Origin of the sequence: Micromonospora sp. NPDC005413 (assembly GCF_040606435.1) — a bacterium.
GTDB lineage: Bacteria > Actinomycetota > Actinomycetes > Mycobacteriales > Micromonosporaceae > Micromonospora.
On the sequence record NZ_JBEXEV010000027.1, the window covers coordinates 1 to 104,505 of the forward strand.

Sequence of the window (104,505 nt, forward strand, 5' to 3'; positions counted from 1 at the left end):
CTCGGCGGGCGGATCGCCGCCCTCGGTGGCCCACCGGCGGAGAGCCGCAGCGAGAGCGCCGGGGCGGGGCGGGCGGGGCGGGGGGCGGGGCGGGCGGGCGGGGCGCGCGGGTCAGGGCACCGACACCAGCTCAGGGGCGGGGGCCGGCGGTTCGGTGGGCGTGGGCGTGGGACGCTGCCGCAGGAAGCGCGGGGCCCACCAGTTGGCGTCGCCGAGCAGGGTCATCAGCGCCGGCAGCACCACTCCCCGGATGATCGTGGCATCCAGCAGGATCGCCGCTGCCAGACCGATCCCGAGCTGCTTCATGTCGATCGTGCTCAGCGTTGCGAAGATCGAGAAGACCCCGACCATCACGATCGCCGCGCTGGTCACCACCCCGGCCGACGAGGTGATTCCGTACGACACGGCGTCGCGGTTGGGCATTCCGGCCCGGATCCCCTCACGGATCCGACTGACCACGAAGACGTGGTAGTCCATCGACAGGCCGAAGAGCACCACGAAGAGGAACAGCGGCAGCCAGGACACGATCGCACCCATCGAGGTGAAGCCGAGCGGCCCGGCCGCCCAGTCACCCTGGAAGACCAGCACCAGCAGCCCGTACGCGGCACCGGCGGAGAGCAGGTTCAGCACGATCGAGCTTGCCGCGATCACCACCGACCGGAAGGTGAACACCATGACCAGGAAGGTCAGCACCAGCACGAAGCCCATCACCAGCGGCAACTTGTCCCGGATGTGAGACGCGTAGTCCTCACTGTCGGCCACGCTGCCGCCGACCGCGTACTCGATGCCGGGGATGCCCCGCAGCTCGGCCGGGACCAGGTCTCCGCGCAGCTTCTCCAGCGACTGCACCGACCGGTCGTCCCGACTGGCGTACGGGGTGGCGACGTCCAGCACCGACACCCGCCGGTCGGCCGACACCTCGATCTTCGGGCCGTCCGCCTCGGCGGGGGCGAACAGCGGATCGCCGGCGGTCCGGGTGGACAGGTCGGTGAGGGCGGCGCGGACCCGGTCGGCCTGCTCGGCGGGCGCCTCGACGGCCACCACGTGGTTCGTGCCGGTGCTCGGGAAGGCGGCGGTGAGGCGGTCGTACGCCTGCATGGCCGGCGTGGTGCGCGGCAGGTCCTCCATGCCGGGGAACTTCAGCTTCATGCCGAGCGCCGGCGCGGCCAGCGCGAGCAGCAGCCCGACCGAGATGACCAGCGTCACCACCGGGGCGCGCAACGCGGGCCGGAGCACCGCGGGCCAGAGTCGGGGCGGGCGCGGGCCGCCGTGTCGGCCGGTGCGCGGCGCGGTCAGCCGCCAGAGCAGCGGCACCCGGGGGCGGTCGACCCAGCGGCCGAGCTTGGCCAGCAGGGCGGGCAGCACGGTCAGCGATCCGGTCACCGCGACGGCGACCACGAGGATCGAGCCGACCGCGAGGGACGAGAAGACCGCGTCGCCGGCGAGCAGCAGCCCGGCCATCGAGATGATCACCGCGAAGCCGGAGACCACCACGGCGTGTCCGGAGGTCTCCGCGGCGATCTCCACCGCGTCGAGGCCGGATCGGCCCTTGGCTCGTTCCTCCCGCTCCCGACGGATGTAGAACAGCGAGTAGTCGACCCCGACCGCCATGCCGATCAGCAGGATCACCGGGGCCGTGGTGTCGGTGGCCGGCACCAGGTGCGAGGCGAGCGTGGACAGACCCATCGCGGCAGCGACCGAGGAGAGCGCCAGCAGCACCGGCACGCTGGCCGCGATCAGCGCACCGAACGCGATGATCAGGATGGCCAGCGTGACCGGCAGGCTGAGCAGCTCGGCGCGCTTGAAGTCCTTGCCCAGGGTGTCGTCGAGGGCCTGGCCGATCGACGGTCCGCCGACCTGCTCGACGCGCAACTGCGGGTGCGCGGCCTGCACTGTGGCGGTGGCGTCGCGCAACGGCTGCACCCGGTCCGAGGCGGTTTCCGGGTCGCCGGACATGGTGATCGGGAGCAGCAGCGCCGAGCCGTCCCGGGAGGTGACCGGCTGGCCCACCTCGGCGACTCCGGTGACCGTACGCAGCCGGGCCGCCGCGTCGTCGGCTGCCACCTTCGCCGCCGCCTGGTCCAGCGCACCGCCCCGCGAGCTGATCAGCACGTTGTCCACGGCCGGGTCGTCGAAGTCGCCGGCATCCACGATCAGGCTGGCCCGCCCCGCCTCGCCGATCGCCTGGTCGCCGCTGGTGGCCTCGTTGAGGCCGGCGGCGTTGCCGCCGAGAAAGCACACCGCCACGAACACGGCCCACAGCGCGATCGCCCGCCACGGGTGCTCGGCGCTCCACCGCGCCAGCCGTACCGTCACCGGTTTCGTCCCCATCTCGCGTCCCCCTGCCACGTCAACCCCCTGTCAACGGTGCTGACGCTAGGTGCGTGACGAGGCGGTGACATCGGGGATCGACCCCGGCCCACCCCGGAATCGCTACACGGTGGACGGAGGTCCGTTGGACGGGCATCAACCCGCGATCCGGGCGTACGCCGGGGTCCAGCCCGGAGCGGCCTGCCACGACCCGCCGGCACCGCCCCCGAGCCGGCTCCGGGTCATCCCCGAAGGGAACCCCGGGGCCGTGGCTGGCAGTGCGGGCAGCTGTACGAGGATCGGTTCATGAACGCCTCGCGGCGGATCGGCGCCCCACACCGCCGGCACGGCTCGCTCTCCCGGCCGTAGACGTTGAGCGCGCGGTCGAAGTAGCCGCTCTCGCCGTTGACGTTGACGTAGAGGGCGTCGAAGCTGGTGCCGCCCACTTTGATCGCCTCGGCGAGCACGTCGCGGACGTGGCCGAGCAGACGCAGCGCGGCCGGGCCGGTCAGCGCGTCGGTGGGTCGGCCGCCGTGCAGGCCGGCGCGCCAGAGCGCCTCGTCGGCGTAGATGTTGCCCACCCCGGAGATCAGGGTCTGGTCGAGCAGGGCCCGCTTCACCTCGGTGTGCCGGCGGCGCAGCGCGGCGACGAACGCCGCATCGGAGAACTCCGGGTCCATCGGGTCGCGGGCGATGTGCGCGATCTCATCGGGCAGCTCCGCGCCGCCCTCGCTCACCGAGAGCCCGCCGAACGTGCGCTGGTCGACGAAGCGCAGCTCCGGTCCGTCGTCGGCGAACCGGAACCGGACCCGCAGATGGGTCTCGTCCGTGGTGCCGGGTGGCTGGAGCAGCAACTGACCGGACATCCCGAGGTGTCCGATGATCGCGTCGCCGCTGTCCAGCGGCAGCCACAGGTACTTGCCGCGACGGCGGACGTCGAGCACGGTCCGGCCGGCGAGCACGTCGGCGAAGTGCACGCCGCCCGGGACGTGCCGGCGGACCGCGCGAGGGTGGCGGACCTCCACCGAGGCGATCCGGCGGCCGATGACCCACTGGGCCAACCCCTGCCGGACGGTCTCCACCTCGGGCAGCTCAGGCACGCCGCAACCCCGTCTCGTGGCCGTCGGCACCCCCGGCCGGCATGGCCTGCGCCAGGTGGTCGGCCTGCTCGGCCTGGGCCGCCCGCTCGGCGCGCTCCAGCGGCCCGAACGGCTCATCCTGGTCGGCCGAGTCGTGCCGGTCAGTCGCCTGGTCCTGGCGGTCGTCGCTGGTCCGCCCGTTCTGGCCGTCGTCGCCGTTCTGGCCGTTCTGCTCGGCGAGCGCCCGCCAGGCGGCCTCGGCGGCCCGCTGCTCGGCCTCCTTCTTGCTGCGACCCTCGGCGCCGCCGTACCGGTTGCCGGACACCACCACCCAGGCGGTGAACGTCTTGAGATGGTCCGGGCCGGTGCCCTCGATCCGGTATTCCGGAACGCCGAGCCCGAGCGCCGCCGTCAGCTCCTGCAGGCTGGTCTTCCAGTCCAGTGCGGCGCCCCGACCAGCCGACTCGGCCATCAGCGGGTCGAAGAGCCGGTGGATGACGATCCCCGTGGTGTCCAACCCGTACTGGAGGTAGATCGCGCCGAGCAGCGCCTCCAGCGTGTCGGCCAGGATGCTCGCCTTGTCCCGGCCACCGGTGGTCTCCTCGCCCTTGCCGAGCAGCAGGTACGCACCGAGGCCGTCCGGGCCCAGGCCACGGGCCACGTCGGCGAGCGCCCGCATGTTGACCACGCTGGCGCGCAGCTTGGCCAACTGCCCCTCGGGCAGGTCCGGATGGTTGTGGAAGAGCGCCGTGGTGATCACCACACCGAGCACCGAGTCGCCGAGGAACTCCAGCCTCTCGTTGGTGGGCAACCCGCCGTTCTCGTACGCGTACGAGCGGTGGGTCAACGCCCGCTGCAGCAGCTCGGGTTCCAGGCTCACGCCGAACGCGGCTTCCAGGTGACCGACGGACGCCCGCCGCCGCTTGTCGTTGCTCATGATGTGCGTACCTCGGTGTCGGTGGAGCGGTCGGTGCGGTCCGTCGCGGCGTCGCCGTCGAGCAACGCGGAGACCAGATCGGTGGCGCGCCGCCGCCACAGGTGGGCGGCGAGGGCTAGGCCGGAGGCGACGTCGGCGGCGCGAGCGGAACCGTGGCAGACGACCACCGTCCCCGCGACGCCCAGCAGGGCGGCCGCGCGGGGCGCGCCGCCTTCGGCAGGTGGGCCGCCGGCCATCGCGTACGCGCCCTCGATGACCTTGAGCAGCACGTTACCGGTGAAGCCGTCGGTGACGACCACATCGGCGCGTGCGCCGAGGGTCACGTCGTACCCCTCGACCAGGCCGACGTAGCGCGCCCCGCCGGGCAGCGGCTCGACGGCGAGCAATGAGTCGGTGGCCCGGCGGACCCGGTCGCCCTTGCCCGCCTCGGTGCCGACCGAGAGCAGCCCGACCCTCGGCGCGGCGATCGAGTGCGCCACCGCGGCGTACGCGGCGCCGAGCACGGCGTGGCGGGCGAGGGTGGCCGGGCGGGGCTCCAGGGAGCCGCCGACGTCGAGCAGGACGACCGGCCCGGCCACGGCGGGCAGGGTGGCGACCAGGGCGGGTTGGCGGATCTCCGGCCAGCGGCCGAGGCCGAGCACGGCCGCGGTGACGGTGGCACCGGTGGCGCCGGCGGAGACCAGGGCGTCGGCGGTCCCGTCGCGGACGGCGGTGACCGCTGCCCGGACGGTGCTCTCCGCGCGTGCGGCGCTGGGGTGGTCGGCCATGCCGACGACATCGCGGACGGGCCGCACCGTGATCCGGGCGCGTTGCGCCGGATCGAGGGCAGCGATCAGCTCGTCGGCGACCTCGGTCGGGCCGACGAGAAGCAGATGCAGGTCAGGGTCGGCGCGCATGGCCCGCAGAGCGCCGTCAACCACGACGGCGGGAGCGTCGTCCCCGCCGAGGAGGTCAACGGCGATCCGCGCGGTGCCCGGCTCCACCGGAACGCCAGCCGGAGTGGGCCGGTCGGCGTCGGAGGGAGCCGGGGCACCGGGCGAATGCCAGGGTGCGCGCGCCGCCCGACCCGGGGTCGGGGGCGTCACTCGGCGTCCAGGTCAGACCTCGAGAACCTGGCGGCCGTTGTAGGTGCCGCAGACGGAGCAGGCGGCGTGCGGCAGCTTCGGGGACTTGCACTGCGGGCACGCGACGGTCGCGACCACGGTCGCCTTCCAGTTCGCCCGGCGGGACCGGGTGTTGCTGCGCGACATCTTGCGCTTCGGGACGGCCACGGTTCTTACTCCTCTGTAACGGTCAGTTGCGACAGGCCAACCCAACGCGGGTCGATCTGCTGGTGACTGTGGTCGGCCGGCAGATCGTCCCAGTGCGTCCCGCATTCGGGGCACAACCCTGGGCAGTCCTCCCGGCAGAGCGGGTTGGTCGGCAGCGTGAGCACCAACGCGTCCCGCAGTGCCGGCTCCAGGTCGATCAGATCGCCCTGCATCCGGCCCACCTCGTCCTCGTCGGTCGTGACGTCCGTGGTGCTGTCCTCGTACGCGTACAGCTCCTGGATCGTCACGCCCATCGAGTCGTCGATCTCACGCAGGCAACGGCCGCACTCGCCCCGGACGGGACCGGTGATGGTCCCGGAGACGAGCACGCCCTCGGACACCGACTGCAACCTCAGATCGAGGTTGAGGTCCGCGCCCTCCGGCACGCTGATCAACTCCACACCGAGGTCCGCCGGTGCCGGCACGACCCGCTGGACCTCACGCAACGCGCCAGGTCGGCGCGGGAGGTCCCTCGTGTCGAGGACCAGCGGCGACCTGGGGTTGAGTGTCGATGGCGAGTGTTTGGGCATAGTTAGACTCCGGCCGGTGAGAGGCCGACAAAAAAGGTTACCTGGGCGACTGCCGGATCGTCGAACCGGGGGCGACGCCCACCCGAGAATGTCGGCTGGTGAGGTGCCGCTCAGAAGGGTAGCGGGCGTTCCGCCTCATCCCCAGCGAAGGTGCCTATCTCCCGCAGTGCGTGCATCTTGTCCCGGCCACGCTCTATCGAGGCCAGCGCCCGGGTGAGGAACTGCTCGAAGTTGGCCAGCGCGGTGTCGACGTAGTCGTCGACCTCCTCACGCAGGCGCTGCGCCTCAGCCCGGGCCTCACCGATGATCCGGGCGCCCTCGTGCTCAGCCGACACGGTGATCTCGTTCACCGAGACCAGGCGGGCGTGTTCCGCCTCACCCTCGCTGATGATCCGGTCCGCCTCGCGCTTTCCGGCTTCCATGATCTTGTCGCGCTCCTCGAGGAGCGCAGCGGCGCGACGCAGGTCGGCGGGGAGGTCGGCGCGCATCTCGTCGAGGGCCGCGATCATCTCACCCCGGTCGACCATGCAGTTGTTGCGCGACATCGGGACGGAGCGGGCCTGCTCCACCATGGCGATCAGTTCGTCGATGCGATCGAGCGGGTCCACCGGTACCTCACTCCTGTCGTTCGTCGGCCGACCTCCATGATGCGGGCTACGGCCGTTCCCCGCGCCACCAATCATGTCGTGCCCGCCCCACACCCGCCCCATCCGCCCCAACCCGGCGCGTCGCGACATCGTCACCCCGCGCCGACCTTGTACCTGCTGTCGGGGCGAACGGCCGCAAAAGGGGCGACCGGAGGTGCAAGATCGCGGGAGAGAGACGCGTCAGGGGCGGAGGCGAGCCTGGAGGGCTTCGCGGACCGGGTCGGGCACGTGGGCGGAGATGTCGCCGCCCCACTTGGCCACGTCCTTGACCAGGCTCGAAGAAAGGAACGAATAGAGCGGGTTGGTCGGCATGAAGAGCGTCTCGACGCCGGCCAGCCCGATGTTCATCTGGGCCATCTGCAACTCGTAGTCGAAGTCGCTGACCGCCCGCAGGCCCTTGATCAGCACACTCGCCTGCTGGGCCCGGCAGAAGTCCACCAACAGCCCTCGGAACGACTCGACCCGCACGTTCCCGTACGAGGAGGTCACCTCGCGAAGCATGTCGATCCGCTCCTCGACGGTGAACAGGCCACTCTTCGACTGGTTCACCAGCACGCCGACGATCACCTCGTCGAAGAGCCGACTGGCCCGTCCGATGATGTCGAGGTGTCCGTTGGTGACCGGGTCGAACGAACCGGGGCACACCGCACGTCTCATGATCGGCGACCGTACCAAAGGATGGTCTCACCGTAACGACGACTGCGCTCCGGGGTGATCCCGTCCACCCAGTCGAACTGCCTGGTGCGGCTGGACCGTTCCACCACCACCAGCGCGTCGGGGGCCAGCCAGCCACCGTCGACCAGCGTCGTCAGCAGCGAGGTGATCTCCGCGTCCGGCACGGCGTAGGGCGGGTCGGCGAAGACCACGTCGTACGGCCCACCGTCCGGGCCGGCAGCCAGCACGGTCGCCACCTTGCCGGTGACCAGGCGGACGGCGGGCCCGGCCCGCAGGGTCGCCACGTTCTCCCGGATCACCCGGGCCGCCCGCGGGTCGGACTCGACCAGCAGCACGTGCCGGGCACCCCGGGAGAGCGCCTCCAGGCCGACCGCGCCGGAGCCGGCGTACAGGTCGGCGAAGCGGGCGCCGTCAAGGTCGACCTCGGCCTGGACGGCGCTGAACAGCGCCTCGCGCACCCGGTCGGAGGTGGGTCGCGTACCGGCGCCGGGAGGCGCGGCGATCCGCCGGCCGCCGAGCGCCCCGGCCACGATCCGGGTCACCGTCTCCTCCTGCTCATGCCCGCGACGCTACGCGATGGGGAGCGGGCCCGGTCACCACGGCGGGTATCCGCGGAGCATGCCGACCCGCGGTCGCGCGGTGGCTCCGCTCAACCTCGGGCGGGGCGCCGGCACTCCCGTCGGGTGCACGCCGCCACCAGGTCCGACGAGTGCGTGAGCAGCCCCGATGGCATGAAATCCACCGTGGAGCCTGCGATCCCCGTGATCGAACTGACACCTTCCGTAAATCAAAGATCACGAATACATTACATTGCCGATTGGCAATGATCTGAACGCCCCTCATTAACCACCCATCAGTACAGTCACCCCCTGTCCCCGCTTCGCCGCGGGAACACCACCGCGTCGCGCGACGCCCCGGTGAGCAGGCGACCCCCCGGTCGCGATGTCTCCCGGCCTCCGCCACGCGATCCGTACCCCCCTCACCAGGAGCAGGCGTGAACCCTCCCAAGTCTCCGTTCCGGCGCCTCGCGGCCATCGCCGCGGGCGCGCTGATCGGCATCGCCGGCGTCGGTGCCGTCGCAACCCCCGCGAGCGCCCACTACACCGACACGGCCGGCCAGGCTGTCTGCGACACGACCACCGGCGAATGGGTCGTGAGCTGGACGGTCCAGAGCGTCTACCACTACTCCTCCACCAGCTACAAGCTGCACAGCGTCGAGCTCACGCCCGCCGACACCACGGTGACCGGCATCCAGGTGACCGAAGGCGACAACTACCCGCACGACGTGAACAAGCCGCTCACCGGTGTGCAGCGGGTGCCCGGCTCGGCGACCCAGGCCACCCTCGCGGTGAAGGCCAAGTGGAACGACCGCTACTTCGAGAAGGACGCCCGCAAGGCGAAGGTGACGTTCGAGGGCACCTGCGCCAAGGACGAGCCGCCGACCAGCCCGTCGCCTGAGCCGTCGCAGCCGCCGGCCAGCCCGACCCCCACCCCGACCACCCCGCCGACCACCCCGCCGACCACTCCGCCGGCGGTCACCATCCCCACCGCCAGCTTCGCCTCCGACTGCGAGGGCGCCGTCACGGTCACGCTCGCCAACGGTGCCGACGCCACGACCGACGCCAAGCTCACCGTGAAGGCCAAGGGCTTCTCGGAGACCTACACCGTCAAGCCGGGCGGCAGCAAGAGCGACATCGTTGTTCCGGCCAAGGCCGGCGAGATCACCGTCAGCGAGGGCGACGAGGCGGTCGGCAAGCCCTACACCTGGGCGACCCCCGAGGACTGCGTCGAGCCCGGTGAGCCCCAGGCGGGCTACGAGTCCACCTGCGACAAGCTGGTCTTCGGCTTCGCCAACCCGGAGGACGGCAAGGCCTTCGAGGTGACCCTGACCCCGAACAAGGGCGAGGCACAGAAGCGGACCGTTGAGCCGGGCAAGACCGAGATCGTCGAGTTCGAGGCGTTCGAGGGTCTGACCGTGACGCCGGCCGCCGAGGGCCTTGACGACACCAGCCCGATCGCCTGGGAGAAGCCGGCCGACTGCACCCCGGGTCAGGGTGGCGGTAAGGACGAGCCAGCCCTGCCGCTGACCGGTGCCGCCACCGGCGGCATCATCGCCGGTGCCGCTCTGCTGCTCGCGGCCGGTGCTGCCCTGTTCGTGGTGGCCCGTCGTCGTCGGGTGCGCTTCACCGCCTGAGACAACCCGCTCTGACAACTGAGGGCGCGTCGACCATCCGGTCGGCGCGCCCTCAGCCCATTGCGCCAGAACGGGACTCCTGGTCCTGAAATGATCAGTTGACGAGAAGTAGGTCAGAACTGGGTCTGGCACCTACTTCTCATCAACTGAGCAAGGACGAACCGGGGCTCAGCCCTTTTCCAGGTACTCCGCGCGGTCCTCGTCCACCAGCGCGGCTACCGAGGCGGCCAGCGCTGGATTGCGGGTCAGCTCCGGGTCGTCCTCCACCAGGGTGATCGCCTCGGCGCGGGCGTCGCGGATCAGGTCGGCGTCGCGTCTCAGGGACAGCAGCCGCAGGTGCGAGCGGTGCCCGGACTGGGTGGCACCCAGCACGTCGCCCTCGCGGCGCTGCTCCAGATCCAGTTCGGCGAGCTTGAAGCCGTCGCTCGTGGACGCCACCGCGTCCAGCCGCTCCCGTGCCGAGGACCCCTCGGCCGCTTCGCTGACCAGCAGGCAGAGCCCGGCGGCGGCGCCCCGGCCGACCCGGCCACGGAGCTGGTGCAGTTGGGAGACGCCGAACCGGTCGGCGTCCAGCACGATCATCACGGTCGCGTTCGGCACGTCCACGCCGACTTCGATCACCGTGGTCGCCACCAGCACATCCAGGTCACCGGCGGCGAACGAGCGCATCACCGCGTCCTTCTCGTCGGCCGGCAGGCGACCGTGCAGCACGCCGATCCGCAGGCCGTGCAGCGGCCCCTCGGCCAGCAGCAGGGCCACCTCGGTCACCGCCAGCGGCGGGCGACGACCGTTGTCGTCCACCGGCGGCGTTTCCTCCTCCGACGCCGGACCATCACCGATGCGTGGACAGACCACGTACGCCTGGTGGCCGGCGGTGACCTCCTCGCGCAGCCGACGCCAGGCCCGGTCCAGGTAGGCCGGCTTCTCGGCGGCCGGCACCACGTGCGAGGCGATCGGCGATCGACCCCGGGGCAGCTGGGAGAGGGTGGAGACCTCCAGGTCGCCGTAGACGGTCATCGCCACCGTGCGCGGGATCGGCGTGGCCGTCATCACCAGCACGTGCGGCGGCTGGTCGGCCTTGGCCCGCAGAGCGTCGCGCTGCTCCACGCCGAAGCGATGCTGCTCGTCGACCACCACCAGGCCGAGATCGGCGAAGTCGACCCCCTCGTAGAGCAGGGCGTGGGTGCCGAGCACGATGCCGGCGGCGCCGCTGGCCACCTCGCCGAGCGCCCGCCTGCGGGCCGCCGCGCCCAGCGAGCCGGTGACCAACTCGACCCGGGTGGCGTGCTCGGCGGAACCGAGCTCGCCGGCCCGCCCGAGCGGCCCGAGCAGGTCGAGCATGCCGCGGTAATGCTGGGCGGCCAGCACTTCGGTGGGCGCCAGCAGCGCCGCCTGCCCGCCCGCGTCGACCACCTGGAGCATCGCCCGCAACGCCACCACCGTCTTGCCCGAGCCCACCTCACCCTGCAACAACCGGTGCATGGGGTGCGGGGCGGCCAGATCCGCGGCGATCTCCACGCCGACGTCGCGCTGACCGGCAGTCAGCTCGTATGGAAGTCGGGCGTCGAAGGCATCCAGCAGCCCGCCCGGGCGCGCCGGGCGAGGCTGGGCCGGCCAGTCGGCCGCCCGATGCTTGCGCTGCACCAGAGTCAACTGGACGGCGAAAGCCTCGTCCCACTTGAGCCGGTGCCGCGCCCGGTAGAGGTCCTCCTTGCTGGACGGCCGGTGGATCTCCCGCAACGCGGTGCCCAACTCCACGAGCTTGCGACTGGCCCGCACGCTGGCCGGCACCGGATCCTCCGGCGGGGTGAAGGTGTCCAGCACGACCCGCACGCAGCGCGCGATCACCCAGGTCGGCACGGCCGCGGCGGCCGGGTAGACCGGGATCAGCGCGCCGGCGAACTCCTCGATCTCGTCGCTGACCGCAGCCTCGCCCTCGCCGCCCTCGCCGAGCAGGACGTACTCCGGGCCATTGAGCTGCCGCTTGCCCCGGAACTCGGTGACCTTGCCGGCGAACAGCCCCCACCGGCCGGGGCGCAGCTCCCGCTCGCGCCACGCCTGGTTGCCGAAGAAGGTCAACGTCAACACCCCGCCGGAGCCGTCGCCGACGGTCACCTCCAGCAGGTTGCCCCGCCGCTGACGCATCGGCCGCACCGCGGTGCGCTGCACCTGGGCCAGCACGGTGACCTGCTCGCCGACGTCCAGCGAGCGGATGTCGGTGTGCTCGCCACGCTCGTCGTAGCGACGCGGGAAGTGGTAGACCAGGTCACCCGCGGTGTGCAGATCGAGGTGCGAGGCGAGCGCCTTGGCCGTCTTGTCCCCGACCAGCTTCTTCAGCGGAGTGTCCACCGTGGCTGGTTCGCTCATTCGATCCCTACCAGGAGCGGATAAAACGGCTGACCACCCGGGTACGCGTGCACCTCGACGAACGGCCAGCGCCTCGCGACGTGCGCCCGGACGGCATCGGTGAGCCCGGCCGGGGCGTCCACCCCGGCCAGCAGGGTGACCATCTCACCACCGCCGCCGAGCATCCGGTCGACCACAGCCGCGCAGGTGTCGGTGAGGTCGGTGCCGATCAGGTGCACCTCGCCCTCAACCAGCGCCAGCACGTCGCCGGGACGACACGGCCCGGCCATGGTCAGCGCCTCCCGGCTGGCATGGCAGACCTCGGCGTAACGGCAGGCACCGGCCGCCTCGGCCATCGCGATCAGGTCGTCCTCGAAGCGGCGGTCGCCGTCGCGGACCGCGAGGGCGGCCAGCGCCTGCACGGGCGAGCGGGTCGGCACCACGCTCACCTTGATGCCGTACCGATGGGCCTCGCGGGCCGCGGTGCCCGCCACCGCCTCCGTGTTGGCGTCGTTGGGCAGCACCACCACCCGGGCCGCGCCGGTGCTGCGGATGGCGTCCAGCAGCTCACCCGTGGACGGGTTGCCCGGCACCACGGTGGCCCCCTCGGCGGCGAACAACTCGGCGATGCCGCCGCCGGTGGCCACCACCACCGCTGCCCGGCCGTCCACCACCGGGCTGGGGGGCGGCTCCGGCTGATCGGCGAAGCGGGTCACCGAGATCCGGTACGGGCGGCCGGCGGCGACGCCCGCCTCGACCGCCGCGCCCACGTCATTGACGTGGACGTGGACGTTCCAGGTGCCCTCCGGCTCACGCCCGTCGCCGACGACGACCAGCGAATCCCCCAGGGCGTCCAGTGCCCGCCGCATCCCGGTGACCGCCTCGGCCCGGGCGTCGAGCAGGAACTGCACCTCGTACGCGTACTCGTTGGAACCGGTCTCCCGTGCGACGGTGGCCGCCGGACGGGCGGAGCGCGGCGCCGGCGCGGGCCCGGCGGTGCTCTCCCCGGTGAGCACCTCGACCAGGGCGTCGAGCAGCACGCAGAACCCTCGGCCGCCCGCGTCGACCACGCCGGCGCGGGCCAGCGCCGGCAGCTGCTCCGGGGTCCGGGCGAGCGCCTCCGCCGCCGCTCGGGCCGCGACGCGGGCGACCGCCGGCAGGTCGTCGCTGTCCGCCCGTTCGGCTGCGGCGGCGGCCGCCGCGACCACGGTGAGCAGGGTGCCCTCCACCGGCCGGGCGACCGCGGTGTACGCGGCGGCGGCGCCGGACCGCAGCGCGGCGGCCAACTCCCGGCCGTGCACCGCCGGCACCACGGCGACCTCGTCAGCGAAACCCCGCAGGATCTGCGAGAGGATCACCCCGGAGTTGCCCCGCGCGCCGAGCAGCGCGCCCTGGGCCATCAGCCGTAGCGCGTGTCCGTGCGCGGTCGGCCCGCTGTCGGGGAGGGTGTCCAGATCCATCGCGAGGGCCTGCTGGGCCGATGTGAGGGTGAGCACCAGGTTGGTGCCGGTGTCACCGTCGGGCACCGGATAGACGTTGAGCTGGTCGATCTCGCCCTGGTGGCGCTTGAGCGCGACCAACCCGCTCGCGCACCAGCGGCGCACTGCGGCGGCGTCGAGGGTGTCCAGCACGGCCAGAAGCCTACTGGCGCGCGCCGACACCCGTCGGACTCGTCCGGCGTGTCCTCCTCGCCCCGGTCCGGCGGTGATCGCGGCGCGGACGGGCGCCTCCGGTACCCTTGCCGCCGGGCCGGCCCACCGTCGGGCGGACGGGCCCACGACCAGGCGCGAGCCGGAGCACGGGCAACCGCCGGACCGGGCCAGTTGGCCGGGTCGGCGAGTCATCGGGTAACCTGACCAGGTTGCCCGGCCAGCACCTGCCGGCGACCCCATGAACGTATCAATCCCAGGAGTATCCCGTGGCTAGCGTGTGCGACGTCTGTGGCAAGGGACCGGGCTTCGGCCACAACGTGTCCCACTCGCACCGGCGGACCAACCGCCGCTGGAACCCGAACATCCAGACGGTGCGTACCCCGGCCGGTGGCGGCAACACCAAGAAGTTGCAGGTCTGCACCTCGTGCATCAAGGCCGGCAAGGTCACCCGCGCCTGACGCGGTAGCACCCACCTTCTCGTACGGCTCAGCCGGCGCACCCTGAGGTCCGCCGGCTGAGTCGTGTCCGCGTGGCACGCCGTGCCCGGCTGAAGGCGGCCGAAACCGCAGGTCAGAGGGTGCGGCCGAAGGAGACGCAGCCCTCCTCGTCCTTGTAGAAGCCGAAGTTCGGAATCCGCTCGTAACCGGCGGAGCTGTACATGGCGATCGCCTCGGGCTGCTTGTCGCCGCATTCCAGGACCACCCGCTTGCGGCCGTGCTCACGGGCCGAGCGCTCGACGGCCGCCAGCACCGTGCGGGCCACGCCCCGCCCACGTGCCGCCGGAGCCGTGAACATCCGCTTCAGCTCCGCGGTGTCCGCGCCGTGGCTGCGCCAGCCACCGCAGCCGACCGCCTCGCCGGCCAGATAGGCGACGAGGAACGCGCCGTCGGGCGGCTCGAACTCGGTGGCGTCCACCGGGGTGTCGTCGCCGGAGCCGCCGTAGCGGACACCGAGCTCGGCCAGTGCGGCATGGATCAGCTGCTGCGCCACCGGTGCGTCGAACCGCACCACTCGGATCTCGATCTCACTCACGGTATCCAGGGTACGGCGGGCGCCGGGCCTCACCGGAAATGGTCCCAGCCGGCCGGACCGTCGTACGGCGCGCCGTCGACCGTCACCCCGGCACCGTCCGTGACCAGGCCGATCGGCCGCCATTCCGGCGGCAACACCACCGCCGGGGGGAAGGTCGCGGCCAGCGCGTGGTCGTCGCCACCGGCGAGGATCCAGGTGTACGGGTCGACGCCGAGTGCCTGCGCGGCGTCGGCCATCTGCCGAGGCACCTCGAACGCGTTCCGGCGTACGTCGATCGCCACTCCGCTTGCCGCCGACACGTGCCCCAGGTCGGCGAGCAGCCCGTCCGACACGTCGATCATCGAGGTGGCGCCGAGCCGGGCGGCCTGCGGACCGGCCTGGTACGGCACCTGTGGCCGCCGGTACGCCTCGACCAGCAGCCGAGGCGTGCGGAAGCCCCGGGTGAGCACCGTCAGCCCGGCTCCCGCGTGCCCGGTGCGCCCGGCGAGCGCGAGCACGTCCCCGGGACGGGCACCCGAGCGCAGCACGGGCGAGCGGCCCTCCAGGTCGCCCAGCGCGGTGACCGCGACGGTCAGGGTGGGGCTGGCCGACATGTCCCCGCCGACGACGCTCGCGCCGACCGTCGCCGCCTCGGCGGCCAGCCCGTCGGCCAACTCCTCCGCCCAGCTGGTATCCAGGTCGGCGGGCATGCAGAGAGCGACCAGCAGGGCGGTCGGCGTGGCACCCATCGCCGCGATGTCCGCCAGGTTGGCCGCCGCCGCCCGGTGCCCGACGTCGCGGGCCGAGGACCAGTCCCGCCGAAAGTGCCGCCCGTCGACCAGCACGTCGGTGGAGGCCGCCACCCGGCCGTCCGGCGCGGCCACCACCGCCGCGTCGTCACCCGGGCCGAGCAGGGTCGTCGGTCCGTACGACAGTCGGGCGGTGATCTTCCCGATCAGCCCGAACTCCCCGATCCCGGACACACTGCCGCCAGCGCCGGCATTCCGCCCGTGTTGTCCGGCTCTGCCGTGCTCGCTCACCGCTGCTCCTTGACGACCGATAGAGATCAGACCTGGTCCGTAAGGTACTTTCACCCTTCGGGCCGCTCGCGGGCGGCGACGGACGGAGGTCGAGTCGTGGTACAGGCGTACATCCTCATCCAGACCGAGGTCGGCCGCGCGCGTGACGTGGCGGGTCTCATCGCGGACATCGCCGGCGTGGTACGCGTCGACGCCGTTACCGGGCCGTACGACGTGGTGGTCCTCACCGAGGCGAACACTGTCGACGAGCTCGGCAAACTCATCGTCAGCAAGGTGCAGATGGTGCCCGGCATCACCCGCACCCTCACGTGTTCGGTGGTGCGGCTGTAAGTGGACGAGATGACGACCTCCTCCGCGGCTCTGGACGACGACGGGGCGCGCGACCCGGCCGACGGGACACGCGAGCCGGCTGACGGTATCCGCGAGCCGGCCGACCCGGTCGCCGACGCGCCGGCCGGCCGGGACCGGACCATTCGCGGCGCCGCCCTGCTGGCCACGTTGATCGCGCTGCCGATCACGCTGCTGGTGGCCGTGCTGGCCTTCACCAAGCTCACCCCGGACGCGCCGGCCGCCGCGCCGATGCCCTCCGCGACCACCGCCCGGGTGCAGTCCACCGCCCCGGTGGAGATGGCCGCCCCTGCTCTGGCCGCCCGCCCGGCCACGGTCTGCCGAGCCCTGCTCTCCCAGCTGCCGGCGAGCATCCGCGACCTGGCCCAGCGGCCGGTCACCGCCGGCCCGGAGCAGAACGCCGCGTTTGGCGACCCCGCGCTCACCGTGGCCTGCGGCGGCACCGAGCAGGCATTCCCCACCACCGACGAGGTCTGGACGGTCAACCGGGTCTGCTGGCACCTGACCGGGGAGGCCGACACGGCCGTGCTCACCACGGTCGACCGGGAGACGCTGATCACGGTGCGCGTCCCGCGCTCGTACGAGCAGCCGTTGCAGTGGGTGCCGACGATCTCCAGCACGATCGTGGCGACCGTGCCCTCCGGCGGCGACATCCCGTCCGGCTGCCAGCGCTGAGTCGGCCCCGCGCCGGCTGACGTACGCCGGCGGGGGCCGGGTGGCTCAGTGCAGGCCGACGCCGCGCCGCTGGGCGGTACGGATCAGCCGGTTGACCAGCTTCGGATACTCCAGGCCGGAGGCCGCCCACATCCGGGGGAACATCGACGTCGGGGTGAACCCGGGCATCGTGTTGATCTCGTTGAGGTAGACGTCCAGCTCGGGGGTGACGAAGAAGTCGGCCCGGGCCAGGCCGGCGCAGTCGAGCGCCGTGAACGCGCGGACCGCGTACTCCCGCACCTGGCGGGTCACCTTCTCTGGAAGGTTGGCCGGGATGTCGTACTCGCAGGAGTCGTCGAGGTACTTCGCCTCGAAGTCGTAGAAGTCATGGTCGGCGACGACCCGCACCTCGGCCAGCACGGACGCCTCGGGCGCGCCACCGGCCTCGCCCTCCAGCACGCCGCACTCGATCTCGCGGCCGACGACCGCGGCCTCGATGATGACCTTCGGGTCGAACTGCCGGGCGGCGGCGACCGCCGCGTCCAGTTGCGCCCAGTCGGTGACCCGGGTGATGCCGAACGACGACCCGGCCCGGGACGGCTTGACGAAGACCGGCAGGCCGAGCCGCTCCTTGTCCTGCTCGCTGAGCGTCATCCCGTTGCGCAACACCGCGTACGAACCGACCGGGATGCCCTCGAGGGCACAGAGCTTCTTGGTGAACTCCTTGTCCATGGCGGCGGCGGAGGCGAACACGTTCGCCCCGACGTAGGGGATGCCGGCCATCTCCAGCATTCCCTGGATGGTGCCGTCCTCGCCGTACGTGCCGTGCAGCACCGGGAAGACCACGTCCACGTCGGCCAGCACCCGGGGGCCCTCGGTCGGGTCGAGCACCATCAGCCCGTTGCCGGTGGGGTCGGCGCGCAGCACGATGTCGTCGCCGGAGTCGGCGGTGATCTCCGGCAGCTGCCGGGCGTTGATCGCCAGCTGGGCAGGATCTCCGCTGGTCAGCACCCACTGGCCGGCCCGGGTGATGCCGACGGGCACCACCTCGAACTCGTCCGGGTCGAGCGCTCCGAACACGCTGCCGGCACTGACGCAGGAGATGCCGTGCTCCGGGCTGCGTCCGCCGAAGACGATCGCCACGCGGGTCTTACCTGGGGTGGTCACTCCGGGTCACCTCTTCGTACGCGACTGCGGCTGGTCGTGCTCGCCGGTGGCGCTCACCCGGTTGACCTTACTGTGCGTGGCGATAGGGCGAGGCGATACCCGGCGAGCCACGGCACGACACGGCAATCGGTCAACCGAGGATATACGTTGCGTGATCGGACTGTTGCGGTGCCGCAGACCGGTGACCTGGGCCTGCTCAGCTCCGGGCGTGCCGACGACCGACCGCGATCACCTTCACCCGCTGCCGGCCGGCCCGCACCATGCCCAGTGCCATGAACGCTCCGGCGATCCGGTCGGCGGCCTCTCGACTGCTGGCGCCGACCACCTGCCTGCGCCGCTCCGGCGCGGTCCGCTCGTTGCGGTCGATGCCCTCGACGGGTCGCACATCGGTGAGCACCACGAGGAAGCGGGTCATCGAAGGCCGTCCGGGTGCACGGCGGGGGGCTCCGGACCGGTTCGCACGTCGTCTCCTTCCGGTGGGCCGAGATGGCGGCGGCACGCGACGATCGGGTACGGGGGAGAAACCCGATCGCCGCGTGCCCCATCCCCTCCGGTCGCTCACCACCACCGTCGCCACGACAACCGGCAGTGAGGATGCGATGACAGATTGACACGTGGACAGCCGTGAATGCAACTCTCATCGACGTTCTCTCATGCAGACGTTCCCGCAGATGTGTGCGATCATCGATGTATGGCCCCGAAGACAGCCCGTGCCCGCCGGCTCGGCATCGCCCTGCGCCACCACCGGGAAGCCGCCGGGCTGACGCTGGAAACCGCGGCAGACGAGATCAACAGCACCCGCAGCACCCTCTCCCGGTACGAGAACGCCCAGACCCTGATCACCCCGGCCACCGTGCGCGCGCTGCTCACGTCGTACGGGGTGGGTGCCGAGGAGGTGACCGCAGCGGTGCAACTCGCCAAGGACGCGCGCAAGCCGGGCTGGTGGGTCTCGTACTCCTACCTGCTGGATCCGCGCACCATCGACTTCATCGCGCTGGAGGCTGAGGCGACCGCCATCGCCAACTTCGAGCCCTCGGTGGTGCCCGGCCTGCTGCAGACCGCCGACTACATCCGTGGCGTGATGCGCGGCGGGCCGCACACCCTCAGCGACGACCTGGTGGAGCAGCGGGTCAAGGTCCGGCTCGACCGGCAACAGCGGCTCACCGGCGACAACCCGCCCATCCTCGACGCGATCATCGACGAGGGCGCGCTGCTGCGCCCGGTCGGCGACCAGTCGGCGATGGACGGGCAACTGCGCCACCTGGTCAAGATGGCCGAGTTGCCGAACATCAGCGTCCAGGTGATCCCACTCTCCGCCGGCTACCACCGGGGCACACGGGGTTCGCTGCACATCCTCGAGTTCGCCGACCCGGAGGATCCGATCATCGCCTCGGTGGAGACCGTCGCAGGTCAGATGATCCTCGACCGGGCCGGCGAGACGCGTACCTGCACCAAAATCATGGAGCATCTGCGCAGCGTGGCGCTCAGCCCGGCCGACAGCCGCAAGCAGCTCCTGTCACTCCTGAAGGGACGGTAGGACCGATGACACCGACGATCACAGCGGCCTTGGCCGCGGCGGCCTGGCGCAAGAGCAGCCGCAGCGGCGACCAGGGCGCCTGCGTGGAGGTGGCCGCGATCCCGCGGCTGGTGGCCGTCCGCGACTCCAAGGACCCGGCGGGCCCGGCCCTGCTGTTCCCCCCGGCCGCCTGGGCCACCTTCGCCCAGGCACCACCCCGCCCCGGAACAGGCCTCGCACCGCTGACCTGACCGGGCACACCGCCCACTGACCCGCCCGCCGCGCCACCGACCAGGACGCGCGGCGGGCCGGGGCAGGGCAGGACCAGGCTCAGGCGACCAGTGGGCGGGGCTCCGGGACGGCGCGTAGCGCCTCCAGTGCGGCGATCGCCACACCCCGGGCACCGGCCATGTCCCGATCCGGCACCAGCGCGAAGGTCGCCACCGCCGCCTGCTCCTCGCGGAGCACGGTGTGCTCGCGGACCGTCGCCAGGAACCAGTCACGGAACTCCGGTGCGGCCTCCACCACCCCACCGCCGACGAAGTAGGCGTGCGGGTCGGTGAAGTTCGCCGCCACGGTGAACAGCCGCCCCAGCGCCATCGCCTGCTGGGCGAAGAGGTCCCGCGCGAGGGTGTCGCCCCGCTCGCCGTACCCGCGAACCAGCTTGGCCGCCCGGGCCACCGGCTCGGCGGCGAGCGGGTGGTCTGCGTACCGGGTCAGCCAGTACGGCAGCAGGTTGCGCTCGATGCCGGTCAGCGAGGCGACGCTCTCGACGTCACCGGTGAAGCCGCAGGCGCAGGTGGGCTCCGGCTGGCCCGGGCCGAGCAGCCCGTTCAGCGGGATGTGCACGTGACCAAGCTCCCCGGCCATTCCGGCGGCACCGGCGATCACCCGACCGCTCTCGACCACACCGCCGCCGAGGCCGGTGCCGACGATCGCGGAGACCGACGAGCGGTTCATCGCGTCGGCGCCGAAGTAGACGTGGTGGGCGTAGAGCGCGGCCGCGTTGCCGTCGTTGTGGTAGACCACCGGCAGGCCGAGCCGCCGCTCCAGCGCGCCTCGCACGTCGAAGCCTCGCCAGGCCGGCTGGGAGAAGTTGGTGGAGCCCCGCGACGAGATGACGCCGTCGGCGCTGGCCGGGCCAGGCGTGTCCAGCCCGACCGCCCGGACCAGCTCGCGCGGCACGCCGGTCTCTGCCAGCGCACCGTCCAGCGCCTGGGCCAGTGCCTCGATCGCCGCCTCCGGCCCGGACCGCACCTCGCTGGGGATCTCCAACAGCCCGTCCACCAGGAACCGGCCGTCCACCGTCAACACGGTGGCGTTGTTGCTGGTGCCGCCGTTGTCCAGCCCGACGACCACCGGCACCCCTGCGCTGCCCACCAAGAACCGCCTCCCGCCGTCATGGATGTGAGCCGAGGCTAGTGCCAAGCCCGCTCCCCCGCCATGCCGACCACCTTCGAAAACGAGGAAGCCCCGACATCTGCGGGGAGCGTGGGTGCGCGGTGCCCGGATGCTGTCGCGCGTCCTTTGCTCTGCTTCACCCCACGCAACGCAAAGGCCCCGCCAGTGTTGCGCCGGTTGAAGCAGAGCAAAGGTGGAGCAAGTGGTACGGCCAGCCCGGAGTCTCTGGCGAGTGCTGGCCGGTGCGATGAGATGCGCGAGACGGCATGGTCGGGGGCGCGAGGCGGCGGTCAGCGAGCGGGTTCAAGCGGGGCAGCGGGCAGTCACCGCGGTGGCGTCCAGGTCCTCGTCGTGCCGCACGCTCGGCACCAGCCCAGCGGCCCTGACCGCCACGCAGAGCGCTTCCGCCTGCACGACGCTGACCTCCACCACCAGGTGCCCACCCGGTGCCAGCCAGTCGACCGCGGCAGCGGCCACCCGACGCAGCACGGTGAGCCCGTCAGGCCCGCCGTCCAGCGCCACCGGCGCCTCGTGCAGCCGCGCCTCGGCGGGCATCAGCGCCACCGCCTCGGTCGGCACGTACGGGGCGTTGGCGACCACCAGGTCCAACCGACCCCTCCACTGCAGGGGCAGCGGCGCGAAGAGGTCACCCTCGTACACCTCGGCGTTCAGCCCGGCGAGGTTGCGGCGCGCACACGCCACGGCCGCCGGGTCGATGTCGGCGGCCGCCAGCCAGCGCGGCGCGAGCCGGTGCGCCAACGCGACCGTGGTGGCCCCGGAGCCGCAGCAGAGGTCGACGACGGCCGGCGCCGGGCCGGTCACCGTGGCCGCGGCCTCGACCAGCAGGGCGGTTCGGCCACGCGGGACGAAGACGCCCGCGTCGACGGCGATCCGCAGGCCGCAGAACTCCGCCCAGCCGAGCAGGTACTCCAACGGTTCACCGGCCACCCGGCGGTCGGTCAGGTCAGCCAACGCCGCCGGGGTGTCCGCGGCGGCCAGCAGAAGGTCGGCCTCGTCCTCGGCGTAGACGCAGCCGGCGGCACGCAGCCGGCCCACGAGGGCAGCTCGATCGATGGGGAACGATGATTCCATGGGAACCTCCGGGAAAGCTCGCCGGCGCTCCCCCGGCCGCTAGCGCGGCGGCGACACGGGAGGACGTGCCGGTCCTGATGGTGGGCGGATCGGACTCACCTCCTCCGGTCGACGACCCGCCGGTGCGGGCCGCCGACACGATAACTCAGACCGGCCCGGCAGCGTCGAGCGCGGCGGCGATGTCGGCCACCAGATCCGCGGTGTCTTCCGCCCCACACGAGAGCCGTACGAAGCCGGGCGCGGTGTCGTCGCCCCACTGCGCCCGCCGGTCCGCGGTCGTGTGCAGGCCACCGAAGGAGGTGGCCGCCGCCACCAGACGGGCGGCCTCGATGAAGCGAGCCACCCGGTCGGCATCGCCCAGGTCGAACGAGAGCACGCCGGGCATCCGGCGCATCTGCGCCGACGCCACCGGGTACGCGGGGTCGTCCGGTCGCCCCGGCCAGCGCAGACCGGTCACGTCCGCCCGACCGGCGAGCAGCTCGACGACGGCGGCGGCGTTCGCGCTCTGCCGGGCCAGCCGCAGGTCGAGGGTGGCCAGCGACCGGTGCGCCAGCCAGGCGTCGAACGCGCCCGGGACCGCCCCGGTGGTGGTACGCCAGGTCGTCACCGCCGCGATCAGCTCGGTGGACCGGCTGGCCAGGTAGCCCAGCAGCAGGTCGGAGTGGCCGGTGAGCGCCTTCGTGCCGGAGGCGACCACCAGGTCGGCACCGAGGTCCAGCGGGCGCTGACCGAGCGGAGTGGCCGTGGTGTTGTCGACCGCGAGCAGCGCACCGGCGGCGTGCGCCTTCTCGGCGAGGGCCGCCACGTCGACCACGTCCAGGCCCGGGTTGGCCGGCGTCTCCACCAGCACCAGCCGGACGCCCTCAAGCGACGGGTACGGTCCGACGGTCGGCACGAAGAGCACCTGAACGCCGAGCGCCTCCAGCACGTCGGTGGCGAACGCCCGGACCGGGAAGTATCCGTCGCTGGGCAGCACCACGGTGTCCCCGGGGCGCAGCAGGGTGAGCAGCATGCCGGTGATGGCGGCCTGGCCGGTGGAGAAGACCCTGCAGTCACCGCCCTCCAGCTCGCCCACGGCCGCCTCCAGCAGCCGCCGGGTCGGGTTGTCGGGGCGGCCGTAGCCGTTCGGCGATCCGGCCGGGCCCTCCCACGGGTCGAGGTGGTACGGCGCGGCGAAGACCGGCCCCGGCAGGAACGGGTCCCCCGGTGCCGGCTCGGGCAGCCCGGCGCGTACGCAGCGGGTGCCGTCTCCCAGATCGCTCATCGAATCCTCACTCGTACGACTCAGGCTTGGCTGTCCGGCTCATCAGGGCTTCCACGGCGAGGCGCGGGTCCATTCCCTCGTGGCAGATCCGCTCGACGTGCTCGGTGATCGGCATTTCGACCCCGTGTGCCCGGGCCAGATCGCGGATCGCCAGGCAGCTCTTCACGCCCTCGGCGGTCTGCCGGGTGGCGGCTTGGGCCTGCTCCAGCGTCTCGCCGCGGCCCAGGTGCTCCCCGAAGGTGCGGTTGCGGGCCAGCGGAGAGGAGCAGGAGGCGACCAGGTCACCCATCCCCGCCAGGCCGGCGAAGGTGATCGGGTCCGCGCCGAGCGCCACGCCCAGCCGGGCCGTCTCGGCCAGCCCACGGGTCATCAACATGGCCCGGGTGTTGTCGCCGAAACCCATCGCGGTCGCGATGCCGTACGACAGGGCGATCACGTTCTTGACCGCCCCGCCCAGCTCACAGCCGATCACGTCGTCGTTGGTGTACGGGCGCAGGTACGGCGTCCGGATCGACGCCTGCACGAGCGCGGTGCGGTGGCTGTTCGTCCCGGCGACCACGGTCGCGGCGGGCTGCTCGGCGGCGATCTCCGGAGCAAGGTTGGGACCGGACACGACGACCACCCGGTCCCCTGCGACCCCGGCGGTCTCCACGATGACCTCGCTCATCCGCTTGGTGGTGCCGAGCTCGATACCCTTCATCAGCGACACCAGGGTGGAGTCCGGGTGCAGGTGCCCGGCCCATTCGGCGAGGTTGCCGCGCAGGGTCTGCGACGGCACGGCCAGCACCACCATCTCGGCACCGGCGATCGCCTCGGCGGCGTCGGCGGTGGCGGTGACCCGAGCCGGCAGCAGCAGGTCGGGCAGGTACTCCGGGTTGCGGCGCTCGGCCCGGATGCTCTCGGCGACCGGCGCCCGACGGGCCCACACCGTCACGTCCCGCCCCGCGTCGGCGAGGATCTTGGCGAACGCGGTGCCCCAGGAGCCGGCACCGAGCACCGCGACGTGGCCGTTCATGCCACGTCGCCCTGCTGCTCGCGCCCGACGGAGGACCGGGCGGGTCGCTCCCACAGCGGCGGCGGGGTACCGCCACGGATCTCGGCGAGCATGTCCCGCAGCCGCAACATGATGGTGTCCGTCATCTCCTCGAGGGTGTCCCGCGTCGGCTGGCCGTCCGCCCACCGGCTCAGGTCGATCGGTTCCCCGGCGACAACGGTCACCGGGATCCGGGGGCGCAGGTTGAAGCGGGTGGTCCGTGGGTCGAAGATCCGTTCCGGTCCCCACATCACCACAGGTACGACGGGGGCCCCGGTGGCGAGGGCCAGCCGGGCGGCACCGGTCTTGGCCTTCATCGGCCACAGATCCGGCTGCCGGGTGGTGGTGCCCTCCGGGTAGATCACCACGGCGCCGCCCCCGTCGAGCGCGGCGACCAGAGCGTCCAGGGAGCGGACGGCGTCGACGCTGCCGCGCTCGACCGGGATCTGCCGGCACTGGCGCAGGATCCAGCCGACCACCGGCACCTGGAAGACGCTGACCTTGCCCAGGTACTGCGGCCAACGCCCGGAGTCGTAGATGAAGTGCGCGGAGACCAGCGGGTCAGCGTGCGAGATGTGGTTCGCCACGAGGATCACGCCGCCGTCGTGGCCGAGGTGCTCCTGGCCGCGCCAGGTACGCCGGGTCCAGACGGTCATCACCGGCTTGACCAGCACCACGGCGAACCGTCGCCAGAACCCCAGCCTCCGCCATGCCACTGTGCCTCCTCGTCGCGCCCCAAGCCCGCCGCGAACCCCGTCCACGACACCCGCAGCGGAAATCATGCCTGCTCGCCCCCGGTACGGCCAGAGAGGGTCCCAGTGGCCGGCTGGCAGGATTGCGGGCGTGAGTCAGCCGAGGTGGGCCGTGGTGGTGCCGGTGAAGCGTCTGGCCGCCGCCAAGAGCCGGCTGCGGGGCGCGCTGCCCGGCGTACCGCACGAGGAGCTGGCGCTGGCACTGGCGGCCGACACGCTCCGCGCGGTGCTGGCCTGCCCGGCGGTCGCGGAGGCCCTGGTGGTCACCGACGATGCGCGGGTGGCTGCGGCGGCGCGGGCCGCTGGCGCGCGGGTGCTCCGCGACGAGCCGGACGCCGGCCTGAACGCCGCGTTCCGGCACGGCGCGGTGGGCACCATCGCCGGGTGGGTGGCCGGGCTCACCGCCGACCTGCCGGCGCTGCGCCCGGCCGAGCTGACCGGCGCACTGCTCGCGGCGCAGAATGGCCCATCGGGGGTACGCCGGTTCGTGCCGGACGCACCCGGCGGCGGCACGGTGCTGCTCACCGCCCCGCCGGGCGTACCCCTGGATCCCCACTTCGGGGTGGGCTCGGCGGTCGCGCACGCGGCGAGCGGGGCGCTGCCGCTGACCGGCGACTGGCCCAGCCTGCGCCGGGACGTGGACACCGCCGCGGACCTGACCGCCGCCGGCCGACTCGGGCTGGGTCCGCGCACCGCCGCCCTCGTCGCCGCCGGCCGCCCGGCCCGCTCCACGAGCTGACCCCCCGGTGTACGGTGCCAGCATGCAGGGCACGGTGGCCAGCTACGACGCGGCGACGCGCAGCGGTGTCCTGCTGCTCGACGACGGCACCGAGATGCGCTTCCCCGCCCGGGCCTTCGACGCCTCCGGGCTGCGGCTGCTCCGGCTCGGCCAGCGGGTTCACATCGACACCGATCCCGACGGCGAGGTCGTCCGGGTGACATTGCCGACGATGATCTGAGCCGGCGAGGCCAAGTTCATTTTGCGTTAACCGCAATCGGGTGATTATGAGCGGGTGAGCACCCCTCGCGAGCACCCGGACCACCCGCCCGCCACCGACCTCCGCAACGGCTCCCGCGCCCGCGGCACCGACGGCCGCTTCCGCCCCTCCCGCGCCGAAAGGGCCGGCGCCGCCCGCGCCGACACCCTGGCCGACGACCCGGGTGCCGCCTCCTCCGGTCTGGACGAGGTCCTCGACCCCGTGCCGCCCATCGAGGCGGACGGCCCGGCCTCCGGCGGAGTCCATCAGGTGCTGACGAACGGCCTGCCGACCGGCGGCGAGGACGAGGACGACGAACAGCCGGCGGCTCCGCCGCTGCCGGAGGACCGGTTCCTCAACCGGGAGCTCTCCTGGCTCGACTTCAACGCCCGGGTGCTCACCCTGGCCGAGGACCAGCGCACCCCACTGCTGGAACGGGCCAAGTTCCTGGCGATCTTCGCGAGCAACCTCGACGAGTTCTACATGGTGCGGATCGCCGGGCTGAAACGGCGGCTCTCCGCCGGCCTGCCGGTGCGTGGCGGGGACCGGCTGCCGCTGCGTACCCAACTGGAGCTGATCGCCGAGCGGACCGCCACGCTGGTCGCCCGGCACGCCGCCTGCTTCGTCGACGACGTGCTGCCCAAGCTTGCCGACGAGGGCGTCCGGATACTGCGCTGGGGCGAGCTGGGCGACCACGAGCGGGAGCGGCTGCGCACCTACTTCCGGGAGCACATCTTCCCGGTGCTCACCCCGCTCGCGGTGGATCCGGCGCACCCGTTCCCGTACATCTCCGGACGGTCGCTGAACCTCGCGGTGGCGGTCCGTGACCCCGATGGCGGTTCTGAGCTGTTCGCCCGGGTGAAGGTGCCCAACAACGTCCCCCGCTTCGTCCGGGTGGACCGGGACCAGCCGGGCGTACGGATGCTGCCGGTGGAGGACCTGATCTCGGTGCACCTGGGCCAGCTGTTCAGCGGCATGCAGGTGGTCGAGTGCCACCTGTTCCGGGTCACCCGCAACGCCGAGGTGGAGGTCGACGAGGACCGCGACGAGGACCTGCTCCAGGCCCTGGAGCGGGAGCTGGCCCGGCGCCGGTTCGGCCCGCCGGTCCGGTTGGAGGTGGCCGCGTCCATCTCCGACCACGTGCTGGAGCTGCTCGTCCGGGAGCTGGACATGGACGACCAGGACGTGCTGCGGGTGCCCGGGCTGCTGGACCTGTCCGCGCTGTGGCAGGTCTACGGCGAGGCCGACCGGCCGGACCTCAAGGACCCGCCGTTCGTGCCGGCCACCCATCCGCGGCTCGCCGAGGGCGAGGTGCCGCGCAGCGTCTTCTCCACCCTGCGCGACGGGGACATCCTGGTGCACCACCCGTACCACTCGTTCGCCACCAGCGTGCAGCGCTTCATCGAGCAGGCCGCCGCAGATGAGAACGTGCTGGCCATCAAGCAGACCCTCTACCGCACCAGCGGTGACTCGCCGATCGTCGACGCGCTGGTCGACGCCGCCGCCGCCGGCAAGCAGGTGGTGGTGCTGGTGGAGGTGAAGGCCCGTTTCGACGAGGTGGCCAACATCGGCTGGGCCCGCACGCTGGAACGCGCCGGCTGCCACGTGGTGTACGGGCTGGTGGGTTTGAAGACGCACTGCAAGACCGCGCTGGTGGTCCGCCAGGAGGGCAACCAGATCCGCCGGTACTGCCACATCGGCACCGGCAACTACCACCCGAAGACGGCCCGACTGTACGAGGACTTCGGCATGCTCACCGCCGACCCGGAGATCGGCGCCGACCTCACCGACCTGTTCAACGTGCTCACCGGGTACAGCCGGCAGACCGCGTACCGGCGGTTGCTGGTTGCCCCGCAGGGCATCCGCAGCGGCCTGATCGAGCGGATCGAGCGGGAGATCTCCCACGTCCGGCTGGGCATGCCCGGCCTGGTCCAGTTCAAGGTCAACTCGCTGGTCGACGAGGGGGTGACCGACGCGCTGTACCGGGCCTCCCAGGCCGGCGTACACGTCGACCTGCTCATCCGGGGCATGTGCACGCTGCGGCCGGGGGTGCCGGGGCTGTCGGAGAACATCCGGGTCCGCTCGATCCTCGGCCGTTTCCTGGAGCACTCCCGGGTCTTCCGGTTCGGCAACAACGGCGAGGCCGATTTCTGGATGGGCTCGGCCGACCTGATGCACCGCAACCTCGACCGCCGGGTGGAGGCGCTGGTGCAGGTGAGCGACCCGATCGCCCGCGCCGAGCTGGACCACGTGCTGACCGCCGCGATGAGCCCCGACGTGGACGCGTTCGAGCTGGCCGGTGACGGCAGCTGGACCCGGCGTACCGGCGGTGACGACGCGGCCCGGGCGCATCTGCAGGAACTGCTGCTGCGCCGCGTCGGTGGCACGGCCAGCTGACCGATCAGCGCATAGGCTGAACTGATGGTCGAGGAGGAGCAGAAGTACGAGGTGGACGACGCCTACGTGCTGCCGGACCTGGCTGCCACATCCCCGGCCGGGGGTCGGATCCGGGCGCTGCCACCGGTGACGCTGGTCGCCCGCTACCTCGACACGGTCGACCTGCGGCTGGCCCGCGCCGGCGCCTCGCTGCGCCACCGCCGGGGCGACGAGCTGCCCTGGACGGTGAAGCTGCCGACCGGGACGCCGGGCGTCCGGCACGAGGTCTCCCGCCCCGGGCCCAAGGGACAACCGCCGGTCGAGCTGGTGGAGCTGGTCACCGTCCTGCACCGGGGGGCGCCGCTGGCCCCGGTGACGGTGGTACGGACGGTCCGCCACGCGTACGAGGTGTGTGACAGGGCCGGCACGGTGCTCGCCGAGGTGGTGGACGACCGGGTGACCGTGCTCGACGACGCCGGCGCCACCACTGGCGTGTTCCGCGAACTGGAGGTGGAGCTCAAGGCCGGCGACCGGAAGCTGCTCGACCGGGTCGGCACGGTGCTGCGCGAGGCTGGTGCCCAGGGCGGCTCTTTCACCCCCAAGCACGTACGGGCGCTGGGCGCGACGGCGCAGGCCGACCCGGATCTGGTCGCGCCGGTCGGGCTGACCGCCGAGCCGAGCGCTGGCGACGTGGTGACCGAGGCGGTCCGCAAGGAGATCCGCCGGCTACTGGCGCACGACCCGCTGGTCCGGCTGCGCGCCCCGGCCACCGGTGGCGACACCGCCGTGCACCAGATGCGGGTGGCCTGCCGACGCCTCCGCAGCGATCTGCGCACCTTCAAACCGCTGGTCCGCAGGACCTGGTCCCGTCCGCTGCGCACCGAGCTGCGCTGGCTGGCCGGTGTCCTCGGTGCCGCCCGCGACGCCGAGGTGCTGCGCGAGCGGCTACGCCGCACCGCGAGCGCCGACCCGCTCAGCCCTCTCGATCAGGCCGCGGTGGATCGGCTGGACGAGGCGCTCACCCAACGGCAGCGGCGGGCGCTCGCCGCGATCGACGAGGCGCTGCGCTCGGCGCGCTACCTGGCCCTGGTGGACACCCTGGTGCTGGCCGCCCGCGCGCCCCGGCTCACCCGCGGGTCCGCGGCCCCGGCGGCGCAGGCGCTGCCCGCGCTGGTGGCCCGACCCTGGGCGCGGTTGACCGGGCCGGAGGGCGTCGAAGAGCTCGACGCGCAGTCGCCGGACGAACGCTGGCACGCCGTCCGCAAGGAGGCCAAGCAGACCCGGTACGCGGTCAACGCGGTGGCGCCGACGGTCAGCAAGGGCGCTCGCCGGCTGTCCCGCGCCCTTGCCGGCGTGCAGGACGTGCTCGGCGAGCACCAGGATGCGGCAGTGGCAGCGGACACCTGGCTGGAGATCGCCGCCGAGCGGCCGGACGACCACGAGCTGGCGGTCACCGCCGGGCGGTTGGCCGAGCGCGAACGCGAGTCGGTACGCCGGATGCGGGCTCTCTTCCCGGCCGCCTGGCATCGGGCCACCCGGCGGCGGCGGACCAGTTGGCTCCCGTGATCGGCATCCGGGCGGCGGGCGGGGTGGCCTGGCGGCCGTCCGCTGACGGTGTAAACGTCTGCGTGGTGCACCGCCCCCGCTACGGCGACTGGACGCTACCGAAGGGCAAGCTGGAGCCGGGCGAGCAGCCGCTGGCCGCGGCGGTCCGCGAGGTGGCCGAGGAGGCCGACGTACGGGGCGTGCCGCAGGTTCGGCTGCCGTCGGTGCGGTACCGCAGCGAGGGGCAGGCCAAGCTGGTCGACTACTGGTCGATGCTCGCCGTGGCCAGCGGCGGTTTCCAACCGGGCACCGAGGTGGACGACATCCGCTGGCTCGCGGTGGACGACGCGATCCGGTTGGTCAGCTACCCACACGACGCCGAGGTGCTGTCGGCGTTCGCCGCGCTGCCGCCGGTGACCGCGACGGTCGCGCTGGTTCGGCACGCGCACGCGGGTAAGCGGGCCACCTGGTCCGGCCCGGACGTGGGGCGGCCCCTGGATGCCGAGGGGTGGGCCCAGGCGACGGCGCTGGGCGGCCTGGTCGCCCTGATCCGTCCGGCCCGGCTGGTGTCGGCGTCACCGCGACGCTGCGTGCAGACACTGGACCCGGCCGCCGCGCTGCTCGACCTGCCGATCGAGATCTGCGGCGACCTGGACGAGCCACAGCCCGGCCAGCAGAGTGACGAACAGGTCCTGGCCACCGCCGCCCGGCTGCTGGAGCTGGCCAGGGCCGGTGGCCAGGCGGCGGTGTGCAGTCAGGGCAAGGTGCTGCCGGGCGCGTTGGAGCAGCTGACCGGCCGCACCGACGAGGACTTCACCACCCCCAAGGGCGGCGGTTGGTTGCTCGCCTTCACCGCCGACCGGCTGCTGGCCGCCGACCGCCTGTAGCGCCCGTCAGCGGGGCGGAAGGGTCAGGTTCACCGCGACCGGCAGGTGGTCGCTGGCCGTGCTGCGCAGCGCGACCGGGTCGCTGGGAGTCAGGCCGGCCGAGACGAAGATGTGGTCGATCTGCTGACGTGGGTCGTCCGCCGGGCTGGTCGCCAGCGGCCGGGCCGCCGCCAACGCGTCGACCAGGCCCGCGTTGGTGAACTGCCCGAACGCCTCGTCGCCCGGCTCCGTGTTCAGGTCGCCGGCCACCACCAGGGGCCGGCCGGCCGCGTACCCGGTGGCGAAGTCGGCGACAGCGCGGGCCTGGACCACCGGGCCCTGGCCGGGCGGAGGTTGCAGGTGGGTGCTGACCACGGCGGCACGGACGCCGGCACCGAGGTCCAGCGTGACGGCGAGCGCCTGCGCGCCGGTGGGCGCCCCGACGGCCGGCAGCGGGAGGGTCCGCGGATCGCTCACCGGCCAACGGCTGAGCACCGCGTCACCCCAGACGGGGTCGGCTGCCGGCCCGAAGACGTACGGCATGCCGAGCCGGTCGGCCAGCAGGTCCAGGGTGTCGTGCCCGCCGTTGAGCAGCCAGGCCCGGTCCACCTCGCTGAGCAGCACCACGTCGGGCCGTTGCCGGTCGACGGCCTCGGTGAGCCCGGTCAGGTCGAACCGGCCGTCCAGCCCGAAGCCCATCCGGATGTTGTACGCCACCACGGTCAGCCGCTCCGGCGGGCCGTCCCGGTTGCTGGCCACCGGCACCTCGTCGGCGAGCACCGGTGCCAGCAGGGCCAGCGCGGTGACCGCGGCGGCGGCCCGTAGCGGCGGAAACGGCCCAGGCACCCGGTGTACGGCGGGACGGGCGGCAACGGCCACGGCGGCCACCAGCCCGGCGACCACGACGGGCACCGCCGCGTTGGGGTAGCCGAGGTCGTAGGCGGAGTAGTACCCGACCGCCCCCAGCGCGAAGACGAGCATGCCGGCGGCGACCGCGTACCCCCGGCGGGCCGCCGACCGCCTGCTGGCCACGGTGTCGCTGTCACCGTCAGTGTCCGGGGGGCGGGCTTCGTCGCCTGGGTGGCCAACTTCCTCGCCTGGGTGGCTGGCTTGATCGCTCAGGGCGAGGCAGGTGCCGAGACCGACGGCGGTGAGCAGGATGGCCGGGAGGAGCAGGTCGCCCCGGTCGAGGGCGAACAGCACCGCGCCGGCCAGCAGCGCCACCGGCCCGTACGCTCGGCCCCACCGTCGGGGAGGCCGGGTCAACGCGGTGAGCAGGAACCCGGCGACCGCCACCGGCGCCGGTGCCAGGCCGAACAGCGGCGAACGAGCCACACCGTCCCCGGCGACCAGGTACGACATCCCGCTCCGGGCCAGCGCCGGGGAGAGCGCCACCATTCCTGCCAGCAGCAACGCCGGCCCGGCCAGTAGCCACGCCCGGGCGCCGGGCTGGGCGCCGGGCTGGGCGCCGGGCTGGGCCGTGCCGAGCAGGAACAGCGCCACCGCGACGGAGCTGAGCAGCCAGGCCACCCAGTCGCCCCGCCAGACCAGGTCGAAGGTGTCCAGCACCGCGTGCAGAGCCGCGTTGACCGCGAACCCCAACGCCAGCCCCGGGACCGGTCGGTCGGTGTCGGCGGCGACGCCGACCAGCCAGATCAGCCCGGCGAGCAGACCCGCGGTGGCCAGCCAGAGCTGCGTACGCCCGCCGGGAGCGGCGGTGAGCGTGAGTCGGGCGACGGCGAGCAGAACGGCGGCGACGACCGTGACCGGGCGGGCTCCGACCCGGCGGACCAGCGCGGGTGCGCCCAGCGCGAGCACGAACCAGCCCAGGGCGAACGCGCCCATCAGCTCGGCCGGGGTGGATGCCGCCTGGCCGAAGATGGTGATGATGCCGGGCAGCCAGACCCGCAGAACGTCGATGAGGAGGATGACGCCCAGCGCGAGCGTCCCGGTGGCGAGCTGGCGGTAGCGCACCGGCGCCCCATTTCCCGTCGGCGGGCCGGCGGAGGGACGCCGGCACGGCGATTCTGCGCGACCGAGCCGACCGGGTCAACGGTCCCCGTACGGCGAAAGGGCGCTCACCCACGGGTGAACGCCCTTTCGCAGAGGTCGGTCAGCGCTTGCTGGCCGCCTTCTTCGCTGGAGCCTTCTTCGCCGGCGACTTCTTGGCCGCCGTGCTCTTGCTCGCCGCCGCGGTGGTCTTCTTCGCCGCGGTCGACCGGGTCGCCGCGGTGGTCTTCTTCGCCGCGGTGGTCTTCTTGCTGGCGGCCGTCTTGGTCGCCGTGGTGCTCTTGCTCGCCTTGGCCGGGGCGGTCTTCTTGCTGGCGACCGTCTTGGTCGCCGTGGCGGTCTTGCTCGCCTTGGCCGGGGCGGTCTTCTTGCTGGCAGCCTTGGCTGCGGTTGCCTTGGTGCCCGCCGCCTTGGCAGTCGTTGCCTTGGTGCCGGCCGCCTTGGCGGTGGTTGCCTTGGTGCCCGCCGCCTTGGCGGTGGCGGTGGCGGTCTTCTTCGTCGCCGCCGTGGCCTTCGGCACCTTGCCGCTGGCCACCATCTCCTTGAACCCGGCGCCGGGGCGGAAGGTCGGGACAGATGTCTTCTTGACCTTCACCGCCTCGCCGGTACGCGGGTTGCGCGCTGTTCGCGCGCCACGCACACGCTTTTCGAATGCTCCGAATCCGGTGATCGCCACCTTCTCGCCCTTGGTGACCGCCGCCTGGACCTCGGTGAGGACCGCCTCGAGGGCGTTCGTCGCCGTCTTCCGGTCCCCCAGGCGAACGGCGAGCGCCTCAATGAGCTCGGCCTTGTTCACGACTTCCTCCCGATTGTGCAACTGACTCGTCGCGAGCCATTCTGCGCGCACGGTATGCCCTGTGCTGCCGGGACACAAACATTCGGTAGAAAAAATCCCTTGTGTCGTAACGGATTCACCCCCACCGGTTGGACCGATGGGGGTGGAATCCGCTGTGCGACCGGGCGTACGGCTATGCCACGGAGGGCAGGAACGGCAGTCGACGCGCCTCGTAGGAGTCGATGTCGGCGGCGTGCCGGAGGGTGAGTCCAATGTCGTCGAGGCCTTCCAGCAGCCGCCAGCGGCTGAAATCGTCCAGCGGGAACGACCAGCTGGCGTCCCCGGCCCGGAGCTGGCGGGCCGTCAGGTCGACGGTCACCGGGATGGTCGGATCCGCCTCGACCAGGCCCCACAACTCTTCGACGGCTTTCAATTCCAACTCGACCGGCAACAGACCTTCCTTGAGGGCGTTGCCGCGGAAGATGTCGCCGAATCGCGGAGCCACCACCGCACGGAAGCCCCAGTCCCGCAGTGCCCAGACGGCGTGCTCCCGGGAGGAGCCGGTGCCGAACTCCGGGCCGGCGATCAGGATCGACGCACCGGAATAGGTTTCATCGTTGAGCACAAATGTCGGATCTTCCCGCCAGGCACTGAACAGCCCGTCGGCGAAGCCCGTCCGGGTCACCCGCTTGAGGTACACGGCCGGGATGATCTGGTCGGTGTCCACGTTGGACCGCCGAAGCGGCACGGCGGTGCCGGTGTGGGTGGTGAACTTGTCCATCTCCTCGGTCCCTTCTACAGGTCGGCGGGGGCGGCCAGCCGGCCAACCACGGCGGTGGCGGCGGCGACCGGCGGGGAAACCAGGTGGGTACGCCCACCCCGGCCCTGACGGCCCTCGAAGTTGCGGTTCGAGGTGGAGGCGGAGCGCTCGCCCGGCTTGAGCGTGTCGGGGTTCATCCCCAGACACATGGAGCAGCCGGCGAACCGCCACTCGGCCCCGGCGTCGGCGAAGACCTTGTCCAGCCCCTCAGCCTCGGCGGCCTCCCGCACGGAGGCGGAGCCGGGCACCACGAGCATCCGGACGCCGTCGGCGACCCTGCGGCCGCGCAGCACGTCAGCGGCGGCTCGCAGGTCCTCCAGTCGACCGTTGGTGCAGGAGCCCACGAAGACCACGTCGATGGGCAGCTCCCGCAGCGGGGTGCCGGGGCGCAGATCCATGTACTCCAGAGCGCGACGGGCCGCGGTGCGCTCCGAGTCGGTGGCGAACTCCTCCGGGTCCGGCACTGGCGCGTTCAGCGGCGCACCCTGCCCGGGGTTGGTGCCCCAGGTGACGAACGGGGTGATCCGGCTGGCGTCCAGGGTCACCTCGGCGTCGAAGCGCGCGCCCTCGTCGGTGGGCAGCGTCCGCCACCACGCCAACGCCGCGTCCCAGTCCGCGCCCTGCGGCGCGTTCGGTCGGCCCTTGAGGTACGCGAAGGTGGTCTCGTCCGGCGCGATCATGCCGGCCTTGGCGCCCCACTCGATGGACATGTTGGCGATGGTCATCCGCCCCTCCATGGAGAGGGCCTGGATCGCCTCGCCGCGGTACTCGACGATGTGGCCGCGACCCCCGCCGGTGCCGACCTGGGTGATCAGCGCGAGCACCAGGTCCTTGGCGGTGACGCCCGGGGCGAGGCGGCCGGTGACGTTCACGGCCATCGTCTTCGGCCGGCTCTGCGGCAGCGTCTGGGTGGCCAGCACGTGCTCCACCTCGCTGGTGCCGATGCCGAAGGCGAGCGCGCCGAACGCGCCGTGGGTGGCGGTGTGCGAGTCGCCGCAGACGATCGTCAGGCCCGGCTGGGTGACGCCGAGCTGCGGGCCGATCACGTGCACGATGCCCTGGTTCTCGTCGCCGAGGGGGTGCAGCCGCACCCCGAACTCGGCGCAGTTGCGGCGCAGCGTCTCGATCTGCGTACGCGACGTGGGGTCCGCGATGGTGAGCAGGTCACCACGACGGAGGCGGAACGCCGGGTCGTCGTACCCGGTCGGGGTGTTGTGGTCCTCGGTCGCGAGGGTCAGATCGGTACGACGCACCCGGCGCCTGGCGAGCCGCAGCCCGTCGAACGCCTGCGGGCTGGTCACCTCGTGCAGCAGGTGCAGGTCGATGAAGAGCAGGTCCGGCTCACCAGCGGCGGACCGTACGACGTGCGCGTCCCAGACCTTCTCGGCCAGGGTCCTCGGCTCAGGAGTGACTCCCACCATCTGGACATCCTAAAGTTTGGGAGGTAAGTTTCGGCTTGTGGGACACAGTATGAGCGGTGTCGGCGTTCTCGACAAGGCGGTGGTCATCCTGGCCGCCTGCGTCGACGGCGCCAGCCTGGCCGAACTCGTTGAACGCACCAAGCTGCCCCGAGCCACCGCACACCGGCTGGCACAGGCACTGGAGATTCACCGGATGCTGGTGCGGGACACCCAGGGCAGATGGCGCCCCGGCCCCCGTCTGGGCGAGCTGGCCAACGCCGCACCGGACGTTCTGCTGACCGCCGCCGAGCCACTGCTGGCCGCGCTGCGCGACGCCACCGGTGAGAGCGCACAGCTCTACCTGCGCCGCGCCGACGAGCGGATCTGCGTGGCGGCGGCAGAGCGCGCCAGCGGCCTGCGGGACACGGTTCCGGTCGGCTCGGTGCTGCCGATGACCGCCGGCTCCGCGGCCCAGATCCTGCTCGCCTGGGAGCCGCCGGAGGCGGTGATGCCGCTGCTGCCGCGCAGCAAGTTCACCGGCCGCACCCTGGCCGAGGTACGCCGCCGTGGCTGGGCGCAGAGCGTCGCCGAGCGGGAGGCCGGTGTAGCGAGCGTCTCCGCCCCGATCCGCGACCGCACCGGCCGCGTGATCGCCTCAGTCAGCATCTCCGGCCCGATCGAGCGCCTGGGCCGCCGCCCCGGCGAACGCCACGCCATGGCGGTAGTAAGAGCCGGCCAACGCCTCTCCGGCCTCTAACCCCCGCCCGGCGGTACCCCCGCCCCCTCCCCCGCCGCCCCTTCGCCGCGTCGATCTAGGGCAGATCATCGTTAGATGATCTCCGATCGCTGCAATCTGCCCTAGATCGACGCGGCATTTGCACGCGCGACCCCGCGCGGGCGGGACGGGGAGGGGTGGGGAGGGGTGGGACGGATGAAGGCTCGTCTCGCTTTGCGAGACGAGCCTTCAGTGTGTAGCCCCGACCGGATTCGAACCGGCGCTACCGCCTTGAGAGGGCGGCGTCCTGGGCCACTAGACGACGGGGCCAGAACTTTCCTGCTTCACCGCCCTCGCGGGCGGTGCGGCTGTAGTCTAGCGGCACCGTCGGCTGCGGTGAGCGCGGGGTACGGGACGCGGCAGGGCCCTGGTGAAAGAGAAACAGCCCGCCTCACCAGGTGAGACGGACTGTGCACAATGTAGCCCCGACCGGATTCGAACCGGCGCTACCGCCTTGAGAGGGCGGCGTCCTGGGCCACTAGACGACGGGGCCAGAACTAATTCTGCTCCTCGGCCCTTGCGGGCGGAGGAGCTGCACTCTAGCAGAGACCACCCTCCGCCCCCCGGAAGGGGCGGAGTCGAACTCCGTCAGAATCCAGCGTCTGGAAGCTCTCGCGAACTCCAGTAGCGCTGGGGTACCAGGACTCGAACCTAGACTAACTGAACCAGAATCAGTCGGGCTGCCAATTACCCCATACCCCATTGGCCCCTTGCGGCGCCGGGAGTGAACATTACCCTCCCGGTGCCGGCAGGCCAAATCCGATCCCCCCGAACCACCAGTGAGCTGCGGAAACAGGGGCATCCGACGGATCAGGCGACGGGCACCACCGGGTTGGTGAGCTCGCCGATGCCCTCGATCCGCACGGTGACCGTATCCCCCTCGACGAGAGGGCTAACCCCCGCCGGAGTTCCGGTGAGCACGACGTCGCCGGGCAGCAACGTCATCACGTGCGAGATGTACGACACCAGGCCGGCCACGTCGAAGACCATGTCCTTCGTCCGGCCGAGCTGGCGTACCTCCATGTCCTCCGGGTTGCGACCCACCTCACACCGGATCTCAAGGTCGGAGACGTCCAGACCGGTGGTGATCCACGGGCCGATGGGGCAGAACGAGTCGAAGCCCTTGGCCCGGGTCCACTGCCCGTCCGAGCGCTGGAGGTCCCGAGCCGTGACGTCGTTGGCGCAGGTGTAGCCGAAGATGGCGCGTTCGGCGGCGGCCCGGTCGGCCCGGCGCGCGCCCGGAGCCCCGATCACGACCGCCAGCTCCGCCTCGTGCTCGACCTGCTTGGAGAAGATCGGCAGCCGGATGGCGTCCCGGGGGCCGATCACCGAGGTGGACGGCTTGAGGAAGAGCAGCGGCTCCTTGGGCACGTCGTTGCCGAGTTCGGCGGCGTGGTCGGCGTAGTTGCGACCGACGCAGACGACCTTGCTGGGCAGGATCGGCGAGAGCAGCCGAACGTCGGAGAGGGCCCAACGGGCCCCACTGAAGGACAGTTTGCCGAACGGGTGGCCCTCGATCTCGGCGATGGTCAGGCCCTGCGGCCCGGCCTCCGGTTCGCCTTCGACGGCACCGAACGACATTCCCTTGGCATGGGCAAAACGAGCGATACGCACCTGGCCAATCTAGCCCCGCCGACACCCTCACCGGCCAGGACCGGCCGTCGGGTGTGCTCAACCCGTCAGCGCGCGGCACCCTACCGGGGCTGGGGGTGACCGGGGCGCGCTTCCCGACTTCGTACCCGCACGGAGGCAGCCCGCCCCTAGCGTCGGCTCCGGAGGTTCGTTCGTATGCCTGCATCGACACGACACCACAGAGCCCTCGCAGTGTTTGTGCACTGCCTCGGTATCCTCGCGGCCGTGCCGGCCCTGCCGGCGGCGGCCCCGGAGGCGGCGGCCGTGCCACGACCACCGGTCGCCACACCACGACCACCCACGGCCACACCGCAGCCCACAGCGGCCGGGCCGACCGCCATGCCGTCCACGGCGGCTCAGTCACCGGTCGCGGTGGTCGCACGGGTGACCGCGGAGCCCACCCCGCCATCGGCGCCACCGGCGATGGCACCGCCCTCCCGGGCGCCGGCCTCGGCACCCCCGCAACAGGTCACGGTGGCGGTCGCCCCGGAGAGCAGCCCGGCGCCGAGATATCGGATCCAGGTGCGCAACGTGGGCAACGCCCCGATCGACACCACCGTGCGCCAGGAGCTGCCGCCCGGCTCGTCGCCGACCGCGATCAGCGGCGGCGGCCAGTCCGGCCGGGCTGGGGGGTCCACCACGGAGGTGACCTGGCGGTTGCGGCTGCCGGCACACAGCACCACCACGCTGGGCACCGCCCTCGCCGCGACCGCGCCTGGCCAGCCGCTGACCGCGCCGACGTGCGCGTTCACCAGTGACGGCAGCCGGCCGTACGACTGCGCCACGGCCACCTGGATGGCCGCGGCGGCACCGGCGGCGGAGATCACCGAGGCGCCGCCCTGGCGCCGGTACCCGGTGTTGCTCGGCGGGTTGGTGATCCTGCTGTTGATCAGCGCCGCTCTGGTGTGGGTGTGGCGACGTAGGCGCGGGCGTCGGTTGACGGCTGCCGCACTGGCGACCAGCGGCGGGCCCGACAGTGGCCGCGGGACGATCTATCCCCGCCCGGCAGCCCCGAACCCGGTGAGGCGTCGGCGTACCCCGCCGGTGTGGTTGTTGGTGGGTGCGGCCGTGGTGGTGCTGGCCGGCATCGTCGGCACCGCGGGATGGACGGCGACCCGGCAGGTGTCGGAGATCGACACGCAGAAGCAGCCCACCAGCGGCGCGTGGATGGGCACCGGGGTCACCGGGCCGGTGGGCGTGCCGCTGCGCGAGTCGGCGTTCGAGTTCACCGTGTACCGGATGTCCTGCGGCGCGCCCGGCACCGCCGGCAAGGCCGGCGGCAGTGCGCCACCGGCCAACGGTCGACGCTGCGAGGCCACCGTGGGTGTGCGCAACATCACCGGCGACCACCAGCCCTGGCACAGTCAACTGCAACGGGCGTACCTGCCCGGCGGGCGCTGGGTGAGCACCGACGAGCCGGCCACGCGAGCGGCCAACCTGGGTCGGGACGTCTTCGCCGACCCGATGGCGGCGGGCACTCGGATGGTGCTCCCGCTGGTCTTCACCGTCGACGGGCGGGACCCGCCCCAGCAGTTGGAGCTGCGCAGCGGGGTGTTCTCGGCCGGTGTCCGGGTGCACATGCCCTGACCGGCGGGGCGGGCGGCGGTCGTACCCTGGGGTGCGTGACCGCCGCCCTCGCCCCTGCCGTGCTCGACGTGGCGGAGTGGCACGCCCGCCGGCGCGCCCACGAGGAGCGGGTGGACGTCTGGTTGACCCCGCACCTGGCCCGCCGACGGCGCGGTGAGCGGCATCCGGTGGCCGACTTCCTGTTCTCCTACTACTCGCACCGCCCGGCCCAGCTGCGTCGCTGGCATCCGGGGGCCGGGGTCGAGCTGCGTGACGCCGACCCGGCCGAGTTCGGCCGGGACTACCGCGCCACCACCGCCGGGGTCACCCTCGACACCGAGGCGGTACGCGCGCGGCGCGGCGAGTCGATCGCGTGGATCCGCTCGCTGCTGGCGGCCACTGCCGGGCGGGCGGCGCACTTCGGCTGCTTCGGGATGCACGAGTGGGCGATGGTCTACCGGCAGACCCGCGACGAGCTGCGGCACAACGCCTGGCCGCTGCGGCTGACCCCGGAGCGGACCGCCGCGGTCGTCGAGGAGCGGGGCGTGCGGTGCAGCCACTTCGACGCGTTCCGGTTCTTCACACCGCCGGCCCGGCCGTTGAACCTGCTCACCCCGACCCGGGAGACGCAGCACGCACACGAGCAGCCGGGTTGCCTGCACGCCAACATGGATCTCTACAAGTGGGCGTACAAGGTGTCCCCGCTGGTCACCTCGGAGCTGGTGGCCGACACGTTCGACCTGGCCAGGGAGATCCGCACGCTGGACATGCGGGCCAGCCCGTACGACCTGGCGGCGCTCGGCTATCCGCCGGTGCGGGTGGAGACTCCGGAAGGGCGGGCGGAGTACGCGGTGGCGCAGCGCGCGTTCGCCGACCGGGCCGCTGTGCTGCGCGACCGGCTGCTCGCCGCCCTCCCGGCCTGAGCCGGGTCAGTCGTCGTCGGTGCGGCGGTCCCGCTTGCGCTGGGACTGGCGCTTCTTCTCGGCCAGCCGACGCTCCTTGGCCCCACGGGACGGGCGGGTCGCCCGCCGGGTCGGCGGTGGGGGTGCGGCGGCCTCACGCAGCAGCGCGGTCATCCGTGCGCGGGCCGCCTCCCGATTGGCCAGCTGGGCCCGGTGCTCGCTGGCGGCGATCGTCAGCACCCCGTCGACCAGGCGGTTGCCCAGCCGGGCCAGCGCCCGCGACCGCAGCCACTCGGGCACGGCCGGCGAGTTGGCCAGGTCGTAGCTCAACTCGACCCGGGAGTCTGCGGTGTTCACGCCCTGCCCACCCGGACCCGACGAGCGGGAGAAGCGCTCCCGCAGCTCCCCGGCGGGAACGACCCACCGGTCGGTCACCCGCAGTCCGTCGTCCACACTCCGAGGCTAACCCGCGACGACCCGCCGGGGGTCATCGGTGCGAGGGCTCGCTCTGCGTCGGAGACGGGCTGGGCGCCGGCCCGGCGGTCTCATCGTCGGAGCCGACCGCGGCGTACGCCACCGCGCCGAAGAGCAGCAGCGCGATCACCCCGGCCTTCACGGCGACCCCGCGGATCAGCGACCAGGCGCCTCGACGGACGCCCGGCACCGATTTCTTGACGGTCTGGTAATCGGTCCACCCGCGTCGTGCCCGGGCGTACGCCGACCCCACTGCACATCCGATGATCAGGCCCACCAGCAGGAGGACCGTGAGAAGAGGACGCTCCACCTCCGCCAGTATCCATACCGAGCGTAATATTTCCATGGTCCGATGCCGTCTGGCCGGATATCTGACAGTGGAAGCCCCCGTAAGGGCGTTCGGGCAGCTCAGCCGCCCTTGCCGATGATCGTGTCGGCGGTCTGCTGCACCTGTTCGATCGGAATGGCGAACCCGATACCAATCGATCCGTTTCCGTCGATGGTGGCGATGGCGGTGTTCACCCCGACCACCTCCCCGCGGGCGTTCACCAGTGGCCCACCCGAGTTGCCGGGGTTGATGGACGCGTCGGTCTGCACCGCACTGTGCCGGTTGTCGCCCAGCCGTACCTGGCGGTCCAACGCGCTGACGATGCCCGCGGTGACCGTCCCAGCCAGACCGAGCGGCGAGCCCACCGCGAGCACCGGCTCACCGACCCGGGTCGCGCCCGGCTTGGCCAGCGGCAACGGGGTGAGACCGGCCGATGCCGGCACCTTCAGCACCGCCAGGTCGCTGCGCGGCTCCCGGCCGACCACCTCGGCGGCGAACCGGCGGCCGTCGGGCAGCTCCACGGTCACCGGCCCGCCACCCCCCTTGGCCAGAATGTGATCGTTGGTGATCAGGTGCTGCTGGTCGTCCACGGCGAACCCCGACCCGGTCGCGGACCCGCCGTTCGCACCGCCGGCCAGCACCGACACCACCCCGGGTACGGTCCGCTCGGCCGCGGTGACCAGCTCGGCCGGCACCGGGGCGGCGGACGCCGCAGCCGGGCCCGAAGCCCCGTCCCGTCCGGCGACCACGCCACCGGCGACGGCGCCCGAGACGGCGGAGACCGCCACCAGGGCCAGCGCGGCGAGCAGCCGCCGAGGCCGTCGCCCGCCCGGGTCACGCTCGGGCGCGCCCCACCACCCGCGCCCGTCCGGGTCGAGTTCCGGTGAGATGAACCAGGGACCGCGCGGTTCGCCCAGTCCGGTCTGCACTGCCATGCGTACTCCTCACGGTCGACGTCAGTTGTGCGCGGCGTTCAGGGCAGCCGGGAGAACCAGCGCATCGAGCCGGCCGCGGCACCCATGGCGAACACCAGTCCGAGGCCGATGAACCGGGCCGAGACGTCCTGCCGCTCGGTGCGGTAGCCGACCGAGCTGCCGATGTCGTCGTAGACGGCGCGCAGCTCATCGGTGGTGCTGGCCTCGTGGAACATCCCGCCGGTCTCCTCGGCGACCGCCTTGAGGGTCTGCCCGTCGACCGGCACCTGGATGGGCCGTCCACCTCGGTCCACGAACCCGGAGGGTGTGCCGAAGGAGATGGCGTGCACCGGCACCTCCGCCGTCACCGCCTCCGCCGCCGCCTCCATCGGGTCCATCCCGGACGTGTTGGCACCGTCGGAGAGCAGGATGATCCGGGCCGGTGGCGGTTCCTTCGCGGCCTCGCTGTCCAGGCTCCGGACCGCGCCGAGCGACGTGTTGATGGCCTCGCCGATCGCGGTGCCCTGCACGCCGGTGATCCCCTCGGCGAGCCGGCCGATGCCCTCCTCGAGGGCGTCCCGGTCGGTGCCCGGCGGCACCAGCACGGCCGCGCTGCCCGCGAAGGCGACGAGACCCACGTTGAACTCGTCGGGCAGTCCCTCGACGAAACGCCGGGCCGCCTGCTTGGCGGCGGCCAGCCGGTCCGGTTCCACGTCGGTGGCGAGCATCGACGTGGACACGTCCACCGCCACCATCACCGTGGCGCGTTCCCGAGGCACCTGAACCTCGGCGCTGGGGCGGGCGAAGCCGACCACGAGCAGCGCCATCATGGCCAGGAAGAGCCCGGCCGGGACGTGCCGACGCCAGGCGGGCCGCTCGGGCGCCACCCGGTCCAGCAGCCGCAGGTTGGTGAAGCGGACCGCGTACCGGCTGCGTCCGCGCTGCATCACGAGGTACGCGACGACCAGGGCGAGCACGCCGAGCAGCAGCCAGAGTCGCAGCGGCGACTGCCAGATCACGCGGCACCTCCCCGTCGTTGACCGGCCGGCGCGGCGGCCAGCCGACGCTGGGCGTGCACGTGCCGGACGATGTCCGCGCTCCAGTCCCCGTCGGTGCGCAGCGCCAGGTGGGTGGCCCCGCTGCGGCGCAACGCCTGATGGACCTGATCGCGCTGGGCGGCGGCGGCCTCGGCGTACCGCTCGCGCAGCCGCCGGTCCGATGTGCACACCTCGCGGCGGCGGCCGGTCTCCGGGTCGACGAGCGTGATCAGGCCGACGTCCGGCAGCTCCAGCTCACGCGGGTCGGTCACCTCGATCGCCAGCACCTGGTGCCGGGCGGCCAGCCGGCGCAGGGTCCGTTCCCAGGGCGCCGGCTGGTCAGGATGGTCGGGCAGCCCGTCGAGGAAGTCGGAGACCACCACGACCAGCCCACGGCGGTTGGCGATCCGCTGCAACGCGTCGAGCCCGTCCGCCAGATCCGGCGGCCTGGCCATCGACTCGCGCCCCGGCCGATCGTCGGGCGCGGTGGCGCGCGGGGACGCGAGCAGCGCGCGGAGCAGAGCAAACAGATGGGTACGCCCGCTGCGGGCCGGGAATCGGCGTACCCCGTCGGCACGCAGCACCTGGGCACCGAGGCGGTTGCCGACGCCCGCCGTCAGGAAACCGACCGCCGCGACGGCGGCCACCGCCAACTCCCGCTTGTCCAACTCGGCGGTGCCGAACTCCATGCTGGCGCTGCCGTCGACCAGCAGCCACGTGGTCAGTTCCCGGTCGGCGTCGACCTGCCGGACGTGCGGCACGGCGGTACGGGCGGTCACCGCCCAGTCCATCCGACGGACCTCGTCCTCGCCCGGCCGGTACTCACGGCTGCCGGCGGGTTCGCTGCCCGGCCCGGGCAGCAGGCCACGGTACTGGCCCTGCAGCAGGCCATTCAGTCGGCGCGTGACGGTCAGCTCCAGGCGGCGCAGCCGTTGGTCCGGGGTCAGCTCGGCCAGGCCGGGGTCGGCTGGCGCGGCGACCGGCGCTGTGCTCGTACGCCTCATGCCGCCGCCAGGTCCTGGATCTGCTGCGGGTGCCCGGTGGCCAGCCGGGGCGGTGGCACCGCCTCCACAAGCCGACGGACCACGCTCTCGGCCGACACGCCGTCGGCCACCGCGTCGAAGGAGAGCACCAGCCGATGGGCGAGGACGTCCACGGCCAGGTCGCGGACGTCCTCGGGCAGCACGTACTCCCGCCCGCGCAGCAGTGCCTGTGCCCGGGCGGCCGCCACCAGGCCCAGGGTGGCCCGTGGGCTGGCCCCGTACGCCAGCAGCGGGGCGATCTCGGGCAGCCCGAACCGGCCCGGGTCACGGGTGGCGAGGATCAGCCGCACCACGTACTCGGCCAACGCGTGGTGAACGAAGACCCTCTCGGCGTGGGCCTGGAGGTCCCGCAGCCGTTCCGCGTCGAGCACCCGGCGCGGGCTCGGCCGGTCGGTGCTCATCCGGTAGAGGATCGCCAGTTCGTCGGCGTCGCTGGGGTAGTCGACCACCACCTTCATCAGGAACCTGTCGCGTTGCGCCTCCGGGAGCTGGTAGACCCCCTCGGACTCGATCGGGTTCTGGGTGGCCAGCACCAGGAACGGCTCCGGGACGGGCCAACTGCGCCCGCCGATCGAGACCTGCCGTTCGGCCATCGCCTCCAGCAGCGCCGACTGGACCTTGGCCGGGGCTCGGTTGATCTCGTCGGCCAGCACCAGGTTGGCCATGATCGGGCCCAGCTCGATGTCGAAGGTCTCCTTCGAGGCCCGGTAGATCCGGGTACCGACGATGTCGGAGGGGACCAGGTCCGGGGTGAACTGGATCCGCGAGAAGGTTCCGCCGACCACGGTGGCGAGGGTCTGCGCGGCCAGCGTCTTCGCCACGCCGGGTACACCCTCCAGGAGGCAGTGCCCGTTGGCGACCAAGGCGGTGAGCAGGCGTTCGACGAGGCGATCCTGCCCGACGATCACGCGTTTGACCTCGAAGAGGGTCTGTTCCAGCTCGACGCCGGTCGGCTCGGGATCGACCGAGCTGGGCTGGCTGGCCAGGGTGTCCGAGATGTCCGTCACGGTGCTTGCTTCCCGGGCAGGTGCCCGGCAAACGTCGGATTGTGCGGCCCGGACCGGCCCGAGGTGACCCGAACAGGGATGAGCCGCGCGTACGGGTGACGATCGGCACGAGTCGACACGGCCAACGCGAGCCGACACGAGTCGCCGCCCCGGTACGGCGGCGAGGCCCGCCGATCGTTGGCAGCCCAGCGGGACGGCGCTCGGCGTGTCGGGTCGCACAGCTGCCAACGATCGGGACAGCGGCAGCCGGACACTGCGCGGCCCCCGCGCACGAGACGCGGGGGCCGGGCGTCGAGTCGGTCAGGGGAGGTGGACAACCAGGTGGAAGCCCAGGTCGGTCGGGGTGCCGGCCGAGTTGCGGGTCTGGATGAAGACCGCGTTCGGCGTGCTCAGCCGGGGCGCGACCGAGATCTCGCCGGACGGCGGGACACAGCAGGCGTCACCGCGGCCGATGGTGGCCACGTAGACACCGACGGTGACGTTCTGACCGAACTGGACCTCGTACTGGCCGGCACCGTACTTGATCACGGTGCCGACGCCACGCGCCTTGGTGCCGTTGGCGTTGACGACGACGATGTTGGTGCTGGCGACGAGCGTCGAGTTGGCCTTCAGCGCGGCCTTCGCCTTGCGTGCCGACTCGGCGGTGACCGGCGGCTGGGCGTTCGTGCCGCGTGCCGCAGGCTGGACGGCCTCCTGCGGCGCCTTCGCCGACGGCTGTGCGACGGCGATGCCCCCACCGGCCAGGCTGAGCGCCAGAACGGCGAACGAAATCGCTGCCACCTTGCGTCGGAAGGATGTTTTCATGACAGGTCCCCCTTGTGTGACCGTGCGGATTCGGCCGACCCGCGGGGCGGGACGGATGACTGCCTATAAATAGGTGGACGACGACAATGAGACCGGAAGAAGAATTCCCACGCGCACCTGGTGAGGTTGATTTCTCAACGATCTAGATCCGGTCTGAGCTGGGCTTACTACTCAGAGTTGCGTCGTTTAGGCCAGGTGGAACGTAGCACCGGAAAAAGCCGAGCGTCAATAGTTGATCTCGCTTTAACGACCTGTTGGTCAGCCGTCAGATAATTGTGAAATGTGAGCGCATCACCATTCATGAAATGGTGCTGACCGTTCCGCTAGGCTGACCGCCGTGATCGTCGACGCGCCGCCCGCTCCTCCTGCGCCACCCGCTCCGACCCGACGCTGCGGCGCCCGGCTCGGCACAGTGCTCTGCTGGTTGGTGGTGGTCCCAGCGACAGCCTGGGCCGCCGTCCGGCTGGCCGGCCTGGACCGGGGGCCGTTGGTGCAGGCGCTCGCCTTCACTCCGTACGCCGCGGGCTTCAGTGTGCTGGCCCTGGCCCTCGCGCTCGCCCTGCGGCGCTGGTGGCCGGCGGCGGTCGCGGCCTTGGCGGCGGTGGCGTTGCTCGGCGCCGTCGCACCCCGAGCGCTGGCCGCCCCGCAGCCGGTGGCGGCCGGCCCTACCGTGCGACTGCTCACCGCCAACCTGCTCGCCGGCGTCGGCGACGCGCGGACGCTGGTCGACCTGGTCCGGCGGCACGAGGTGGATGTGCTCACCGTGCAGGAGTTCACCCCGGACGCGCAGGCCGCCCTGGACCGACTCGGCCTCGACCGGCTGCTGCCCCACCGACAGCTCAACCCGCAGATCGGGACGCCCGGGTCCGGGGTCTACTCGCGATGGCCCATCACCGACGCCGGCATCCGGCACAACCTCGGCGGGTGGGGCTTCAGTCAGGCGTACGGGACGGTGGCCGTCCCCGGTGCGCCACCGGTGCGCGTCGAGTCGGCGCACCCCTCGGCGCCGTACGCGCTGGACCAGGTCGACGCCTGGCGCGAAGACCTGACCGCACAGCCACCCGCCACCCCGGACGGTGGCCTGCAGATCCTCGCCGGGGACTTCAACGCCACCCTCGACCACAGCCCGCTGCGAGCACTGCTGCGCACCGGCTACGTCGACGCCGCCGACGCCGCCGGGGAGGGGTTGACCGGCACCTGGGGCCCGTACGACGGCGACCTCATCCCGCCGGTCACCATCGACCACGTCCTGGTCGACCGCCGCATCGCGGTCCGCTCGGTACGGGTGCTCGCCCTACCCGGCAGCGACCACCGCCCCGTCCTGGCCACCCTCAGCCTGCCCACCCCCTGAACCCTTCGGCGATCTTGCACTTACTGCCCCGGCATCGGGTGCAAAAGCCGCGTACGGGCGACAGTAAGTGCAAGATCGCGGGGCGGGGCGGGGTTAGACGGGGGTGGGGGCCAGGCCGTAGGTGAGGGCGTCGATGAGGGCGTGCCAGCTGGCTTCGACGACGTTGGGGTGCACGCCCACGGTGGTCCAGTCGCGGCCGGCACCGTCAGCGGTCTCCAGGAGCACTCGGGTCACCGCGCCGGTGCCGTGGCTGCCTTCCAGGATGCGCACCTTGTAGTCGGCCAGCTCGAAGTGGCGCAGCTGTGGGTAGTGCCGGGCCAGCCCCACCCGCAGCGCCTCGTCGAGCGCGTTGACCGGGCCGTTGCCCTCGGCGGTGGCGATCACCCGCTCACCGCGTACCCGGATCTTGACGGTCGCCTCGGAGACCACCGCGCCGTCCTCGCGGTGCTCGACCAACACCCGGTACGACTCCAGAGTGAACGGTCGGGCCGGACCCCCCTCCGGCAGCTCGGAGCGGACCAGCAGCTCGAAGGAGGCGTCCGCGGCCTCGAAGGACCAGCCACCCGCCTCCAGCTCCTTGACCCGCTTGGTGACCCGGGTCAGCGCCTCCGGACTGCCGGCCAGGTCCAGGCCGAGCTCGCGACTCTTGAGCTCGACGCTGGCCCGGCCGGCCATCTCGGTCACCAGGATCCGCATGTCGTTGCCCACCACCGACGGGTCCACGTGGTTGTAGAGCAACGGGTCCACCTTGATCGCGCTCGCGTGCAGCCCCGCCTTGTGAGCGAAGGCCGCGGCCCCGGCGTACGCCTGGTGGGTGTCGGGGGCGATGTTGGCGATCTCGGCGATGGCGTGCGAGACCCGCACCATCTGCGCCAGGCAGCCCTCCGGTAGGACGGGCATGCCCAGCTTGAGTTGAAGGTTGGCGACGACCGCGAAGATGTCGGCGTTGCCCGGGCGCTCGCCGTACCCGTTGGCGGTGCCCTGAACGTGGCGGACGCCCGCCTCCACGGCGGCGATCGTGTTGGCCACGGCGCAGGCGGTGTCGTTCTGGGCGTGCATGCCGAGCAGCCCGGGGTCGAGCCCCAGCTTGTCGGTCAGGTCGGCGATCACGGCGGTCACCTGGGACGGCAGCATGCCGCCGTTGGTGTCGCAGAGCACCATCCGCTCGGCTCCGGCGGCCAGCGCGGTCTGAACCACGGCCGCGCCGTACGCGGGGTCGTGCCGGTAGCCGTCGAAGAAGTGTTCGCCGTCGACGAAGACCCGTCGGCCCTCGCGGACGAGGTGGCTGACGGTGTCGTGGATCATGGCCAGGTTCTCCGCGCCGGTGGTGCGCAGCGCGCGCTCGACGTGGCGGGTGTCGGCCTTGGCGACCAGCGCCACCGCCGGGGTCTGCGCGTCCAGCAGGGCGCGCACCTGGGGGTCGTCAGCGACCGCGACACCGGCCTTGCGAGTGGCGCCGAACGCGACCAGGACGGCGTGCCGCAGGTCCAGCTCGGTGCGTGCCCGGCGGAAGAACTCGGTGTCCTTGGGCACCGCGCCCGGCCAGCCGCCCTCGACGAAGCCGACGCCGAACTCGTCGAGCAGCCGGGCCACCGCCAGCTTGTCGACCACCGAGTAGGTGAGCCCTTCGCGCTGGGCGCCGTCGCGCAACGTCGTGTCGTAGACCTGGAACGTCATCAGGATCCTTTCTCGGAGCAACAAAAAGACCCCCCGCGGATGCGGGAGGTCTGCGCGCTCGGCGGAGGGGAGGGCCGGCGCGCTAGGTCGCAATAATCAGGAAGGTGCTGGTCACGAACGCTACTGTGCCACCCCTCCCCCGTATGTGGGAGGAATAATCCACATGGCGGGACGACGAGCCCGACGCCGGTACGCCCCGATGGGTCGTTGCCGCACCCCGCGGCGTCGACCCGTCGCCGTTTCCGGACCCCGCAGGCCGGGTAGCTCCTGCGGGGACGCACCCACCTACGCCGAGACGATCGGCGACAGTCAGGAGTGAACGGCATGGACAGGATCGATCCGCACGCCACTCACGCCGGGCCGGACCCGCTGCGCGGCGGCGACCAGGGCGCTGTGCCCGGCGGCGCGCCGGCCGGCACGTTCGACCCCTGGCGCTACCGGGACCACGCCGGGGTGGCCGATGCTGACCTGGTCGGCTACAAGGTTGAGGCGACCGACGGTGGAATCGGCAAGATCGACAGCGCCAGCCACGAGGTGGACGGCAGCTACCTGGTCGTGGACACCGGCCCCTGGATCTTCGGCAAGAAGGTGATGCTGCCGGCCGGCACCGTCAACCAGGTCGACCACGACCAACGCGCCGTTTCCGTCGACCGGACCCGGGACCAGATCAAGGCCGCCCCGGAGTACGACGAGACCAGCCACAGCGACCCGAGCTACCGGGATCGGCTGGGCGGCTACTACGACGAGACGTACGGGGCGCTCCCGCCCGGCACGGCACGGTAACTGTTCGGCCCGACGGCCGGTGGGGCGCCGCCCCACCGGCCGTTACCGTGTGAACGTGGACGCCATCGACGACAGCCGCCAGATCTCGTTGCCCGCCACCTTCAACTTCCGCGACGTCGGTGGCTACCTCGGCCACGGCGACCGCCCCGTACGCCAGGGCCGGCTCTACCGCTCCGACTCGCTGCACCGCCTCACCGAGCAGGACCGGGACGCGTTCGCCGCGATCGGCATCCGCACCGTCATCGACCTGCGCCGCCCCGCTGAAGTGGAGCGGGACGGCCGGGTGCCGGCCTACCAGGGGCTGACCTACCGGCACATCCACCCCGAGCACGCCGACTGGGCGGGTACGCCGCACGAGGAGGGCTCCAGCCTGGCCCGATACCTCGCCGACCGCTACGCCGACCTGGCACAGACCGGCACCGCCGGGCTGGCCGAGGCGGTCGGGCTGATCGCCGACTCCGCCAACGCCCCGGCGGTGGTGCACTGCGTCGCCGGCAAGGACCGCACCGGCATCGTCTGCGCGCTGACCCTCGCCGTGCTCGGCGTCGATGACGCGGACATCGTCGCGGACTACGCGCTCAGCAGCGAGGCGTCGGCCCGATACAGCGCCTGGCTGGCCACTACCACCGTGGGCGTGGTGAACGTGCCGGCACCGTTCCTGGCCTCCCCCGCCGAGGCGATGCAGATCTTCCTCGACGAGCTACGCGAGGGCCACGGCTCAGTCGAGGCGTACCTAAACCAAGCAGGAGTCACGGACGAGCAACTCGCCGCCCTCCGCGACCACCTGCTCACCTAACCCCGTCGCACCCGACCCCGTCGCACCCGACCTCGTCTCGCCCGACCCCGTCGCACCCGACCCCGTCGCACCCGACCTCGTCTCGCCCGACCCCGTCGCACCCGACCCCGTCGATCTAGGGCATATCGCTGCCAGTGGATCTCCATCCACGACGATATGCCCTAGATCGACGGCGAGAGGGGGTGGGGGGAGGGCGAGGAGGGAGGGGTAGGGGGAGGGCGAGAGGGGTGGGGTGGGGGTTAGAGGACTCTTTGGACCCAGCTGTGCGGGTCGGGGGTCTTGCCTCTTTGGATGTCGACCAACTGTTGGCGTAGTGCCATGGTGACGCGGCCGGGCTCGCCGCCGCCGATCAGGAACTCGCCGTCCGGGAACTTGACCCCACCGATCGGGGTGATCACCGCGGCGGTGCCGCAGGCGAACACCTCCCGGAGGCGACCGCTGGCAGCGTCGGCCTGCCAATCGGTGAAGCTGACCGGACGCTCCTCGACCCGGTGCCCGGCCGCCTCGGCCAGCGCGAGGATGGCGTCGCGGGTGATGCCCGGCAGGATCGTTCCGGTCAACGGCGGGGTGACCACCGTGTCGTCGTCGTAGACGAAGAAGACGTTCATGCCGCCCAACTCGTCGACGAACCGGCGCTCCACGGCGTCCAGGAAGACGACCTGGTCGCAGCCGGCCTCGATGGCCTCCGCCTGGGCCGCCAGCGACGCGGCGTAGTTGCCGCCGCACTTGGCCGCGCCGGTGCCGCCGGGCGCGGCGCGGGTGTAGTCCGGAGAGACCCAGACGGTGACCGGCTTGACCCCGCCGGTGAAGTACGCCCCGACTGGCGAGGCGATCACCATGTAGAGGTATTCGTTGGCGGGGCGGACGCCGAGGAAGACCTCGCTGGCGAACATGAACGGCCGCAGGTAGAGGCTGCCGTCCTCACCGGTGGGGATCCACTCCTGGTCGATCTCGATGAGCTTGTGCAGTGAGTCGACGAACACCTCGGGCGGCAGCACCGGCATCGCCATCCGCTGCGCCGAGGTGGCGAAGCGGGCGGCGTTGGCTTCCGGCCGGAACATCGTCACGCCACCGTCGGCCGTCCGGTATGCCTTCAGCCCTTCGAAGATCTCCTGCGCGTAGTGCAGCACCGCGCTGGCCGGGTCCATCGGGATCGGCCCGCGCGCCTCCACCCGGGCGTCGTACCAACCCTTACCGTCGGCGTAGCGGACGGTGATCATGTGGTCGGTGAAGACGCGGCCGAACCCGGGGTTGGCCAGCAGGGCGGCCCGATCGGCGGCGGATACCGGCGCGGGATTCGGACGGATCTCGAAGTCGAGCTTGTCACCACCGCTCATCGCGCTGACCTCCCTGCGGGACAACGGCATGCGGAACCGCACACCGACATGGCTGTGCCAGAAACTTACCCCGAACGGTCGTTCAGCGGGTAGCGCCGCTCGGGCGGCGCGGAGCGCCCGCCCAGACCGACGCCGGGACGGTCGCCACTCGGGCCGGGACGGTCAGGCTACGGCGTGGGCGGCGAGTCGGTCGCCGACCTCTTCGGTACGCAGGGTTACGCCTGGAGTCCGGCTGGCCAGCTCGGCGGCGACCGCCGCGTTGACCCGGGCCGCGGCCTCGGGGTGCCCGAGTTGCTCCAGCAGCAGCGCGGCGGAGAGCACCGCGGCGACCGGGTCGGCGATGCCCTGCCCGGCGATGTCCGGTGCCGAGCCGTGCACGGGCTCGAACATCGAGGGGTACGCCCCCTCGGGGTTGATGCAGCCACTGGCGGCCAACCCGATCCCGCCGGTGACGGCGGCGGCGATGTCGGTGAGGATGTCGCCGAAGAGGTTGTCGGTGACCACCACGTCGTAGCGCTGCGGCTGGGTGACCAGGAACATGGCAGCCGCGTCGACGTGCTGGTACTCGGTGGCGACGTCCGGGTGCTCGGCGGCGACCGCGTCGAAGGTGCGCGCCCAGAGCGACCCGGCGTGGGTGAGGACGTTGGTCTTGTGCACCAGGGTCACCTTGCGGCGCTCCCGGCGGTCGGCACGGGCGAACGCGTCGCGGATCACCCGCTCCACGCCGTGCCGGGTGTTGAGGCTCTCCTCGGTGGCGACCTCGGCGGGGGTGTCACGGTGCAGCGAGCCACCGGCGCCGGCGTACAGCCCTTCGGTGCCCTCGCGTACCACCACGAGGTCGACCTCGCCCGGCTTCACGTTGCCCAGCGGGCCGGCGACCCCGGGCCAGAGCCGGGACGGGCGCAGGTTGACGTACTGGTCGAAGGCGAAGCGGAGCTTGAGCAGCAGCCCCCGCTCGAGCACACCCGGCGGAACGGTCGGGTCACCGACCGCGCCGAGCAGGATCGCGTCGTGCCCGGCCAGCTCGGCCAGCACCGAGTCGGGCAGCACCTCTCCGGTACGGTGCCAGCGGGCGGCGCCGAGGTCGTACTCGGTGGCCTGCACGCCGGGCAGCACCGCGTCGAGGACCTTGCGGGCCTGCGCGACCACCTCGGGCCCGATGCCGTCCCCGGCCACCACCGCGATCCGCGCCACGACCGCACTCCTCTGCTCAACGGTTCCGTCCGGGCAACGGTACGTTGCCGTCCCGCCTCCCGGTATGCGGCGTCCAGAATTTGGGACGGGCGGATGCACAGCACCCTCACAGCCAAGACTCATGAGGTGGTCATCTCCGCTGCATACCGTGGTGGTCAGCGGGTCACGGGGCCTGCTGACCGGGGTCGCGACGACGCGGCGCCAACTGCGAGGGGGCAGATGCCATGCGCATCGACGAGCAGCCGCGGACCCGCTGGCCGGACACATCCGCGTTCCGCAACCGCCGGCCGGACCTTCGACTCGGCAGCCGCCGGCACCGAATCGACCCGGCCGGTGCCGCCGAGGGCCGGATCGCGGTGCAGCACACCGTACGCACCGCGACCGGCGAGTACACCCTCCTCCTGAACGCCCCCGAGTGGCTCGGCCGCCGGGGTGTGGGCGAGGCACTGCGGGACAGCGTCGCTGAGCTGCGCGCGATCGACCTCACCTACGGCCCCAACCGCCCGGAGAGCCTGGTCTCCCGGCTGCGTCGGGGCGAGATCAGCCCTGACTCGTACCCCCCTCTCGCCGACCTGGTGGACCGCTGCACGGCCATGCGCGCCGCCACCGACGGGTGGTTCGACGCCTGGGCGGTGCCCGGCGGCTTCGACCCGGGCGGTCTGCTCGGCGGCTGGGCGGTGGAACGCGCCGCCGAGAGGCTCCGCGCCGCCGGCATCCACGACTACGCCGTACTCGCCGGAGCTGACCTGGTCGTCCGCGGCCACGCACCGCACGGCGGGCCCTGGCGGGTCGCGGTGCACCACCCGACCGCACCCGAGCGCGCACCGCTGGTGTTGGAGATGACCGCTGGCGCGGTCGGCACCTCCGGGGTCACCGGGCGGCAGGGACACGTGGTGGACCCGCACACCGGCGAGCCGGCCGACCATCTCGTCGCCGCCACCGTCGTGGGCCCCGACCTCACGATCGCCGACGGCTACGCCACCGCGCTCTACGCCGCCGGCCCGACGGGCCTGGCGTGGTTCCGTGGCAACTCCGACTATCGCGCGCTCTTCGCTCACCGGCGCTGAGCGGGACGTCGTCGCACCGAGCCCGCTTCCCCGCGGCGCTCCGGCCCGTTTCGCACCTCGGCCGCCCCTCGGACGGCCGGTCGGGCCTGCGATCGGCCCCCACGGTCTCGGCAACGACCATGGGGGCCGGTCAGCGACGAGTGCGCGTGGCTCGCACAATCGAGGGGTGCGGACCGGTCGGGCCGGACGTCGACCGCGCCACCCGAAGACGGGCCGGCGCCTCGAACTCGGCCAGTGACCGCAGTGCGTACGCTAGCGAATCGACGCAACTCGACGCAAGAGTCTCCACAGCGGACTGTCGTCATCGGAGCCTTGGGGGCTCGGCGGTTGACCGGCGGCGAGGCCGTTTCGACATGGTGAACGGCGGATGGCACGCTATCCGCCGTGAGTTTCGATCTGAGCGTGTGGGCCCTGGACGACGGGGCGACGCCCGAGGACGTGCGGACAGCGGTCAACGGTTGCCGACAAGGGCGACACGTGGATCGTTACCCGGACCCGCGGGTGGTCAGCTTCTACCGGGCGATCACCGCCTCCTATCCGGACCGTCATCCCGGCCCGGGCAGCCCGTGGGCGGTGGCCCCACTGCACGCCGCCCACGACCATGTCGAGCTGAACCTGCACCCGACCTGCGCGGACCAGGTGCTGCTGGACATCGAGCGGCTGGCCGGCGCGCACGGGCTGATGCTCTTCGACCCGCAGGACGGCTCGGTCTACCCGCCCCCGACCCGCCTGCCCGGCTGACCGACCTCAACCCACCCCGGGGTACGACAAGGGGCCCAGCGGATCGCCGGGCCCCCATGGTGCTTGCCGTTGACTACTCGTCGCGCAGGTCGGCGGCGCTGGCCGCCGTGGCGCCGATCGAGTCGGCGGCCGAGGTGAGCAGGTCGGCGCCGAGCGCCTGGTCGACGGTGAGCGTCATCAGCGTCTCGCCGCCCGCCTCGCGCCGGGCCACCTGCATCGCGGCGATGTTGATGCCCGACTCGCCGAGCAGGGTGCCGACGATGCCGACGACGCCGGGCCGGTCGGCGTAGCGCAGGAAGAGCAGGATGCCCTCCGCGCCAATCTCCACGTCGAAGCCGTCCACCTCGGTCAGCTTCAGGACGTCCCGAGTGCCGGAGTGGGTGACCGTGCCGGAGACGCTGACCGTGCGGCCGTCCGGTAGCGCGCCGCGCACCGTGACCAGGGTGGGCTGCTCCGAAGTCTCGGCCAGGCTGGCCAGGTTGACCTCGACACCACGCTCGGCGGCCAGGTGCGGGGCGTTGACGTAGGTGACCTGCTCCTCGACCACGGAGCTGAAGAGGCCCTTGGTGGCGGCGAGCTTGAGCACGGACACGTCGTGGCTGACGATCTCGCCCCGGACCTCGACCGTGACGCTGGCGGCGACCCCACCGGCGACTGCGGTGAACGCCCTGCCGAGCTTCTCCGCCAGCGGCAGCAGCGGCCGGACGTCCTCGGCGACCACGCCACCGGCCTGCACGTTGACCGCGTCCGGGACGAACTCGCCCTGCAACGCCAGCTTGACGCTCCTGGCCACGGCGAGGCCGGCCTTGTCCTGCGCCTCGTGGGTGGAGGCACCCAGGTGCGGGGTGGCCACCACGTTGTCGAAGGCGAACAGCGGCGACGAGGTGCACGGCTCCTTGCTGTACACGTCGACGCCGGCGCCGGCGACCCGACCCTCGGCGATCGCGTTCGCCAGCGCCTGCTCGTCGACCAGCCCACCACGAGCGGCGTTGATGATGCGAACGCCTGGCTTGACGATCGCCAGCTCCTTCTCACCGATCAGGCCCACCGTCTCCGGCGTCTTCGGCAGGTGGATGGAGATGAAGTCGCTCTCCCGCAGCAACTCCTCCAGCCCGACCAGGCGGACGCCGAGCTGCGCCGCACGGGCCGGCTGGATGTACGGGTCGTACGCGATCAGCCGGGTGCCGAACGCCGCGATGCGAGACGCGAAGAGCACCCCGATCCGACCGAGACCCACCACGCCGACGGTCTTGCCCTGCACCTCGACGCCGGTGTACTTCGACCGCTTCCACTCGCCCGCCTTGAGCGCGGAACTGGCGCTCGCGGTGTTACGGGCAACGGCGAGCAGCAGTGCGACGGCCTGCTCGGCGGCGGAGACGATGTTGGAGGTGGGCGCGTTGACGACCATGACGCCCCGCGCGGTGGCGGCCGGAACCTCGACGTTGTCCAGCCCGATGCCCGCCCGGGCGACCACCTTGAGTCGCGGCGCGGCGGCGACCGCCTCGGCGTCGATCTGGGTCGCGCTGCGCACGATGACGGCGTCGGCCTCGGAGAGCGCCGAGAGCAGAGCCGGACGGTCGGTGCCGTCGACGTGACGGACGTCGAAGTCGTGGGCGAGCACCTCGATGGCGGCGGGGGCGAGTTCTTCGGCGATCAGTACGACTGGATTCATCGGTCCTCGTAGAGGTCGTGTTTGCGATCGGCCGGGGCGGCAGGGCGCCGCACTGCGCCCTGCGCTGATCCGTGCCGTGGCCGTCAGGTGCCGGCTGCGCACCTACCCGCGATCGTAGGGGCCTCGCTGGTCGGCATGTCCCGGTCTGCGGGGTGAGGGCCCTCACACGCCGGCTCGGACAACGGACACCGGCCGTTCACCTGACCGACATGGTTGCCCTGGCCCCTCGGAACCGGAGGCACAGCCCTTCGGGAGGAGCCACTCGTGTCGCTCGCCGTACGCGTCACGCTGCTCCGAAAGCTGACCCGCGTCGATCTCACGCGGTCCGGTCCGATCCTGGCCGAGGCGTTGGTCACCCGATCCCACCAGGTGGGCCCAGGCGCTGACGCTGGCCACCGACGAGGCCAGCGTGATCGAGCGCGAGTGATGAGAACGCGACCGCCCGGCCGTGTCTGGACGGCCGGGCGGTCGCGCCGCAACGTCAGGCGGTCTCGGTGATCGGGCGGTCGACCCAGCTCATCATGCCGCGCAGCTTCTTGCCGGTCTCCTCGATCGGGTGCGCCGCACCCTCGGCCTGCCACTTGGTGAAGTTGGGCCGGCCGGCCTCGTCCTCGGCGACCCACTCGCGGGCGAACTCGCCGGACTGGATCTCGCCCAGGATCTTGCGCATCTCATCCTTGACCCGGGAGTCGATGATGCGCGGGCCACGGGAGAGGTCGCCGTACTCGGCGGTGTCGGAGATGCTGTAGCGCATCTTCGCGATGCCGCCCTCGTACATGAGGTCGACGATCAGCTTCAGCTCGTGCAGGCACTCGAAGTAGGCGACCTCCGGGGCGTAGCCCGCCTCGGTGAGCACCTCGAAACCGGTCTGCACCAGGGCTGCGGCACCACCGCAGAGCACCGCCTGCTCGCCGAAGAGGTCGGTCTCGGTCTCCTCGGTGAAGGTGGTCTTGATCGCACCGGCGCGGGTGCCGCCGATCCCCTTGGCGTACGCGAGGGCGAGCGCGAGCGCGTTGCCGCTGGCGTCCTGCTCGACGGCGACGAGACAGGGCACACCCTTGCCGTCGGCGTACTGGCGGCGGACCAGGTGGCCGGGGCCCTTCGGCGCGACCATCGCCACGTCCACCTCGGGCGGCGGCTTGATCAGGCCGTACCGGATGTTGAAGCCGTGGCCGAAGAAGATCGCCTTGCCGGGGGCGAGGTGCGGGGCGATCGACTCGGTGTAGAGGGCGCGCTGGGCGGTGTCCGGTGCGAGCACCATGATCACATCGGCCTCGGCGGCGGCCTGCGCCGGCGTGAGCACCCGCAGGCCCTGCTCCTCGGCCTTGGGGCGGCTCTTCGAGCCCTCCGGCAGACCGATCACCACGTCGACGCCGGAGTCACGCAGCGACAACGCGTGGGCATGGCCCTGGCTGCCGTAGCCGATCACCGCGACCTTCTTGGCCTGGATCAGGCCGAGGTCGGCATCGTCGTCGTAGTACACCTCAACGCTCATGAGAAATTCCCTTTCGTACGACGGCCGGGGAGGCCCGTCGTGGTCTGTGTGGATGGGTTCGGGCCGACCGCCGGGGCGGAGCGGACGCGGATCAGGCGGCGGCCCGAAGCGCGGGACCGGCGGTGATCGAACGCGAGCCGCGCCCGATCGCCACCAGCCCGGACTGGACCATTTCCTTGATGCCGAAGGGTTCGAGATCACGGAGGAGCGCGTCGAGCTTGTCCGGGGTGCCGGTGGCCTCGATGGTCAGCGTGTCCGGTGCGACGTCCACCACCCGGGCGCGGAACAGGTTGACGGTCTCCAGCACCTGGGATCGCGTGACCCGGTCGGCGCGAACCTTCACCAGCAGCAACTCCCGGGCAACCGAGACCTGCGGATCCAGCTCAACGATCTTGAGCACGTTGACCAGCTTGTTGAGCTGCTTGGTGACCTGCTCCAACGGGGACGACTCCGCGTTGACCACGATGGTGATCCGGGAGACGTCCGGGTTCTCGGTCTCGCCCACGGCGAGGCTGTCGATGTTGAACCCGCGCCGGGAGAACAGGCCGGAGACGCGGGCGAGCACGCCGGGCTTGTTCTCCACGAGCACGGAGAGGGTGTGCATGGTCATGCAACGACCTCGCTTCGCTCGGTCGTTCCCTGACCATGCGCAAGGCTGAGCTTGCTGATCCGTTCGCTGTGCTCACTCATATCAGATGTCATCCTCGTCGAAGGCCGGGCGGACGTCGCGGGCGAACATGATCTCGTCGTTGCTGGTGCCGGCGGCGACCATCGGCCAGACCATCGCGTCCTTGCCGACCACGAAGTCGATCACCACCGGGGCGTCGTTGATCTCCATGGCGGCGGCGATGGTCTTGTCCACGTCGGCGGCGTTCTCGCAGCGCAGCCCGACACAGCCCAGGGCCTCGGCGAGCTTGACGAAATCGGGAATGCGGTGCTTGTGGGTGCCGAGCTCGGTGTTGGAGTAGCGCTCGTTGTAGAACAGCGTCTGCCACTGCCGGACCATGCCGAGATTGCCGTTGTTGATGACGGCGATCTTGACCGGGATGCCCTCCAACGCGCAGGTGGCCAGCTCCTGGTTGGTCATCTGGAAGCAGCCGTCACCGTCCACCGCCCAGACCACCGTGTCCGGCTTGCCGACCTTGGCGCCCATCGCCGCCGGCACCGCGTAGCCCATCGTGCCGAGGCCGCCAGAGTTCAACCAGGTGTACGGCTTCTCGTAGGAGATGAACTGGGACGCCCACATCTGGTGCTGGCCCACCCCCGCCACGAAGATCGCGTCGGGGCCGACGATCTCGCCCAGGCGCTTGATCACGTACTGCGGGGAGAGCGTGCCGTCCGCCGGCTCGTCGTAGCCCAGCGGGTAGCGGTTGCGCAGGTCGTCCAGCTGAGTCCACCAGTCGCCCAGGTCGGTGGTGTGCCCCGCCGACCGCTCGACGGTCACCGCGGCGATCAGCTCGTCGATGACGTGCTTGGCGTCTCCGACGATCGGCACGTCCACGTGCCGGTTCTTGCCGATCTCCGCCGGGTCGATGTCCGCGTGCACCACTGTCGCGTCCGGGGCGAACGAGTCCAGCTTGCCGGTGACCCGGTCGTCGAACCGCGCACCCAGCGCGACGATCAGATCCGCCTTCTGCAGGCCGTAGACCGCGGCGACGGTGCCGTGCATGCCGGGCATCCCCAGGTGCTGCTGATGCGAGTCGGGGAACGCGCCGAGCGCCATCAGCGTGGTGACGACCGGGATGCCGGTCAGCTCGGCCAGCCGGCGCAGCCCGTCGGTGGCACCGGCCTTGAGCACCCCGCCGCCAACGTAGAGCACCGGCCTGCGGGCCGCGGTCATCAGCCGCGCCGCCTCCCGGATCTGCTTGCCGTGCGGGTGCAGGGTGGGCCGGTAACCGGGCAGGTCCAGGGTGGGCGGCCAGGAGAAGGTGGTCGGTGCCTGGAGCACGTCCTTGGGGATGTCGACCAGCACCGGGCCGGGTCGGCCGCTGCTGGCCAGGTGGAACGCCTCGGCCAGCACGCGAGGGATCTCCTCGGCGTTCTGGACGAGGAAGTTGTGCTTGGTGATCGGCAGGGTGATGCCCTGGATGTCCGCCTCCTGGAAGGCGTCGGTGCCGATCGACGGTCGGGCCACCTGCCCGGTGATCGCCACCATCGCCACCGAGTCCATGTACGCGTCGGCGATCGGGGTGACCAGGTTCGTCGCGCCCGGGCCGGAGGTGGCCATGCAGACGCCAACCTTGCCGGTGGCCTGCGCGTACCCGGTCGCCGCGTGCCCCGCGCCCTGCTCGTGCCGCACCAGGATGTGCCGGACGGTAGAGTCGTAGAGCGGGTCGTACGCCGGCAGGATCGCGCCGCCCGGGATGCCGAAGACGACGTCGACGTCGAGCGCCTCAAGGGACCGCACAAGCGAGCCGGCCCCGGAGACCTGGGCCGGAGCGGAGGGCCGTACCGCCGGGACGGCCGGGGTGGCCGCGCTGCGCGCGGCGGTCGGGTCGGCGGCGGCAGCGGTCGGGTCGGCGGCCGCGCGGGCCCGGCGGGCAGTGTGGGCGAGGGTCTCGGGCGTGGGTTTCGTCATGGCGGTTCTGGCCTTCGGCTGGAGTGGCTGTGGCTGGTCAAGCGTTGCGACACGGGCGGGGCCCGCCTCGCCAGGTTCCGACGGCAATAAAAACGGCCCTCGTGCAGATGCACGGGGCCAGCGCACTCTCAATGAGGGAGAGTGCGCTCAGGTAAGTACTCGCAGCGACCGGTACGACGACATGCGGCTAAGCCTGACGCATCTCACGCGATGAGTCAACTGATCCCACATGTTGGTTAACGGAGGCCGGCGCGTCGACCGGTGACGCGCCACCGGCAGATGGGGTGAGCTGCCCGGACCCGCCCGAAACCCGGCGTGGCGCGGGCAGCGGAGCGGGCCGCGCGCCCGGTGAGGTGGCCGCCTCCAGCATCGCCTCCAGGTGCTCGGCCGGCACCCCCCAGCCGAAGAGCGCACCCTGGCCGAACCGGCAGCCGGCGGCCACCACCGCGGCCAACTCGGTCGGGGTGGTCACCCCCTCGGCGATCACCTCCAGCCCCAGTTGGTGGCCCAGTCGCATGACGATGTCGACCATCGGCGCGAACGCCGGACCGTCCTGGCCGACCGGCCGGACCGGCTCGTGCTCGGCGACCAGGCTGTGGTCGATCTTCAGAATGTCGATCGGCAGCCGGCGCAACTGCCCCAGCGACGAGTAGCCGGCCCCGAAGTCGTCCAGCGCGATCCGGACACCGGTCAACCGCAGCGCGGTCAGCCGCCGGATCAGCTCATCCAGGTCGGTGGCGACCGCGTGCTCGGTGACCTCCAGCACCAGCCGCTGCGGCGGCACGTGGTGGGCGCGCAGCGCCTCGGCGACCTGGACCACGTACTCCGGGGCGTGCAACTCGCGCGGGGAGACGTTGACCGACACCCAGACGTCGTGCCCGTCCGCCAGCCAACGGGAGAGCTGGTAGCAGGCCTGATGCAGCACCCAGGCACCGAGCGGGGCGATCATGCCGCACTCCTCGGCGAGCGGGATGAACTCGTCCGGACGAACATTGCCCAGCTCGGGGTGGCGCCAGCGGAGCAGCGCCTCGGCGCCGACCGGCCGCACCGACGGCAGCGACGCCACCGGCTGGAAGGCCAACCGCAGCTCGTCGCGGTCGATGGCGCCACGCAGCTCGTGTTCCACCGTGGTACGCCGGCGCAGCAGCTGGTCGTACGCGGCGTCGTACCGCTCGATCCGGTTCTTGCCGCGCTGCTTGGCGTAGCGCAGTGCCAGGTCGGCGTGCCGCAGCAGCAGCTCCACGTCCGGCTCGCCGGCCCACCCGGCCACCCCGATGCTCACCGACAGGAAGACCGGCCCTTCCGGCTGGTCGTACGGCCGGTTGAGCACCCCGAGCAACCGTTCGGCGACGCGGTCCGCCTCGGCCGGCCGGCCCTGCATGAGTACGGCGAACTCGTCGCCGCCCAGCCGGGCGGCCACGTCGCCGGGGCGCAGGTTGCCGCGCAGCCGCCGGCCCACCTCGGCCAGCACCGCGTCGCCCACGTCGTGGCCGCGCATGTCGTTGACGTTCTTGAAGCCGTCCAGGTCAAGCCCGAGCAACACGCACGGGGTGCTCGCCGTCGCGCTGTCGTGCAGCGCGCGCAGCAGCCCTCGCCGGTTGGCCAACGACGTCAGCGGATCGGTGTGCGCCAACTCACGGAAGTGCGCCTCCCGCTCGACCAGGCGGCCCGCGTACCCCCGGACGTCGCGAAGGGTGAGGTACTGCCGGGCCACCAGGGCGAAACCCTCCACGCTGCCGGCCACGATGGCCGGCGCGGTGAACCGGCCGCCCTGGACGAGGTGGTACGTCGCCGAGGCGGCCAACGCCAGCATCGGGGCGATCGCGTACTCGCCGTCGCGACCGATCAGGTCCAGTTCGATCTGCCCGGGCCGGTCGGCCCGGTGCACCGCGAGCGCGACGGTCAGCAGGCCTGCGGCGAGCACGGCCGCGCCGGTCAGCGACATGGTCGGCCCGGCCTGGCAGAGCCCAGCGCTGAGACCCAGACCGCCGCAGGTCACCGCGCTGATGCCGGTGCCCAGCGCGGCGAGCCGTCGGCGTGGGGCGGCGGCCCGGAAGACGACGATCACGGCGAGCCCGGCACCGAGCGCGGCGCTCACGGTGGCCACCAGGATCGCCGGGCAGGCCATCGGGGTGGCGGCGCCGAGCAACCGGGTGGGCTCGGAGAAGAGCACCCAGCCGACGAACCACAGCGCAGCCGCCATGGTCACGCCGTCCAGGGCGAGCCGCGCGGTCCCCGCCGCGGTGGCGGCCACCCCCGGCAGCCGGAGCAGACCAGCCGCGAAGGTCAACCCGCTCACCGCCGTGCCGATCGCCACCGCGGTGGCCCAGCCGGTGCGCTGCCCCTGCTCGTGGGCCCAGTGGTCGCTCGCGGAGAGCACGGCCACCACACCCGCCAACAGACTGAGCAGTGAGGTCCCGGCGGCCGCCGCGAGCAGCAGGTGCGCCGGCCGGTGCGGCCCGGTACGCCGCCGGGCGACCACGGTCAGCAGCACGGCGGCCGCGGTGGCGACAAGCCCGCTCAGCGCCGCGACCGCGACCATGCCCGGGGGGAGATGCACGTCCTCAAGAGTGCCGGATGAGCGCACATCGTGGGGACCGGGTGTGCATCTGTTGGGACACGGCACCTACACCGGACGGCCGGCGCGGCGGCGGTGTCATGCTGGTATGCATGCCTGAGCTGCGATCGAGGACTTCCACACACGGTCGGACGATGGCCGGCGCCCGAGCCCTCTGGCGGGCCACCGGGATGACCGACGACGACTTCGGTAAGCCGATCGTCGCCATCGCCAACAGTTTCACCCAGTTCGTGCCGGGTCACGTACACCTCAAGGACATGGGTGGCCTGGTCGCCGACGCGATCGCCGAGGCCGGCGGGGTGGGCCGGGAGTTCAACACCATCGCGGTCGACGACGGCATCGCGATGGGCCACGGCGGCATGCTCTACTCCCTGCCCAGCCGGGAGCTGATCGCCGACGCGGTGGAATACATGGTCAACGCGCACTGCGCGGACGCCCTGGTCTGCATCTCCAACTGCGACAAGATCACCCCCGGGATGCTGCTGGCCGCGTTGCGGCTCAACATCCCGACCGTCTTCGTCTCCGGTGGCCCCATGGAGGCCGGCAAGACGATGGCGATCGAGGGCGTCGTGCACAGCAAGATCGACCTGATCGACGCGATGATCGCCTCCTCGAACGACGCGGTCACCGACGAGCAGCTCGGTGAGATCGAGCGTTCCGCCTGCCCGACCTGCGGCTCGTGCTCCGGCATGTTCACCGCCAACTCGATGAACTGCCTCACCGAGGCGATCGGGCTGGCGCTGCCGGGCAACGGTTCGACACTGGCCACCCACGCCGCACGCCGGTCCCTCTTCGTCGAGGCCGGCCGCACTGTCGTGGAGATCTCCAAGCGGTGGTACGACGGCGACGACGACTCGGTGCTGCCCCGCACGGTCGCCTCCAAGGCCGCCTTCGAGAACGCGGTCGCCCTGGACGTGGCGATGGGCGGCTCCACCAACACGGTGCTGCACCTGCTGGCCGCCGCCCGCGAGGCGGAGATGGACTTCGGCGTCACCGACATCGACGCCATCTCCCGGCGGGTGCCGTGCCTGGCCAAGGTCGCCCCGAACTCGCCGAACTACCACATGGAGGACGTGCACCGAGCCGGCGGCATTCCGGCGCTCCTCGGCGAGTTGGACCGGGCCGGGCAGCTCAACCGGGACGTGCACGCCGTGCACTCCCCCTCGCTGGCTCAGTGGCTGACCGACTGGGACGTGCGTGGCGGCTCCCCGACACCGACTGCGGTCGAGTTGTTCCACGCCGCCCCGGGCGGGGTGCGCACCGTCGAGCCGTTCTCCACCACCAACCGGTGGTCCACGCTGGACACCGACGCGGCCGGCGGCTGCATCCGGGACCGCGAGCACGCATACTCCGCCGACGGCGGGCTGGCCATCCTGCACGGCAACCTGGCCCCGGAAGGCTCCGTCGTGAAGACCGCCGGCGTGCCGGACGACTGTCTGACCTTCCGCGGCCCGGCGAAGGTCTACGAGTCGCAGGACGACGCGGTGACCGCGATCCTCGCCAAGCAGGTCGTCGCCGGGGACGTCGTGGTGATCCGGTACGAGGGGCCGAAGGGCGGCCCCGGCATGCAGGAGATGCTCTACCCCACCTCGTTCCTCAAGGGACGTGGGCTGGGCCGCTCCTGTGCGCTGCTCACCGACGGCCGCTTCTCCGGCGGCACCTCCGGGCTCTCCATCGGGCACGTCTCCCCCGAGGCGGCCTCCGGTGGGCTGATCGCCCTGGTCCGGGAGGGCGACGAGATCGTCATCGACATCCCGGGCCGGTCCATCGAGCTGAACGTGCCATCCGACGAGCTGGAGGCGCGACGGGTGGCCGAGGAGAAGCGCGACAAGCCGTACACCCCGACCGACCGGCAGCGCCCGGTCTCGGCGGCACTCCGCGCGTACGCCTCAATGGCCACCTCAGCCAGCGACGGCGCCTACCGCCGCGTCCCGGAGTAGGGCGCCAAGCGCGCCCGAAGCCGCGCCCACGCCCGCATGATCAACACGAGATCGGCGACATTGCGGCATCCGTCGGCCCGGACACCGCAATATCGGCGATCTCGTGGTGATCAGCGGAGTCAGCTGGCGGCTACGACGTGGTCGATGACCAGGTCGTGGTGATCAGCGGAGTCAGCTGGCGGCTACGACGTGGTCGATGACCAGGTGGGCGGCGCCCGTGATGCCGACGTCCTGGCCGCTGTCGACCCGCTCGATGAGCAGGGTCTGCGTGGCCAGCGGTAGGCACCGCTCGTAGAGGGTGGCTCGCATGCTGGCGAGCAGCGGCTCGCAGTCGGCGAGTCGGCCACCGATGGCCACCACCTGCGGATTGAAGAAGTTGACCACGACGGCGAGGATCTCGCCGATGGCCCGGCCGGCCTGCCGGGCGAGCGCGGTGGCGTGCCGGTCACCGTCGTCGATCAGGCGGATCACGCCGGTCAGGTCGTCGACCGGCACGCCCTGGTCACGTAGCGCGGTGACCAGGGCCGCGCCACTGGCCACCGCCTCCAGGCAACCGGCGTTGCCGCAGGTGCAGGGTGGCGCGGGATCGGCCACCACCCGGCAGTGGCTGATGTCCCCGGCCGAACCTTGTGCGCCCCGGTGCAGCCGTCCGCTGGAGATCACGCCAGAGCCGATCCCGGTGCCGGCCTTGATGTAGACGGCGTGGTCCAGCTCGGGATGTGCCGTGCGGTGTGCGCCGAGCGCCATCAGGTTGGCGTCGTTGTCCACGATGATCGGCACCTCGAACCGGTCGGCACAGAAGGCGGCGACGTCAAAGCCGTTCCAGCCAGGCATCCGGGACGGGCTGACGATGCGTCCGGTGGCGTGCTGCACCGGGCCGGGAATGCCGATACCGACGCCGCGCAGCACGCCCGCCGCCGACGCGCCGCCGGAGGCCGCTGACCCGCCACCGGCCGCCAGCGCGGCGACCTCGGTCAGCAGCGCACCGAGCACCGCTTCCGGACCGTCCTCGATGCGTACGGGCAGGGTTCGGCCCTGGACCACCCGCCCGGAGAGATCCAGTGTGCCGACGCGGGCGTGATGCGCGCCGAGGTCGATGGCGCCGACCACGGCGCCGCCGGTGGGTACGGCGAGCTGGCGTGGCCGCCGCCCGCCCCGGGACCGCCCGTCGCCGGTCTCCTCCAGCAAACCCTGGTTGATCAACGCCTCGACCCGCTGGGAGACCGTCGAGGGGGACAGCCCGGAGAGTCGGGACAGGTCAGCACGACTGACGGCCGCTCCGGTGGCCACCCAGCGCAGCAGCTCCCTGGGGCCGCCCCGGAGGGCTTCGCGGGGCGCGTCGTCAATCGTCACGTCAGGTTCTTAGCATCCGAAGTTTGTTCAAGCAACCGGTTGACTTAGTTTGCTGGCTACCTTTAGATGGCGCTGTTGGTTCGATATGAAGCCGACTTAGTTTTGTAGTCGAAGGAAGTGGGTGCGTCTGGTGGCACCGGAGACGACGGGTGCGGACCGACCGATGGTGTCGGTACGCGGCCTGCACAAGTGGTTCGGTCCGCTGCACGTACTCAAGGACATCGACCTCACGGTGACCGCTGGCGAGGTGGTCGTCGTGGTCGGGCCGTCCGGCTCCGGCAAGTCGACCCTGTGCCGCTGCCTCAACCGGCTGGAGACCGCCGGGCAGGGCAGCATCGAGATCGACGGGGAACCGCTGCCGGCCGAGGGCCGCGCGCTGGCCCGGCTGCGCGCCGACGTCGGCATGGTCTTCCAGTCCTTCAACCTCTTCGGGCACAAGACGGTGCTGGAGAACATCACCCTCGGCCCCACCCGGGTCCGCAGGATCGCCCGGCCTGAGGCGCGGCAGCAGGCGATGACCCTGCTGGAACGCGTCGGCATCGCCGACAAGGCGAACCACCACCCGGCCCAACTCTCCGGTGGGCAGCAGCAGCGGGCCGCGATTGCCCGAGCACTGGCGATGCAACCGAAGGTGCTGCTCTTCGACGAACCGACGTCGGCCCTCGACCCGGAGATGGTCAACGAGGTGCTCGACGTGATGGTCTCCCTCGCCGCCGAGGGGATGACCATGATCGTGGTCACCCACGAGATGGGCTTCGCCCGCCGCGCCGCCGATCGGGTGGTCTTCATGGACGACGGCCGCATCGTCGAATCCGGAGCCCCCGACGACTTCTTCGCCGCCCCGCAGACCGAGCGGGCGCGCGATTTCCTTTCCAAGATCCTCCAGCACTAGCCCCCAACAGGAGGGTGTCATGTCAATCCTCAAGATGAGCTTCACCGGGCGGCGCTCGCTCGCCCTCACCGCCACCGCGGTGGCGGTGGCCCTTGCCGCGACCGGCTGCGGCGGTGACAGCGGCAGCAGCGCTCCGTCGCTGCCCGGCAACCCCGGCCTCGGCGGCGACGGCGTGATCGCCCAGTCGGTGTACGACGCCGCCCCGGTCGCCACCGACGCGGACATCCCGGCCGGTTCCACAATGGACGCGATCCGCAAGCGCGGCTACCTCAACATCGGCGGATCCCTGGACGCGCCGCTGCTCGCCCAGCAGAACCCGGTCAGCGGCACCATCGAGGGCTTCGACGCCGACATGGCGAAGCTGCTGGCGAAGTACATCATCGGCAAGCCCGAGGTGAAGACGACGACCATCGGCACCCAGACCCGGGAGGCCATGCTCCAGGCCAAGTCGGTGGACGCGGTCTTCCAGACGTACACCATCACCCCGCAGCGGGCCACCCAGGTCGCCTTCGCCGGGCCGTACCTCACCTCGGGGCTGGCGGTCGGGGTCCGCAAGGACGACACCGCGATCAAGAGCGTCAAGGACCTCGCCGGCAAGACCGTCATCGTCGGGGCGAACACGCCCGCGGTCACCGCACTGCCCTCCGCCGCTCCCGGCTCGAAGCAGATCGCCTTCGGCACCGACCCGCAGGCGCTGCAGGCTCTGCTCCAGAAGCGCGGCGACGCGTACGTGCAGGACTTCACGCTGCTCGCCTCGGGCGCCAAGGCGAACCCGGGGATGAAGGTGGTCGGCGAACCGTTCACCACGGAGGCGTACGGCATCGGCCTCAACCGGGAGGACCCGCAGTTCAAGGAGTTCGTCAACAACTGGCTGAAGAAGATCCAGGCCGACGGCACGTGGGCGAAGGTCTGGGAGGGCACCCTCGGCTCGGTGGTCGAGGGTGGGGCGCCCACCCCGCCCGCCCTCGGTTCCGCCGACGGCTCCTGAGCATCCTCTCGTACCGATGGACGCCCTCACCGCCCACCTGAGCGAGCTCGGCCACGGCCTGGTCACGACGGTCGAACTGACCGTCGTGACCACCATCGGCGCGATGCTGCTGGGCCTCGTCGTAGCCACCCTGCGGATCGCCCCCGTCCCACTGCTGCGCGCAGTCGGCACGGCGTACGTCGAGGTGTTCCAGAACCTGCCGCTGCTGGCCCTGCTGGTGCTCTTCGTCTTCGCGCTGCCGACCATCGGCATCACGTTCCCGCTGTTCACCTCCGCCGCGATCGTCATCGCCGTCTACGAGGGGGCGTACCTGGCGGAGGCGATCCGCGCCGGGATCAACACGGTCGGCGTCGGCCAGGCTGAGGCGGCCCGTGCCATCGGGCTCACCTTCGGCCAGTCCCTGCGGCACGTGATCCTGCCGCAGGGACTCCGGGCGGTGATCCAGCCGATCGGCAACATCTGCATCGCGCTGCTGATGAACACCTCACTGGCCGCCGTCGTCGGGATCGTCGAGCTGACCCAGGCGGCCAACACCGTGAACCTCGTCGAGGCTCAGCCGATCGCCGTCTTCACCGGCGCGGGCCTCGCCTACATGCTGCTGGCGTTGATCATCGGTCAGGTCACCGGCCTGCTCGAACGAAGGCTGGCGATCGTCCGATGAACCAGGCCCAACAGATTCTCTTCGACGAGCCCGGCCCCCGTGCCCGGCGGCGGATCCGGATCGCCACCGTGCTGGGTGCCGTCCTCCTGGCCGGTGCCGCCGTCGCGGCCGTGTACCAGTTCGCCAGCCACGGCGAGCTGGCCGCCGCCCGGTGGGAACCGTTCACCACCTGGCCGATCTGGCGGTACCTGCTCAACGGACTGTGGGCCACGGTGCGCGCCGCCGCCGCGACCGCCGTGCTCAGTGCCACGCTCGGGTTGCTGCTGGCGCTCGGCCGACTGTCGGTGCATCGACCGCTGCGGTGGCTGGCCGGCGCGTACGTGGAGATCTTCCGGACCGTCCCCACGCTGCTGCTGATCTACGTGACGCTGTTCGCGCTGCCGCAGTACGGAATGAACTTCCCGCTGTTCTGGAAGCTCGTGGTGCCGCTGGTGGTCTCCAACTCGGCGGCGTTCGCGGAGATCTTCCGGGCCGGCATCCTGGCCCTGGACCGTGGACAGACCGAGGCTGGCCTCGCCGTCGGGCTGCGCCGCGGGCAGGTCATGGCGCTGGTGGTCCTGCCCCAGGCGCTGCTCCAGCTCACCCCGTCCCTGGTCAGCCAACTGGTCGGGCTGCTCAAGGACACCTCGCTCGGCTTCGTGGTCAGCTACACCGAGCTGCTCTACAGCGGGCAGGTGCTCTCCTCGTACACCCACCTGCTGATCCAGACGTTCCTGGTGGTGGCGCTGATCTACCTGGTGGTCAACGCCTCGCTGTCGAAGTTCGCCCGCGTTCTCCAGGCCCGCAACGGCCGCTTCAGCAGCCGGCGTGGACGACGGACCGCGGACCTGCCCCCGCCGCTCATCGAAGGGAACAGCACCCGGTGACCATTGCCCGCTACGCCGAACTGGCCCGGGTCGTCCGTAACGGCTTCGTCGAGAGCAGTCACTACGGCAGCGTCGTGGTGCTCGCCCCGGACGGCGAGGTCGTCCTCGCCGCCGGCGTACCCGACGAGCCGGTACTCCCCCGCTCCACCCTCAAGCCGGTGCAGGCGTTGGCCTGCCGGGTCGCGGCGGCCCCCGGTCTCGATGGGGTCGACCCGCTGACCGGCCCGGCGCTGGCCCTCGCCGCCGGCAGCCACACCGGCGACGACCGACACGTCGAGGTGGTCCGGGTGATGCTGGCTGGCGCCGGCCTGACCGAGGACGCGCTCGGCTGCCCGGAGGACTGGCCGGAGGACGAACCGACCCGGGACCGGCTGATCCGCGCCGGCGGGCAGCGCGACCGGATCCGGATGAACTGCTCCGGCAAGCACGCCGCGATGCTGGTCGCCTGCGTCGCCCGGTCCTGGAGCACACACGACTATCTCGACCCCGATCACCCGCTCCAGCGGGAAATCGCCGCCGCCGTCGCCCGGCTGGCCGGCACGCCGATCGCGCACCAGGCGGTCGACGGCTGCGGCGCACCGCTGTTCGGCCTGCCGCTGACCGGCCTGGCCCGCACGTTCCAGGCGCTGGTCACCGCGCCCGCCGGGAGCGACGAGGCGCTGGTCGCGCAGGCCATGCGCCAACACCCGGAGTACGTGGGCGGCTGGCGCGGGCACCCGAACACCGACCTGATGCGGGCACTGCCCGGCGTACTCGCCAAGGGCGGGGCCGAGGGCGTGCTCGCGGTGGCCGCCCCGGACGGTCACGCCGTGGCGGTGAAGGTGATCGACGGTTCGCCCCGAGCCACCACTGCCATCGTCCTCGCCGCCCTGGACGCCGTGGGCGTACCGGTGGGTGGGGCCGACCCGCTACGCCAGGTGCCGGTGCTCGGCGGCGGCGAACCGGTCGGCGCCGTCACCGCCGTCACCGATTGGACCGCGGCATCGTCCCGTACCGAAAAGGAAGAGTCATGAGCACATTCGAGATCTGCATCGACAGCGTCGAGGGGGCCGTCGCCGCCGAGGAGGCCGGCGCCGACCGGGTGGAGCTGTGCTCCGCGCTCTTCGACGGTGGGCTGACCCCCAGCCTGGGCACCATCGAGACGACCCTGCGCGCCGTCACCCGGATCCGGGTGCATGTGATCGTCCGGCCCCGGGCCGGCGACTTCATCTACTCGCCGTTCGAGATCGAGGCGATGGAGCGGGACGTGCGGGCCGCGGTTGCGGCCGGCGCGCACGGCATCGTGATCGGCGCGCTGACCGCCGAGGGTGACGTCGACGTGCCGACCAGCCGTCGCCTGATCGCCGCCGCCGGCGACGCCAGCATCACCTTCCACCGTGCGTTCGACATGACCCGCGACCCGTACGCGGCGCTGGAGCAGCTGATCGAGTTGGGCGTGCACCGGGTGCTCACCTCGGGCCAGGAGGTCAGCGTGCTGGAGGGTGCTCCGCTCATCGCCGACCTGGTCCGCCGGGCCGCCGGGCGGATCGTCATCATGCCGGGTGGCGGCATCACTCCGCGCAACATCGTCCGGATCGTCGAGGCGACCGGCGCCGACGAGTACCACTTCGCGGCCCTGGTCAGCTCGGACAGCCCGGCCGTGCACCGCAACCCCGCGCCGCTGATGGGCGGCACGCTGAACCGCCCCGAGTACGAGCGCTCCGGCACCTCGGGCGCCCTGGTCGGCCAGGTGCTCGCCGCCGCCCGCGCCTGACCCGCCACGCGCTCTGCCGAGCGGTGGGCCCGGGGAGACCCGGGTTCACCGCTCGCCCGTACCGGCCAGTTCCCCGCGCTCTGACGGCAACCCGCCTCAGTAGGCGACCAGGGCGATGAGCAGCGACGACACCGCACCGGCCAGAAGCACGACGCCGGTGCCCAGCCCGACCACCGCACTCACCGCCACGGCACGGGCCCTCGCGACCGGAACCGCCGCGACCGCCACGACGGTGACCAGCGCGGCGACCAGGTGGATCAGCGGATAGCCGAGCAGCGCCGCCACCGGGAAGAGGTGGACGCCCACGACAAGGGCGATCCAGGGGGCGATCAGCTCACCGCGCCGCAGCCGGGCCAGCAACCCGGCGCCGACAGCGGCAACCGCGAACTCGACACCGACGACGATGCCGAAGGTTCGGCTGGTGTCGGCGTCGAACGCCGTGCCGTCCGACCAGTGACTCCAGGCGAGGAGCGCTCCGGCGACGGCGGTGAGCAGCGACAGAACCGAACCAGCGATGAGCACCGGCCGCCACGGCTTCGGCGGCGCTTCCTGAGCCCAGCCGAACCAACTGGAGGCGAAGAACCCGAAGACGAACGCCGTCGCCGCCGCGTCCCGGACATGCTCGGTAATCATCTGCGCTCCCCTGAATACCGCCTGGCTCAGCCACTGTCTTCGCCTCTGTCGGCCACTTCGTCGCGCAGCGGCCAAGGACGTGGGTAGATACTGCCCTAGAGGTCCCGACGCCCCACGCCGCGGTCCGGCGTCTGCTCCCGCCGGGCGTTCTGCTGCGCCGACTGGATCACACCCTGCCGTCGAGGGTGTTGATCGTGCTCGAACACGGAAGTAGTGGCCTCCCTCGCCGACGGAGACCACTACTTCCTGGATCGAGCACGATCATGAGGCGCGAGCTAGCCGCGTCCGATGTCGTTCACGCAGCGCAGCACCGGGCGGGCGGCGAGGGCTGTGGCGTCCAGCGGGGTGTCGGCCTGCACGGTGAAGGTCGTCGACTCGCCTGGCAGCAGGGTGACCAGGGCCTTGTCCACGAAGGCGGTCGGGTCGAGCCGGTCCGCGAAGAGCGTCAGGTCGCGCAGCACCGTGCCGGCCGTGACCCGGACCCGCTGCCCGCCGTCGACCCGCTCGACCGACGCCTCCCATGCCGCCGACGGCCAGTCCACGTCCCGGTCCTCGGCAAAGAACCAGAGTGCCCGCTCGGCGCTCTGGCCCGCCTCGGCGACCAGCAGCTCACGCCGGGCCTCCTCCGGCCGGGTCAGCTCCGCCGGCAGCGCCAGCGTGACCGCCGAGTACGCGGGGACGGCCAACTCCATCGTCGTCTTCGCCCGGGGCTCACCGGTGAGGGTCAGCCGCGTCACCGTGGCCGACGCCCGCCAGGGCGTACCGCCGTCGTTGACCGCGACCAGGGCCAGGCCGCCGGCGCGGGGTTGCACGGTGAGCAACCGATCGGCGTACGCGTGGCGCAGCGCGTACCACAGGGGTTTGCGCCGGCCGTCGCCGTCGACGGCCGACCAGGACGTGACCGGCCAGCAGTCGTTGAGCTGCCAGACGATGGTGCCCGCGCAGACGCCCCGGTGTGAGCGGAAGTGCTCCACCCCGAGCTGGATCGCGCGGGCCTGGTTGAGCTGCGTCAGGTAGTGCCAGTCGTCGAAGTCCGCCGGGGCGGGCAGATGCGCGTCCAGGCCCCGCTGGAGCTTGGCGTCACCGTCGGCCGCCTTCTGGTGGTGCGCCATACCCGGCGAGTCGTGCGCGAGAGGTTCGTCGCTCAACGCCCGACGCAGGGTGGCGTACGCCGGTGGGGCCTGGTAGCCGAACTCGGCGACGAAGCGTGGGACGTACTCCCGGTATCTGGTGTAGTCGTCGGTGTTCCACACGTCCCAGATGTGGGTGGTGCCGTGCGCCGGGTCGTTGGGGTGGATCGCCTCGGTGCCCGACCAGGGGCTGCCCGGCCAGTAGGGGCGGGTCGGGTCCAACTCGCCGACGATCCGGGGCAGCACGTCCAGGTAGTAGCCGCGACCCCAGGTGCGCCCGGCGAGGGCCTGCTGCCAGTCCCAGTCGCGCCAGCCCCAGATGTTCTCGTTGTTGCCGGTCCAGAGCACCAACGACGGGTACGGAGCCAGCCGGGTCACCTGCTCGACGGCCTCGGCGGCCACCTCGCTGCCGAACGGCTCCTCCTCCGGGTAGGCCGCGCAGGCGAAGAGGAAGTCCTGCTGAACGAGCAGCCCGCGTTCGTCGGCGAGGTCGTAGAAGTCCGCCGACTCGTACCGGCCGCCGCCCCAGACCCGCAGCAGGTTGATGTTGGCCGCGGCGGCCTGGTCGAACCGCTCGGCCAGCCGCTGGCGGGTGATCCGGGTGGGGAAGACGTCGTCCGGGATCCAGTTGACCCCGCGTACGAAGACCGGGACGTCGTTGACCGACAGCGCGAACGGGGTGCCGTGCTCGTCTTCGGTGGTGTCCAGTCGGACCGTGCGGAAGCCGATCCGATGGGACCAGCTGTCGAGAATGTCGCCGTGCGGTGCGTGCAGGGTCACCTCGATCGGGTGGCGCGCCTGCTCGCCGTACCCCCGGGGCCACCAGAGCGCGGGCTCGGCGACGGTGAGGGTCAGCACGGCCGTGCGCTGCCCGGCCGGGACGACCACGTCGGCGCGGGCGCCGGCGACGGTGGCCCGGACGGTGAGCGGGACGTCCGCGACCCGCTCGACCTCGACGTGCAGCTCGACCCGGCCGTCGCAGCCGTCCATTGTGACCAGTGGGCGGACGCTGGCCAGCCGGGCGGTGGACCAGGCGTGCAGGCCGATCTCCTGCCAGATGCCGGCGGTGACCAGGGTCGGCCCCCAGTCCCAGCCGAAGTTGCAGGCCATCTTGCGGATGAAGTGGAACGGCTCCGGATAGGCGTTGGGCCGGTCGCCGAGCCGCTCCTGCTGCGCTTCGGCGTAGCGGTACGCGGAGTCGAATGCGATGACCAGGTCGTTGTCGCCGTCGTGCAGCAGTGACCGGACGTCGAAGCGGTAGCCGCGGTGCATGTTCTCGGTGCGGCCGACCTCGACACCGTTAACGGTGAGCGTGGCGACGGTGTCCAGGCCGGCGCAGACCAGGTCGACCCGGTCATGGTCGCCCGGCTGGTAAACGAAGGTGGTCCGGTAGCTCCAGTCGGTGCGCCCGATCCAGGCCAGTGCCAGCTCGTTGTCGTCGAGGTAGGGATCGGGAATCAGCCCGGCGTCGAGCAGGTCGGTATGCACCGCACCGGGCACGGTCGCCGGCACGACCCGCCCGGCGATCTCGGCCGGCACCTGCGCTCCGGGTGCCGCCCGCAGGGTCCAACCGTCGTGGAGTGCCTGTCGGCTCAAGACTTCACCGCACCTTCCATGATTCCGCGGACGATCTGGCGTCCACCGATGAACAGCATGATCAGCAGGGGGATGGTCGCCACGAACGCCCCGGCGAGGACCCGACGGTAGATGACGTAGTTGCCGCTGGCCAGATCGGAGATGGCCACCATCGAGGTCGGGTAGTCGGTGCCACCCAGGGTGATCAGCGGCCACTGGAAGTCGTTCCAGGTCGCCACGAAGGTGAGGAGGCCGAGCACCGCGAGGGCCGGCCGGATCGCCGGCAGGACGATGGATCGGTAGACCCGCATGGTGGTCGCCCCGTCCATGCGGGCCGACTCGATCAGCTCGTCGGGCACGGTGTTGAGGATGAACTGCCGCATGTAGAAGACGCCGAACGCGGTGACGAGGCCGGGCACGATGACGGCCAGCAGGGTGCCGTTCCAGCCCAGCTTGCCCATGACGATGTACAGCGCGACGACGCCGAGCTGGTTCGGCACGGTGAGGGTGAGCACCACGAACAGCATGAGCCAGCGGCTGCCGGCGAAACGCAGCTTGGCGAACGCGAACCCGGCCAGCGAGCAGAAGAACAGCATCGAGGCGGTCACCACCGTCGAGACGATGACGCTGTTGATCAGCGAGGCGGCGAAGTAGACGTCCTGCAGCGAGAAGACCTCGTCCAGGTTGACCAGGAACTTCTCGCCGGGGATCACGGCCGGTGGGATCTGGGCCAGGGCCTCGTCGTCGCTGGTGGCGATGACGAACATCCAGTACAGCGGGAACGCCGCGAAGAGCATGGTGGTGGCCAGCAGCAGGTACGTCCCGATGCCGGCCGGGGTGTCCTGCGGGGCGCGGCCCATCAGGGCGGCCCGTCGGCGGCGGCTCTTGGTGGCCGGCGGTGCGGTGTCGACGGCGCTCACCTGGATCGCCCTCCGGAGAGTCGGTTGGTCAGCAGGGTGTTGATACCGGCCACGACCAGGATGATCAGGAAGAGCGCCCAGCTCATCGCGGCCGCGTAGCCGAGGTTGAGGTCCTTCCAGCCGACCTTGTAGATCAGCTGGGCGATGGTCTGCCACTCGCCGTTGGGTCCGCCGGTCGCGGCCTGCGCGTTGAGGTCGAACAGCATCGGCTCGATGAAGAGCTGGAACCCGCCGATGGTGGACAGGATGACGGTGAAGACGATCACCGGCTGGATCATCGGCACGGTGATCCGCCAGAGTTGACGCCACGGGCCGGCCCCGTCGACCGCGGCGGCCTCGTAGACGTCGCGCGGAATGGACTGCATGGCGGCCAGGTAGAGCAGGGCGTTGTAGCCGATCCACTTCCAGTTGACCATCGTGGCGATGGCGATCCAGGCGTGCATCTTGTCGGCCCGCCAGTTGATCGGAGCATCGTCGCCGATGCCGAACAGGCCGAGCACCCAGTTGGCCATCCCGAAGTCGCGGGAGAAGAAGACGCTGAACACCATCGTCGAGGCGACGATCGGGGTGACGTACGGCAGCAGCACGCCCACCCGCCACCAGGTCTGCGCCCGCAGCCGGCGGTTGAGCAGCGACGCCACGATCAGCGCGAGCAGCAGCTGCGGCACCGAGGAGAGCAGGAAGATGCCGAAGGTGTTGTAGAGCGCGTTCCAGAAGTCCTCATCGCCGAAGAGCTGGCGGAAGTTGGCCAGGCCGGCCCAGCCGGTCAGTGTCGGGTCGTCCAGCCGGTAGTTCCGCAGGGCGATGACGCCGTTGAAGATCAACGGGAACAGGCCGAAGACCAGGAAGATCAGGAAGAACGGCGCGATCAACACGTACGGCATGTAGCGCGTGTCGAACCGGTACAGCCGATCGCGCCAGCTGAGCCGGCGGTGGTCCGGGTCGGTGCCGTGGCCGTGCCGCCCGTCGGCGGCGCGGCGGCCCGGCGACGCGGGGGCGGCGCGGGTGGTGGACATCGGGACGCTCCAGGGCCGAAGAGACGGGGTACGCGCGCGTGGCGCGGGGGCGACCTGGTGTCCGGCCGACCCCCGCGCCGACGGGCTCAGGACTTGCTGGCCTTCTCGGCTTCCTTGAGCGCCTCGGCCCAGGCGGCCTCGGGCTTGAGGGTCTTGTTCTGCACCCGGATCAGCACGTTCTCCACGGCCACCCGGGTCGGGCCGTTCTTCTTGCCCAGGTACTGCGGGGTCAGACCCTGCGCCATCTTCGGGAAGATCTGCCCGACGGGCGCGTCGGTGAAGAACGGGTTCTTGAAGTCCGCGATCGCCGGGTCGCTGTAGAGGGCCGGTTGGGACGGCAGGTTGCCGACCTTCTTGAAGATCTCAATCTGCTGCTCCGGCTGGACCAGCCACTCCAACAGCTTGTACGCCTCGTCGATGTTCTTGCTCTGCTGGGGAATCGTCAGGAACGAGCCACCCCAGTTGCCGCCGCCACCGGGCACCGCGGCGATGTCCCACTTGCCCTCGGTGCCGGGGGCGGTGTCCTTGATGTGCCCGAGCATCCAGGCCGGGCAGGCGAGCACCGCGAAGGAACCGCTGGTGAAGCCCTTGTCCCAGTCGGCCTGGAAGCTGGCCAGGTTGGCGGAGAGGTCGGCCTGGATGGCCTTGATGGTGTAGTCGAAGGCGATCTTCGGGCCCTGCTCCATCTGGAGCTGGTCCTGCTCGTTGTAGAAGCCGACCGGCTGCTGGCCGAGAATCGGGTTGAACAGGTTGCTGCCGGCGTCGATGAACTTCTTCTTGCTCTGGGCGGTGTACTGCTGGCCGACCTCGATGAACTTGTCCCAGGTGGGCCAGAGGGCCGAGACCTTGTCCCGCTCGGTGGGCAGCCCGGCGGCCTTGAACAGGTCGGTGCGGTAGCACATGGCGAGGCCGCCGGTGTCGGTGCCGAGGCCGATCTGGGTCTTGCCGTCAGCGGAGAGCGACTGCTTCCACTTCCAGGCCAGGTATTTGCTCTCGTACGAGCCGGCGCCCTTGTCGAGCAGGTTGACGAACTTGTCCGACTGGCTGCGGAACTGCACCATGAAGCCCTCGTCGATGGCGGCGATGTCCGGCGCGCCGGAGCCGGCGACGAGCTTCTTCTGCAGGTCCTCGTGCTGGGCGTTGTACTCCCCGGAGTTCAGCTGGATCTTGACGTTCGGGTTGGCCGCCTCGTACTTCGTCTTGAGGTCCTGGAGGCCGAAGTCGCCCCAGAAGTTGATTTTCAAGGTGACCTGGCCATCCGCGGCGCCGGAATCCTGTCCGCTCTTGCCGCTGCACGCGGCCACCAGGGCAAGACCGACCGCGCCCACGGCGACGGTGCGGGCCCACCGTTTCCAGGACCTTTTCATGTCATCCTCCGAACACGTGGGAACGCTCCCGACATCGAGAGACGTTGACTGAACCGGATAAGTGAAGCCACCGTACGGTCCGGTCTCAGGAGTGTCAACGGCCGGTTAACACAGCGCTCAATCGATGCACAGAAAGACCCTTGGGAGCGCGAACAGGCGTGGTGGAGCGGTTTATGCCACAGCTCCGCGCAGCGCGCGGCAGGTCGACGCCAAGGACGCACAGGTACGCTGAACCGTGCAAGTAATGGGCATCCGTCTATCGTGGACAGTCGACCTGCCGCACCGTTGCGCTAGGTTGAGGACGCCGCCGACCAGCTGACCAGGTCAGGTCGTCGTCGCGACAGCCAGGAGACCCGACCTCCCCGAGGCCGGAAAGTGGAGGAGCATGCCGGTGAAGCGGCCGACCATCGCCGACGTCGCCCGACGCGCCGGGGTGTCCAAGGGCGCCGTGTCGTACGCGCTGAACGGGCAGCCCGGCGTCTCCGAGGCCACCCGGCAACGCATCCTGGCCATCGCCACGGAGATCGGGTTCAGCCCGAGCAGCGCCGCCCGCGCCCTCTCCGCCGCCGCCGCGGGTGCGGTCGGCCTGGCCCTGTGCCGACCGGCCCGGATCCTCGGCATCGAGCCGTTCTTCATGGAGCTGATCAGTGGCGTCGAGGCCGAACTCTCCGCCCGCTCGTACGCGCTGACCCTCCAGGTGGTGGCCGACCATGACGCCGAGATCGCGGTCTACCGGCGCTGGTGGGGCGAACGGCGGGTGGACGGCGTGCTCGTCTGCGACCTGCGCACCGACGACCGCCGCATCCCCGCACTCGAGCAGATCCAACTACCGGCGGTGGTGATCGGCGGGCCCGGTGGCACCGGTGACCTGGCCAGCCTCTGGTCCGACGACGCCGCCGCGCTGACCGAGACGGTGGAATACCTGGTCGCGCTCGGGCACCGACGGATCGCCCGGGTGGGCGGCCTGCCCGACCTGCGACACACCGAGATCCGCTCCGACGCCTTCGGGGCGGTCTGCCAGCGGCTCGGCCTGGTCGACGCGGTCACCGTCTGGTCCGACTACACCGGCGAGGAGGGCGGCCGGGCCACCCGCCGGTTGCTCAGCTCCGCCCAGCGGCCCACCGCGGTCATCTACGACAACGACGTGATGGCCATCGCCGGGCTCTCCGTCGCCCAGGAGATGGGGCTCACCGTGCCGGGCGATTTGTCCATCGTGGCCTGGGACGACTCGCCGCTCTGCCGCCTGGTGCACCCGCCGCTGACCGCCCTGGGCCGGGACATCCCGGCGTACGGCGCGCACGCCGCCCGGCAACTGCTCGCCGTCATCGCGGGACAGCCCGCGACCCGGGTGCAGGACGAGACGCCGCACCTCACACCGCGTGGCAGCACCGCACCACCCCGGGAGAGGTGAACCGGTTCACCAATTCAGCGGGACGTCGACGGAAACTCCTCGAAGTACGCCTCGACCCGCTCGGCTGTCGCCGGACGGGCCAGCGCGAAGCCCTGCCCGTACCGGCAGCCGCCCCGACGCGCCCCCTCGACCTGGGTCGACGACTCCAGCTCCTCGGCGACGATCTCCACGCCCAGCCGCTCGCCGACGTTGACCACCACGTCGATCAGCGGTGGCTGCCCGTCCGGCCGTGCGCCCACCAACTCGGGGCCCACCTTCAGCAGATCGATCGGCAGCCGACGGAGTTGGGCCAGCGAGGCGTGCTCGGCCCGGAAGTCGTCCAACGCGGTGCGTACGCCCAGCGACCGCAGCCCGGCCAACCGGGCCACCACGGTCGGCAGGTCACCGGCGATCCTCGGCTCGCTCACCTCCACCACCAGCCGCTCCGGCGGCACCCCGTAGGCAGCCAGCACAGCCGACGTGCGCTGCACGAAGTCGGGGGTGGTCAGCTCCCGGGTCGTGACGTTGACCGCCATCCACAGCTCCCGGACGCTCACCGACCAGTTGGACAGCTGCCGGCAGGCCCGATCCAGTACCCACCACTCCAACTCGCCGACCAGGTCCAGGTCCTCGGCGACCGGCAGCAGCTCGGCCGGGAGCACCGTGCCGAGCACCGGGCTGCGCCAGCGCAGCAGCGCCTCCGCGCCCACCGGCTGCCCGTCGGCCAGGTCGAGCACCGGCTGGTACACGAGATCCAACTCGCCACGCGCCACCGCACCGGGCAGCTCGCGTTCCAGGTCGAGCCGGCGAACCAGCTGCTCCTCCAGGAACGCGTCGTACCACTCGACCCGGTCCCGGCCCAGCTGCACGGCCCGCCGTCGAGCCAGCTCGGCCTGACGAAGCACGTCCGCCGGCCCGGCACCACTCACCTCGGCCAGCCCGATGCTCGCCTGCACGCGCAGCACCGAGCCGGCCAGCCGGTAGGGCGGACTGAGCGCGGTCAACAGCCGGGTGCCCAGCGCGTACGCCAGCACCGGTCCGGCGGCGGTGACCACGGCGAAGCCGGCACCCGTGCACCCGGTGACCAGGTCGCCGGGGGCGATGACCGCACGGACCCGGTGTACCGCCTCGGCCAGCACGTCCTCCCGGGCCGTCGGGCCGAACCCGTCGGTGCCGTGCAGATCCACCAGCAGCAGCGCGCCGGTCGGCGCCGGCACGTCGCCGATCGCGGCGAGGGCGTCCAGCAGGGCCGCCCGGTCGCCCGGACCCCCTCCTCGGCGGTTGAGTGCCGACCAGGCGGCATCGCCATCGGGCGACCAGGTCGACCCGACACCGTCCGGGGTGGCCGGACCACCCGGATCTCCAGCGGGGCCGGGATGGCCGTGCTCGGGCGGCCCGGGTGGATGCTCTGACGTGCCCTGCCAGCGTGGTTGCGCCGCACGGCGGTGCCGGACCGCCCGGCCGGCGCGTCGGCGGTGTGCGGCAGGCCGTTCGGGGATGGACGCGTCACCCGCCCGCAGCAGCTCGCGCAGCACAAACGGCGGCACCGCCGCCAGGGCCAACAACACACTCGTCCGATCCGGTGCGCGGCCGGCACCCAGGTGCAGACCCGCCGCCAGCAGCAGCACCGCCGCGGGGAGCACCGACCGGGGCCAGGCCGCAACGATCAGCTCCGCCGGCTCCGCGTCACCCACGTCCGCCGCGTCGGCCGCACCGACCGCGACAAGCAGCATCCCGAACACCAACGGGGGTACGGCCAGCAGGGCCACCCGCCCGGCTGGCGCGGACGGAAGCGTGGCCAACAGCGCCAGACCGCCCAGGGTGAGCAGGACGCCGCCCCGGCAGACCACGGCGCCCGAGCGTCGCCCCGGCCCGGTGAACGCGTTGAGCGCGGCCATGCCCAGCCCGCCGAGCGCCAACGCGGCGACCAACCGGGCCGGCACCGGCAGACCGTCGCGGGGCAGCAGCAACCAGCCGGCGAGGGCCAGACCGACGGCCGGGCCGGTCGACTCGACCAACCGGTGCAGTCGGAAGCCGGCCGAAGGCCTCGTCCGACCGGGGAGCCGGCGCAGCCCCGCCACGGAGAGGGCAGCCACGACCAGCGACCCGACCAGCACGGCGGTGCGGTGCCCGATGTCGGCCAGGGGCAGCACGACGGCGGTGAGACCGGCCGTCACCACCGCCGCGTCGAGAAGCACACCCGCCGAACGCGGTGACGGATCGGTGGAGCGCCGGGTGGCCAGCCGGGAGAGCCGCACCCCGGCGAGCGTGGCGCCGGCACCAGCGGCCAGCGCGATCACCACCGGGGCCGGGACCAGGTTGGCGGCACCGGCGAGGAGGAGCAGCGCCACCGCCGTGGACGTGGCGGCCTCCGGTGCCGCCCGGCGGGGGACGAGGACGCGGAACGGGTACGCGAGGAGCACGGCGGTCGCCTTCGTGAGGGGGCACTGGGGCGGTACGACGGTGCGGGACAACGGACGTTGCGGGTCCGCTGCCCAACAACTGGCAACGATCGGCGGCCGAATTGGTTACGTGTCGGTCACCCAGGGGAGACAATGACCCGTGTCACTGTACGGCGTACCGCACCGTGCTGGCACCGCCCGCCGCGTGCCGGACCGGCCGGGGGTGGGATCATCGGAGGGTGAGTAAGCCCGACACGGTCCGCTTCCGGTACAACCAAGCCATCCTGGTCGCCGCGGTCATCGCCTTCATCGGTGCCCTGCCGCTGGCCAACGCCCGGGCCTACCTGCTGCCGGTGCTGCTCGTTCCGCTCGCCGTCGCAGTGTGGGCCTGGCGGGCCGGCACCGACGCCGACGCGCGTGAGCTGCGCGTACGGGCTTTGGCAGGGCAACGCCGGATCGACTGGGACCAGGTGCTTGAGCTGGCCACCGACCAGCGCGGACGGGCGGTCGCCCGGCTCGACGACGGCCAGCAGGTGGTCCTGCCGGCCGTCCGCGGCGCGGACCTGCCCCACCTGATCTCGGCCACCGGCCAGACGCTGCCCCAACCCTCGGCGGAAACGCCGGGTCAGTAGCCGTCGACCACCGTGTTGATCAGCGGCTGCCCGGCGGCGAACCGGCGAACCTGATCACCGACCAGTCGGTAGGCCCGCGGCAACAAGCCCCGCACCGACCCGGCCACGTGCGGAGTGAGCAGCACGTTCGACATCGCCCAGAGCGAAGAGTCGGCGGGCAGCGGCTCGGGGTCGGTGACGTCCAACGCCGCCGAGATCCGACCGGTGCCCAGCTCGGCGACGAGCGCTTCGGTGTGGGCCACCGGCCCCCGGGCGGCGTTGACCAGCAGCGCCCCGTCCGGCATCGCGGCCAGGAACTCCTTGTCGATCAGGCCACGGGTCTGGTCGGTGAGTGGCACCAGCACCACCACCACGTCGGCCTCGGGCAGCAGCCGGGGCAGCTCCTCGACGCCGTGCACCCCCTGCTCGGGGCGGGCCGTCCTCGCGACCAGGGTGAAACTCACCTCGAAGGGGGCGAGCCGGTCGCGCACCGCGGTGCCGATCGCACCGGCGCCGATGATGAGCACCCGCTTGCCGGTCAGCTCGTCGGTCGGGGTGTTCCCCTCGTACGCCCAGCGCCGCTCGGCCTGCGCCCGGACGAACGCCGGGAACGCCCGCAGCTGGGCAAGGATCGCGGTGACGACCCACTCGGCGGTGGACGGGTCGTGCACGCCCCGCGCGTCGCAGAGCGTGACACCCGGCGGCGTCCGGCCGGCCCAGGTGTCCGCCCCGGCGGAGAGCAGCTGCACCACGGCCAGGTCGGGCAGCTCACGGAGCAACGCGGTCGCGTCCGTGCCGCCCAGGAACGGTGGCACCCAGACGCGGACGTCGGCCACCTCCGAGGGCAGCCGGTCGGCGTGCTCGACGACCTCCACCGTCACGTCCGGGGGCAGCTCGCCCATGAGGTTCAGGCCGGCCTGGTGTGGGATCCATACCTTCACGTCCGCCGACGATAGTCCCCGACGCGGGGGCCGGTGCGGGCACCGCGGCCAACTGGCGTCCCGGGGGATGGCGCGCGGGGCCGGGGCGGGCGAGACTCGGCACACCGATGTTCGATCCGGGCCTGGACGAGGTATAACGAAGGGTCGGAGGGTAGGTCGGCCTCCGCCCCAGCAGACAGGTGCTCGATGACCGACGGCTCCCCCGCCACCGCCTGGCGGCCGATCGCGCCCCCTCCGGCGCTCGGCGACCCGGCGCGGTTGCGCGCGCTCGCCGACACCGGGCTGGACGCCACCCCGGACGAGGCGTTCGACAGGTTCGCCCGGCTGGTCAGCGACCTGCTGGACGTTCCGGTCGCGCTGGTCTCCCTGGTCTCCGCGGACCGGCAGTTCTTTCCGGGCGCGTTCGGGTTGCCGGAGCCCTGGTCGGAGCGGCGGCAGACCCCGCTGAGCCACTCGTTCTGCCAGCACGTGGTCGACATCGAGGTGCCCATGGTGCTGCCGGACGCCCGGCTCTACCCCCGCGTCCGGGACAACCTGGCCATCGAGGACCTCGGCGTGGTCGCGTACGCCGGGATGCCGCTGACCGACCTGTCCGGCCGGGTGCTCGGCTCGCTCTGCGCCATCGACAGCAAGCCCCGCGCCTGGACCGCCGCGCAGCTGCGGACACTGGCCGACCTGGCCGCCGCCTGCTCGTCGGAGCTGCGACTGCGGATCGCGCTCGACGGGGCGCAGGAGGCACGGCGGCGGGTCGTGCAGGCGCACGAGCGGCTGGAGCTGCTGGCCGGGGTGAGCGAGACGCTGGCCGGCACACTGGACGTGGGCACCGCGCTGCGCCGGCTCGCCGCCACCATGGTGCCGCTGCTCGCCGACTGGTGTCTGCTTACCCTGATCGGGCCGACCGGCCTGCCCCGCGAGGTGGTCTCGGTGCACCACGACCCGGCCCGGGCGGCGGACGTCGACCGCTTCGGTGCGCTGCTGAGCACCGGGCTGAGCCCAGAGTCGATGATCCGGGCGGTGCTCCGGACCGGCCAGCCCCGGCTCGGCAGCGTGGCGTCCCTGGCCGACGTGACGAGGGGCACCACGAACCCGGAGATGGCGTTGATCGCCGGCCGCCTGGGCATCGCCTCCTACCTGAGCGTGCCGTTGCGCGGCGTCGGGGGCACCGTGCTGGGCGCGATCACCCTCGTCAACGGCTCCGAGCGTCAGCAGTTCGACGACCGTGACCTGCTCACCGCGGTCGACATCGGCCGCCGGGCCGGCCAGGCCATCGGCAACAGCTCGATGTACGGCGAGCAGCGGCACGTCGCCGAGGTCCTGCAACACAGCATGCTGCCGCGGCTGCCGGTCGTCGGCGAGCTGGAGCTCGCGGCCCGCTACCAGCCGGCGGCCGACCGGGTGGAGGTGGGCGGTGACTGGTACGACGCCTTCGTGCAGCCCGACGGCGACGTGATCGCGGCTATCGGGGACGTGGCCGGGCACGACATCGAGGCGGCGGCGACCATGGGCCAGCTGCGCAACCTGGTGCGGGGCAACGCCTTCGGCAGGCCGGACACGGTCGGGGAGCTGATGAGCAACCTGGATGGCGCGATCCAGGGCCTGCGGCTGCCGATCGCAGCCACCGCGACGCTGGTCCGGATCTGCCCGCAGAACGCCGGTGTCCACGAGGTGACCTGGTCCAACGCCGGGCACCCACCGGCCCTGGTGGTCCGCTCCGGCGGGGCGGTCGAGGCCCTTGAGGCGACGCCGGAGCCGCTGCTCGGCCTGGCCCGACCGTCAACGCGGACCAGCCAGTCGACCCACCTGGCCACCGGCGACACCCTGCTGCTCTACACCGACGGGTTGATCGAACGGCGAGACCGATCCATCGACGACGGGTTGGCCGAGCTGGTGGGCCGGCTGACCGGCACCCACACGCTGCCCCTCGACGAGCTGTGCGACCTGCTGCTCGCGTCGATCCGCCACCGCGAGGACGACACCGCGTTGCTGGCCGTACGGGCACGGTGAGCGGTCCACCCGCCGGGACAACCGCCACCCGTCGGATCCCGACGGGCCCGGGCGGGCCGTACGGCGGGCTACCCTGGGCCGGGTGAGAGCCCGTCCCCCGTACCCTCGCATCCACCGCCTCCGGGTGGCCCTCGCGGCGTTCTGCGCGGCGCTGCTGTTCACCGCGGGTTGCAGCTTCGGCGAACCGGAGCCCGACCCGGCCGGTGAGCCGCCCAACCTGCCCACCCCGTCCGCCTCGGCGAGCCCCGGCGGCGCCGGCCAGCAGGCGGTGGCGACCGTGCTCGCCAAGGGTCTGCGGGTGCCCTGGGCCATCGCCTTCCTGCCGGACGGCGGCGCGCTGGTCACCGAACGGGACAACGGCCGGATTCTCCAGGTCGGCCCCGAGTCCGGGCCGGACGGGCTGCGGGTCCGCGCGGTGCAGACGATCCCCGACGTGGCGGCGGCGGGCGAGGGCGGCCTGCTCGGCATCGCCGTCTCCCCCAGTTACGCCAAGGACCGCACGGTCTTCGTCTACTACACCGCCGAGCAGGACAACCGGGTCGCCCGGCTGCAACTCGGCGGGCAGCCCACCCCGATCCTCACCGGCATCCCCAAGGCCAGTGTGCACAACGGTGGCGGGCTGGGTTTCGGCCCGGACGGGCAGCTCTACGTCAGCACGGGTGACGCCGGTCAGCGCCCCCTCTCCCAGGACGTGAAGAGCCTCGGCGGCAAGATCCTGCGGATCACCCCGGACGGCAAGCCCGCCGCGGGCAATCCGTACCCCGGTTCTCCGGTCTGGTCACAGGGCCACCGCAACGTCCAGGGCTTCACCTGGGACGCCGCCAAGCGGATGTACGCCGTCGAGTTCGGCCAGAACACGTGGGACGAGATCAACCAGATCACCAAGGGCGGCAACTACGGCTGGCCGGAGGTCGAGGGGCGGGCCGGCGACAAGCGGTACACCGACCCGATCACGCAGTGGGGGACCTCCGACGCGTCCTGCTCCGGTCTGGCAGCCACGGACCGGCTGCTGGTCACCGGCTGCCTGCGCGGCAAGCGCCTCTGGGTGATGGAGCTGACCGACACCGGTACGCTGCTGGGTCAGCCCAGTGAGCTGCTCACCAACCGGTACGGCCGACTGCGCGCGGTGGCCGCGGCACCGGACGGGTCGCTCTGGGTGAGCACCTCCAACCACGACGGGCGGGGCAACCCGGCGGCTGAGGACGATCGACTCCTGCGGGTGGTCTTCGCGGGCGGCGACGGCGGTCGCAGCTGACCTTCATCACCATCCGTTCGGGTTTACCAAGATCTTCCGACGGGCAGGTCAGAATTTCAGCATGGACGGGCAGCGCGACGAGGAGCACGACGCCGCCGGTGACCGGGACGACCCCGTGACCGGCGGTGATCGGCCACGCCCGACGGGCTCGCGGGTCGGGCCCGGCCCCCTGCGCCGCATCGGGCTGATCGTCGCCGTCCTCGCCGTGGCCCTGACCGGGGCGGTGCTCGGGGTGCTGGCCGGCGGCCAGGTGGACACCGACATCGGGCCGTTCCGGGCCAACCTCAGCATCTCCCCCGCCCGTGACGGCGGCACGACGGTCGACATACCGCCGCTCGGCGCGCTGCAACTCGACAGCCACGACGGGCCGACCCACCTCACCGTGCGGCTGGGCGCACTCGACCAGGGGCGCACGGAGGCGCTGCTCGACGACCCGGCCAGCATCAGCCGGGCCAGCCAGAGCGCCGTGGAGGACGTCCGCTCCGGGGTGATGCGACTCGGCCTGCGGACCCTCGGGGCGTCGGTGCTGGTCACCCTGATCCTGGCCGGCCTGATCTTCCGGAACGTCCGACGGACCGCCTGGGCGGGAGGGCTGGCGCTGCTGATCACCGCCGGCAGCCTCGGCACGGCGGCGGCCACCCTGCGTCCCCAGGCGATCGAGGAACCACGCTACGAGGGGCTGCTGGTCAACGCGCCGGCCATCGTCGGTGACGCCCGCCGGATCGCCAACGACTACACCAAGTACGCCGAGCAGTTGCAACGTCTGGTCGGCAACGTCAGCCAGCTCTACACCACGGTCTCGGCGCTCCCGGTGTACGAGCCGGCACCGGGCACCACCCGGGTCCTGCACGTCTCCGACATGCACCTCAACCCGACCGGCTGGCAGCTGATCCGGACGGTGGTGGAGCAGTTCGGCATCGACGTGGTGATCGACACCGGCGACATCACCGACTGGGGCAGCGAGCCGGAGGCGTCCTTCGTCGGCTCGATCGGCCTGCTGAAGAAGCCGTACGTCTTCATCCGGGGCAACCACGACTCGGGCCGGACCGGCGCCGCGGTGGCCCGCCAACCGAACGCGATCGTGCTGAACAACTCGACGACCACGGTCGCCGGGCTGACCATCGCCGGCATCGGCGACCCGCGCTTCACGCCGGACAAGAACACCTCCCCGGCCGGCAGCGGGCTGACCCAGCAGGTGGCCGACCAGGTGATCGGGGCCGGCGAGCAACTCGCCACCACGGTGCGCCGCTCACCGCAGCCGGTGAACATCGCGCTGGTGCACGACCCGGCGTCCGCCGGGCCACTCGCCGGCACGTGCCCGCTGGTGCTGGCCGGGCACACCCACGCTCGGCAGGTCTCCAAGCTGCCCCAGGCACCCGGGCAGCAGCCCACCACGCTGATGGTGGAGGGCTCCACCGGCGGCGCCGGGCTGCGCGGCCTGGAGGGTGAGAAACCGACCCCGCTGTCGATGAGCGTGCTCTACTTCGACCAGCAGAAGATGCTCCAGGCGTACGACGACATCACCGTCGGCGGCACCGGGCAGGCCCAGGTCAACCTGGAACGGCACGTGGTGGAAGCCCCATCCGTAGCCACCCCCACGCCCACCCCCACCCCCACCCCGACCCGGTGAGCGCGGGCCGGGGCGGCAGCGTCGGGGTCAGCGCAGAGCGAGGGCGGCCAGGGCGGCGTTGACGATGCTGCCGGGCAGCAGGTCGTGCAACTCGTACAGCTCGGCGACGGTGCCGGACTGGCCGAACTCGTCGACCCCCAGCGGCACCGCCGGTGCGCCGAGCGCCGAACCGAGCCAGGCCATCGCGTGCGACGCGGCGTCGTGCACGGTCACCACCGGCACCCGGTCGGCGAACGCGGACCGCAGGGCACCCGGAACGCTCGGCACCGTGGCGGTCCGCACGCCCTGACGCAGGGTGCGCTGCCAGGCCCGGTAGAGCCGGTCCAGCGAGGTCACGTCCACCACGTGCGCGGCGATCCCCTCTTCGGCCAGCTCCGCCGCGGCGGTCAGCACCTCGGGCAGCACCGCGCCGGAGGCGGCCAGTTGCACCACCGGGGCGTCCGCCAGGTGCGGGTATGCCTGATGCGCGTCGACCAGCCGGTACGCCCCGGCGACCACCTGCCGGCGCAGCACCGCGTCACCGAGCCGGGCCCGGGCCGCCTCGAACGGCGCCTGGTCCAGCGGTCGGGTGCTCAACCGGAAGTAGTACGCCCCGTCCTCGGCGGGCGCGGCGGTCGCGGCCGGTGCCGACCCACCGGCGATCTGCCCGAGCGCGTCGCAGAGCAGCCAGTCCAGGCTGCCGGCGTACGCAGGCTCGACGAACGTCACGCCGGGCAGCTCCAGGCCGACCGAGGCGGTGATGGTGGACTGGTGGGCGCCGCCCTCCGGGGCCAGGGTGATGCCCGACGGGGTGCCGGCCACCACGAACCGGGAACCGGAGTACGTGCCGTACAGGAACGCGTCCAGGCCCCGCAGCACGAACGGGTCGTAGACCGTGCCCACCGGCAGCAGGGGCTGCCCGGACAGGTCCCACGAAAGGCCGAGCTGGCCGAGCAGCAGGAAGAGGTTCATCTCCGAGATGCCCAGCTCGATGTGCTGCCCAGCGGGGCTCTCGGTCCAGCGCAGCATCCGGTCCTCGGTCCAGGAACGCTGCTCGGTCGGCGCGAACACGCCGGTCTTGTTGATGAACCCGGCCAGGTTGGTGGAGGTGGCCACGTCCGGGGCGGTGGTCACCAGGTAGGGGCCCACTTCCCGGTCCCGAGCCAGGTCCACCAGCACCCGACCGAAGACCTCCTGCGTGGAGATCGGCTTGGTTGCGCGTACTCCTGTGCTCTCCGGAACGGTGACCCCCAGCGCGCGCTCGCGGGGCGCGCGGGACAGCGCCTCGCGGCGGGCGCCGGCCCGGATGCCGGCCGGTGACGCCGGGTCGAGGCGGTCCCACTCGGTTTCGCGGGTCAGCCCCTGCGCGGCGCGCAACGTGTCGACCTGCTCCGAGCTGAGCAGCGCGGAATGGTTGCGCGGGTTGCCGGCGATGGGCAGACCCCACCCCTTGACGGTGTACGCGAAGACGACGCTGGGCCGGTCGGTGACCGCGTCGCACTGGGCGTACGCGTCGAGCATCGCCGACAGGTCGTGCCCGCCCAGGTCGGTGACGAGTGGGCCCAGCTCGTCGTCGGCGACGTCGGCGATCAGCTCGGTGATGCCGGCCGGCGCGCCGTCCAGGAACTGCTTGCGCAGCGCCGGGCCGGTCAGCCCGAACAGCGACTGGTACTGCTCGTTGGGCATCGCGTCGATCCAGTCGCGCAACGCCTCGCCGCCCGGCCGCGCGTACGCCTCGGCGAGCCGACGGCCGTACTTGACCTCCACGACGTGCCAGCCGGCCGCCTCGAACTGACCGCGCCACTGGTTGATCCGGATGCCGGGCACCACCCGGTCCAGCGACTGCCGGTTGAAGTCGACCAGCCACATGACGTTGCCCAGGCCGGTGGTCGCCGGGTCGGCCACCGCCTCCCAGATGTTGCCCTCGTCCAGCTCGGCGTCACCGATCAGCGCCACGAACCGGGAGTGCGGCCGGGCGCCGAAGTGGGCGTCGACGTAGCGCCGGGTGGCGGCGGCGAAGAGCGGAGCCGCCGCGCCGAGACCCACCGAGCCGGTGGAGAAGTCCACCTCGTCGGGGTCCTTGGTGCGCGACGGGTAGGACTGAAGGCCGCCACGGGCCCGCAGCCGGGGCAGGTAGGAACGGTCCAGGTTGCCGAGCAGGTACTGGATGGCGTGGAACACCGGGGAGGCGTGCGGCTTCACCGCGACCCGGTCCTCGGCGTCCAGGTGCGCGAACCAGAGCGCGGTCATCGCCGTGACCAGGGAGGCGCTGGACGCCTGGTGCCCACCGACCTTGACCCCGTCGCCGGTGGCTCGGTCGTGGTTGGCGGCGTCCACGATCCGGGTGGCGAGCCAGAGCACCCGCCGCTGGATCCCGTCGAGCACATCGAGGTCGTCGTGGTTCACGGTGGCTCCATCCGGGCGTCACCGTTGACGCCTTCGCGAGGGGGACGCGGGGTGGCCGCGTACGCGACCGGGGTGGCAGGCCGCCGCCGGTTCACGGCGACGGCCTGCTCCGGGTGGGTCTCAGCCCTGGACGCCGAGGCGCTCCAGGATCAGCGCGCGGAGAGTCGACGCGTCAGCCTGGCCGCGGGTGGTCTTCATGACCGCGCCGACCAGCGCACCGACCGCGGCGACCTTGCCGCTGCGGATCTTGTCGGCGATGCCGGGGTTCGCGGCGATCGCCTCGTCCACGGCGGCGGTGAGCGCGCCGGTGTCCGACACGACCTCCAGGCCCCGGTTGGTCATGATCTCGGTGGGTGAGCCCTCACCGTCGACCACGCCCTCCAGCACCGTACGAGCCATCTTGTCGTTGAGCGAGCCTGCGTCGACCAGGCCCTGCAGCTCGGCGACCTGGGCGGGGGTGGCACCGATATCGGCCAGCTCCACGCCGCTCTCGTTGGCCCGGCGGGACAGCTCACCGAGCCACCACTTGCGGGCCGCCGCCGGGGTGGTGCCGGCCGCCACGGTGGCCTCGATCAGCTCGACCGCGCCGGCGTTCAGCACCGACTGCATGTCCAGGTCGGAGAGCCCCCACTGCTGCTGGAGCCGACGCCGGTGCACCCGGGGCAGCTCCGGTAGGGCGGCCTTCAGCTCGGCGACCCAGGCCGGGTCCGGGGCGATCGGCACCAGATCCGGCTCCGGGAAGTACCGGTAGTCGGTGGCGGTCTCCTTCGAGCGGCCCGAGGTGGTGTCACCGCTGTCCTCGTGGAAGTGCCGGGTCTCCTGGATGATCCGGCCGCCCGCGTCGAGCACCGACGCCTGCCGCAGCATCTCCGAGCGGACCGCCCGCTCCACCGAGCGCAGCGAGTTGACGTTCTTGGTCTCGGTGCGGGTGCCCCACTCCTGCCCCGGCAGGTTGAGCGAGGTGTTCACGTCGCAGCGCAGCGAACCCTCCTCCATCCGCACGTCCGAGACGCCGAGGGTGCGGATCACGTCCCGCAGCTCGGTGACGTACGCCTTGGCCACGTCGGGCGCCAGCGCACCGGTGCCCGGAATGGGCTTGGTGACGATCTCGACCAGCGGAATGCCGGCCCGGTTGTAGTCGACCAGCGACTCGGTCGCGCCCTGGATGCGACCGGTGGCACCACCGACGTGCAGCGTCTTGCCGGTGTCCTCCTCGAGGTGCACCCGCTCGATCTCGATCCGCACCGTCTCGCCGTTGACCTCGACGTCCAGGTAACCGTCGACGCAGATCGGCTCGTCGTACTGGCTGATCTGGAAGTTCTTCGGCATGTCCGGGTAGAAGTAGTTCTTCCGGGCGAACCGGCACCACTCGGCGATCGAGCAGTTCAGTGCCAGGCCGATCCGGATGATCGCCTCGATGGCGGCCTTGTTGGCCACCGGCAGCGAGCCGGGCAGGCCCAGGCACACCGGGCAGACCCGGGTGTTCGGCTCGCCACCGAAGTCGGTCGGGCAACCACAGAACATCTTGGTGTTCGTGCCCAGCTCGACGTGGGTCTCCAGGCCGATCACCGGTTCGTAGCGCGCGACGACCTCGTCGTACGCGGGCAGCGTCGTCGTCATCTGGGCTCCTGCCTCACAGTGCCGGTGGGGTGAACGTGCCGACCGCGGACTCCAGCGCGGCGGCGACCCGGTACATCCGGTCGTCGGCCATCGTCGGGGCCATCACCTGCAGGCCGACGGGCAGCCCCTCGGAGAGGCCGCAGGGCACCGAGATGCCCGGCCCGCCGTACAGGTTGGTCGGGATGGTGAACAGGTCGGCCAGGTACATCTGGTACGGGTCCGAGGTGCGCGCCCCCATCGGGAACGCCACGGTCGGGGTGGTCGGCGAGATCAGCGCGTCGACCCGCTCGAACGCGGCGGTGAAGTCCCGGGTGATCAGCGTACGAACCTTCTGCGCCTGCCCGTAGTACGCGTCGTAGTAACCCGACGACAGCGCGTACGTGCCGATCATGATGCGGCGCTTGACCTCCGGGCCGAAGCCGGCCTCCCGGGTCAGCGACATGACCTCCTCCAGCGACCGGTTGCCGTCGTCGCCGACCCGCAGGCCGAACCGGACGCCGTCGAACCGGGCCAGGTTGGAGGAGCACTCGCTCGGCGCGATCAGGTAGTACGCCGGCAACGCGTACGCGAACGTCGGGCAGGACACCTCGACGATCTCCGCACCCATCTTCGCGAGGGCGTCCACCGACTCGCGGAACGCGGCCATCACGCCCGGCTCGGCACCCTCGCCGACGAACTCGCTCACGATGCCGAGCCGCACACCGGTCAGGTCGCCGGTCGCGCCGAGCTTCGCCGCCGCCACCACGTCCGGCACCGGCTGCGGGATCGAGGTGGAGTCACGCGGGTCGTGCCCGCCGATCACCTGGTGCAGCAGGGCCGCGTCGAGCACGGTACGGGCGCACGGGCCGGGAGTGTCCAGCGACGAGGAGAAGGCGACCAGCCCGTAGCGGGAGGTGCCGCCGTAGGTGGGCTTCGCACCCACGGTGCCGGTGACCGCGCCGGGCTGGCGGATCGAGCCGCCGGTGTCCGAGCCGATCGCCAACGGCGCCTCGTACGCGGCCAGCGCGGCCGCGCTGCCACCACCCGAGCCACCCGGGATCCGGCTCAGGTCCCACGGGTTGTGCGTCGGGCCGTACGCCGAGTATTCGGTGGAGGAGCCCATCGCGAACTCATCCATGTTGGTCTTGCCGAGCATCACCGTGCCGGCTTCGCGCAGCCGCTGCACGATCGTCGCATCGTACGGCGGGCGCCAGCCCTCCAGGATCTTCGACCCCACGGTGGTCGGTACGCCCCGCGTGGCGAGCACGTCCTTGACCGCGACCGGAACACCGGCCAGCGGGCCCAGCTCCTCGCCGGCGGCCCGGCGCTCGTCCACCGCGCGGGCCGCGGCGAGCGCGCCGTCGCTGTCGACGTGCAGGAAGGCGTGCACCTGGTCGTCGACCGCGGCGATCCGGTCCAGGTGGGCCCGGGTCACCTCGACGGCGGAGGTCTCGCCCCCGGCGACCAGGGCCGCGATCTCCGTCGCGGTCATTCTGATGAGATCGCTCATGCCGTCACTCCGCTTCGCTCCGTGACGCCATGAGGCACCACCGCGCTGCACTGCTGATTCGCTCGCTGGCGCTCGCTCATGAGGCCACATCCTCGCTCAGGATCCGCGGTACGCGGAACCGCTGGTCCTCGGCGTCCGGTGCGCCCGACAGCACCTCCTGCGGGGTCAGGCACGGCGTGACGACGTCCTCCCGCAGGATGTTGGTCAGCGGCACCGAGTGCGAGGTCGGCGGGATGTCCGCGGCGGCGACCTCGCCGACCTGGGCGACCGCCTGGAGGATCACGTCGAGCTGGCCGGCGAACGTGTCCAGCTCCTCCTCGGTGACGGCGAGCCGCGACAGGCGCGCCAGGTGCGCGACCTCCTCGCGGGAGATGGCGGCCATCCGTGCCCCCTTCTGATGTCCTGCTGGTCGGGCGGTGTGCCGGCCGCGCGACGGGTGGAGTGTGACGCGCGGTGACCGGAGCGAGTCTATTGTTCCGCTCCGGTGCCGCGTCCCCGACTCCCCCTCCGCCGGCCCGTGCGCCGGGTCAGCGGGTGGGACGACGGCCGCCGTCCGGCTCCGGGCCGCCGGTCGGGCGGACCGGCCGGTACCGGGCCAGCCAGGTGACCAGCTCCTCGGCGGGCATCGGTCGGGCGTAGAACCAGCCCTGCGCGGCGTCGCAGCCGGCGGCGTGCAGCATCCGCCAGGTCCGCTCGTCCTCCACGCCCTCGGCGACCACCCGCAGCCCCAGCGCGCCGGCCAGCTCGATCATCGACCGGACGATCGCCGCGTCGTCGGCGTCCTCGGCCATGCCGAGCACGAACGATCGGTCCACCTTCACCTCGGACAGCGGCAACCGGCGTAGGTGCTGCAGGGAGGAATAGCCGGTGCCGAAGTCGTCCAGCGCGATGGCCACCCCGATCCGGTGCAGCCGGGAGATGGTGGCCAGCACCCGGCGCGGGTCGGCCATCAGGGCGCCTTCGGTGATCTCCAGTTGCAGCCGCTCGGCCGGCACCTGGTAGCGGGCCAGCCGGTCGGCGATCTGGTCGGCGATCTCGCCGGTGTGCAGGTCGCGCACGCTCACGTTGAGCGCCGCGCGCAGGCCGATGCCGGCCGCCGACCACTTGGCGAGTTGCTCCACCACGTCGTCGACCACACGACGGGTGAGCAGCCGCATCACCGCGCTCTGCTCGGCGACCCGGATGAGTTCCTCCGGGTCGACCATGCCCCGCCGTGGGTGTCGCCAGCGCAGCAGGGCCTCGACGCCGACCACCTCGCCGGTCGCGATGGCGATCTGCGGCTGGTAATACATGGTGATCTCTCCGGCGTCGCCGGCCGGCTCACCGTCGGCGTGCGCCCAGCCGGTCGCTTCGAGCGGTTGCGCCCGGATGCCCGGCCCGACGTCACGCCGCGGCCCGTTGCCGCCGTTGCCCATCGCGGGCACCGCGCTCCCGTTCGGCGACCGCCGACCGTTCCCGGCCCCGGCGCGTCGCTCCCGGGCCGGGCCCGGGCGGGTGCCGGTGACCGTGGCTCGGGCGTTGCGGCCCCGGATCGGGTCGGCTCCGGTGGCGATCCGGTTGATCAGCTCATCGGCGTGCGCCAGCTCGGCGTCGGTCCGCCGACGGCGCCCCCACCACCGGCCGCCGGCTGGCGGCGCCGTGGCGATCGCCGGCACCGGCTCCGCGTGTGGCGCGGCCTCGGCCGGGCCTCCGGTGGGCAGCGCCGCCCCGTCACCGCCGCGCACCTCCGCTGTCGCGGCGAGGGGTACGTCGACCACCCGCTCCGGGCCGGCCACCTCACCCGGCACGCCGTCCCGGCCGTGCCCGTCGGCCTGCTCGGCGGCACCCTCGACGTGCCCCTGACCCAGCGGCTCGGCGTCGAACAGCCCGTCGGCCGACGGGCTGGACTCCAGCACCCGGCGCAGATCGGCGAGGAGGCCGAGTCGCTCGGCGGAGTTGTGGTCGGACTCGGGGGCGTAGACGGCCACCGTGTCGTTGCGGTGCTTGGCGTCGTACATCGCCACGTCGGCGTGGCGCATCAGGGTGGCGAAGTCCTCGCCGTGCTCGGGGAAGAGGGCGATCCCGATCGACCCGCCCACATCCAGCGGCAACCCGTCCAGTGGCACCGGCTCGGCCAGCGCCTGGACCACCCGGTCGGCCAACTCACGCGCCTGAGCGACGTCGGTCAGCCCGGTCATCACGATGGCGAACTCGTCGCCGCCGAGCCGGGCGATCATCTGCGGTCGGGGCCGCACGTCGGTGAGTCGGGCGCTGACCTCGACCAGCAGCCGGTCGCCCACGGCGTGCCCCAGGGCGTCGTTGACGTTCTTGAAACGGTCCAGGTCGATCAGCAGCAGCGCCAGCTGCCCGTCGGGTTCGCCGCGGGCCGTCCGCTCGGCATGCAGGTGCACCTGCTCCGCCACCTCGGCCAGCAGGGCCTTGCGGTTGGGCAGACCGGTCAGCGGGTCGGCGGCGGCGAGGTGCTGCTGTTCGACGGTCAGCCGGGCCATCCGGTAGACGGCGAAGAGCGGCACCAGCACCAGCGGAATCAGCGCCGCGCTGACACGCGCAGCGGCGACCAGCACCGGGGCGAGGAGCAGCAGTGAACCGGTGGAGAGCAGCTCGAAGCCGAGGCCCTGGCGGAGGGTGGGCCACCACCGGTCACCGAAGCGCAGCCGCACCGCCCAGCTGACCAGCCCGTAGTTGACGACGAACCAGGCCAGCGTGGCCCCTCCGACGGCAGCCACGTCGGTCCAGTGCAACTGGCCGCCGGAGAAGATGGTGCCGGGCCCGAGCTGGATGACCCCGTACGCGGCGGCGAGGGCGCACGCGTACTGGCCGACGTTGAACGCCGTCCGCCACACCGCGTGCCGCATCCGCCAACCCGAGACGAGCACCCCCACCGCCTGCACCACCACCGCCGGGCCGAGGCCCCAGCCGAGCAGGATCGCGAAGGTGAAGCAGGTGGACGGGAACACCGCGGAGGTCTGCCGGCGCCCCGGCGGGACGAACGGGCGGGCGTCGCAGACCACGGCCAGCGCGGCCATCGTCCAGAACGCCACCGGCAGCCGGGACACCTCGCCAGTGAGCGTCGCGAGTGGAACGGCGGCAGTCAGCGCCGCGACCACCAGGATGCCGACGACGAACGTGGCGAACGGTGCCACCCGTCCCGGGGGGAGCGAGTTGCGTGGGTCGGCGACCTCCACCACACCTCCCGACCGACCGTCGGCGTGCCGGTGCGCGCCGTGACCCAATGAAACGCCCTCGGCCCCTGGTTTCCCGGTATGACAGTCACGAATCGGTCGTAGTCGTAATTAAGTTGGTATACGCGGCCAGTCGCCGCGTCGAGCCGCCAGCGGGGTCAGCCACCCAGCTGGGCGACCTCCCGTGCGGCGTCCGGACCCGCCTCCAGTAGCAGCCGGAACCCGGCCTCGTCGAGCACCGGCACCTTGAGGCTGACCGCCTTGTCGGCCTTGGACCCGGGGTTGTCCCCCACGATCACGAAGCTCGTCTTCTTGGAGACCGACCCGCTGACCTTGCCGCCCCGGGTCTCCACGGCCTCGGCGGCCTGGTCCCGCGAGAAGCCGGCGAGCGTGCCGGTGACCACCAGGGTCATCCCCTGCAAGGGGCGCGGCCCCTCGTCGATCTCGTCCTCTGCCATCCGGACGCCGGCCTCGGCCCACTTGCGGACGACCGCACGGTGCCAGTCCACCGCGAACCACTCGCGGAGGCTGGCCGCGATGGTCGGCCCGACCCCGTCGACCGAGGACAGCTCCTCCTCCGTGGCCGCGTCGATGGCGTCCATCGACCGGAAGTGCCGGGCGAGCGCCCGGGCCGCGGTGGGGCCGACGTGCCGGATGGAGAGTGCCACCAGCACCCGCCACAGTTCGCGCTCCCGGGCGACCGCCAGATTGTCCAGCAACTTGACGGCGTTGCTGCCCAGGGTGCCGTCCTTGTTGACGAAGAACGGGGACCGGGACAGCTGCTCGGCGTCGAGCTGAAAGAGATCGCCCTCGTCGGTGATGATCTGCGCGTCCAGCAGCGCCCCCGCGCCCTTGTAGCCGAGCACCTCGATGTCGAACGCGCCCCGGCCGGCAAGGTGGAACACCCGCTCCCGAAGCTGCGCCGGGCAGCTGTGGGTGTTGGGGCAGCGGATGTCGACGTCGCTCTCCTTGGCAGGGGCGAGCGGGGTGCCGCAGGACGGGCACGTGGTGGGCATCACGAACGGACGGGCATCGGCGGGGCGCAGGTCGACCACCGGGCCGAGCACCTCGGGGATCACATCACCGGCCTTGCGCACCACCACCGTGTCGCCGATCAGCACGCCCTTACGCTCCACCTCGCGGGCGTTGTGCAGCGTGGCCTGGGCGACCGTCGAGCCCGCCACGTGCACCGGCTCCAGCACCGCGAACGGGGTGACCCGGCCGGTGCGCCCGACACCGACCTCGATGTCGAGCAGCTTGGTGGTGACCTCCTCCGGCGGGTACTTGAAGGCGATCGCCCAGCGCGGGGCGCGACTGGTCGACCCGAGCCGGCCCTGGATGGAGACCGGGTCGACCTTGACCACCACCCCGTCGATCTCGTGCTCGACGTCGTGCCGGTGCTCGGCGTAGTAGGCGATGTATTCCGCCACGCCGGCCAGATCCGGGACGACCCGCCACCGGTCGCTGGTCGGCAACCCCCACGACCTGAGCGCGGCGTACGACTCGGACTGGGCCGTGGGCTGGAACCCACGGCGGGCACCGATGCCGTGCACCACCAGGCGCAGCGGCCGGGAGGCGGTGACCCGTGGGTCCTTCTGCCGCAGGCTGCCCGCGGCGGCGTTGCGGGGGTTGGCGAACGGCGCCTTGCCCTGCTCCACCAGACCCGCGTTGAGGTCGGCGAACGCGGCGATCGGGAAGTAGATCTCGCCCCGGACCTCCAGCAGCTCGGGGATGTCCGGGAATTCGGCGGACGGGGCGAGCTGGCCGGGCAGGTCCCGGATGCTGCGCACGTTGGCGGTGACGTCCTCACCGGTGCGGCCGTCACCCCGGGTGGCCGCCCGGACCAGCCGGCCGCTCTCGTAGGTCAGGTTGATCGCCAGCCCGTCGACCTTCAGCTCGCACAGGTAGGGCACCGGGCCACCGGCGTCCCGCTCGACCCGCTCGGCCCAGGCCGCCAACTCCTCGTCGGCGAAGGCGTTGTCGAGCGAGAGCATGCGCTCGGCATGGGTGACCGGGGTGAAGTCGGTGGAGAACGTGCCGCCCACCCGCTGGGTCGGCGAATCCGGCGTCCGCAGTGCCGGAAACTCCCCCTCCAGTGCCTCCAGCTCGCGCAACTGCTTGTCGAACTCGGCGTCGGCGACGGTCGGCGCGTCCAGCACGTAGTAACGGTATTGATGCTCGGTCAGCTCACGGCTGAGCGTGGCGTGCCGCTCCCGCGCCTGCGGCGTCGGCTCGGCACCGGCCGCCGCTTCCTGAGCTGGGCTGACCTGCTGACCGATCTGCTCCTCGGACACCCCGCCACCTTCGGACACGCCTGCGACCTCCCTGATCACGCTACTCCGGCACGGTATCGGTCCGGTGGGACAATCCGTCGCCCACCCGCGCCGGGAGCCACCTCCCCCGCCGGCACATGGCGCGCTGAGGAGTGCTCACAGCCCTGACCGACCCGGTGTGTGGGTGGTGGCATGAACGGCGGCCTGGGACGTGGCGTGCGAGGATCGCTGGACGATGCGGCCGGTGGGCCGCCGAGAGGCGGAGGTACCGATGGCCGAGGCGCTGCTCTGGGCGGGGGCGATCCTGCTGGCGGTGGCCGCCGGCTGGGCGTGGAACAGTTGGCGGCACCGGGTGACCACCCGAGGCTCGGGCACCCGACCGGGTCGGCGTGCCACCACCCGCACCGGTGGTCGTCGTCCCGCCCCGCCACGGCCACGTGGGGCCGACCGACCGTCCGCGAAGCCCCGACCGCGCGACACCGACCGGGTGGCGGGCACCCCGGCGCCGGGCGAGATCTGGTGGGCCGACGTGCCGTACGCCGACGGCAGCGGGTCGAAGGTCCGGCCGTGTCTGGTGCTGCGCGTGGACTCCCGGGGCGCGGACGTCCTGAAGATCACCAGCCAGGACAAGAGCGACCGGGACGACCACGTGCGGATTCCCACCCGGGACTGGGATCCCGACGCGGAGCACGACAGCTACCTCAGCCTGACCGAGCCGATCCACATCAGGTCGGCCGCCTTCGCCGACCACGCCGGCCGCTGCGACGCCGACCTGTGGCGGAAGGTCCGCAGCCTGCGTCACCTGCCTACCCACTGACCGCACTCGGGGACCTTCCCGGGCCGGGCCCCGGAGGGTCAGTCCCAGGCGGCGCCGAGCGTGGCGAGCTGGTCGGCGTACTCGATGCGGTCGGCCCAACTGGATGGCCAGGCAGCCATTCCGACGGCCGCGCCCACGAACGCGCCCGCCAGGGCGGCGATCGAGTCGGAGTCGCCGGCGGTGGTCGCGCCCCGGGCGAGCGCCGCGACCGGGTCGTCGGCATGTCGTACGGCGCAGAGCAACGCGGTGGCCAGCGCCTCCTCGGCCACCCAGCCCTCCCCGGTGGCCCGGCACGGGTCAACGCCGTCGTCCGGTTGCCGCAGAGCGTTCGTCAGTCGGCCCAGCACCGCCAGGCACTCGTCCCAGCCCCGGGCGATGAACGCCTCCGGGGTGCGGGCCTCGGCACGCTGCCAGAGGTCACCCAGCCACTGCTCCCGGTATTCCAGGCGCTGGGCCAGCGCCCGCTCGGTGAGAACCGCGGGAAGCTCAGCCAGCGTGGCGCCCCCACGCAGCGCGAAGACCGCGTACGCGGTGAGCTCGCTGGCCGCCAGCCCGGTCGGGTGGCCATGGGTCAACCCGGCCTGCAACTGGGCCAACCCGGCCAGCGTGTCCAGGTCCACGTCGAGCAACCCCACCGGGGTGACCCGCATGTTGGCCCCGCACCCCTTCGACCCGACCACGGTCGCCTCCTGCCACCGCAGCCCACGGCTCAGCTCGGCGCAGGCGCGCAGACAGGTCATCCCCGGGGCACGGTTGTTGTCGGGGCTGACCGCCCAGGCCAGGAAGCGCCGCCGCAGCAGCGGCTCCACCGCTTCCGGGGTGAGCGACGGCGCCTCGTGCAGAGCCCAGCCCACCGCCAGCCCCATCTGGGTGTCGTCGGTGACCAGTGCCGGCTCGCCGGACAGCTCACGCGGGCCGGTCGGGCCGTACCGGTGCTCGATCTCGGCGACGGTCAGGAACTCGGTCGGCTTGCCCAGCGCATCACCGTAGGCGAGGCCGAAGAGCGAGCCGGAGGCGCGCAGCGCAAGGGTGTGGATCACGGCGGCCATGATGCCCGGCCGCCGCAACCCACACCAGGCTCAGTCCCAGCAGAGGCAGAACGGGTGGCCAGCCGGGTCCGCGTAGACCCGGAAACCCTCGCCCTCACCGGGCAGCCGTCGCGCGCCGAGCTTGAGCGCCGCACTCTCGGCGGTCTCGATGTCGTCCACCGTCACGTCGAGGTGGAACTGCTGCGGGCGCTCCGGATCCGGCCAGGCCGGGGGCCGCAGGTTGAGCGCCCGCTGGAAGGCGACGCGCGGCTGGTGCCCGGGCGGGCCGCCCAGCACCACCCACTCGTCGTCGTCGGGGTCACCCTCGACGAGAGGCACGCCGAGCAGCTCGGAGTAGAACGCCGCCAGCGCACGTGGATCGGGGCAGTCGATCACCACTGAACGTAGCTGTCCAATCATGACCGTCATCCTGCCCACCGGGTACGACAGGAAACCCTCAGTCCTCGGCGAACCGCCGACCGGCGTCCCGGCAGGCGGCGAGCACCGCCCGCGCGTACTGCGGGGTGGCGCCGGCAAGACCGCAGGCCGGGGTGACCACCACCTGCTCGGCGAGCTGCCGGCGGGGAAAGCCGAGACGGTCCCAGAGCTGGCGTACCCGGTCGGCGATCTGCGCGGAGGTCGGCGCGCCACCGGCCGACGGAGGCCGGGTCGGCGCGGCCCCGGCCAGCAACCCGAGGCCGGCGTCGATCGCCTCGCCCAGCGGGTCCAGCTCGGTGACGAGGTCCAGGTCGAGGGCGACCGCGACCGCGCCGGTGGAGCGGATCAGCTCCAGCGGCACGTCCGGGGCGCAGCAGTGCACCACCGTCGGCACGCCGACCGCCTCGACGACCGTGCGCAGCAGCGCCGCCGCGTCCACCGGATCGACCGCCCGGTACGCGCCCAGCCCGCTCTCGGTCGGCACCCGTCCGGCCAGCACGGTCGGCAGTGACGGTTCGTCCAACTGGAGCAGCACCGACGCCTGGGGCAGCCGGCGGGCGACCGCCGCGACGTGCGCGCGCAGCCCTTCGGCGAGGGAGCCGGTCAGATCGCGGACCGCGCCGGGATCGCGCAACAGGCGGCCACCGATCGGCAACTCCAGGGAGGCTGCCAGCGTGAGCGGGCCAGCGGCCTGCACCTTGATCGGCCCGGCGTACTCCTCGGCCTGCTCGGCGAGCTGGTCCAGGTCGCGTTCCATCAGGTCGCGGGCCCGGCGCAGGTCGCGGCCCGGGCGCGGGGCGACCCGCCACCGCCCGACGTACAGCTCGACGGGCAGCTCGACCAGCAGCCCGGCGCTGCGACCGATCAGGTCGGCGCCAGGGCCGCGCGCCGGCAACTCGGGCAGGTGCGGCAGCTCGGGAAGCTCACCGAGGACCACCCGCTGGGCCTCGGCGATGTCGGTGCCGGGCAGCGAACCAATTCCGGTTGCCGCGCCGGCCGGCCAGGGCCACGCCTGATCTGTCACGGCCGAAGGCTATCCCGGGGTACGCGCCGGCAGTGCGGCGACCGCGCGGTCAGCCGGTGATGGTCGCGGAGCCGAGGACCACGTCGCCGGCCGGGTCCGGCCGGTACGCCACCACAGCCTGACCGGCGGCGACACCGCGCACCGGCTGACGCAGCTCGGCGTGCAGCAGATCGCCGTCGAGGGCGACGGTCGCCGGCACCACGGCACCGTGCGCGCGCAGCTGCACCTCGCACTCGACCGGCAAGTCCGGAACTGGGCCGCCGGTCCAGACCGGACGAGCGGCACGAACCTCGGACACCTCCAGCGCCTCGGCGGGGCCGACGGTCACCGTGTTGGTCTTCGGCGTGATGGACAGCACGTAGCGCGGCCGGCCGTCCGGGGCGGGCCGGTCCAGGTGCAGCCCGCGACGCTGCCCCACCGTGTACGCGTACGCCCCGCTGTGACTGCCGACCACCGCGCCGGTGCTCGCGTCCACCACGTCGCCGGGCGCCTCGCCGAGCCGGCCGGCCAGGAAGCCGCGAGTGTCACCGTCGGCGATGAAGCAGATGTCGTGTGAGTCCGGCTTGTCGGCCACCGCCAGGCCACGCTCGGCGGCCTCCGCGCGGACCTGCGCCTTGGTCGAGTCGCCCAGCGGGAAGATCGACCGGTCCAGCTGCTCGCGGGTCAGCACGGCCAGCACGTACGACTGGTCCTTGGCCACGTCGACGCTGCGCCGCAGCAGCCCGTCCGGGCCGAGCCGGGCGTGATGGCCCGTCACCACGGCGTCGAAGCCCAGGGCCACCGCCCGGTCCAGCACCGCCGCGAACTTGATCTTCTCGTTGCAGCGCAGGCAGGGATTCGGGGTACGACCTGCGGCGTACTCGGCGACGAAGTCGTCCACCACGTCCTCGTGGAACCGGTCGGCCATGTCCCAGACGTAGAAGGGGATGCCGATCACGTCGGCGGCCCGTCGGGCGTCCCGGGAGTCCTCCAGCGTGCAGCAGCCGCGCGCCCCGGTCCGATAGGTCTGTGGATTGCGGGCCAGCGCCAGGTGCACGCCAGTCACGTCGTGCCCAGCCGCCACCGCCCGCGCCGCCGCCACGGCCGAGTCAACCCCGCCCGACATAGCCGCCAAAACCCTCACCAGCCCACGCCCCCTTCTCCACCACCCTATCCACGCCCCCGAAAACCCCACCCCACAGCCCAGGTCCCACCCCCACCCCACCCCACCCCTCCCCCCTCCTCCCCTTCGCCGCCCTCCCGCCCCGCCCGCGCCGCCCGCCGCCCTCCCCCTCCCTCCCCCCCGCCCTCCCCCTCTCGTCGATCTAGGGCAGATCGTCGTGATTGAAGATCAGCCCACGACGATTTGCCCTAGATCAACGGGGCGCGGGGCGCGGGGGCGCGGGGGCACGGGGCACGGGGCACGGGGCACGGGGCACTGGGGCGGGGGCGCGGGCGCGGGCGC

Annotated in this window: 89 protein-coding genes, 3 tRNA genes and 1 pseudogene; 32 read left to right on the top strand and 61 right to left on the bottom strand. The window is 72.1% G+C overall.

Annotation, left to right across the window (positions count from 1 at the left end):
* Window positions 1–111 precede the first annotated feature (111 nt).
* The 9 genes and pseudogenes from ABZS37_RS23885 to rsmD all read right to left on the bottom strand — a co-directional run bounded on the left by ABZS37_RS23885 (window position 112) and on the right by rsmD (window position 8,030).
* Window positions 112–2,331: an MMPL family transporter gene (locus tag ABZS37_RS23885; RefSeq protein ID WP_355172315.1), complete on the bottom strand. Its 2,220-nt coding sequence runs from the start codon at window positions 2,329–2,331 to the stop codon at window positions 112–114.
* 221 nt (window positions 2,332–2,552) lie between these two features.
* Entirely contained in the window at window positions 2,553–3,410 is an 858-nt protein-coding gene (gene mutM / locus ABZS37_RS23890; protein WP_355172317.1) for a bifunctional DNA-formamidopyrimidine glycosylase/DNA-(apurinic or apyrimidinic site) lyase, read from the bottom strand.
* Between the two features lie 208 nt (window positions 3,411–3,618).
* A pseudogene (gene rnc, locus ABZS37_RS23895) lies at window positions 3,619–4,326 on the bottom strand (ribonuclease III); the annotation flags it as partial.
* A complete protein-coding gene (locus ABZS37_RS23900; protein ID WP_354997505.1) occupies window positions 4,323–5,309 on the bottom strand; it encodes a phosphate acyltransferase PlsX in 987 nt (328 codons plus the stop codon). The gene ABZS37_RS23900 and the pseudogene rnc, both read right to left, overlap by 4 nt.
* Before the next feature lie 114 nt (window positions 5,310–5,423).
* Window positions 5,424–5,597, bottom strand: coding sequence for a 50S ribosomal protein L32 (rpmF, locus tag ABZS37_RS23905; RefSeq protein WP_030335284.1), 174 nt, complete (start codon window positions 5,595–5,597; stop codon window positions 5,424–5,426).
* 5 nt (window positions 5,598–5,602) lie between these two features.
* Entirely contained in the window at window positions 5,603–6,166 is a 564-nt protein-coding gene (locus ABZS37_RS23910; RefSeq protein WP_355172319.1) for a YceD family protein, read from the bottom strand.
* A 110-nt stretch (window positions 6,167–6,276) separates the two neighbouring features.
* Window positions 6,277–6,774, bottom strand: a complete 498-nt coding sequence (locus ABZS37_RS23915) for a hypothetical protein (RefSeq protein WP_355172321.1) — start codon at window positions 6,772–6,774, stop codon at window positions 6,277–6,279.
* A 219-nt stretch (window positions 6,775–6,993) separates the two neighbouring features.
* Window positions 6,994–7,470, bottom strand: a complete 477-nt coding sequence (gene coaD / locus ABZS37_RS23920; RefSeq protein ID WP_354997480.1) for a pantetheine-phosphate adenylyltransferase — start codon at window positions 7,468–7,470, stop codon at window positions 6,994–6,996.
* Window positions 7,467–8,030 (bottom strand): 16S rRNA (guanine(966)-N(2))-methyltransferase RsmD, encoded by a 564-nt coding sequence (gene rsmD / locus ABZS37_RS23925; protein WP_355172323.1) that lies wholly within the window; start codon window positions 8,028–8,030, stop codon window positions 7,467–7,469. The genes coaD and rsmD overlap by 4 nt, the downstream gene beginning before the upstream one ends.
* 452 nt (window positions 8,031–8,482) lie before the next feature.
* On the opposite strand from rsmD, the gene ABZS37_RS23930 reads away from it, so the two are divergent.
* Window positions 8,483–9,682, top strand: a complete 1,200-nt coding sequence (locus ABZS37_RS23930; protein ID WP_355172325.1) for an LPXTG cell wall anchor domain-containing protein — start codon at window positions 8,483–8,485, stop codon at window positions 9,680–9,682.
* Window positions 9,683–9,850: 168 nt separating this feature from the next.
* Here the strand turns inward: ABZS37_RS23930 and recG are convergent, their stop codons facing one another.
* Together recG and ABZS37_RS23940 are read right to left on the bottom strand one after the other, a co-directional pair.
* The gene (gene recG, locus ABZS37_RS23935; RefSeq protein WP_355172327.1) at window positions 9,851–12,049 is read right to left on the bottom strand and encodes an ATP-dependent DNA helicase RecG; all 2,199 of its coding nucleotides are present in this window, start codon (window positions 12,047–12,049) and stop codon (window positions 9,851–9,853) included.
* A complete protein-coding gene (locus tag ABZS37_RS23940) occupies window positions 12,046–13,659 on the bottom strand; it encodes a DAK2 domain-containing protein (RefSeq protein ID WP_355172329.1) in 1,614 nt (537 codons plus the stop codon). The genes recG and ABZS37_RS23940 overlap by 4 nt, the downstream gene beginning before the upstream one ends.
* Before the next feature lie 287 nt (window positions 13,660–13,946).
* Here ABZS37_RS23940 and rpmB point away from each other — a divergent pair, with 287 nt between their 5' ends.
* Window positions 13,947–14,138, top strand: a complete 192-nt coding sequence (gene rpmB / locus ABZS37_RS23945) for a 50S ribosomal protein L28 (protein WP_354997475.1) — start codon at window positions 13,947–13,949, stop codon at window positions 14,136–14,138.
* A gap of 112 nt (window positions 14,139–14,250) precedes the next feature.
* Here rpmB and ABZS37_RS23950 read toward each other — a convergent pair whose 3' ends face one another.
* Window positions 14,251–14,712: a GNAT family N-acetyltransferase gene (locus tag ABZS37_RS23950; RefSeq protein ID WP_355172331.1), complete on the bottom strand. Its 462-nt coding sequence runs from the start codon at window positions 14,710–14,712 to the stop codon at window positions 14,251–14,253.
* 29 nt (window positions 14,713–14,741) lie between these two features.
* Window positions 14,742–15,674, bottom strand: coding sequence for a thiamine-phosphate kinase (locus ABZS37_RS23955; RefSeq protein ID WP_355172461.1), 933 nt, complete (start codon window positions 15,672–15,674; stop codon window positions 14,742–14,744).
* 153 nt (window positions 15,675–15,827) lie between these two features.
* Between ABZS37_RS23955 and ABZS37_RS23960 the strand changes: the two genes are divergently transcribed.
* Together ABZS37_RS23960 and ABZS37_RS23965 are read left to right on the top strand one after the other, a co-directional pair.
* Window positions 15,828–16,061 (top strand): Lrp/AsnC ligand binding domain-containing protein, encoded by a 234-nt coding sequence (locus ABZS37_RS23960; protein ID WP_007456453.1) that lies wholly within the window; start codon window positions 15,828–15,830, stop codon window positions 16,059–16,061.
* A gap of 9 nt (window positions 16,062–16,070) precedes the next feature.
* Window positions 16,071–16,754 (top strand): DUF3515 family protein, encoded by a 684-nt coding sequence (locus ABZS37_RS23965; protein ID WP_355172333.1) that lies wholly within the window; start codon window positions 16,071–16,073, stop codon window positions 16,752–16,754.
* Between the two features lie 45 nt (window positions 16,755–16,799).
* On the opposite strand, the gene ABZS37_RS23970 is transcribed toward ABZS37_RS23965, so the two are convergent.
* Both ABZS37_RS23970 and ABZS37_RS23975 read right to left on the bottom strand, forming a co-directional pair.
* Complete coding sequence (locus tag ABZS37_RS23970; RefSeq protein ID WP_355172335.1) at window positions 16,800–17,900, bottom strand: D-alanine--D-alanine ligase family protein; 1,101 nt, start codon at window positions 17,898–17,900, stop codon at window positions 16,800–16,802.
* A 196-nt stretch (window positions 17,901–18,096) separates the two neighbouring features.
* Entirely contained in the window at window positions 18,097–18,315 is a 219-nt protein-coding gene (locus ABZS37_RS23975; RefSeq protein WP_355172337.1) for a hypothetical protein, read from the bottom strand.
* A gap of 276 nt (window positions 18,316–18,591) precedes the next feature.
* Between ABZS37_RS23975 and ABZS37_RS23980 the strand changes: the two genes are divergently transcribed.
* Window positions 18,592–19,437, top strand: a complete 846-nt coding sequence (locus ABZS37_RS23980) for a helix-turn-helix transcriptional regulator (RefSeq protein WP_354997469.1) — start codon at window positions 18,592–18,594, stop codon at window positions 19,435–19,437.
* Between the two features lie 5 nt (window positions 19,438–19,442).
* Window positions 19,443–19,667, top strand: coding sequence for a DUF397 domain-containing protein (locus ABZS37_RS23985; RefSeq protein ID WP_355172339.1), 225 nt, complete (start codon window positions 19,443–19,445; stop codon window positions 19,665–19,667).
* 79 nt (window positions 19,668–19,746) lie between these two features.
* Here the strand turns inward: ABZS37_RS23985 and ABZS37_RS23990 are convergent, their stop codons facing one another.
* From ABZS37_RS23990 to ABZS37_RS24010, 5 genes are all read right to left on the bottom strand, one after another.
* Window positions 19,747–20,796: an ROK family protein gene (locus tag ABZS37_RS23990; RefSeq protein ID WP_355172341.1), complete on the bottom strand. Its 1,050-nt coding sequence runs from the start codon at window positions 20,794–20,796 to the stop codon at window positions 19,747–19,749.
* A 324-nt stretch (window positions 20,797–21,120) separates the two neighbouring features.
* Entirely contained in the window at window positions 21,121–21,909 is a 789-nt protein-coding gene (locus ABZS37_RS23995; protein ID WP_355172343.1) for a putative protein N(5)-glutamine methyltransferase, read from the bottom strand.
* Between the two features lie 145 nt (window positions 21,910–22,054).
* Window positions 22,055–23,173 (bottom strand): cystathionine gamma-lyase, encoded by a 1,119-nt coding sequence (locus ABZS37_RS24000; protein ID WP_355172345.1) that lies wholly within the window; start codon window positions 23,171–23,173, stop codon window positions 22,055–22,057.
* A 7-nt stretch (window positions 23,174–23,180) separates the two neighbouring features.
* The gene (locus ABZS37_RS24005; protein WP_355172347.1) at window positions 23,181–24,188 is read right to left on the bottom strand and encodes an NAD(P)H-dependent glycerol-3-phosphate dehydrogenase; all 1,008 of its coding nucleotides are present in this window, start codon (window positions 24,186–24,188) and stop codon (window positions 23,181–23,183) included.
* Window positions 24,185–24,922, bottom strand: coding sequence for a lysophospholipid acyltransferase family protein (locus tag ABZS37_RS24010; RefSeq protein ID WP_355172349.1), 738 nt, complete (start codon window positions 24,920–24,922; stop codon window positions 24,185–24,187). Before ABZS37_RS24010 ends, ABZS37_RS24005 begins: the two co-directional genes overlap by 4 nt.
* 127 nt (window positions 24,923–25,049) lie before the next feature.
* Here ABZS37_RS24010 and cofC point away from each other — a divergent pair, with 127 nt between their 5' ends.
* Genes cofC through ABZS37_RS24035 form a run of 5 tightly spaced genes read left to right on the top strand, consistent with a single transcriptional unit; the run spans window position 25,050 to window position 30,743 of the window.
* Window positions 25,050–25,697: a 2-phospho-L-lactate guanylyltransferase gene (cofC, locus tag ABZS37_RS24015; protein WP_355172351.1), complete on the top strand. Its 648-nt coding sequence runs from the start codon at window positions 25,050–25,052 to the stop codon at window positions 25,695–25,697.
* A 22-nt stretch (window positions 25,698–25,719) separates the two neighbouring features.
* Window positions 25,720–25,917 (top strand): cold-shock protein, encoded by a 198-nt coding sequence (locus ABZS37_RS24020; protein ID WP_355172353.1) that lies wholly within the window; start codon window positions 25,720–25,722, stop codon window positions 25,915–25,917.
* A gap of 54 nt (window positions 25,918–25,971) precedes the next feature.
* Window positions 25,972–28,332, top strand: a complete 2,361-nt coding sequence (locus ABZS37_RS24025; protein WP_355172355.1) for an RNA degradosome polyphosphate kinase — start codon at window positions 25,972–25,974, stop codon at window positions 28,330–28,332.
* 24 nt (window positions 28,333–28,356) lie between these two features.
* Entirely contained in the window at window positions 28,357–29,877 is a 1,521-nt protein-coding gene (locus tag ABZS37_RS24030) for a CYTH and CHAD domain-containing protein (RefSeq protein ID WP_355172357.1), read from the top strand.
* Window positions 29,865–30,743, top strand: a complete 879-nt coding sequence (locus tag ABZS37_RS24035; protein WP_355172359.1) for an NUDIX hydrolase — start codon at window positions 29,865–29,867, stop codon at window positions 30,741–30,743. The genes ABZS37_RS24030 and ABZS37_RS24035 overlap by 13 nt, the downstream gene beginning before the upstream one ends.
* Before the next feature lie 6 nt (window positions 30,744–30,749).
* Here ABZS37_RS24035 and ABZS37_RS24040 read toward each other — a convergent pair whose 3' ends face one another.
* The 4 genes from ABZS37_RS24040 to leuC form a co-directional block, all read right to left on the bottom strand.
* Window positions 30,750–32,696, bottom strand: coding sequence for an endonuclease/exonuclease/phosphatase family protein (locus ABZS37_RS24040; RefSeq protein ID WP_355172361.1), 1,947 nt, complete (start codon window positions 32,694–32,696; stop codon window positions 30,750–30,752).
* A 139-nt stretch (window positions 32,697–32,835) separates the two neighbouring features.
* The gene (locus ABZS37_RS24045) at window positions 32,836–33,528 is read right to left on the bottom strand and encodes an HU family DNA-binding protein (RefSeq protein WP_355172363.1); all 693 of its coding nucleotides are present in this window, start codon (window positions 33,526–33,528) and stop codon (window positions 32,836–32,838) included.
* A 172-nt stretch (window positions 33,529–33,700) separates the two neighbouring features.
* The gene (gene leuD, locus ABZS37_RS24050; RefSeq protein ID WP_355172365.1) at window positions 33,701–34,288 is read right to left on the bottom strand and encodes a 3-isopropylmalate dehydratase small subunit; all 588 of its coding nucleotides are present in this window, start codon (window positions 34,286–34,288) and stop codon (window positions 33,701–33,703) included.
* A 14-nt stretch (window positions 34,289–34,302) separates the two neighbouring features.
* The gene (leuC, locus tag ABZS37_RS24055; protein ID WP_355172367.1) at window positions 34,303–35,748 is read right to left on the bottom strand and encodes a 3-isopropylmalate dehydratase large subunit; all 1,446 of its coding nucleotides are present in this window, start codon (window positions 35,746–35,748) and stop codon (window positions 34,303–34,305) included.
* A gap of 49 nt (window positions 35,749–35,797) precedes the next feature.
* Between leuC and ABZS37_RS24060 the strand changes: the two genes are divergently transcribed.
* A complete protein-coding gene (locus tag ABZS37_RS24060; RefSeq protein ID WP_007456408.1) occupies window positions 35,798–36,484 on the top strand; it encodes an IclR family transcriptional regulator in 687 nt (228 codons plus the stop codon).
* Between the two features lie 215 nt (window positions 36,485–36,699).
* Here the strand turns inward: ABZS37_RS24060 and ABZS37_RS24065 are convergent.
* The 4 genes from ABZS37_RS24065 to ABZS37_RS24080 all read right to left on the bottom strand — a co-directional run bounded on the left by ABZS37_RS24065 (window position 36,700) and on the right by ABZS37_RS24080 (window position 38,116).
* Window positions 36,700–36,772 (bottom strand) — tRNA-Glu (locus ABZS37_RS24065).
* A gap of 150 nt (window positions 36,773–36,922) precedes the next feature.
* Window positions 36,923–36,995 (bottom strand) — tRNA-Glu (locus ABZS37_RS24070).
* Between the two features lie 137 nt (window positions 36,996–37,132).
* A tRNA-Gln gene (locus ABZS37_RS24075) sits at window positions 37,133–37,204 on the bottom strand.
* Between the two features lie 108 nt (window positions 37,205–37,312).
* Window positions 37,313–38,116, bottom strand: a complete 804-nt coding sequence (locus ABZS37_RS24080) for a fumarylacetoacetate hydrolase family protein (RefSeq protein WP_355172369.1) — start codon at window positions 38,114–38,116, stop codon at window positions 37,313–37,315.
* Between the two features lie 174 nt (window positions 38,117–38,290).
* On the opposite strand from ABZS37_RS24080, the gene ABZS37_RS24085 reads away from it, so the two are divergent.
* On the top strand, window positions 38,291–39,721 hold the full coding sequence (locus ABZS37_RS24085) for a hypothetical protein (RefSeq protein WP_355172371.1): 1,431 nt from the start codon (window positions 38,291–38,293) through the stop codon (window positions 39,719–39,721).
* A gap of 35 nt (window positions 39,722–39,756) precedes the next feature.
* Window positions 39,757–40,623: a 3-methyladenine DNA glycosylase gene (locus ABZS37_RS24090; protein ID WP_355172373.1), complete on the top strand. Its 867-nt coding sequence runs from the start codon at window positions 39,757–39,759 to the stop codon at window positions 40,621–40,623.
* Between the two features lie 6 nt (window positions 40,624–40,629).
* Here ABZS37_RS24090 and arfB read toward each other — a convergent pair whose 3' ends face one another.
* The 7 genes from arfB to ABZS37_RS24125 form a co-directional block, all read right to left on the bottom strand.
* Window positions 40,630–41,055, bottom strand: a complete 426-nt coding sequence (gene arfB, locus ABZS37_RS24095; RefSeq protein ID WP_355172375.1) for an alternative ribosome rescue aminoacyl-tRNA hydrolase ArfB — start codon at window positions 41,053–41,055, stop codon at window positions 40,630–40,632.
* 34 nt (window positions 41,056–41,089) lie between these two features.
* The gene (locus ABZS37_RS24100; protein WP_355172377.1) at window positions 41,090–41,386 is read right to left on the bottom strand and encodes a hypothetical protein; all 297 of its coding nucleotides are present in this window, start codon (window positions 41,384–41,386) and stop codon (window positions 41,090–41,092) included.
* Between the two features lie 98 nt (window positions 41,387–41,484).
* Window positions 41,485–42,339, bottom strand: coding sequence for a trypsin-like peptidase domain-containing protein (locus ABZS37_RS24105; RefSeq protein WP_355172379.1), 855 nt, complete (start codon window positions 42,337–42,339; stop codon window positions 41,485–41,487).
* Between the two features lie 38 nt (window positions 42,340–42,377).
* Entirely contained in the window at window positions 42,378–43,337 is a 960-nt protein-coding gene (locus ABZS37_RS24110; RefSeq protein ID WP_355172381.1) for a VWA domain-containing protein, read from the bottom strand.
* Window positions 43,334–44,359, bottom strand: coding sequence for a DUF58 domain-containing protein (locus ABZS37_RS24115; RefSeq protein WP_355172383.1), 1,026 nt, complete (start codon window positions 44,357–44,359; stop codon window positions 43,334–43,336). Before ABZS37_RS24115 ends, ABZS37_RS24110 begins: the two co-directional genes overlap by 4 nt.
* Window positions 44,356–45,405, bottom strand: coding sequence for a MoxR family ATPase (locus tag ABZS37_RS24120; RefSeq protein ID WP_355172385.1), 1,050 nt, complete (start codon window positions 45,403–45,405; stop codon window positions 44,356–44,358). Before ABZS37_RS24120 ends, ABZS37_RS24115 begins: the two co-directional genes overlap by 4 nt.
* Before the next feature lie 300 nt (window positions 45,406–45,705).
* Complete coding sequence (locus tag ABZS37_RS24125; protein ID WP_355172387.1) at window positions 45,706–46,209, bottom strand: hypothetical protein; 504 nt, start codon at window positions 46,207–46,209, stop codon at window positions 45,706–45,708.
* A gap of 412 nt (window positions 46,210–46,621) precedes the next feature.
* Here ABZS37_RS24125 and ABZS37_RS24130 point away from each other — a divergent pair, with 412 nt between their 5' ends.
* Window positions 46,622–47,560, top strand: coding sequence for an endonuclease/exonuclease/phosphatase family protein (locus ABZS37_RS24130; RefSeq protein ID WP_355172463.1), 939 nt, complete (start codon window positions 46,622–46,624; stop codon window positions 47,558–47,560).
* 93 nt (window positions 47,561–47,653) lie between these two features.
* Here the strand turns inward: ABZS37_RS24130 and cimA are convergent, their stop codons facing one another.
* Window positions 47,654–49,237 (bottom strand): citramalate synthase, encoded by a 1,584-nt coding sequence (gene cimA, locus ABZS37_RS24135; RefSeq protein WP_355172389.1) that lies wholly within the window; start codon window positions 49,235–49,237, stop codon window positions 47,654–47,656.
* A gap of 324 nt (window positions 49,238–49,561) precedes the next feature.
* Between cimA and ABZS37_RS24140 the strand changes: the two genes are divergently transcribed.
* Both ABZS37_RS24140 and ABZS37_RS24145 read left to right on the top strand, forming a co-directional pair.
* Window positions 49,562–50,020 carry a PRC-barrel domain containing protein gene (locus ABZS37_RS24140; RefSeq protein WP_355172391.1) on the top strand — a complete coding sequence of 153 codons (459 nt, stop codon included), beginning with the start codon at window positions 49,562–49,564 and terminating at the stop codon, window positions 50,018–50,020.
* Between the two features lie 55 nt (window positions 50,021–50,075).
* The gene (locus ABZS37_RS24145) at window positions 50,076–50,816 is read left to right on the top strand and encodes a tyrosine-protein phosphatase (RefSeq protein WP_355172393.1); all 741 of its coding nucleotides are present in this window, start codon (window positions 50,076–50,078) and stop codon (window positions 50,814–50,816) included.
* Between the two features lie 239 nt (window positions 50,817–51,055).
* Here the strand turns inward: ABZS37_RS24145 and ABZS37_RS24150 are convergent, their stop codons facing one another.
* Both ABZS37_RS24150 and ABZS37_RS24155 read right to left on the bottom strand, forming a co-directional pair.
* Window positions 51,056–52,153 (bottom strand): branched-chain amino acid aminotransferase, encoded by a 1,098-nt coding sequence (locus ABZS37_RS24150; protein ID WP_355172395.1) that lies wholly within the window; start codon window positions 52,151–52,153, stop codon window positions 51,056–51,058.
* Between the two features lie 162 nt (window positions 52,154–52,315).
* Complete coding sequence (locus tag ABZS37_RS24155) at window positions 52,316–53,347, bottom strand: 3-isopropylmalate dehydrogenase (protein ID WP_354997095.1); 1,032 nt, start codon at window positions 53,345–53,347, stop codon at window positions 52,316–52,318.
* 224 nt (window positions 53,348–53,571) lie between these two features.
* Between ABZS37_RS24155 and ABZS37_RS24160 the strand changes: the two genes are divergently transcribed.
* Window positions 53,572–54,414 carry an FAD:protein FMN transferase gene (locus tag ABZS37_RS24160; RefSeq protein ID WP_355172397.1) on the top strand — a complete coding sequence of 281 codons (843 nt, stop codon included), beginning with the start codon at window positions 53,572–53,574 and terminating at the stop codon, window positions 54,412–54,414.
* Window positions 54,415–54,798: 384 nt separating this feature from the next.
* The gene (locus ABZS37_RS24165) at window positions 54,799–55,155 is read left to right on the top strand and encodes a hypothetical protein (RefSeq protein WP_355172399.1); all 357 of its coding nucleotides are present in this window, start codon (window positions 54,799–54,801) and stop codon (window positions 55,153–55,155) included.
* Window positions 55,156–55,228: 73 nt separating this feature from the next.
* Here ABZS37_RS24165 and serA read toward each other — a convergent pair whose 3' ends face one another.
* From serA to ABZS37_RS24190, 5 genes are all read right to left on the bottom strand, one after another.
* On the bottom strand, window positions 55,229–56,827 hold the full coding sequence (serA, locus tag ABZS37_RS24170; protein ID WP_355172401.1) for a phosphoglycerate dehydrogenase: 1,599 nt from the start codon (window positions 56,825–56,827) through the stop codon (window positions 55,229–55,231).
* 481 nt (window positions 56,828–57,308) lie between these two features.
* Window positions 57,309–58,322, bottom strand: coding sequence for a ketol-acid reductoisomerase (gene ilvC, locus ABZS37_RS24175; RefSeq protein WP_355172403.1), 1,014 nt, complete (start codon window positions 58,320–58,322; stop codon window positions 57,309–57,311).
* Between the two features lie 91 nt (window positions 58,323–58,413).
* On the bottom strand, window positions 58,414–58,932 hold the full coding sequence (ilvN, locus tag ABZS37_RS24180) for an acetolactate synthase small subunit (RefSeq protein WP_354997090.1): 519 nt from the start codon (window positions 58,930–58,932) through the stop codon (window positions 58,414–58,416).
* 81 nt (window positions 58,933–59,013) lie between these two features.
* Window positions 59,014–60,900 carry an acetolactate synthase large subunit gene (locus ABZS37_RS24185; protein ID WP_355172405.1) on the bottom strand — a complete coding sequence of 629 codons (1,887 nt, stop codon included), beginning with the start codon at window positions 60,898–60,900 and terminating at the stop codon, window positions 59,014–59,016.
* A 187-nt stretch (window positions 60,901–61,087) separates the two neighbouring features.
* Window positions 61,088–63,460: a bifunctional diguanylate cyclase/phosphodiesterase gene (locus tag ABZS37_RS24190; protein WP_355172407.1), complete on the bottom strand. Its 2,373-nt coding sequence runs from the start codon at window positions 63,458–63,460 to the stop codon at window positions 61,088–61,090.
* Between the two features lie 110 nt (window positions 63,461–63,570).
* On the opposite strand from ABZS37_RS24190, the gene ilvD reads away from it, so the two are divergent.
* Window positions 63,571–65,418, top strand: a complete 1,848-nt coding sequence (gene ilvD / locus ABZS37_RS24195) for a dihydroxy-acid dehydratase (RefSeq protein WP_355172409.1) — start codon at window positions 63,571–63,573, stop codon at window positions 65,416–65,418.
* A gap of 171 nt (window positions 65,419–65,589) precedes the next feature.
* Here the strand turns inward: ilvD and ABZS37_RS24200 are convergent, their stop codons facing one another.
* Window positions 65,590–66,771, bottom strand: coding sequence for an ROK family transcriptional regulator (locus tag ABZS37_RS24200; protein WP_355172411.1), 1,182 nt, complete (start codon window positions 66,769–66,771; stop codon window positions 65,590–65,592).
* Between the two features lie 163 nt (window positions 66,772–66,934).
* Here ABZS37_RS24200 and ABZS37_RS24205 point away from each other — a divergent pair, with 163 nt between their 5' ends.
* From ABZS37_RS24205 to ABZS37_RS24230, 6 genes are read left to right on the top strand one after another with little or no spacing between them, the layout of a single operon-like run.
* Window positions 66,935–67,663, top strand: coding sequence for an amino acid ABC transporter ATP-binding protein (locus tag ABZS37_RS24205; protein WP_355172466.1), 729 nt, complete (start codon window positions 66,935–66,937; stop codon window positions 67,661–67,663).
* A gap of 19 nt (window positions 67,664–67,682) precedes the next feature.
* A complete protein-coding gene (locus ABZS37_RS24210) occupies window positions 67,683–68,651 on the top strand; it encodes a glutamate ABC transporter substrate-binding protein (RefSeq protein WP_355172413.1) in 969 nt (322 codons plus the stop codon).
* Window positions 68,652–68,667: 16 nt separating this feature from the next.
* Complete coding sequence (locus ABZS37_RS24215) at window positions 68,668–69,312, top strand: amino acid ABC transporter permease (protein ID WP_355172415.1); 645 nt, start codon at window positions 68,668–68,670, stop codon at window positions 69,310–69,312.
* The gene (locus ABZS37_RS24220) at window positions 69,309–70,178 is read left to right on the top strand and encodes an amino acid ABC transporter permease (RefSeq protein ID WP_354997083.1); all 870 of its coding nucleotides are present in this window, start codon (window positions 69,309–69,311) and stop codon (window positions 70,176–70,178) included. Before ABZS37_RS24215 ends, ABZS37_RS24220 begins: the two co-directional genes overlap by 4 nt.
* Window positions 70,175–71,191 carry an asparaginase gene (locus ABZS37_RS24225; protein ID WP_355172417.1) on the top strand — a complete coding sequence of 339 codons (1,017 nt, stop codon included), beginning with the start codon at window positions 70,175–70,177 and terminating at the stop codon, window positions 71,189–71,191. The genes ABZS37_RS24220 and ABZS37_RS24225 overlap by 4 nt, the downstream gene beginning before the upstream one ends.
* On the top strand, window positions 71,188–71,931 hold the full coding sequence (locus tag ABZS37_RS24230) for a copper homeostasis protein CutC (protein WP_355172419.1): 744 nt from the start codon (window positions 71,188–71,190) through the stop codon (window positions 71,929–71,931). Before ABZS37_RS24225 ends, ABZS37_RS24230 begins: the two co-directional genes overlap by 4 nt.
* Before the next feature lie 96 nt (window positions 71,932–72,027).
* Here the strand turns inward: ABZS37_RS24230 and ABZS37_RS24235 are convergent, their stop codons facing one another.
* The 5 genes from ABZS37_RS24235 to ABZS37_RS24255 form a co-directional block, all read right to left on the bottom strand.
* The gene (locus tag ABZS37_RS24235) at window positions 72,028–72,564 is read right to left on the bottom strand and encodes a hypothetical protein (protein WP_355172421.1); all 537 of its coding nucleotides are present in this window, start codon (window positions 72,562–72,564) and stop codon (window positions 72,028–72,030) included.
* A 275-nt stretch (window positions 72,565–72,839) separates the two neighbouring features.
* Entirely contained in the window at window positions 72,840–75,290 is a 2,451-nt protein-coding gene (locus ABZS37_RS24240) for a glycoside hydrolase family 2 protein (RefSeq protein ID WP_355172423.1), read from the bottom strand.
* Window positions 75,287–76,129, bottom strand: coding sequence for a carbohydrate ABC transporter permease (locus ABZS37_RS24245; protein WP_355172468.1), 843 nt, complete (start codon window positions 76,127–76,129; stop codon window positions 75,287–75,289). The genes ABZS37_RS24240 and ABZS37_RS24245 overlap by 4 nt, the downstream gene beginning before the upstream one ends.
* Window positions 76,130–76,185: 56 nt before the next feature.
* Window positions 76,186–77,205 (bottom strand): sugar ABC transporter permease, encoded by a 1,020-nt coding sequence (locus ABZS37_RS24250; protein ID WP_354997078.1) that lies wholly within the window; start codon window positions 77,203–77,205, stop codon window positions 76,186–76,188.
* Between the two features lie 86 nt (window positions 77,206–77,291).
* Window positions 77,292–78,572, bottom strand: a complete 1,281-nt coding sequence (locus ABZS37_RS24255; protein ID WP_355172425.1) for an extracellular solute-binding protein — start codon at window positions 78,570–78,572, stop codon at window positions 77,292–77,294.
* Between the two features lie 385 nt (window positions 78,573–78,957).
* Between ABZS37_RS24255 and ABZS37_RS24260 the strand changes: the two genes are divergently transcribed.
* Window positions 78,958–79,983, top strand: a complete 1,026-nt coding sequence (locus ABZS37_RS24260) for a LacI family DNA-binding transcriptional regulator (protein WP_355172427.1) — start codon at window positions 78,958–78,960, stop codon at window positions 79,981–79,983.
* Between the two features lie 14 nt (window positions 79,984–79,997).
* Here the strand turns inward: ABZS37_RS24260 and ABZS37_RS24265 are convergent, their stop codons facing one another.
* The gene (locus ABZS37_RS24265; protein WP_355172429.1) at window positions 79,998–82,385 is read right to left on the bottom strand and encodes an EAL domain-containing protein; all 2,388 of its coding nucleotides are present in this window, start codon (window positions 82,383–82,385) and stop codon (window positions 79,998–80,000) included.
* 218 nt (window positions 82,386–82,603) lie between these two features.
* On the opposite strand from ABZS37_RS24265, the gene ABZS37_RS24270 reads away from it, so the two are divergent.
* A complete protein-coding gene (locus ABZS37_RS24270; RefSeq protein WP_355172431.1) occupies window positions 82,604–82,996 on the top strand; it encodes a PH domain-containing protein in 393 nt (130 codons plus the stop codon).
* Here the strand turns inward: ABZS37_RS24270 and ABZS37_RS24275 are convergent.
* Window positions 82,990–83,916 carry a 2-hydroxyacid dehydrogenase gene (locus ABZS37_RS24275; protein WP_355172433.1) on the bottom strand — a complete coding sequence of 309 codons (927 nt, stop codon included), beginning with the start codon at window positions 83,914–83,916 and terminating at the stop codon, window positions 82,990–82,992. The two genes, ABZS37_RS24270 and ABZS37_RS24275, sit on opposite strands and share 7 nt — an antisense overlap.
* 186 nt (window positions 83,917–84,102) lie before the next feature.
* Between ABZS37_RS24275 and ABZS37_RS24280 the strand changes: the two genes are divergently transcribed.
* The 3 genes from ABZS37_RS24280 to ABZS37_RS24290 all read left to right on the top strand — a co-directional run bounded on the left by ABZS37_RS24280 (window position 84,103) and on the right by ABZS37_RS24290 (window position 88,805).
* The gene (locus tag ABZS37_RS24280; RefSeq protein ID WP_355172435.1) at window positions 84,103–85,920 is read left to right on the top strand and encodes a SpoIIE family protein phosphatase; all 1,818 of its coding nucleotides are present in this window, start codon (window positions 84,103–84,105) and stop codon (window positions 85,918–85,920) included.
* An 82-nt stretch (window positions 85,921–86,002) separates the two neighbouring features.
* On the top strand, window positions 86,003–87,175 hold the full coding sequence (locus ABZS37_RS24285; protein WP_355172437.1) for a PQQ-dependent sugar dehydrogenase: 1,173 nt from the start codon (window positions 86,003–86,005) through the stop codon (window positions 87,173–87,175).
* 61 nt (window positions 87,176–87,236) lie between these two features.
* The gene (locus tag ABZS37_RS24290) at window positions 87,237–88,805 is read left to right on the top strand and encodes a metallophosphoesterase (RefSeq protein WP_355172439.1); all 1,569 of its coding nucleotides are present in this window, start codon (window positions 87,237–87,239) and stop codon (window positions 88,803–88,805) included.
* Window positions 88,806–88,832: 27 nt separating this feature from the next.
* Here the strand turns inward: ABZS37_RS24290 and ABZS37_RS24295 are convergent, their stop codons facing one another.
* From ABZS37_RS24295 to ligA, 6 genes are all read right to left on the bottom strand, one after another.
* Window positions 88,833–91,190: a pyruvate dehydrogenase gene (locus ABZS37_RS24295; protein ID WP_355172441.1), complete on the bottom strand. Its 2,358-nt coding sequence runs from the start codon at window positions 91,188–91,190 to the stop codon at window positions 88,833–88,835.
* Window positions 91,191–91,310: 120 nt separating this feature from the next.
* Window positions 91,311–92,810 carry an Asp-tRNA(Asn)/Glu-tRNA(Gln) amidotransferase subunit GatB gene (gene gatB, locus ABZS37_RS24300; protein WP_355172443.1) on the bottom strand — a complete coding sequence of 500 codons (1,500 nt, stop codon included), beginning with the start codon at window positions 92,808–92,810 and terminating at the stop codon, window positions 91,311–91,313.
* 13 nt (window positions 92,811–92,823) lie between these two features.
* Window positions 92,824–94,299, bottom strand: a complete 1,476-nt coding sequence (gene gatA, locus ABZS37_RS24305; RefSeq protein ID WP_355172445.1) for an Asp-tRNA(Asn)/Glu-tRNA(Gln) amidotransferase subunit GatA — start codon at window positions 94,297–94,299, stop codon at window positions 92,824–92,826.
* A gap of 76 nt (window positions 94,300–94,375) precedes the next feature.
* Window positions 94,376–94,681 carry an Asp-tRNA(Asn)/Glu-tRNA(Gln) amidotransferase subunit GatC gene (gene gatC, locus ABZS37_RS24310; protein WP_354997065.1) on the bottom strand — a complete coding sequence of 102 codons (306 nt, stop codon included), beginning with the start codon at window positions 94,679–94,681 and terminating at the stop codon, window positions 94,376–94,378.
* A 145-nt stretch (window positions 94,682–94,826) separates the two neighbouring features.
* Window positions 94,827–97,484: an EAL domain-containing protein gene (locus ABZS37_RS24315; protein ID WP_355172447.1), complete on the bottom strand. Its 2,658-nt coding sequence runs from the start codon at window positions 97,482–97,484 to the stop codon at window positions 94,827–94,829.
* Window positions 97,485–97,639: 155 nt separating this feature from the next.
* Window positions 97,640–99,775 carry an NAD-dependent DNA ligase LigA gene (gene ligA / locus ABZS37_RS24320; RefSeq protein WP_355172449.1) on the bottom strand — a complete coding sequence of 712 codons (2,136 nt, stop codon included), beginning with the start codon at window positions 99,773–99,775 and terminating at the stop codon, window positions 97,640–97,642.
* Between the two features lie 250 nt (window positions 99,776–100,025).
* Here ligA and ABZS37_RS24325 point away from each other — a divergent pair, with 250 nt between their 5' ends.
* Window positions 100,026–100,571 (top strand): type II toxin-antitoxin system PemK/MazF family toxin, encoded by a 546-nt coding sequence (locus ABZS37_RS24325; RefSeq protein WP_355172451.1) that lies wholly within the window; start codon window positions 100,026–100,028, stop codon window positions 100,569–100,571.
* A 38-nt stretch (window positions 100,572–100,609) separates the two neighbouring features.
* Here ABZS37_RS24325 and ABZS37_RS24330 read toward each other — a convergent pair whose 3' ends face one another.
* The 4 genes from ABZS37_RS24330 to mnmA are packed head-to-tail and all read right to left on the bottom strand — an operon-like array spanning window position 100,610 to window position 104,184.
* The gene (locus ABZS37_RS24330) at window positions 100,610–101,620 is read right to left on the bottom strand and encodes an ADP-ribosylglycohydrolase family protein (protein ID WP_355172453.1); all 1,011 of its coding nucleotides are present in this window, start codon (window positions 101,618–101,620) and stop codon (window positions 100,610–100,612) included.
* Window positions 101,621–101,650: 30 nt separating this feature from the next.
* A complete protein-coding gene (locus ABZS37_RS24335) occupies window positions 101,651–102,019 on the bottom strand; it encodes a VOC family protein (protein ID WP_355172455.1) in 369 nt (122 codons plus the stop codon).
* Between the two features lie 37 nt (window positions 102,020–102,056).
* On the bottom strand, window positions 102,057–103,061 hold the full coding sequence (locus tag ABZS37_RS24340) for a methionine synthase (protein WP_355172457.1): 1,005 nt from the start codon (window positions 103,059–103,061) through the stop codon (window positions 102,057–102,059).
* A gap of 49 nt (window positions 103,062–103,110) precedes the next feature.
* The gene (gene mnmA, locus ABZS37_RS24345; RefSeq protein WP_355172459.1) at window positions 103,111–104,184 is read right to left on the bottom strand and encodes a tRNA 2-thiouridine(34) synthase MnmA; all 1,074 of its coding nucleotides are present in this window, start codon (window positions 104,182–104,184) and stop codon (window positions 103,111–103,113) included.
* Window positions 104,185–104,505: the final 321 nt, after the last annotated feature.

What these genes read in the sequence shown, in the direction of transcription:
- ABZS37_RS23910 (WP_355172319.1), bottom strand. Translation starts at nt 6,166, where the DNA reads ATGCCCAAACACTCGCCATCGACACTCAACCCCAGGTCGCCGCTGGTC.
- ABZS37_RS24255 (WP_355172425.1), bottom strand. Translation starts at nt 78,572, where the DNA reads ATGAAAAGGTCCTGGAAACGGTGGGCCCGCACCGTCGCCGTGGGCGCG.
- ABZS37_RS24140 (WP_355172391.1), top strand. Translation starts at nt 49,562, where the DNA reads ATGGACAGGATCGATCCGCACGCCACTCACGCCGGGCCGGACCCGCTG.
- ABZS37_RS23975 (WP_355172337.1), bottom strand. Translation starts at nt 18,315, where the DNA reads ATGACCCGCTTCCTCGTGGTGCTCACCGATGTGCGACCCGTCGAGGGC.
- ABZS37_RS24005 (WP_355172347.1), bottom strand. Translation starts at nt 24,188, where the DNA reads ATGAACGGCCACGTCGCGGTGCTCGGTGCCGGCTCCTGGGGCACCGCG.
- ABZS37_RS24205 (WP_355172466.1), top strand. Translation starts at nt 66,935, where the DNA reads ATGGTGTCGGTACGCGGCCTGCACAAGTGGTTCGGTCCGCTGCACGTA.
- recG (WP_355172327.1), bottom strand. Translation starts at nt 12,049, where the DNA reads ATGAGCGAACCAGCCACGGTGGACACTCCGCTGAAGAAGCTGGTCGGG.
- ABZS37_RS23885 (WP_355172315.1), bottom strand. Translation starts at nt 2,331, where the DNA reads ATGGGGACGAAACCGGTGACGGTACGGCTGGCGCGGTGGAGCGCCGAG.
- ilvN (WP_354997090.1), bottom strand. Translation starts at nt 58,932, where the DNA reads ATGACCATGCACACCCTCTCCGTGCTCGTGGAGAACAAGCCCGGCGTG.
- ABZS37_RS24185 (WP_355172405.1), bottom strand. Translation starts at nt 60,900, where the DNA reads ATGACGAAACCCACGCCCGAGACCCTCGCCCACACTGCCCGCCGGGCC.
- ilvC (WP_355172403.1), bottom strand. Translation starts at nt 58,322, where the DNA reads ATGAGCGTTGAGGTGTACTACGACGACGATGCCGACCTCGGCCTGATC.
- ABZS37_RS24230 (WP_355172419.1), top strand. Translation starts at nt 71,188, where the DNA reads ATGAGCACATTCGAGATCTGCATCGACAGCGTCGAGGGGGCCGTCGCC.
- ABZS37_RS24125 (WP_355172387.1), bottom strand. Translation starts at nt 46,209, where the DNA reads ATGAAAACATCCTTCCGACGCAAGGTGGCAGCGATTTCGTTCGCCGTT.
- ABZS37_RS24280 (WP_355172435.1), top strand. Translation starts at nt 84,103, where the DNA reads ATGACCGACGGCTCCCCCGCCACCGCCTGGCGGCCGATCGCGCCCCCT.
- ABZS37_RS24060 (WP_007456408.1), top strand. Translation starts at nt 35,798, where the DNA reads ATGAGCGGTGTCGGCGTTCTCGACAAGGCGGTGGTCATCCTGGCCGCC.
- ABZS37_RS24215 (WP_355172415.1), top strand. Translation starts at nt 68,668, where the DNA reads ATGGACGCCCTCACCGCCCACCTGAGCGAGCTCGGCCACGGCCTGGTC.
- ABZS37_RS24250 (WP_354997078.1), bottom strand. Translation starts at nt 77,205, where the DNA reads ATGTCCACCACCCGCGCCGCCCCCGCGTCGCCGGGCCGCCGCGCCGCC.
- ABZS37_RS24210 (WP_355172413.1), top strand. Translation starts at nt 67,683, where the DNA reads ATGTCAATCCTCAAGATGAGCTTCACCGGGCGGCGCTCGCTCGCCCTC.
- ABZS37_RS24000 (WP_355172345.1), bottom strand. Translation starts at nt 23,173, where the DNA reads ATGAGCGATCTGGGAGACGGCACCCGCTGCGTACGCGCCGGGCTGCCC.
- ilvD (WP_355172409.1), top strand. Translation starts at nt 63,571, where the DNA reads ATGCCTGAGCTGCGATCGAGGACTTCCACACACGGTCGGACGATGGCC.
- ABZS37_RS24020 (WP_355172353.1), top strand. Translation starts at nt 25,720, where the DNA reads ATGCAGGGCACGGTGGCCAGCTACGACGCGGCGACGCGCAGCGGTGTC.
- ABZS37_RS24260 (WP_355172427.1), top strand. Translation starts at nt 78,958, where the DNA reads ATGCCGGTGAAGCGGCCGACCATCGCCGACGTCGCCCGACGCGCCGGG.
- ABZS37_RS24325 (WP_355172451.1), top strand. Translation starts at nt 100,026, where the DNA reads ATGGCCGAGGCGCTGCTCTGGGCGGGGGCGATCCTGCTGGCGGTGGCC.
- ABZS37_RS24330 (WP_355172453.1), bottom strand. Translation starts at nt 101,620, where the DNA reads ATGGCCGCCGTGATCCACACCCTTGCGCTGCGCGCCTCCGGCTCGCTC.
- ABZS37_RS24335 (WP_355172455.1), bottom strand. Translation starts at nt 102,019, where the DNA reads ATGATTGGACAGCTACGTTCAGTGGTGATCGACTGCCCCGATCCACGT.
- ABZS37_RS24160 (WP_355172397.1), top strand. Translation starts at nt 53,572, where the DNA reads ATGCGCATCGACGAGCAGCCGCGGACCCGCTGGCCGGACACATCCGCG.
- ABZS37_RS24235 (WP_355172421.1), bottom strand. Translation starts at nt 72,564, where the DNA reads ATGATTACCGAGCATGTCCGGGACGCGGCGGCGACGGCGTTCGTCTTC.
- ABZS37_RS23965 (WP_355172333.1), top strand. Translation starts at nt 16,071, where the DNA reads ATGACGACCTCCTCCGCGGCTCTGGACGACGACGGGGCGCGCGACCCG.
- ABZS37_RS24290 (WP_355172439.1), top strand. Translation starts at nt 87,237, where the DNA reads ATGGACGGGCAGCGCGACGAGGAGCACGACGCCGCCGGTGACCGGGAC.
- gatC (WP_354997065.1), bottom strand. Translation starts at nt 94,681, where the DNA reads ATGGCCGCCATCTCCCGCGAGGAGGTCGCGCACCTGGCGCGCCTGTCG.
- ABZS37_RS24085 (WP_355172371.1), top strand. Translation starts at nt 38,291, where the DNA reads ATGCCTGCATCGACACGACACCACAGAGCCCTCGCAGTGTTTGTGCAC.
- ABZS37_RS24245 (WP_355172468.1), bottom strand. Translation starts at nt 76,129, where the DNA reads ATGGGCCGCGCCCCGCAGGACACCCCGGCCGGCATCGGGACGTACCTG.
- ABZS37_RS24030 (WP_355172357.1), top strand. Translation starts at nt 28,357, where the DNA reads ATGGTCGAGGAGGAGCAGAAGTACGAGGTGGACGACGCCTACGTGCTG.
- serA (WP_355172401.1), bottom strand. Translation starts at nt 56,827, where the DNA reads ATGAATCCAGTCGTACTGATCGCCGAAGAACTCGCCCCCGCCGCCATC.
- gatA (WP_355172445.1), bottom strand. Translation starts at nt 94,299, where the DNA reads ATGAGCGATCTCATCAGAATGACCGCGACGGAGATCGCGGCCCTGGTC.
- ABZS37_RS24220 (WP_354997083.1), top strand. Translation starts at nt 69,309, where the DNA reads ATGAACCAGGCCCAACAGATTCTCTTCGACGAGCCCGGCCCCCGTGCC.
- ABZS37_RS24150 (WP_355172395.1), bottom strand. Translation starts at nt 52,153, where the DNA reads ATGAGCGGTGGTGACAAGCTCGACTTCGAGATCCGTCCGAATCCCGCG.
- coaD (WP_354997480.1), bottom strand. Translation starts at nt 7,470, where the DNA reads ATGAGACGTGCGGTGTGCCCCGGTTCGTTCGACCCGGTCACCAACGGA.
- gatB (WP_355172443.1), bottom strand. Translation starts at nt 92,810, where the DNA reads ATGACGACGACGCTGCCCGCGTACGACGAGGTCGTCGCGCGCTACGAA.
- leuC (WP_355172367.1), bottom strand. Translation starts at nt 35,748, where the DNA reads ATGGTGGGAGTCACTCCTGAGCCGAGGACCCTGGCCGAGAAGGTCTGG.
- ABZS37_RS24105 (WP_355172379.1), bottom strand. Translation starts at nt 42,339, where the DNA reads ATGGCAGTGCAGACCGGACTGGGCGAACCGCGCGGTCCCTGGTTCATC.
- cimA (WP_355172389.1), bottom strand. Translation starts at nt 49,237, where the DNA reads ATGACGTTCCAGGTCTACGACACGACGTTGCGCGACGGCGCCCAGCGC.
- ABZS37_RS23980 (WP_354997469.1), top strand. Translation starts at nt 18,592, where the DNA reads ATGGCCCCGAAGACAGCCCGTGCCCGCCGGCTCGGCATCGCCCTGCGC.
- ABZS37_RS23985 (WP_355172339.1), top strand. Translation starts at nt 19,443, where the DNA reads ATGACACCGACGATCACAGCGGCCTTGGCCGCGGCGGCCTGGCGCAAG.
- leuD (WP_355172365.1), bottom strand. Translation starts at nt 34,288, where the DNA reads ATGGACAAGTTCACCACCCACACCGGCACCGCCGTGCCGCTTCGGCGG.
- ABZS37_RS24115 (WP_355172383.1), bottom strand. Translation starts at nt 44,359, where the DNA reads ATGAGGCGTACGAGCACAGCGCCGGTCGCCGCGCCAGCCGACCCCGGC.
- ABZS37_RS23995 (WP_355172343.1), bottom strand. Translation starts at nt 21,909, where the DNA reads ATGGAATCATCGTTCCCCATCGATCGAGCTGCCCTCGTGGGCCGGCTG.